Source organism: Colwellia sp. M166 (assembly GCF_024585285.1).
Lineage (GTDB): Bacteria > Pseudomonadota > Gammaproteobacteria > Enterobacterales > Alteromonadaceae > Cognaticolwellia.
In genome coordinates this window covers 2,191,512-2,306,854 of record NZ_CP040755.1, presented here as the reverse complement: position 1 = coordinate 2,306,854, position 115,343 = coordinate 2,191,512, and the positions used below count along the sequence as shown (strand labels likewise).

The following is a 115,343-nucleotide window of genomic DNA, read 5'->3' as shown; positions in this document are numbered from 1 at the left end:
GCTGAACAAGCTCACGTGAAGAAAAGTTTATATTTGAAAGCCTGTAGCCATGATCTTATGCAACCTTTAGAAGCGGCACGTTTGTTTACCTCGGCTTTAGCTAGCCAAGGTAACTTGACTGCTACACAACAACGACAAGTTGATAATATTGATCATTCCTTAAAAGTGGCCAATGATTTGGTTGCGGATTTAGCTGAAATAGCCCGTATTGAAAGTGGTAATATCAAGCCGAATATTACTACTTTTTCAGTTAAATCGTTATTTAATGATCTGGCAAAAGAGTTTTCTGCGAGTGCGGTAGAGCTTAAAGTTGAATTTTGTGTGCATAGTAACTCTTTGTGGTTGCGCTCTGATCGGAGCTTATTGCGTCGGATATTACAAAATTTAATCGGTAATGCCTTTCGCTATGCCAGCCCTGGTAAAGTGTTATTGGGGGCAAGAGTAAAAGGCGCGCTTGTTGATATTCAAGTACTAGATAACGGCCCGGGTATTCCACTTGATAAACAAACCATGGTCTTCGAACAATTTACTCAGTTAGATAATCAGCAGAGTGCATCCGCAGGAGGCTTAGGTCTAGGGTTAAATATCACCCAAAGCTTAGCTAATTTATTGGCACACCCTTTGGCGCTAAGATCGGAAGTGGGCATGGGCTGTAAATTTTCTGTTGGCGTTGAGCGAGCTCAAGCACAACAAGAAGTACTGGTGACTAAACCCGCAGTCAATGTCGGTTTAAGTGATGTCACGGTAATGTGTATTGATAATGACCCTGATGTGCTCAGCGGTATGGTTGAGTTACTGTCTGCATGGGGCTGTAATGTTTTAGCGGCGGATTCATATGACCAAGCCATAGCACTGTATGATGACCATAAAAGCGATATCGAAATATTGCTGGTTGATTATCAACTTGATTATGACTTCAATGGTATCGCGCTTATTGCTCAGTTGAGAAAACTGAGTAGAAATTATGTTCCTGCTATTTTAATTACCGCCACCACAGATAGCGATTTAGAAGAAAAAACTTTAGCAGCAGATATCGGCTTTATGCGCAAATTGGTTAAGCCTGCCGCGCTTAGAGCAATGATGAGTGCTATGTTAACGAAAAAGCTACAAGAAAAATATTTGCAATAATGCTTTAATAAGCCATTAGCTAATTGTTTTGTAGTTGCACATCAGCAATATCAAGTTGTGCAATAGCAATCACCGCTTGTGTACGATTGCGTACATCAAGTTTACGAAATATTGCTGTCGCATGTGCTTTAATGGTAGCTTCGGAAACATTTAAGTCATAGGCAATTTGTTTATTGAGCATGCCTTGGGCAAACATCATTAAAATTCGATATTGTTGCTGAGTAAGGCTTGCAACACGCTCGGCAATATCGTTATTATCTTGTGTTGGTGCTAACTCGTTATAAGCTGAAGGGGTCCAAATATTACCTAATAATACGTGTTGAATAGCATTATAAATATCTTCAACAGGGGTAGATTTTGGAATAAATCCTGAAGCGCCGTAACCCATAGCTTTATGTATGATTTCATGATCTTCGTGAGCAGAGACGATAACCACGGGAATTTGTGGAAAGTGGTTACGAACATGAATCAAGGTGTTAAAACCATGTGCGCCGGGAATATGTAAATCTAATAAAACTAAATCACTGTCATTATTTTCACTCAGCTGTTGTTCTAGTTCGGCAATGGTTTGTGCTTCTAACCACTGCGTTTGCGTTAGTTTTAATTTTAATGTGGCCAATAACGCTTGCCTAAATAATGGGTGATCGTCAGCTATTATAATTTTTTCTGGCTGAATCATGTTACTGTTTCCTGTAAAAAACCCAAGTTAAGCTTAGGTGGTTGAGTTTAATTTATTAATTAAACTTTAGGCTAGATATGCACTACTTGCAGTCTTAATCATAGTTTATTGCAGCCAAAAGAAGAAGTAGCGCGTTATAAAAATAACGCGCGACAAGCGTAACTATGCCTTTTCTGGGATATTGGCTAATACAGCGATTAATAGCTGCCAATATTGTTCAACCGTGGCTATTTGCACTTTTTCATCAGGTGAATGTGGAAATTTTATGGTTGGACCAAATGATACCATGTCCCAGTGAGGATAGGCTGTTTTGAATAAACCACATTCAAGACCTGCATGAATAACCATAATTTCAGGCACTTTATTAAAAAGTTCCTGATAAGTATCACGCACTGTTTGCATTAATGCTGAGCCTGTATCTGGTTTCCAGCCAGGATAAGCGCCTGAAAATTTAATTGCAGCTCCAGCTAACTCAAATGTCGATTTCACCATAGTTTGTGCATCTAAGCGCCCATCATCATGTAAGCTACGAATTAACGTCATGGCAACAAACTTGTTACCTTTACTGCGTATAACACCTAAGTTTAATGAGGTTTCAACAATACCTTCAATATCATCGCTCATACGTAACACGCCGTTAGGGCAGGCGTTTAGGGCACGTAAAATGCTATTCTGAGTGTCGAGTGTCCAGCATTCATCAAAAGTTTCTGGCGAAATTAATAACATTTCAATACCCGTTTCGATTGAGCCTAAAGACTGGCGTATGGTGGTTAAGTATTCTGCCAGCTTAGCTTTAAAGGCACTAACTTGAGCTTTACTAATAACAAAACTAGCATCAGCTTCACGCGGAATAGCATTACGTAAACTTCCACCATTTAATTCGGTTAAACGTAGCTCAAACTCGTTACTTGCAGCCAGTAAAAACCTCACTAATAGCTTATTGGCATTGGCTCGACCGGTATGAATATCAACGCCAGAATGGCCACCTTTTAAACCGGAAATAGATAAGTTAAAAGACTCAACATCAGCCGGTACATCCTCATTGGCAATAGCGAACATTGCTTCACCATCAAGACCACCAGCACAGCCCATGTAAATTTCACCTTCTTGCTCTGAGTCGGTGTTGATCAGTAAGTCACCTTCCAACCAACCGGCCTCAAGGCCAAAAGCACCAGTCATGCCGGCTTCTTCATCAATAGTCACCAATACTTCTAATGGGCCATGAGGCACGTCATCGCTTGCCAAAATAGCCAATGCTGATGATAAACCAATGCCATTATCAGCGCCTAAGGTAGTCCCTTCAGCAGTAACCCAATCACCATCAGCTTCAGTGATAATATAAGCTTTAATCGGGTCCACGAGAAAATCATGCTTAGTAGCAGAATTTTTTTGCGGCACCATATCCATATGTGCTTGCAAAATAACGCCCTTTCTACTTTCCATTCCAGCAGTCGCTGGTTTTTTAATAATTAAATTACCAACGGCATCTTCTTTAACGCTCAAACCTAATTCACTAGCCCAAGTTTGGATCCAAAGTGATATTTTTTGTTCGTGCTTTGATGGGTGGGGAATGCTACAAATTTGCTCGAAAATTTGCCACAGTTTATTAGGTTGTAGTTGTGCTAACTTACTCACGATGTTTCCTTAAAGGTTTCATTTGCCAATAGAAATTGGTATATAGTCGATAATGGTGTTACTTATCAGCCATTAAAAATTGCCATTGTTCATTAAAATCATTACTGGGTTTTTTGGTAAAATCAGAACGAACATACTGATTAATTTTACCTTCCGCGAAAGCCATTAAAATATTGGCTAAAGCTGGCTCTGAGATAGTAAAACCTTTACCTTCTCTGAGCTTGCGCTCGCGTAACACTTGTTTAAATTGTGATTCTAGCTTCTCAAAAAATTGATTAACCCGTGCTCGTAAACGTTCGTTTTCGCCCATTAAGGCATCACCAGCTAAAATACGGCACATGCCAGGGTTACGTTCAGCAAATATGAGTAAAACATGTAAAATATGGTGGCACCGAATAAGGGCTTCTTTATGATCAGTTAATATCAGATTGACACGAGAAAAAATCGACTCTTCAATAAATTCTATTAAGCCTTCAAACATGCGTGCTTTTGATGGGAAGTGACGGTAAAGTGCCGCTTCGGAAACGCCGACTGCAACAGCAAGTTTTGCCGTTGTGATCCGCTGTCCAGCACTCGTTTGTAGCATATGAGCAAGGCATTCTAAAATTTGTTGTTTACGATTAGGTTTTTGAGTCGCCGACATAAAACTGATTCTCTTGTTTTTGTTATATTTTCAGTGCAAACCTAACAGGGTTGCTACTGAATAATTAGCATGATTGTATAGCGTTATTTAGTTGATATTCAATAAAGAACTTAACGGCTACGTACTTATTTTTTCAGTGTATTTTGCAACGTTTGCTGAATATGCTGAACTAATTTTTTGGCCAGTTCATTTTTGTTCATCAAGGGTAGCGCTTTTTCATCGTTAGCGGTAAACACGGTTAAGGCATTGTCGTCACTATTAAAACCTTGACCTTTAGCTGCGACATTATTCGCAGCAATCATATCGAGCTTTTTGCGGGCTAATTTATCGCGAGCATAAAGTTCAACATCTTGCGTTTCAGCGGCAAAGCCGACCGTAAAAGGTTTGTTTGCCATCGCGGCAACATCAGCCACAATATCTGGGTTTTTGATAAGGTTCAGTTGCATGCTATCGTGCGACTTTTTAATTTTTTCATTAGCAATATTGTCGATACGATAATCAGCCACAGCAGCACAAGCAACAAAAACATCTGCTGCAGAGGCATGCTCTAAAGCTTGGTGATGCATTTCTATCGCACTGGTGACCGCTATTTTATGACAATTCTCTGGTGTGGCTAAATTAACTGGACCTGAAATTATGGTTACTTCGGCGCCAAGATTTTGCGCGGCACTGGCGATAGCAAAGCCCATCTTTCCAGAGCTGTAATTAGAGATATAGCGTACTGGATCGATAGCTTCACGCGTTGGACCTGCGGTAATTAACCATTTTTGGCCCGTTAAAGGCTTTGGCTTAGATGGAATATTGTTTATGCTTTCAATTGCTTGGCAAGTTAATGTAACTAGCTCGTGCACTTCTAACATGCGTCCTAAACCGATATCACCACAAGCTTGTTCGCCAGCGCCAGGGCCAAAAATAGTATAATGCCATGAGGTTAATGTGTTGATGTTTTTTTGCGTTGCACGGTTATGCCACATTTGTTGATTCATTGCTGGAGCAATAGCAACTGGCGCAGCTGTCGCCAAGCAAAGTGTGGTTAATAAGTCGTTAGCCATGCCGGCAGCAATTTTAGCGATAAGATCGGCAGTGGCGGGAGCAATTAAAATAAAATCAGCCCACTTGGCCAGTTCAATATGACCCATAGCTAATTCAGCTTGTGTATCTAACAAACTATCGGATACCGCATTGGCAGAAACCGCTTGCAAGGTTAATGGTGTAATAAAGGCTTTGGCACCTTCAGTCATTACCACGCGAACATCGGCACCCTGATCTTTTAATCGGCGCACTAGCTCTGGCGTTTTATAAGCAGCGATACCACCACTAATACCCAATAGAATTTTTTTACCCTGAAGAATCTGCATAAACTGCTAATCTTAATAACGACAATGGGCGATAAGATAGCATTATTCGCAGTTTTTTTGAAATCACTTTGCAAGGATGCACTTATGTTAAAAGACTGGCCTGCCGATGAAAAACCGCGTGAGAAGTTATTACAGCATGGTGCGCAAAGTTTAAGTGATGCTGAATTGTTGGCAATATTTCTACGTACGGGGGTTAAGGGCTGCCATGTTGTAGATCTATCTAGAAAACTGTTAAAAAGTTTTGGTAGCATATCTAAAATATATCAAGCTGATTTAGCTAGCTTTTGTCAGCATCATGGCTTAGGTGTGGCAAAATATGTGCAGTTGCAAGCCTGCTTGGAAATGTCGAAACGTTATTTGGCTGAACAAATGGATATGGGGCAAGCGTTAACATCTTCTGCCATGACCCAAAATTTTTTAACTGCGGAATTACGTCATGAAACTAGAGAAGTTTTCGCGGTTTTGTTTTTAAACACTCAACACCAAGTGATTAAGTTTGAACGTTTATTTCACGGTACAATTAATGCGGCGGCTGTTTATCCACGTATTGTGGTGGAGTTCGCGATAAAATATCAAGCCGGTGCAGTTATTCTCGCGCACAATCATCCCTCAGGCATTGCTGAACCAAGTATTGCCGATAATCAAATCACTACGCGCTTAGAGCAAGCGCTGGCGTTAATTGATGTCAAAGTACTTGATCATATCATTGTTGCGGGCTGTTACTGTTATTCGTATGCCGAACATGGTCGTATTAGTCTTTAATATTAGGATATTGATGACACTAGATGAATCTAACTCTTTTTCTAAGCCCTAAATAGTAATAAAAGCTTTTGGCTGTTTAGGTGCTAATTTTTATTTGAGGTTTTAGAGATCAATTCGTTGAGTAAATGACTAAAGCGTTATTTGTAATATAAAGATTGTGTGTTAATTATCTTAGATATTACGAGTATTTTACTTGATAAAGCTTGTCAGTAGGGTAAAAAATAAAAGTCAATGAAATGTCCGGCTGCGAAAATAGCCTGTTTATGCTGGATTATTGTTCTACTCGGATAATAATACAGCATAAAATAGCGTGATTTAGTTAGTTTTTTAAATTTAACTTATTGAAATTAATCTAAATTAAAAACTCCTGTCTTAATTTTTGATTAATGCTGGTATTCGTTTTTCACTTTCACTATAATATGCCACCTTTTTCAGGATCCCGAGGCGACGGTCTTGGGGAAATACAGCACGACCTGAAATTAATTTTGGAGTACTCAATATGTCTAAAGTCTGCCAAGTAACAGGCAAAAAGCCAATGGTTGGTAACAACCGTTCGCACGCAAGAAACGCGACTCGTCGTCGTTTTTTACCTAACCTTCAAACTCACCGTTTTTGGGTTGAGAGTGAAAATAGTTTCGTTAAATTACGTTTAACTCCGAAAGGAATGCGTATTATCGATAAAAAAGGTATTGATGCAGTTTTAACTGATATCCGTGCCCGTGGCGAAAAAGTTTAAGGAATTGCACAATGCGCGATAAAATTCGTTTAGTTTCTAGTGCTGGCACTGGCCATTTTTACACTACTGACAAAAACAAAAAAACTATGCCTGAAAAGATGGAGATCAAAAAATTCGATCCTCGTATCCGTCAGCATGTTATGTATAAAGAAGCTAAAATCAAGTAATTGATAGCCTCTTATTTAAAAGCCCAGTTTTATACTGGGTTTTTTATTGCCTAAAGAAAATAACGTAGTCCTTCCTTACCTTTATACGGTAATACCACAGGTAAATTTATATTTGCTTACTTTTCTCTTTTTGGTGAAAGTTGCCATGACATTTTTATCTGATATACACTGAGAGCAAAGAATAAAGCGCTTTTACCCAGTTTTTAAGGGGTTATTAAAGCCAATATACGTTTATTTCGGAGTTATTATCAGTACTTGTCAATCTATTCCAAGCATTATAGCCGGACCTATTGTTAGGCACGTTAGCCAACATCAATTGACCTTTTGGTTAGTGACTAGGCAAGCTTATCAGCTGCAGTTTCAATTATATGCTGAAGATGAACGGACGTTATTAGCTGATATGGCGTTAGATTGTCGACAAAACCAGCAAGTACGTATTGGTGAACAAGCTTTTATAAACTTAATATCAATAAACTTTCAAGACGCTTTACCACTTAATACTTTACTCTCTTATAATTTTATTTTTGGGACTGGTGAGCAGCAGCAATTGTTGACTGAGCTAATGCCTGAATTGCTGTATGCTGGGCAGAAATATCCTAATTTTATGATTAAATTTGACCTTCAGCAGATACTACATGGCTCTTGTCGAAAGCCGCATTTCGATAGCGCAGATGGTTTGGTTCAAGTGGATAACGTGATTGCAAATTCAATTAATGAAGGGCAATTACGGCCTGCGATGTTAATGATGTCAGGTGACCAAATTTATGCTGACGATGTTGCTGGGCCTATGTTGGTGGCTATTCATCAGGTTATTGAGCTATTAGGCCTATATGATGAAACTTGGCAAGGTACGGTTGTTAGCTCAAGTGATGAGCTGTTTGCTAGCCCTTTTTGTTACTATCAACGAGATCAACTACTGCCGAAAAATGATGCCAATAAAGCGGTTTATGAAAAAATATTCTCTGCCAGTAAAAAGCCGATATTTACTTCGGTTAATGCTAAAAATCATTTAGTCACCTTAGCAGAAGTCTTTGCAATGTATTTATTAACGTGGTCACCAATGATGTGGCGCTTGGTGGACTTAACCTCACATCGCGTGGCAGAGCCCTTTGCCGAAAAATATCGGATTGAAAGTAAAACTATTGAACAATTTTCGGCGGGCTTATCAGCTGTTGGGCGAGCATTAGCGCATATCCCAAGTTATATGATTTTTGATGACCATGACATTACCGATGACTGGAATTTAACCCGAGGTTGGGAAGAAGCCGCTTACCAGCACCCGTTTTCTAAGCAGATTATTGGCAATGCCTTAATAGGTTATTGGTTATGTCAAGGTTGGGGTAATGCCCCCGATAAATTTATTGAATTGAATCAAGAAGCTAACAATTACTTCACTGATAATGGCTATTTGCAACAAGAGCAATTGATTGATGCCCTGTTGGCTTGGGATCAGTGGCACTATAGCTTAGCCACTAGCCCTAAAGTTATTGTCCTAGATACGCGAACTCAACGTTGGCGCTCTGAAAGTAATGCTAACAAGCCCTCAGGTTTAATGGATTGGGAAGCATTGTCTGAGTTACAGCAAGAGTTGATTAATGAGCCAGAGGTAATATTAGTTTCACCAGCGCCTATTTATGGTGTCAAAATGATTGAAGCCATTCAACGAATTTTCACCTTTATCGGCTTGCCTTTAGTGGTTGATGCTGAGAACTGGATGGCACATTCTGGTACCGCTAATGTCATGCTAAATATTTTTCGCCATCATAAAACGCCACCAGATTTTATTATTTTATCTGGTGACGTACATTATTCCTTTTTTTACGAAGTTACCCATAGGTTTAGACGCAATAGCTCGCGAATTTTTCAGATCACTGCCAGTGGTATCAAAAACCAATTTCCTAGTGGCTTACTGAAATGGTTAGAGCGCTTGAATCGTTATTTATATGGTAGTCGTTCACCATTGAATTGGTTTACTAAACGCCGTCGTATGAAAATACAAGTGCGTAAGCCAGATCTGGAACAACGAAATGCCTTAATCAACCAAAGTGGTATTGGCTTGATCACTCTAACGCATGATGAACAAGTGGTAAAAGCGGAACTGCTAACGGCAAATAATAAACGAGTATTGTTTCATCCCCTGAACACAAGAGAGTAGTAATGCGACTTATCTCTTAAAGCTCGAAATGATATTTCAAGGGGATTTTCGCCATTAAACAAGGAGAAAGCACGGTAGGCATTTTCTCCGGTTTGATGGCTATCGATGCTTTGGAAATTATGTTTTTTGCTGTTTTATCCAATCCATTGTTAACTCTTCAAGTAAAGCCATTGGCAGGCTACCATTTTTCAGCATTTGATCATGAAACGTTCTAATATCGAACTTACTACCTAAGGCTTGTTCAGCTTTAGCACGCAGTTGACGAATTTTTATTTCGCCAATTTTGTATGACAATGCTTGTGCTGGCCAAGTGATATAGCGATCAATTTGAGCAATAACGTCAGCCATACTAAGTGCAGTATTCTCGGCTAAATAATTAATCGCCTGTTGTCGAGTCCAACCTTTGGCGTGAATACCAGTATCAACCACTAACCGACAGGCGCGCCAAGCTTCATAAGTTAAGCGACCAAAATCACTGTAGGGATCTTGGTAGAAGCCCATTTCTTTCCCCAAACGCTCTGAATACAAGCCCCAACCTTCACCATAAGCTGAATGGTAGAGGGTTTTACGAAACTCAGCCATTTCAAGTTCTTGAGCGATGGCACTTTGTAGATGGTGACCGGGTTCGGCTTCATGAAAAGTCAGTGCTTCTAAGCTATATAGCGGCTGGCTGCTTAAGTTTTCGGTTTCTAAAAAGTAAGTACCGGGTGTTGTGCCACTGCCATCAGAGGCAACGTAATAAGCGCCACCGTTCGGGCTTGATTTAATATCAAATGTTGAACGTGGCAATACTGAAAACCACTTGGGCAACTGTGCCGCCATTTTACGGGTGATATAGCTGGCTTTTTCTAACATATCCATTGCACTATCGGTATAAAACTGCTTGTCGGTACGCAAAAATTGAATAAAGTCTTTAAACTCGCCTTTAAAGCCAACTGCGTTGATAATTTGCTGCATTTCTTGGCGAATACGGCTCACTTCGTCTAAGCCAATTTGGTGAATTTCGTCTGCTGATAATTGGGTTGTAGTGTAATATTCGATTAAGTATTGATAATAGTCATCGCCACCTTTAACGCTACTGATACCAGCGGTTGTACGACAGTTAGCCATATATTCTTGGGTGAAAAAGTCATAAAAAGCTTGGTATTGGGGTAATACGCTATCAGTAATTAAGGCTTTTACTTGCTGACGATATTTTGTTTGTTGCGCCGCTGAAATGGCTTTTGGCATCGTTAACATTGGCGCGTAAAAAACGCTGTCTTCAACATGTTCAACTAGGTATTTGCTGATCGATTTTTCATAACCTTTAAAGCTTTCACAATAGTGGGTGTGACCTAAAGCTATTGCTTGCTTGAGATCGACAATATGTTCTTGATTGTAACGTGGATAATCAGCAAGACTGAGTAAATAATCGCTATAATCTTCTTCGGTTAGAAAAGACATATTTGCTGGCGCGCCAGCAAAATAACGATGAAAGCCAGCATAGTAAGTTAACGGATATAAATGATCTTGAAATTGGTAGCTTTTTGCTTCGGCTTGACGCTCATATTTAAATAGGCGATAGGTTACTTGTTCAGCAGGCGATAGTTCATTGACATCAATAGTGGCAATACGTGATAACAATTCACTATTGTATTTTGCTCTACGCTCTCGGCCCTTTTGTGACATTTCGGGCAACTTACCATTCATGCGAAAAGCGTCGGGGTCTTTACGAAAGAATATTTGTTCTTTATTGGCTGTTTGCCAATGCTCATTAAGGAGTTGATTTAATTGTTTACTGGCGGGTTCGGCAGTTGCACTAACTGTTGTTAATAAGCTGCAGAGCATTAATGCGCTGATAGTGAATTGTTTCAGTTTCATAGATAGCCTTACGCTGAGTGCTTTTTATTATTGCGATTAGTGTAAAGCTAAGTACAAATAAGCTCAATTTTTTCGTATGATAATCACTTATTTAAAAGCTTGGCGCTGTCTTATGATTAAACTATCAAAATCTGGTTGGAATAATGTCATTATTTTTGTGGTAATGGGCTTTATTTTACTTATTAATGTGGTGAATAAAAAAGTCTATTCACCAGAAACTGATAAAAATGCTAATCAAGCGCTGACTATTCTTGGGCAAAATCAAGTGATATTGACGCTGTCGATAGAAAATGTCGTGCTAGTTGAGCGCATTGCTCGTACATGGCGAGCGCGTCCTGGTAATATTTCTGGCCAAGCATTAGAGCAAATGATGATGTCATGGCAGCAAAGTAGTGGAGAGCTGATGATACAAGCGCCAGAAATTGACCGACAATTTGCCTTGAATGTGACCTTAGATATTGCCGGACAATCACAACCTTTGCAGTTAAATGTCTATGCTACTGAACAGCAACTACTGGTTTTTAATCAAAACACACAACAATGGCTGGCGTTACCTATCGAGATATATGGCCAGCTATTTCCACAAGAAATTTTTGCTAATTAACCGGTGTAATAGCTATTACACCCCAATGAGAGCTTAAAATTATGAGAAAATGTGCAATTTTATCCATGGACAGCTTAGCTGACTTTGAAGCGTATGATGCGTTAATTGATCAGCCTATGTTAGCGTTAGGATGGCAAACAGAACTGGTGTCGTGGCGTAACAGCGCGGTGAATTGGTCAGATTATGACGTGGTGGTTATTCGCAGTCCGTGGGACTATCAAGACGATATGGCGAGCTTTGTTAAGGTGCTTGAGAGCATTGAACAGTCAAGCGCTCGTTTAGAAAATAGCTTAGCGGTTGTGCAGTGGAATATTAATAAAATTTACTTAACGCAGCTAGAGGCTGATGGCGTCACTATTGTACCGACATTATGGCCAGAGACTTTTAATGCTGACAACCTTGCCGGTTATTTTTCACATTTTTCTACTGAGCAAATGGTATTAAAACCACGAGTCAGTGCTAATGCCGACAATACCTTTTGGTTAACTCAGGACAATTATCAAAATAAAGTGGCTGAACTAAATACGGCCTTTGCTCATCGTGAATTGATGGTGCAACCCTTTATGGCGGATATTTGCCAAGAAGGTGAATTCTCTTTGTTCTACTTTAATGGTGTATTTAGTCATGCAATATTAAAAACACCGGCTAAAGGTGATTTTCGCGTCCAAGAAGAACACGGTGGCGGTTTACTATCAGTAACACCTGAGCTGGCACTGAAAGCGGCAGCAAATAAAACCATGCAAGCGATTAGTAAACTTCATGGCGAGTTACTGTATGCTCGTATTGATTTTGTTCGCCATCAAGATAGCTTCGCGCTGATGGAAGCTGAATTAATTGAGCCATCACTATATTTCAATATGGATGCAGCTTCACCACAACGCTTTGCTAATGCGTTAGTAGCGCGTATGGCAAGTGCAGAAAACCAGCCCAAATAGGACTTATTTTAAGATGCCAGAGTTACCCGAAGTAGAAGTTTGTCGTTTAGGCATAACACCGCATATTGCTGGGCAGAAAGTTGCAGACGTAGTGGTGCGTAATGCCAAATTACGTTGGCCGATCCCTGATGAAGTACACAGTGTGGTAGGAAAAACGTTAGAAAAAATAGAGCGTCGTTCAAAATATCTATTATTGAGGTTTTCTAACGGCACCTTATTACTGCATTTAGGCATGTCAGGCTCGGTGCGTATTTTAGAGCAAGATACTCCCGACATTAAACATGATCATTTTGAAATGCTGTTCGAAAACGGCAAAATGTTGCGACTTAATGATCCTCGCCGTTTCGGCGCGGTACTTTGGTTTCCCCAACATCAAGATTTGCAGGGCTTACTAACCAAATTAGGCCCAGAGCCGCTGACCGATGATTTTGCTTACGGACATTTGTTTGCTAAAGCTGGCAATCGGAAAGTGCCCATTAAGACTTTTTTAATGGATAACCATGTTGTGGTGGGGGTCGGTAATATTTATGCTAATGAAGCCTTATTTATTGCCAGTATTCACCCTGCAACGTTAGTGAATAGCATTAGTGAAGAGAAGTATAATCAGCTGACCGATATTATTAAGCAGGTTTTAGCCGCCGCTATTGCACAAGGCGGCACAACGTTAAAAGATTTTACCCAAGCTGATGGTAAGCCGGGTTATTTCGCGCAAAAATTATTTGTTTACGGCCGAGCAGGTGAAAAATGTGATGGTTGTCAAAGTGTTTTAGAAGAAATCCGTCAATCTAATCGCAGTTCAGTGTTTTGCCCACAATGTCAGCTCATGCCGAAAGCCACACCTCAGCAAAAATCGCGCTCGAAAAAGACCACGGTTAAGAAAAAAGTGCTTAAAAAGTAAATGATAGATCGCGACAGTGGTCGCGTTATTTTTATCAGTATAGAGAATTCAGCGTTTGCACTGCTTAATTTAAGTCGCTTATTTTGTAGAGATAAATAGGCGATTTATAAAAGTCATCTAAAACAATTTTTTTATCGGCTTTGACTGAAGGTAAAGCAAAATTATTGCTGATCAAAAAGGCGATATTCGGCTGTTGTTGTTTGAGTTTATCCGCTATTTTTATCATGGCTTCAGGGTATAAATAGCAAACAATAACCGATGCTGCAGGTAGATTTTCGTGATAAAAGTTTTTTCTGTGTAGACGCAAATTTTTTAAGCCCAAGGCTTTTTTCAGTATTATCGAAATCAGCCAAGGTAATAACGATAATTCATAACCTATAACTTGTCTTTCTGGTGTACGTTTTGCTAATGGAATGACAAAGTTACCCCAGCCACTACCTAAGTCGATGATAGCGCCAGTACCGGTTTCATCAATTAATCTCAGCATAACTTGATAAGCTTTTTTTGAGCTTGGCATCGGCGATATACCTAGCCTTATCGTACTGTAAATGAGCGATAGCGCGATGAATGCCGTGCTAATAACCAATAAAATATCAAATATGTTCAGACATAACTCCAAAAGTAAGTATGCTAGCAATTATCACGCGTAGATTAACGTTAAGGCTTGAGTAAACTCGCTGTTACGAAATAATTGAGTCTAAGAGGAATGCTCCCATTTCCCGACAATATTAAGATCTTCGGCTTAATAAGGCGAGAATAATTGTCGATTAACGCTAGGTTTAGAAAGCTAAAGCTATTTACTCTATGGTATTCACTGTATACTGAGTTTTTTAAGTCTGATGGTTAGATTGAGGTGAATATTACGGTAAGTGTTCGTGATATCGTCAACTAACCCTATTATGAGCCAAACAATCGCATGAAACCCTACGCAAATATTGCCGAACTAATTGCCAGCTTAGAATCTGAAATACGATCATTGACTGAAGAGATTACTACTTTAAAAGAGCAACCACAAAGCTTTAATGAACAAGTTATTTTTAAGTACATTGATACCTGCAGTACAGGTAAAACAAAAGATTTTGTGCGAGCATTAGGGGTTAAATCAGAGCGTGGTTCATTTTTTTCATCAGGTGATGTTAGTAAGTTAATCAAAGATGGTGCCGATGATATTTCACCACAGTTACTTGCTATAGCACGCAAAGTGGCGAGTATGAAAAACAAACATGGTAAGCATCATTAATATTTAAAGTGATATTTATTTTAAGCTAACGCGACAAAATTCAAATTCTAATATTGTAATGGTGATAGCACATTAGAATTATATTTTTCACCGAAGATAAGAGAATAATATGAGTAAAGGTATAGTTAAATGGTTTAATGCCGATAAAGGTTTCGGGTTCATTTCTCCAGAAGACGGCAGCAAAGATTTGTTTGTTCATCATTCTGAAATTCAATCAGGTGGCGAATACGCAACATTGGCTGATGGCCAAGCGGTTGAATTTGAAGTCGGTCAAGGCCAGAAAGGTCCATGTGCAAATAAAGTTGTAGCTGTTTAAGCAATTAGCACAGATTTTATATAAACGAGTGTACTTTGTGCACTCGTTTTTTTATCAGCCTGAAATGATAAAGCTTGCTTTTATCAACGATCCTGACAATGAAAAATTGTTCTGAAATCAATCACCTTTCGATTTTTTTTGCATACTATTTTCAAGTGCTTGCTTAACAATAGGGTGAACAAATTGCCCCACATCGCCGTTATGTAAGGCAACTTCTTTTACTAAGGTGGAAGAAATAAACGAATTCTTTTCCGCAGGGGTTAAAAATACTGACTCTAAATCCGGCGCTAAACGACGATTCATGTTCGCTAATTGAAACTCATAGTCAAAATCAGAAACCGCACGTAAACCACGAATAAGTACTTGTGCTTTGTGCTCGCGAGCAAAATCTATCAGTAAGCCACTAAAGCCAACTATCGTAACATTCGGTAAATGTTGCGTGACTTCTTCTAATAAAGTAACTCGTTGTGCTAAGTCAAAATGTGGCTTTTTACTTGGACTAGCAGCGATACCTACAACGACCTCACTAAATAAGCGACTAGCACGCTCGATTAAATCGGCATGACCATTAGTGACAGGATCAAAGGTACCTGGATAAATTGCTTTTACTGACATAATTTTAGCGCTTTCAATAGTGTAAAAATCTTATTGTAAATGCCAAGCAGTCTAATTTCAAAGCTATCTTACTTCATTGCTTGCTGTTGCAGTGTTGCCAGCATGGCGGTCATTTGGTCATTGATCATGTTTAGTGCTTTGTATGGTCGGATCATGACTTTAAATTCGGTAATTTTTCCGTCTTCATTCCACGTGATCATATCAATGCCATTGATATCGATACCGTCGATGTTCAAGGAAAACTCTAATACGGCAGCATTATCAGCGGTAAACTCCCGATCGTAGTTGAAACTGCCATTTAAAAAAGTATGAAAAGCTGCGGTTAAATACATGCTGACCATCTGCTTGCCTTGTATTGGCGTATGAATAACCGGTGAAAACAAGGTTACGTTGTCTGCAAGCAACGTTGACACTTGCTCGACTTGTTTGTTTTGTATCATGGTGTGCCAATTGTTAAGCATTTTTATCGTCCTTTTGATTGATTTTTATTCACTGTTAGCTAAGATGCCGTCAAATCTGACAGCTGTCAATATTAATGTTACTTAAAGTATTTACTCGAAATACTTTAATGTTAGTTAATTTTGATAGTATGATGGGAAAATCTATGTCGACTAATACAAGAAGTAGTATCAATGAAAACTAGGGATAAAATAATTCAAGCCAGCATTGCATTATTTAATGAACAGGGAGAACGTAATGTTACCACTAACCACATTGCTGCCGATCTTGGTATCAGCCCAGGTAACCTCTATTACCACTTTCGCAATAAAGAAGACATTATCCTGTCAATATACGAGGAGTATGCGCGTAACTTATTGATCGATACTATGCCGGAAGTTAGTCCTGACGTGAAACCACTCGATGCGATTATTTTATATATGGATGCGGTGTTTCAGACCTTAATGAAGTTTCGTTTTTTCTACAGTAATTTACCGGTACTGTTGGCGAAAAATCCTTTGCTGCACGATAAGTATGTTGAAGTACAGGACTTTATTGCACAACGCGTGAGTGAGTTATTACTATCGCTACGTGACGCTAATATGATGGAGTTTTTAGATGAAGACTTACCTGATATTGTGAGTATTTTACGCTTAGTGAATACCTTTTGGCTAAGCTTCTATCAAACGCAAAATAATGAAAATGAAATTAACGACGCCGTATTCTATCAAGGCGTACTGAAAATTTTAGTGATTATCCAACCATATATCAGTGACTCTGCAAAAGAAGAGTTTTTAGAGGCACGAGCAATGTATCGTCAACGCTGTCAAGATAGCTTAGTAGCTGTATAAATAACTTTACAATCAAAAAGTTAAGTTTATTTGCAAGAAATTAAACTTTATGACTGGTAACCGTTTAATAGCGCTTGCCAGTTTTTTTCAGTCCAGTAAAAATTAGTCATTCTCTGTTGTTCTTTTCGAAATGATCTCAGTAACCTGGCCATATTATCTTCCGGCCATTTACTTTGCTTTGCTCTGTGCTCACCTTGATCAAAGTCGATCAACCAAACCTTATTATTACCATCAATCAAAATGTTATGAGCATTCAAATCATGATGATAAATTCCCTGTTGGTGAAATGATTTAATTACTTTGCCTATTTGCTGCCAAAGTAGGTCAGTAATTGTTGTTGTGCTAAGCACAGCGACTAAATCCTGAGCATTTTCGATACGTGATGACAATAAGTCAGCACGATAAAATAAACCTTGCCTAATAACACGAAAAGCGACAGGTTTTGGTGCTGGTAAGCCTAATGCACGCATTGACGTTAACAAGGTAAATTCTCGAGCCGCGCGGGTATTTTTGTATCCGGTAAATAAATATTGATCATTAACCACTTTGCCAATTAAGCCACCGCGGTAATAATGGCGTAAGACCCAATTGCGTTCAATGTTTTCGGCGTTTTCTGTGGCGATAAACCACGTGGTGCCGCGCCCTTGCGCACTGCCAACAATGGCATTTTTCTCTTGCCAATAATCACTGTTAAGCATTTCAGGTAAAAAGCTGGTTATTTCATCGCTGTCATATTGACAATAAATATTGCCTTGTTGAAAAGTTTTTTCGTGACAGGGTTTTACAATTGCGGGCTGGTTCAAGATAATAGGCCTATATTATATTTCTGCTCCTATTGTGGTGAATCCTTTATGCTGGGTCAATTATCTGCTCCGAAAAATTTATGTTTATTGCGATTATCAGCCATTGGTGACGTATGTCATGCTGTAGCTATGGTGCAAAATATCCAACGACAATGGCCAAATACCAAGATCACTTGGGTGATAGGTAAAATAGAAGCCAGTTTGTTGCTTGGTATGGAAGGCGTTGAATTTGTTATTTTTGATAAGAAAGCCGGTTTAAAAGCTTATCGTGATCTTCGAGAAAAGCTTAAAGGCCAACAATTTGATATTTTATTGCATATGCAAGTCGCATTGCGTGCCAGTCTTGCAAGTTTATGTATTCCGGCAAAAATAAAAATTGGTTTTGATAGTCAACGTGCGAAAGAAGCACAAGGGTTATTTACCAATAAAAAAATTGCTGCACAAGCTCAACCTCATGTCTTGGATGGCTTTATGGGTTTTGCCGAAGCGCTCGGCTTAGCCGTAACCGAGCCATTATGGCATATGCCATTGACCGATAGTGAACAGCTATGGGCGAGTGAAAAACTTAGTGCAGAAAATGCTGCCGGTAAACCGATTGCGGTTATTTGTCCGGCAGCCAGCAAAGCTGAACGCAATTGGCATGCTGAAGGTTATTCGCAAGCGGCTGAACATTTAAATGCCCGTGGCTTTAAGGTCGTAATTTGTGGTGGACCAACCACCATGGAAAAATTACTTGCTGAAGCGATAATTAGCCGGAGCGACTTTAGTCAGGGCGCTAATGAAATACAAAATTTGGTTGGGCAAACGAGCTTGAAGCAACTGTTGGCAGTATTAAAGCTTGCTCACCTTGTGGTGGCACCTGATACTGGTCCTGCTCATATGGCGGTGACGGTAGAAACACCGGTTGTTGGCTTATATGCTCACAGTAACCCTAAGCGTACTGGTCCGTATTTATATCCTCAGTATGTGGTTAGTGCTTATGAATCAGCGATACAGCGACAGTATAAAAAAACCGCTGAACAAGTGCCTTGGGGAACTCGCGCTAAAGGTAAAGACTTGATGATGCAGATCAGTATTGCTGACGTGAAAAGAACTATCGACCGCGTTATTCATGATAACTATAGCGAGTTATTATAAGCCAGCAAAAGGAATAGGCGTGAAAAAATATGTTACCGGATTTTTATTTTCTCAAGATACTAACCAGATTGTCCTGATTAAAAAAATAAATCCGCAATGGCAGCGCGGTTTATTTAATGGCATTGGCGGAAAAGTTGAAGCGAATGAAACTTCGATTGATGCGATGGTAAGAGAATGCGCTGAAGAAACTGGAGTAATAACGCAACCAGTCGATTGGCAATACTTTGCTAACGTATTTCGTCCCAATGGCTATGATGTTGATCTCTATTTTGCGCGCACTGATTTAGCGTTAAGTGCTAAAACCATGGAAGCAGAAGAAATACATATTATGAAAGTATCGGCAATACCGAAAAATATCATTCCGAATTTACAATGGCTAATCCCGCTGGCATTAGATAACCAAGCTGACTTTTCTACGCCTGTTTTTATCAAAGAAATAGCACAAGAGCGCTTAAAAGCCTAAGCCGCTTTATCTCAATAATTTTGGCTTTTACTATAAATGTCATCCTTTTTTACTCCTTAATAAAGCAGCTTAATGTGATTAAAAGTAACAAACTACACAAAATAATTGGTCTGATTTTAGTCTTACCTATGTTGGGATGGACAATCACCGGTATGATATTTTTTATCAAACCCGGCTATCAGGCTGCCTATGAGTCACTGGCAATTAAAACCTATCCATTGAACGATTCGTTTATGATCAGTCCAAAAAGTGACTGGCAAAAAGTCAGCTTAGTGAACACCATTTTAGGTAAGCATTTATTAGTAAAAACAACAGATAAAACCATGCACTTAGCGCCAGAATCGCTAGTGGATCAAGCGCCACCATCCGAGCAAGCATTTAAAATATTATTGCGGGATGCTTTTAATGGCAGTGACAGGTACGGTGATATAGTCAGCGTTAATGGCTTGTCGGCAAAAACAAGCACAGGTGTTGAGATAAAACTTGATTGGAAGAACCTTAGCTTAAGCCAAAAAGGTCAAGATACTGAGTTGATTAATTTGCTGTACAAAATTCACTATTTACAATGGACAGGCCATAAGGTACTTGATCAGTGTCTAGGTATTTTAGGTCTGATACTATTGATCACGCTAACGGTTTTAGGTGTTAGGTTATATGTTAAAAAACGCGTTTAAACATGGTAAATGTTAAGTTTATACGCGTAATAATGTTTGTAGAGCCGTTAATGAATGGGCGGTTGCGCCTTGGTTTGCTAGTACAACTTTATAGCCATTTTCACCCACGCGTTGTGCGCTGTTTTCATGGGTAAATAAAGCCAGCACTTCATCTGCTAAAGTTTGCGGCATATTTTCATTCTCAGCAATTTGCACTATAGCTTGCTCAGACTTTAGCTGTAGTAAAATTTCACTAAAATTGCTCATATTTGGGCCAACGATCACTGGTTTTTTAAATAAAGCCGGTTCTAATGGGTTGTGGCCGCCAATATCGCTAAAGCTTCCCCCCATAGTCACAACGTCGGCTAGAGCGCATGTTGCTAGTAACTCACCTAAAGTATCGATGATCCAAACATCTGTTTGTAGGGTTACAAGATGTTGCTCACTACGCTTAAGTAGGGGGTATCCAGCTATTTGTGCTAGCTTAGCAACTTGTTCAAAGCGTTCAGGGTGGCGAGGTACTATGATCAGTAATGCATCAGGTTGTTGCTGTTTTATTTGCTCAAATGCCTGTAATGCTAATGCTTCGTCGCCGGGGTGGGTGCTAGCAATTAGCCATACTTTACGTTGCTGGGTTATTAAAGCTGCTAGTTCTTGTTGTTTAGCCGCAACGTCATTATTAACGCTGATATCAAACTTCAGATTACCTGATAATTCACACTGTTCAGGGTTTGCGCCCATGGTGAGATAATTGTCTTGATTAACTTGGCTCTGCGTTAATATTTTGTCAAAACGTTGAATCGTTGGCATGATCAACCAAGCAAGTTTTTGGTAGCTACGCATCGATTTTTCTGATAATCGTCCGTTGATCAAGAGTAATTTTATTTGCTGCTTTTGACATTGAGCGATAACATTTGGCCATAACTCAGTTTCCATAAAAATCATCGCTTTAGGCTTTAAACGCTTTAAAAATAATTGCGTAGAAAAAATATTATCCAGTGGCAAATAGCAATGCTGCACCTTATCAGCAAATAATTTTTTTACCTGTGCTGACCCGGTTGGCGTAAATGTTGTTACCGTGATCGGTAAATTAGCATAATTATTAAGTAGTTTAGTGATAAAAGGCTTTAAGGCGATCACTTCACCGACGCTGGCGGCATGAATAATAATACCGCCGGTTTGCAGTGCGGTTGAAATAAATCCAAGTCGCTCCAAAAAGCGTTGGCGATAAGCTTGATGATTAATCGAGCGCAGCAATAACACCACCAACAGTAAGGGTGTTAACAGTAAGAATAATAAGCGGTATAACACTAAAGCAAGAATAAAGCGCACTTAACAAGCTCAAAAATCAGCAATCAATGTTGCAGAGTATACCTAATAAGTTGCGTAAAAAATCAAGCAAGATATAAAATAGTTAGGGGCTGTTGATCGTTCGAGATTGTTTTTGCAGCGAATTGTTGGGATTTATACAAGGCAGAGCCTTTGTCATGTGGCCATTGAACAAACGGTAGCGATAACGGAAACGGATGAATTTAAGCCCTCGGTGCGGCTTATTCTTGGCTCACCAAATGCTAGAGGTGCGATGTTTTGCATGATTGTCAGCATTCAGCCACCAATTATCAACCACTCTAGGCTCCAAGAGTACTAGCTAGCGCTCAAATATAGTATCAAGGATGATCGAGGAGTTAGTTCTAGCAACCCCTTCAAGTGAGCACACCATATTCAGTACTTCACTGAGTTTTTCCAGGGTAGCGGCTTGTATAGTGACTAATAAATCATACTCACCACTGATAGAGTAAATATGGCTAATTTGATGAACTTTTCTCAAGGCTAAGCAGATGGTTTTTCTAAGGTTAGGGTTTACTTTTAATGACACATTCGAAGAAATTAATCCACTCGTATACTCACTACCTAAAACCACACTATAGCCTTCGATAACATTATTGTTTTCGAGCTTATTGAGTCGGTTCTGTATTGCGGTTCTAGAAACACCGGTGGCCCTTGCCATATCAGAGACACTCGCGCGGGCATTGAGGCGTAATATAGATAATAACTCTTCATCTTTTTCGGTTAACAACAAGTGATAGTCCTGAGGGGCATTAGGCAAAAAAACACCTAATATATTACACTTTGACACATCTACATGTCAATTTGACTATTAAAAATGACAAATTAATAAGTAATGTCACTTTTCTTGTTAAGTCGTCTAGGCTGATAATACGATGATTGCAAGACTCTTACTTTTTAAGGAATTACCGTGACCGATTCTGCTAGCACTAATAACTTTTATGACCATTTAACTGCGCAAATAAATCAAGTTAAAGAAGAGGGTTTATATAAAGCTGAACGTATAATCACTACCGCCCAACAACCACAAATAGCAGTTAACACCGGTGAAGATGTGGTGAATTTTTGTGCCAATAACTATTTAGGTTTAGCCAATCACCCAAGCTTAATCGCTGCGGCTAAAGAAGGTTTAGATGAGCACGGTTTTGGTATGGCGTCAGTACGTTTTATTTGTGGTACACAAGACATTCATAAAACCTTAGAGCAAAAGTTAAGTACTTTTTTAGGTATGGAAGATACCATTTTATATTCCTCTTGTTTTGACGCTAATGCGGGTTTATTTGAAACCTTACTCGGCCCTGAAGATGCCATTATTTCTGACTCTTTAAACCATGCATCAATTATTGATGGTGTGCGCTTATGTAAAGCCAAGCGTTTTCGTTATGCCAATAATGATGCCGCAGAACTTGAAGCGCGCTTAATTGAAGCGGATGAAGCTGGTGCACGTTTTAAGCTAATTGCTACTGACGGCGTATTCTCAATGGACGGTGTTATTGCCAACTTAAAAGCGGTTTGTGATCTAGCCGATAAATACAATGCTATGGTGATGGTTGATGATTCACATGCCGTTGGTTTTGTTGGCGAACAAGGTCGTGGTAGCCATGAATATTGTGATGTTATGGGGCGTGTGGATATTATTACCGGTACCTTAGGTAAAGCGATGGGTGGCGCCTCAGGTGGTTATACTGCCGCTAAAAAAGAAGTAGTTGAATGGCTACGTCAACGTTCACGTCCTTACTTATTTTCTAATTCTTTAGCGCCTGCGATTGTAAATGCCTCAATCAAAGTGATTGATTTATTAGCTGAAGGTGACGAACTGCGTAAAACCTTAAAAGACAACGCGGCATATTTTAGAACACAAATGGAAGCCGCTGGTTTTACTTGTGCTGGTGCTGACCATGCCATTGTGCCAGTGATGTTAGGTGATGCGAAAGTGGCCAGTGCTATGGCGGAACGTTTATTAGCTGAAGGTATTTATGTTATTGGTTTCTCATTTCCCGTCGTACCAAAAGGCCAAGCCCGTATTCGTACACAAATTTCTGCCGCGCACACTAAAGCTGAATTGGATAAAGCCATTGAAGCCTTTATTCGTATCGGTAAAGAAATGAAAGTAATTGAGGGTTAACGATGAAAGCTTTAGCAAAATTAAAAGCCGAACCGGGCATTTGGATGACCGACTCACCTAAGCCTGAGTTAGGACATAATGATCTGTTAATCAAAATTAAAAAAACCGCTATTTGTGGTACTGATATTCATATATATAACTGGGATGAATGGTCACAGAAAACTATTCCGGTACCTATGGTTGTGGGTCATGAGTATGCGGGCGAAGTGGTTGGTATTGGTCAAGAGGTTCGTGGTTTTACCTTAGGTGACCGCGTTTCTGGTGAAGGGCATATTACCTGTGGTCATTGTCGTAACTGTCGTGGTGGTCGTACACATTTATGTCGTAACACCGTTGGTGTTGGCGTTAATCGTGAAGGTTCATTTGCTGAGTATTTGGTGATCCCAGCTTTCAATGCGTTTAAATTACCCGATGAAGTTTCAGATGATTTGGCGGCTATTTTTGACCCGTTCGGCAATGCTGTTCATACCGCTTTATCGTTTGATTTAGTCGGTGAAGACGTTTTGATCACCGGTGCGGGTCCTATTGGTATTATGGCGGCAGCCGTGGCAAAGCATGTTGGTGCTCGCCATGTGGTGATTACTGACGTTAATGAATACCGTCTAGACCTTGCTCGTCAAATGGGCGCAACGCGCGCGGTCGACGTTAGTAAAGAAAAATTAACCGAGGTGATGGCTGATTTAGGCATGACTGAAGGTTTTGATGTCGGTATGGAAATGTCAGGCGTGCCATCGGCATTTACCGATATGTTGGCCAATATGAACAATGGCGGAAAAATTGCCATGCTCGGTATTCCTGGTCAAGATATGGCAATTGATTGGAGTCAAATTATTTTTAAAGGTTTAACCATTAAAGGTATTTATGGCCGTGAAATGTTTGAAACTTGGTACAAAATGGCGAGTTTGATCCAATCTGGCCTAGATTTAACGCCAATTATCACTCATCACTTTAATGTTGATGATTTTCAGCAAGGTTTTGATATCATGCGTTCAGGACAATCAGGTAAAGTTATCTTAAATTGGGAATAATGAATAATGGCAAGTAGTGAAGAAAGTTTTAAACATATGCAAATCAGCGAACTGCATAAGGTATTAGCTGATGAATCACATGTAGTTGTTGATATTCGTGATCCTGCTTCGTTTCAATCAGGGCATATTCCAAATGCTATTCATTTAAGTAATGAAAGTTTAGCTGATTTTTTACGCGATGCTGATTTTGATGCTCCTGTAGTGGTTTGTTGTTACCACGGTATTTCAAGCCAACAGGCGGCGCAATTTTTGATCAGTCAAGATTTCACTGAAGTATACTCGCTTGATGGTGGCTTTACTGATTGGCAGTTACAGCATCCGGATGTTGTAACCTGTTAATGCCAAACACTGACTTACGGCCACTAGTAAAAGTAACGCAACATAGTATTGCGTTACTTTTTTGTGATTACCTGAAAACCTTACAGGTTCAAACGCTAGTTGAAAAAGCAGCTGATGGCTTTGTTATTTATTGTCAGCAAGACAAATACGACTTCGCACAGCAAGAATTTGCACAATTTATTAATCAACCTGAGCAAGCTAAGTACCAACAAGCGGCTTGGCAAAATGGTGATGTAACTGAGGTTAGTTCAAGTTTTCCCACGTTAATGAGTAGCTTTAAAAGTCAATTTTTTTCACATGCAGGAGTCGTGACTTTAGTTGTTTTTGCTGCGTGTTGGCTAGTGTTCCTTGCCAGTAACTTCGGTTGGGGTAATGTTGTCTTTCAGCATTTACAATTCTATCCACAACTCAGTGTTGATGTGGTACTAGCAGCACCTCACCGTTTATTAGGGCCCGCTTTTTTCCATTTTTCATGGTTACATATTGTCTTTAATACCATGTGGTGGTGGCAGTTGGGTGGGTCGATAGAACAGGTAAGCGGAAAGTTTAGCTTATTGAATTTGTTAGTGGTTTCTGCGGTTGTATCTAATGTTGGCCAGTTTATGGTTGACGGCCCTAATTTTGGTGGTTTATCGGGTGTAGTATACGCACTGGTTGGCTATGTTTGGTGGATAGGCTGGCTAATGCCTGAAAAAGGCCTGTCATTGTCAAAACCTATTATCGGCTTTATGTTGTTTTGGTTGTTACTCGGCTATACCAGTTTAATGCCGATTAATGTTGCTAATACGGCTCATCTACTCGGTTTAGTTAGTGGTTGTGTATTGGCTTTTTTGCAGGTTTTAAAGACAAAAAAACACACTCTTTAGTCATACTGAGTGTGTTCTAAACTCGCTAATGTAGTGCTAAGTTGTATAATTAAAGCGCTTAATTATCTAACCATTGGGTAAATAAAAGCTTTTTAATTAGAGGTTTGCCGGTTTCTTTTTCCAATAATTGTTTAACTTTTTCTTCGCATAATCGTTGTATTTCATGACGGCCATTGATCGATTTTACTTTTGACTCAGGTTGCTGGCCAATAATATTAATAATGGCATCACGCAATAGTGGCGCATGATGCTCAACAACATCATAATTTGAAGCGTCTTCAATCATGAGCTCTACAGATAGGCGCACGTAACCCATTTTTTTCTTCACTGCTACGTAATTGGTCACAATAGAAGGTTCAAAGCCAAAGTAAGCATAATCAGCCGCTTTAGCCAAAGGTGAACTCAGCAGTACCAACATTAAAATAATGGATGTTTTCATACATTAGAACTCAAATTAGGACGTTAGTTAAAGATGTTGATGATAGTAAATGATAACGCGAATTTTGATCAAGCGCTGAATTATTTAGTAATTTTTAAAGTACGGATGTTTTTATGAAAAATTCAGCTTTATTTATAATCTGCTAATCGTCGGTTATTGCACGCAGTAAGCTGTATTTTTGTCATGCTAAACGCTATCATAGCTCGTTTTTCGTTAAATAGTTTTCAGGTATGACAACAGAACATTTATTATTTCCCGTGCAAATGCTCACAAATTGGCACTCGCCAGACACCTATACTCTTCCCAACAACCTAGGTGATTGGTTACTTGATCCCAGTTCATTAACGGCACGTTTAAAAGCGCTTTGCCAAGACTTTCGTGTGGAAGTGCTCGGACAAAAAATTATCGCTTGTGATGCCGCCGAGGCCAATGATGATATCGTCGCCGGTGAGCAAGTTTTGATACGAGAAGTATTATTGTATTGTGATGATATTCCACAAGTGTTTGCGCGTAGCTTATTACCGCTCAGTTCTTTAACCGGTGCGCAGCAGCAATTAGCTCACTTAGGGACACAGTCTTTAGGGCAGGTGTTGTTTAATCACCCTGACTTGTTGCGTAAAAAAATTGAAGTAACAGCATTTAATGCACAATCCAGCGTTGCTAATTTGGTTAATTACTTAGCAATAGCAGAAAATCAACAACCGCTATGGGGTCGACGTTCGATATTTGTTTTGGATGCTAAGCCGCTGATGGTGGCAGAAGTCTTTTTGCCCGGTGCGATGGCATATCAAAAATAAAAGGGCATTACCTTGAGTGAGTTAACGAAAAAGCTAACGGCGATTAAACAAATTACCCGCATGAATAAGCCCATTGGTACCTATTTGTTGTTATGGCCAACGTACTGGGCGTTATGGATAGCTTCTGATGGCTGGCCTTCGTTACATCTGCTGTTGGTGTTTAGCTTAGGTGTGTTTTTTATGCGCAGTGCTGGCTGTATTATTAATGATTATGCTGACCGACAAATCGATGGGGCAGTCAAACGTACGCAAAATCGTCCTTTAGTAACCGGGGTATTGTCAAGTAGTGAAGCTTTACAGTTATTTGCTAGCTTTATTCTCTTGGCTTTTGCTTTAGTGTTGACTTTAAGCAATTATACTATTGTGCTGTCTTTTGTTGCGGTGTTATTAGCTGCGAGCTACCCGTTTATGAAACGTATTACCCATTTTCCACAGGTGGTACTAGGTGCGGCGTTTAGCTGGGGTATGATAATGGCCTTTGCCCAAGAGCAAGGTCAAATACCACTAGCAGCATGGTTATTATTTGCTGCTAACGTATTATGGACTATTGCTTACGATACTATGTATGCCATGGTTGATCGTGATGATGACCTAAGAATTGGTGTTAAGTCGACAGCGATTATTTTTGGCGAAAGTGATAAACGTATTATTATGTTTTTGCAGCTAATGACCTTAGCTTTATTGTTCACTGTCGGTGACATATTGGCGTTTGGTTGGCCTTATCAGTTGTCATTAGTGATAGCGGCAGGATTTTTTTGTTATCAACAAATACTAATTTCTGGACGTGACCGTGAGCGTTGTTTTCAAGCCTTTTTGAATAACCACTATGTTGGCTTAGTTGTTTTTGTTGGTGTTACGGTGGAATACTTATAAATTTTTCTGAGCAAAATAACAGCATATCTGCTGCTCATACCAATTCTACTAAGTGGGAACAAACTTAATAGACTTGGTATAATTAACAAGCAGTAAATACTTATCTCAGTAAGGTATTAACGAATAATACTTTGTAATACTTCAATATCGACTAAATTACTGACTGAGCTTTTCAATAGGCCTAAAGTGCTGCTGTCGACTAACTTATCGTTATCATCTAAGACGATATAACCCTGCTCTTTCATCGCTAGAATTAAAGTCGATTGGGCTTTTTTATCAATAAACTCAGGGGCATTGATATTATTGAGTACCGATAGTCGCTGGGCAATGGCAACCACTTTTTCATCTAACTCTGATTTCTTAATCGGCGCCAATTGGCTCAGCAATGAAGTGATAATGGCAAAGCGTTGCATGGTTTCGTTCACGCACTCGGCAATTAAGCGAACTTTCGCACGTGTTTCATCATCTGGGCTAAGTGACCAAAAGCCGGCTTTGCTTTGTTTAGCAATATTTTGTTCAGTTAAGAACTGACAAACAGCTTTGACTTGTTGCTCAACATCTTCAGCCGATTGCCATAAAAACAAGTCAGTTTTAAGTAGCTGCACTAAACGTTGAATTTGGCCAAGTAAGTCATCTTGGCTAATTTTTGCGTTACGCTCTAATAAACGACACACCAATGACGGTAATATAAAGGTGTGGAGGATGTTATTGCGATAGTAGCGTAACTCTAGAATTGCACTGTCGGTTAATGAAATAATGTCACCAAAACTGTCTTGATTAATCGTTACTTTATTGAGCAAAATTACGTGAGCTAATAATTGCGCTCCAGTTTCAGTCGGGATGGTTAATTCGCTATGGTATGGCGCCGCTCTTTGCATGTCCAAGAAGAAATCAAGTTGGCTAATTAATTCTGCTTTGGTTAAGGCTTTGTTTTCAGTTGCATGTAAAATCAGTGACACTAAAGCGACACCATTTAATGCTGCACATTGGTTGATTGAGGTCATGACTTGTTGTGCGAGTATATTAACACTGGGCGTTAGCCACTTTGGCTTTTGAGGATCTATCGGATCTATATCTTGCTTCCAATCAGGTACCTGGTGGCTTAAAAATTGATTAATATTAATTGGCTCGCCAAAGTTTACGTAACCTTTGCCGTAATTTCGTAAGTTGCGTATGGCTTTAATAACGCCAAATATGGACTCACCTTTCTTTTGGCTGCCACTCAATTCTTTATGGTATGTGCCTACTTCCATCACATGTTCATAGCCAAGATAAACCGGCACTAAGGTTAATGGTCGATCAATGCCGCGCAATAAACTTTGAATGGTCATAGCGAGCATGCCTGTTTTCGGCGCAAGTAATCTGCCGGTTCTACTACGGCCACCTTCTGAATAGTATTTTACCGAATAACCACGCTCAAACAGTAAGCTTAAATATTCACGAAAAATAGTGGAATAAAGGCGATTGCCTTTAAAGCTACGACGAATGAAAAATGCCCCCGCTTTTCTAAAAATTGGACCTGCAGGCCAGAAGTTTAAATTAATACCCGCGGCAATCCGGGGGGTTACTAGACCTTGCTGAAAAATAACATAGGTGAGTAATAAATAATCCATATGGCTGCGATGACAAGGCACATAGATTATTTCGTGGCCTTCTTGAGCTAAGTTTCTTAAGCGTTCTGCTTGATGAACTTCGATGCCGTTATAGAGGCGATTCCATAACCAGCCCAGTATGCGCTCGCCAAAACGTACGGTGACATCACGATAATCACCGGCGATCTCATCCATTATCGCTAATGCTTGCTTTTTCACTTGTGCTTCAGGAATATCTTTATTTTTTGCTTCTTCGCTGATCAAGCGCTTAATGGCAGGGTTAACCATTAAATGATCGAACATTTGCTGGCGATGCATCAATCTTGGACCTGTTGCCGCTATGATTTGACGATGGAAGTGAAAACGGGCAATACGCATTAATTTTTTTGCACTGGCTTCGTCGCTACCATGTTTATCAGCCATATGGCGAAATGAAATAGCTTCACTAAAGCGCACCATCGTATGGCGGCCTAAAAATAAGACGATAAAAAATTTGCGTAACCAAGTTGGCGACTCTTGATCCGTTAATAGGGCGCCAACATTAGTATTATTTTTTTCTTTTGTTGGTGTACGGCCCCAAATAACATTGGCAGGGATAAGTTGAGCATCAAGCTGTTCATTTTTTGCATGGGCATTAAGTAACTCGAAGCCTTGTGCTATCGCGGTGGTTTTTTGCGGTTTGCGCCAATGAAATAATGCCGTCGGTTTTTCTAAAAATAGCAGTCGAGATAAGATTTGTCCGTCAACATTCACCTCTGATAACGGATCAGGCAAGTCAGCTTTTTTACAGGCAGTACGTAATGATAAAACATCACTGGCTGACTGGTGACGTAAAACATAAAATACTGGTTGCTCAGCCTTGAGTTTTTTGGCATTAATTATTTCGTCGGCAACAACTTTGCAACGCACTAATAACATTACGGGTAAGCGTAATAATAAATAAAATAATTTACGAATAGCTAACATCTTGTTTTTCTCAACTTTATTTGACCGGTTATTATAACACTTAGCTTAAAACTTGTCTCTTATGCTCATTGAATTAATCACTACGTAAAATGCAGGTTTTGCCGATGAAATTATCATAGCCATTGTAATGGGTTTCTTCTCGTTCAGTGATACTTAATCACTTTGATATCATTATCTCTGAGATTTAGCGCTTATTTTTATCACTAACTTTGCTTGCGCTATTTAATGTGACTAAAGTCTGTGCCAGCATGAAAATACAGCATGCATAGCCAAATTGTTTGACTATATTGTTATGATACTTCAAGCTGAATTTCTGCATCTTCAAGTGTCATGGTTATAGATACACTATGGTTTCTGTTAATCAAAAGGATTTTTATGCAAGCAAGTGAACAACGACCTAAAATTGCCATATTTGTAGATATTCAAAATATTTACTACACCACACGAGATACTTTTCAACAGCAATTTAACTATCGCAATTTTTGGCAACAAATCAGCCAACAAGGTGATATTGTTTTGGCTAACGCTTATGCAATACAACGTAGTGACGACCAACAGCATAAATTTCAAAAAGCCTTAAAACATATAGGTTTTAACGTTAAACTCAAACCTTTTATTCAGCGTCGTGATGGCTCGGCAAAAGGCGATTGGGACGTCGGTATCGCTGTAGATGTTATGGAAACCGCACCTGAGGTTGATATTGTTATTTTATTGTCGGGTGATGGCGATTTTGACTTGTTACTGAGAAAAGTCAGGTCACGCGACGGTGTTAAAACTCATGTCTATGGCGTGACGGCGCTGACTGCTCAGGCATTAATTAATGCGGCTGATGAGTTCTTTCCTATTGAGCAACATTTATTGTTGTAGTGGTGAAATTTTTGCGTAAGTACTGATGGGTGAAAATATAATTTTGCCGGTAGTTTGAGCTAAATTTGTAATTCTTGTTTGAGCTTAGTATTGTACTAAATAAAGTCGATATAAAAATAATTATAAACGAGGGATCACCATGTCAGTAGAAGCTTTATATAAAGTTATTTTATACCCATTTATTAATGAGTCACTTGCCAGTTTAAAAGCCATGACTAACTTAGTTGGCGAGGCTGGTGAAGCCTTTGTCGATAATGTTGATGAATTTCGCTTTAAAGGTTACGCGGTATGCTCTGAAGTTACTGGAGGCTTAGATGGTGTGATTATGATGCATCACTATCCTGAGACGGCAATCGCTATTGGTAACTCTGTTTGTGAAAATATGTTTGAAGAAAAATATCAATTCACTGAAATTAATGAAGAATTAAGTAATGCCTTGGCTGAATGGGGTAATACTATTGTGGGTCGTTCAACCGATCTACATGGCCGTTATAGTTTAGATTATAAATTTTCAAGCCCGTACTTTGTCCATGATGTCAATGATATGGATAAATATTTAGCCGGTGTGAAAGAAGTGATTACCGTTCCGATCACGATTGAAGGGGTTGGGCGTTATTATTTTAATTTGTTAATTCGTCATGTGGAATACCAATCAGTAGGGATTAAACGCGAAGCAAGTTCTGGTATTGCCAACCCACATACTAAACAACTGCCTGTCGACAGTAAAATTTTGCTGGTCGATGATAGCGCTATGATCCGCAAGGCGTTACGACGTTATTTAGCGCAACTGGGTTATAACAATGTTGTTGAAGCCGATGATGGTTCAACGGCGGTAACTATGGTGCAACAAGAGCAACCTGATTTTATGATCATGGATGTTGTTATGGGTGAAATGAATGGTGATCAGGCTTTAGCAAACATTCGAGCTAATGGCAGTAAAGTACCTGTAGTCATGTTGTCATCAGTCACCGATCAAGCACTGGTTAAAAGTTGTCAAAGCCAAGGGATTTCAGGTTTTATTTTTAAACCTATCCAAGCTGATACCGGTGCACAAATTGTTAAAAATTATCTGAAAATAGCGTAATATTAGCACTGATAACTAGTGGCGATATTGAAAGTGAATGCTTTTATTCGCGACTAGTTATAATAGCTTGAAACTATTTATTCGTTTATAAGGTCTTTGTTAGTCACTAAACGCTAATCAGGGGATGATAATTGCGCTCTATCTATCTAAATATCTTAATTCTTTGTTACTTACCTTACTGTGCCATTGCCAAAAGTATCAATATTACCGTTGTTGATAATGTTAATAAAGCCTTGCCTGATATGGTGGTTTATTTGCAGCCAGAAGATAATATATCATTACCTTTTAATGAAAAAATTGTAGAGGTCGGCCAGTTTGAACGTTCCTTTACGCCTTATATCAGTGTGATGCAGCTAGGCAATAAGGTAAATTTTAAAAACAAAGATGATATAACCCATCATATATACTCACCTATTGGTGATAATAAATTTTCCTTTAAAATCAGTGCCGGTAAATCACAGATTAAAAATGACTTTCAGCAAACGGGTGAAGTTGCTATGGGATGTAATATTCACGATTGGATGAGTGGTTATTTACTGATTGTAGATACGCCTTTGTTTGGTAAAACAAATGAAAATGGTAAGCTTGATATACCTATGCCGCCGGCAGGGAAATATCAGCTTATTGTTTGGCATCCGCAACTTGATGCGCCTAATAATCGAGTATATCAGTCAATAGATGTGTCAGAACAAAAACAAGTAACCATAAAGCTTGATAATAAAATACTGAAAATATCAGAACAAAAAAACGAAGAAGACTTTGATTTTTTATCTGACTATTAGGGATCAACCTCTCAATGAAGAGCCTACAAACTAAAATATTTTTATTTTTTGTCTTATTGCTACTACTTGTGCAAGCGATTGCACTGTGGACCATAGTAGAAGGTAACAAAAGTCAAGAAAGACAAGAGATTACTAATCGTTTAAGTACGGCTAAAACTATCTTTAATGCCCAATTTAATAGTCGACGAGATTATTTAACCGCCTTTGCTGAAACAGCAGCCAAAGACTACGGTATCAAGCAAGTTTTTGAAGATGAATTACGCAGCTTATTAGTGGCGATGAATAACCATCGTAAACGTATTGATGCCGACCTTGCGATGGCAATTTCCTCAAAAGGGCTAGTTACTGCTCAGCTTGTGCTCGGTAAAAATCAAGCCGGGGAATCAAAAGTTAAGCAGGGCAGTGAACGTGAACAAGCCTTTCGTTTTCCACAATGGTTAGAAAGCCAAGAGCAATCACATCTTTATGTTTTAGGCGACTCTGTTTATCAAATTAGCTTATCGCCGATGAATGTGGGCGCTAAAACCATTGGTTGGCTGGCATTTGGTTTTGAAATTAACCAAGAATTGGCGCAGCACTTTCTCGATATTACTCAGTTACATACTGATTTCGCGATTAAAATTGGTGAAGAATGGCGTTTGATAGCATCTTCAAACTCTGCAGCACAATTAGACTTTACTAAACAAGTGGTTAATGGTGAAACCCCGAATGATTACATTGCTATTGGTCACCTTGTTGATGAAGCTGGGCAATTGCAATTAGCCCTTGCCATGTATGGCTTGCGTGCTGATATTGTGGCAGTACTTCAAGAGCAATGGTGGCAGTTTTTAATTTTAACATTTATTACCTTGTTACTCTCTTTATCGGCTGCTTATATTATTGCCGCCTCAATTACTAAACCCGTTAAGCAATTAGTTAAGCAAGCGAAAATTGTTGCTAGTGGTGATTATCATCAAACAGTAGAGGTTAACGATAGTAGTGAGTTAGGGCAGTTAGCGAACGAGTTTAATGCCATGCAATCTGCTGTGCTTTCGCGAGAAAAAGCCATAACGCATCGAGCAAATCACGACCCACTGACTGACTTAGCTAATCGCAGCGTTTTAAAAGTAGCGCTGCAAAACTTAGCAGATCGCGAACAAGCTTTTACCATTTTTCATCTGAACTTGAGCCGATTAAAAGATGTTAATGAAACACTGGGCCATGATGTAGGTGATTGGTTAATTAAAGCGGCAGCGCTGCGCTTAAGTACGCTCGATGAATTTCAGTTACTTTGCCATATTGGTGCTGATGAGTTTATTTTACTTGCAGAAATTAATGAACATAGTTCCACTGAACTTTTGGTCAGCCGCATTCATCAAGTCTTAGAAGATAATTGCGAATATCAAGGTATCAACCTGCAACTACAAGTGCGGATAGGTATTGCTTCAGTGCCTGAGCATTGCCACGATACTAAGTCTGTTTTACAGATGGCTGATACGGCCTTGCATCATAGCCATAAGGTGAGCCAATTAGTGCAGGTTTATCATCAAGGACTTGATGTAAATAGCGTTGAACGCCTGAACCTGATTAATGATTTAAAAGATGCCATTATTGATGACCAATTGGAGCTACATTTTCAGCCGAAGTTAGATTTAGCATCAGGTATTGTTACCCATGTTGAGGCATTAGTACGTTGGCGCCATCCAACCTTAGGTATGGTACCACCGGATAACTTTATTCATATTGCGGAGCAAACAGGGCAAATTAATGCGTTAACGCATTGGGTGTTTATTAATTCGTTGAAGCAATACAACGCCTGGTGTGAGGTAGGTTTAAATATTAGTGTGGCGGTCAATATTTCTGCAGAAAATCTTAAAGCGCCTGACTTTTATGATTTTATTTGCCAGTCAGTTGAAAAGTATCAGGTGCCGGCAGAGAAAGTTACCCTTGAAGTTACCGAAAGCGCGGTTGTTGATGACCCTGAAGCGGCCATTGCTATTTTGCAGAAATTTAAAGACCGTGGTATGCGAATTTCAATTGATGATTATGGCACTGGCTATTCATCGTTAGCACAGTTAAAACAATTACCGGTTCATGAGCTTAAAATAGATAAGTCTTTTGTTCAGCGGTTGTGTGATGATGAAGATGACCGTATTATCGTACGTTCTACTATTGAACTCGCACATAATATGGGCTTGAGTGTTGTAGCTGAAGGTATTGAAGACGAGTTTGCACTCAATTGGTTAGCGAGAAACAAGTGTGAACTTGGTCAAGGTTATTTTATTAGTCGACCTAAACCAGCTAAAGAGCTCACTGCTTGGTTATTGGAAAAAAAAGTCTATGCCTTTGAATAGGATCATGTTTTGTTAAAAATATTTACACTAACCTTATTAATACTGGTGATCAGTCGTGTACATTCAGCAGAGTATCAATTGCATGGTGTGTTAGACATACGTGCAACATCTGCTGATACACTCAAGAGCTATGTTAATGGTGGTTATGGTAAGTTTAATAGCCATGATGGGACGAATGTTTCATTGGCGCAAGCGGGTGGTGAAGTTGTTGTTACATGGGATTTAGGCTTGAGTGCGCATGTTGTTGCCAACGCCTATAGTGATGAAAATGACAGTGTTGTCGGTTTAACAGAAACATTTTTAAAATACCGGACACTGCCGAATGAAGCTGGTTATCGTTGGCAAACTAAAATCGGTATTTTTTACCCTGAAATATCCCTAGAAAACAATGCGTATGCTTGGGCAAGTCGAAACACCTTAAATTCTTCCGCGATTAACACTTGGCTTGGCGAAGAGATTCGTGTGCTTGGTGGGGAAGTTGCATTAACCCGTTTAGGTAAGTTTAATAACAATGCTTTTGACATTACTTTAGCGGCCACTGCTTTTGTTAATAACGACCCTGCGGGTGCTCTGCTATCTTGGCACGGTTGGACCGTAGGCAATCGCCAAACATTATGGACAGAGTCAAAAGCAATTCCTGACTTTCGTGCCCGTATGCCAGGTTATGATCTTAATGGCCAAGCGGCCAATTCAGATCCCTTTTTAGAGTTAGATGATAAATGGGGTTTTCATTTTCGAACTAAAGTGAAATTTCATCAAAAAGGCCAGATTTCTGCTGGTTATTATGACAATAATGCGACGCCTTATATCGTTGAAAATGGTCAATATGGCTGGCGTACACGTTTCTATCATTTTGGTTTGAGCTGGCGTTTACCGGCAGCATTTGAACTGAGCGGCCAATTTCTCAGTGGCGATACCTTGATGCAAAGCCCTTTACGTAGAGATGTGGTTAATAACGACTATAAAAGTGCCTTTATTGCGCTCTCAAAGCGGATTAAAAAGCACCGTATGACGATACGTTTAGAAGAATTTTCTGTCACTGATAATGATCTAACTGTCGGTGATAATAATAATGAATACGGTAAATCAGCAACGCTAAATTATACTTATAGATATAGTAAGCCGGTATTTTTATCGCTAGAGTATAACTGGCTTAATAGTTACCGCCCGGCCCGTATGTATACTGAACAGGCGATTGATTTAACTGAACGACAATGGCAACTTGCTACAAGATATTTTTTCTAGTTACTGGCAATTAATACCAATTTTACAAGTTTCTTTCCACTCAGTGCAGTTTAAAAGGTTTAGCGACGCAGGTTTACCGTTTCAGACTGGACCTAAGTGTAGGCATGGCATTGATTAAAGATAATGGTTATTCTCGACAACTGCTCCTGCGTTGTTCTAATGACTGACATTCCTGTGAAAACCTTATCGAAATTAATAACGGGGCCTGTAAGGCTTTTAAAATCACCCTTGGTAAGCGCTGAGTGGGAACAAACTTCATGGACTTGGTATAATAGCCATACATTTAGTGGCTGTGCTCAATTCAGTATTTGCTAAAATTTTTAATACTAGAACTGCGTTTTTGTATTTTTCGAGTCGATGCTAACCTGTTAGCATCATTGAGTTTTATAACTGGGTAGGCTAGCTACTCGTCGATGCATTTATTTAGTGTACTAAGCTTTCCGAACTTCTATTAAAAAAAACTTGTCGAGTATCAAATTTTTCTCCAATGATTACCCTTAAGTGACTTGATAAAGAGTCATACTTTTCATGGTGAGGTAAGACTTAGGTGGCCTATGTTTAGATAGAATAAATATTGGATAAGTTTTAATTTGTTGTTTTTATTTGATTTAATTGTATTGTTGATGCTGTGGATGTTTATAAAAATATCACGTAGCGTCAGTAATCTTAAAAGGTTAGAAAAATAAATCGAGGGGAAAGATTCCTCTAGAGCGATATATTTCTATTTATCATTTCTTGATAACGTTAGTTTATTATCTGCAGTTAAGATTTTTTCGCCATTTAGCGATGATTAATTAAGCAAACCTTGATCTTTCTTATTAATCTAGTTAGTATACGCATCTTTAGTGCACTAACTAAATTTAAACTGATTAACCAAAGAGGGCAAAGTTATCAATATTACAGATAAAACTTCGACACAGCGTTGTATTTTAAAAGACCTATGTTTGAGCTGTTATCGTTAGCTACTATATCCCCGCAATTTTAAGCACACACCTGAATTTTTAAAATTAAATAAAAAACATTAACTTAGTCGTAAAATATCAATAATACATTATAAAATTATGTCTAATGTTGAGTGGTTTACTATTAATCGTTTACTGAACTTGTCACACGATTATGGCGTTATGCACTGTAATAGACCGTGTGTTGTTAAAGTGAAGCTAAGCGATGTTTGGCTCGGGCCTCTTTATTTTATTTAGTTTGTAGTGGAATTATCTCATGCAAATAATCAACAGCTGGTGTTGTTGCTAATACGCTAATCATTATTGTGGTTAGTGAAAAATGAATAATCTAATTAGCAGTATAAAATCTAAGGACTTACCGTGAATATAAAACAATGGCAGAGAATAGTAATTAAAGTTGGCAGTGCTCTAATTGCACCTGAAAAAGCTGGCTGTAGCAGTAAATATTTACTCAGCATTGCAAATTTTATCATCCAATGTCGCTTATCAGGCATACAAGTGGTTTTAGTCTCTTCAGGCTCGATAGCCGCTGGCGCACACTTATTTGATCGCAGTAAAAGTAATAGCGAAGCGGCTAATATCGTTATTAAAAAAGCCATGGCTGCTGCCGGCCAAGCTGAAATGATGGCCACATGGGATGAGTTATTTGATTTCCCTGCTGCGCAGCTTTTACTGACACATGCCGATTTACGTAACCGTGTTCGTTATGAAAGTATCAGAGATACCATAGAAACCTTATTAGAGAATGATATCCTGCCTATTATCAACGAAAACGATGCAGTGACAACAGACAAGCTTAAAGTTGGTGATAATGATAATTTATCGGCTATGGTTGCATCAGCCGCACATGCAGATGCCTTAATTATTTGCTCTGATATTGACGGTTTGTATGAAGAAAATCCTCATATCAACAAAGATGCAAAATTAGTCGCAGATGTTTATAAGATCGATGCCGAAATTTATGGCATGGCCGGTGGCGCGACCAGTGATGTTGGTACTGGCGGCATGAAAACTAAAATTCAAGCCGCTGAAAAAGCAGTATCACATGGTATTGATACTTACATAGTGAATGGCTTTAAAGCTGAAAGCTTCGAAACGTTACTCGCTAATGGTAATCCTGGAACGCACTTTTATTCGCATAAAAACCCTATGCTTGACGGCGTTCATTGGATGCGTCATACCACACGTGCCCAGGGTGAGTTGATTGTTGGCAACCAATATGACATCACGGATAACGGCTCCAGTGACTTATTACTGGCCGAAGATTTACTGAGCGTAAATGGTGATTTTTCATCAGGTGATATTGTTATGTTGCGAAAGGACAATGGCGATCAATTAGCGAAAGTTAAAACTAATTACAGCAGCTGCCTACTTAACTTTGTTGCAGATAGCGACAATCAAGATTTTTCCGAACAATTAGATAAAACGCAAGAACCGATAATTTCAAAACAATATATTGCGTTAATGGAGTCATAATGAATTTAATTACTACTATTTCACACAATGCAGCCCAAGCGGCTAAAGTCATGGCAATTCAAACGGCTGAGACTAAATCGAAACTACTCAATGATATGGCAATTGCGCTGAGAGTCGGTAAAGCTGAAATCTTCAAAGCGAATGCTATTGATATTGAATTTGCAGTAAAAAATGGTTTGAGTGAATCGATGGTTGACCGATTACAATTAAATGATCAACGTATTGAAGATATGGCCGTAGGCTTAGAAACCGTAGCGAAGTTACCCGATGTTGTTGGTACTATTAAAGACCAAGATGTTATGCCTAATGGCCTTAAAATCAGTAAAATGCGTATCCCGTTAGGTGTTATTTGTATGATTTTTGAAGCGCGCCCGAACGTGACAGCTGATGCTGCTGGTTTATGTATTAAGTCAGGCAATGCGGTGATTTTAAGAGGCGGCAAAGAAGCTTTGAATAGCAGCTTAGCGATTGCGAAAGTACTCCAAGATGTTTTAACCGCGTACCAGCTGCCAAAAGAAATTATTACCGTTATCGCTGATCCTGACCGAGCATTAATGACGCAATTATTAACGCAGAAAAAATACATTAACTTGGTTATTCCAAGAGGTGGTGAAGGGCTAATAAACTTTGTCAGTGAAAACAGCCAAATACCTGTGATCCAACATTATAAAGGTGTTTGTCATCTTTATGCTGATAAAGCAGCCGACCTGAATAAAACCTTAAAAGTACTATCAAACGGTAAAACCCAACGCACAGGCGTATGTAATGCCTTAGAAGCTTTATTGGTGCACAAAGATATTGCCGCTGATTTTTTACCTATGGTAGCTGAACATTTTAAAGAAAAAGGTGTACGGGTTAATGGTTGTGCTATGAGCGTTCCTTACTTTGAAAATAGTAAGCAAATAGCGTTAAACGAGTTTGGTGAAGAATATTTAAGCTTAGAAATTGCTGTTCGTGTAGTTGATGACTTTGCACAAGCGGTTGAACATATTGATCAATTTGGTAGTAATCATACTGAAGTGATATGCACTGAAGACTTAAAGGCGGCGACAAAATTTCAACAACTTGTTGATGCCTCAGTGGTTATGGTTAATGCCTCTTCGCGCTTTTCTGATGGTTCTCAGTTAGGATTAGGTGCCGAAATAGGCATAGCTACAACGAAATTACATGCCTATGGTCCTATGGGTATTGAGTCATTAACCACAGAAAAATATTTGGTTAATGGTGATGGGCAAGTTAGGGCATAACCGTGGCTATTACTAATACTAAAATAGCCTTTATCGGTGGCGGCAATATGGCACAAGCAATTTTAACAGGTTTGTTGATGGCAAAATTTCAGCCAAAAAATATCCTAGTATGTGCGCCAACGGCAACGACTCGTGAGACTTTAACAAGCAAGTTTGGCTTGAATGTTAGCGAAAATAACAGCGCAGCAGTAGTGTTTGCTGAGATTATTTTTATTGCCGTAAAGCCAAATATTGTCAGCACAGTTGCTACTGAGTTGAACGTGGCTATGACGCATGCAGCTAAACAACCGCTTATTATTAACCTTGCTGCGGGCGTCACCACAGAACAATTACAAACACACTTTGAAAGTAATCAGCGGGTTATTGCCGCAATGCCAAATTTACCCAGTGCAGTGTGCAAGGGACTAACCGGCTTAGTGGCTGCTAAAAACTGTGATCAACTAAGCATTACCTTAGCCGACGATGTGCTTACTTGTATCGGTAAAACGTTGTGGTTAGATGATGAAAGTAAAATGCCAGCAGTGGTGGCTATCGCAGGCAGCGCGCCAGCCTATTTCTTTTTATTTTTAGAAGCGATGATTGAGTCTGGTCAGAAATTAGGCCTAACTTATCAACAAGCCGAGGCTGCAGCAATGCAATCAGGCATCGGCGCGTTGACCATGGCATCGACCTCTGCATTATCAGTGGTCGAACTCAAAGAGCAAGTTACCTCACCAAACGGCACCACGCATCAAGCGCTAGCATCATTTGCGGATAATAACCTCAAAGCTGTGGTTGATGATGCGATGCAAGCCGCGGCAAAGAAAGCAGCAAACTATTAATGCGCCATGCTTTATAGCAAAGCTTGAATCTTGAAATAGGTAAGATAAACGACTTATTTTACCTACTTTTATAATTGACAAAAGCTAAAGAGAAAGCCAATAACAACATCCATTAATAACGACTTTATGCCACGTTTTTACCGGATACCATTTGCCATGCTTTACTGAGCAATTGCTTTAAAAATTTAATTAAGCGATAAATTAACCATATTGCAAGTAAGACTAACAGCGTGAAAATACTCCAAAAAGCTATATTAAAACCTAAAGAATATTCTTTTTTAGGTTTATCAGTTTTGACTGACTCGTCAGCTTTTTTAGTGCCGGTAACACTGATCACTTCAACTTTTTGTGGTTGTAATGCGACATTAAAATTGTTTTGGTTATGATCAAGGATAATATTAAATTTAGCTGTTTTATAATCTTTATGGCTCACTTCAACAAGATACTTTCCTGGCGAAAGTGGCATAGAAAATTTATATTTAGGCACAATGTTTAAAATTCTAATTCTCGCTGATTGCGGTCTTGTGTTAATTTCTAGCGGGAAAACTTTTAAACCTTTTTGCCAAAAATTTAGTGCCGTTTTATTGATAACTCCGCTATTTATGATGACTTTCCGTTCAATCGCTTGTTGTTTAGTATCTTTAGGTTGAGCTTTTAACCAGTAAGTACCTGACGCTAATATTGCCTGATCGAATATTTTTAAACCAGGCTCATAACGTGTTCGCGCAATGGTGATATTTTCAGCATTGTTATAATTATCTAGCGCTAATATTCCTCGCCGCTTACTTGTCGAAATAAGCTTAAACTCGTTGGTTTCGATTTTTTCTTTGACTTGCTTTAACCCCGGCAGTTTTGCTAATTCACCGGCAAACTCTTCAAGAATACCTTTTTTAATGGTGCCTTTAATTGTCTTCTTAATATCAGCGTGTGCGATATTGGCTAAGTTAGCAATGAACAGGAAACTACAAAACAATAAGATTTTATTCTTCACTTGAATCTCCAATTAAACTTGTTAACCAACCGATTAGTTCAGGTGCTGAATCACCGAGTAAGTCTATGATCATCAAAACAGTGTCGGTGTCGCCATTATTTTTTATGTAATCCCTAATAATAGTGTCAACGGCGGCTTTATTTTGTTGATAGAGCTCTATACCACTACTTTTCATTAGCTCTTCTAGCGCTTCACCTCTGAGTGCATCTTCAAGTTTTTCCGTTAATTCATTAGATGCTTGATTTTGAGTTTTTACTTTTTCTGCTGTTTTTTTATCCCTTAAATTAATGGTATGCTGGTTAATACTATCCGCTTCGACTCCCATTAACTGCGCGAAAAACACACTAACATTAGAAAGTGCAACCACTTCAAAAATTTGTTTTTCAACCTCAGACTTCGCTGGCATATCTTGTTTGCTTGGCCTGCTTAGATTACATATCTCCGAGTCGGGTAATGTGCTGCAATGGCCTGTAGAAATTTCCTTACCATTAATGAGTAGCCGCCAGTTAAATACCATACCAAAGACTAGCCATAACATATTCCCGCCAGGATATTCTGTGCCGCCCATAGTAATAAGCTTATTTTGGGTTTCTCCCGCCCAAAGAGAGGTCTGGCGTGAGCCTTTTTTTGTACCTAATTGGCACAGGTAAGAAACTTCTAAGCAAACATTTGGTTGGTTGAATATTGAACTTGAGCTGGGGGTGAACTCAACGAGATCATCGCCGGTAAAGCGCTTTTTTCCTTGATTAAGCACGCTAGCTAACTGCTTTTCTAATAAGTTATTGGCGGTACTGGGCTCAGGGTAAGAAAAGCGTAAATGCTCGGGAGCATTAATCACCATAGTGTCAAATTTAACTGGCGTTTCCTTATTTAACGCATTTGAGAGGTAATGTTGATAATACTTTTCCATAAATAATTTAGGCTCTCGAGCGCCGAAATTTAGCGCGGCGACTGTGATGTCACTAACTTCAGCAAGCGGTTTAAAGTTGTCGTGATGTGCGGCTTTTACCGTGATGCTATTGTAACCTGACTTAACAACCTCATTTAGCATATCAAGAAATGCTGAATTTAATCCTTGGGCATTATAGCCTTGACGATACATCTCAAGCTTTAAGCGTGCTCGTTGGTCAATCGACTGTATTGCGATTTCAACTTTTTTTTCCATACTAAGGCAATGTAAGCGCCTTAATTTTTTGCTATTAGCCCAGTTAATAAAATCTCGATAGCCAACTTTACTGTCTGCAACGAGTGCTTCTTGCCATCGTCTATCTGTTGAAATATGGCGAGATAGGTAGGACAGTAAAAAAAAGAAGGTTAAAACCGTACCTAAAAATTGGCTGACACCTAAATAGTAAGGTTCGTAAGGATAGCTTTGTGTTAGTGATTGCGCCGACTTTTCTGTCAAAGGGTAAGTAGTTTCATAGTCTAAAGAAAGCAGTACCGGTGTCGCAAGGCTCTCAATAGGGAGTAATCTATTTTCTTGCCAAGCAAAAATAGTTTGTATATTACCTTTATAGGTAAATACTTTGTCAGTATATATTTGATATTTTACTGAGCCGAAGGCGATAGTTATTAGCCAAACGATGGCGCCAATTAAGGCATAACGAGATAAACGTTTTAATTTAATACGCCAAATAGAGTTTGGCTTTGATTTGGTAAGCTGACGAATGAACATCCAAAGAACAAAACAAGCAAGAATAACAATTTTTATCATTAATACGTCCATGCCAAAATATATGATGAGCAAGCCTGTACCTATTAGGAAATAGCTTTGCCAAGCAAAATATAAATATTATTTATAATTAATTCGACCAATCTATCACTAAAACTCCAATAAAACCAAATTATTACGAGCGTTTTTTAGTCGTTATACTTTGTGCAGGGTAGAGAAAATAAGACTTATGCGCTGTAATCATAGCCTTTCAAATCAATTGATAGTTTCGTTGAATTAAAAAAATAGCCTTTTTGTTTGATGGGGCAGAATGACTGATGTTAAAAGGTGATAACTGAAAGTTCCAGCTTACACGCGTATGAATAAGGCCTACTTAAATAAGGTGAATGAGTTTTGGCTGATAGTTTGGTATTAATTGGCAGCTGAATGTGGATATAAGTAAAGTGAGTTAGTTTCAAATACGGAGTAAAAGTAGGTCGAATTAGTTTTACATACCAACAGCAATGCACAGACGTTGTTTTAAAAATATGCGTTACAAGTTATTAAGAAACTTTGATTTTAAAGGATTAGTGTGAGAAAAGATGGGGTGGCTAAAGGGACTTGAACCCTCGACAACCGGAATCACAATCACGTTGTCGGTAAAGGCTTTACTTGGATTAACGTGTATCAAGCTAGATATTACTTGTGTTACTCATGTCATAGCTTGGATTTAAGTGTAATTTATTAGCTTTACAAACTCACAGAATAGTACCAGAGAAATCTTTTATTTTTTATTGCCAAAATCTAAACTTCTCTGTTCATTAAATTTATACCCTAGCGCTTTATAGCCTTTTGCTCGTTTCTTCCACATACGCAGTAATGTTGGGAAATCATCAATAAAATCGTAAACTTGAATAATAGTTTTACTACTCCACTCTCGCTGAATTCGTCCAGCGTATTGCGCTAAAATGCCTTTCCAAGCTATCGGTAGTGTTATGAATAAAGTATCTAAATGTGGTAAATCAAAACCTTCACCAACGTATTTTCCTGTAGCTAAGACAACAACCGCTTCATCATTGCTTGGTTTACTGGATAAGAAAGTTATTCGTTCTTGCCTTTCTTTTGTTGAAATACCGCCATGCAGTTCAACAACCTTTATTCCCTTGTCAGCCATCAATTTAGCAAGTAATTCAATATGCTCTTTTCTTTCGGTAAGCACCATAACAGATCTGTCATTGTTTACGGACTGCTTGACACTGTTAACAATCATTTCATTTCTTACTTGATCACAAACTAAGTGTTTATAAACTTGAGATATGTGTGGTTTAGTCTCAGGAATTAACCATTCTGAAGGAAAACTAGTATTAGTCTTAACCACCTTCACATGTTGTTCAAAACTACTGGTAGAGCTTGCGGCCTTATAAACAACAGAGCCTATTTGGAAGTGCATTAATTTTTCCAAGCCATCTTGGCGTTTAGGTGTTGCTGTAAACCCGTGAATATATTTAGCATTTACTGACTTTATCAAACACTCGTAGTTTGATGCAGGCAAGTGGTGGCATTCATCTATTAATATTTGCCCATATTTTTCAATGGCAGGTTTAATGTCTATTCCATTACGGCTAACTAAACTTTGATAAGTAGCAACATCAACTTCATAGGTTAATTTATCTTTCCCTCCCAACAATAAGCCTACTTTCACATTAGTTAAGAATACCTTTATCCGTTCAAGCCATTGTTCCGCCAATTGTCGGTTATGGACCAATATTAAAGTATTTACCTTTCTCTTTGCGACAAGAGCTAATCCTGTAACGGTTTTACCGAAGCCCGTTGACGCAACAAAAACACCATTTGTTTGTGCAAATAGAGCATCAACAGCTTTTTTCTGTTGGCTTTTAAGTTTACCAGTGAACTTGATTTTTTTTAGTTGGCTACCTTCAAATCGTTTATCGGTGTATTCAATCTCTATTGTTTGGTCTGATATGATGCGAGTAACTTCGGCTAAACAACCTCTAGGTAAGATTAAATAACCATTTTCTATATGTGCGGAACAAATATATCGACTTGTACCAATTGTTGATAAGCGTAAGGCTTGCCGTTTGTAGAACTCTGGATTAGAAAATACTGCACAATGCTTTAATTTAGAGGTCAGTTTTCCGGGTAAATTAGCGATTGGAACATATAACTGATCAGCTAGCGTTAATGTGACCATCGAAGGGCAATCATTGATCTTAATGTTCTCATTACCGTTAAGTTTCTTCCATGGATCATTGTTTTCAATATCAGCAGGAGTTCGTTCAATATAAGAATTTAGCTGTTTAAGCGTTGATTGAAGCTGCGGTTTAGTCACTTTTCGAGTAGCTGCCAATATTGACCACTGATCATTATAAGGCACGCCTTCATTGTTAATGAAAACACTATTGTTATATTTTCTTGGCTCTAGCTGTAGTGGTAAAGCAATCAGGTTACCAAAGCCACCCTCAGGCATAATATCTTGATTAGGAAATAATCTATCGAAGCAATCAAATGATAGTAACGGATAGAGTTCCATTGTTTTACGAAGTAAACCATTACCTAATCGCCGAGCATCACTAGCAGCTACAGCTTCCGAGAAAAAGATCCATATATGGCCACCGTTGCCACTTCTTGAACGTTCTAATAGATAGGGGATATTTAATGATTCGCAAGTCGTTGCAAATGCAGATGTAGCCTTAAACCAGTCCTCTTTATCAAAATCTGCCGCAAGTAAATACGTTGAATTATCACTTAACAGAGGGTAGATGCCGATGGTTTTAAACCCTTTTAAATGTCCGTAGACAGCTTGATGGTCAGGTATTTTAAAGTGCTGATTTTTACATTCAGTACAACTAATTTTTGGTTTATTGCAAATTTTTGGCTTCCATTCATCCCAACAATCAGGTGAATAGCCACTTCTTCCATTTTTCGATTCCCATCTAAATGGGTAAACATCGTTACGACCTTTAAAATATGAAAGAAAAAGATCAATTTTAGATTCAGGAGAGGCGTGTAGGTTGAAGTTTTTAGCCAGTTCAGCTTCATGCTGTGTTATTAATTCTTGGCGCTCATTAAGTAAGGCAAGACGTTCTTCATTTAATAATTGAAGACGATCATCTATTTTGGCAAGTTTATTAATATGGCTTTCAGTCATGCTTATAACCTTACCAAAATACGATTAGAAATGTTTTGAGAGATCCATACGTTGATGAAGAATACGAGCAACATCAATACCGTTATCACTGACTTGATAAAACACAATATGTTTTTCTACAGGAAAGCTTCTAGCACCATTATAAATATCATTTCTTTCTCTACCGAAGTCAGGGTATTGAGCTAGTTTCAATAATGCCGCATCTATGGTTTGAGCATAAAATTTTGCCTGTGTACTTCCCCAAGATTCAATGGTTGTTGAAATTATTTTGAATAAATCCTCTTCGGCTAAAGGAGATAACCTATAGTTCGACATTGGTATTCTTACTTGTAGACTTACTATCTACTGCAAGGGAGGCTTGTTCAAAGATATCCATTACGCTGTGCTTTGATGATTCGCCAGCAGTTAATTGTTCAAAACCTTTCGCTACTTCTTCTCGTAAGATCTCAAGTTGCTTGTTTTTAGCAACGTCTTTCTCAAACAACAGCCTTAATCCATCACGGATCACTTCACTTGCTGAGGTATATAAACCATCAGACACTTTTTCAGTAATTCTTCGTTCGAACTCTTTGCCTAAAGTAATATTCATAATTAACACTCCATCATTTAATGTTTATATTATGCGCATAATACACGCATAATTCAAATTTAAGATTGTTGTTTATTTAAAATAACATGTCCAAACGCCCTTTTATAGGCAGAGGCTAGCTAAAGCAAATAGTCCATTAAAACTCAGAGGTCATTACACCAATAAATTCAAAGCTTAATAAATTACTTACCTCAAACAAACTTAACAGACAGACGAATTAAATATTCGGCTATCAGTATGAGCTACAGAAATCTAAGGGAAATAATTGTTTGAAGTAACTTAACTTGAACTCGGCACATTGTTTAGATGCTCTTTGCCGGACGCTTACGATGTTTTATCTAAGATTTAGTGTATAAAAAAGTAAAATGAGATAAAGGAATAAGTAGCTAAATACCGCATGCCTATTGAACTGATGGATGGTCTAAGGATTTTTCGAGGGTGTATAAAAGATGGGGTGGCTAAAGGGACTTGAACCCTCGACAACCGGAATCACAATCCGGGGCTCTACCAACTGAGCTATAGCCACCACTGAACTTACTTAAAACGCCTTGTAGTAAGGCGCGGAGAGTATATTGCATTTGTTAGCTTATTGACAAGGAAAATATCTTCTTTGAGACGGCTTTTCTTTACTTTTTTGTTGCTCAGAAGCAATTATCAACAATACTAGCAAATATTTCAGCACTAAATAAAAGGCTCAGTCCTAAATATATTTGCTAGCCACTGCTTAGTATATTTTTAAATTATATTTTAAATGTTTTTACTTGATCAGATAAATCAGCCGCAAGTTTTGCCAACTCATCACTTGCCGCTGAAATTTCTTGGGCACTATCACCAGTTTCAACGGAGATATCGCTAATTTCCACGGCTTGTTGGCTAATATCTCGTGCGACTTCACTTTGTTGTTGTGTAGCAGTCGCAATTTGAATATTCATATCGGAAATGAGAGACACTGATGCTTCAACTTCAGATAATGAGCGCGTTACTTCATGAGTTCTATCAACAATTTGCTTAGCTTGTTCACTACCGACATTCATTGATGTCGTTGCTCGGCTGACTTTGCTTTCCAATGATTGGATCATGGTTTCTATTTCAATGGTAGATTTTTGCGTGTTTTGTGCAAGTGTTCGTACTTCATCCGCAACAACAGCAAAGCCTCTACCTTGTTCACCAGCACGAGCAGCTTCGATAGCAGCATTGAGTGCTAATAAGTTGGTTTGATCGGCAATCCCCTTAATAACCACGAGAATATTGACAATGTTGGCAGTGCCTTCTTGTACTTCATCGATTAAGGTTTTTGAATCGAGTATGCCAACTGACAGCGCTTTGATTTGCTCGATAGTTTCATTAATGGTTAATGAGCTAGTGTTAACCAGCAGCTTAGAGTTGTCAGCAGCATCAGATGCCTCCGATGTTCTACTGGTGACTTCATCTATAGAGGCGCTCATTTCGTTAATAGCGGTTGCAACCTGATCGGTTGCTTGACGTTGGCGTCTGACATTCTGGTCAGTTTGCGCTGTGATGCTAGAGAGTTCTTGTGAAGCTGCTGCTTGTTGCTCTGCAGAAGCTGAAATATGTTCGATCATAGCTTTTAAACGAATAGTCATGTCACGCATAGCTTGTTGTAATAAACCCAGTTCATCACTTTGATTTACTTCAATGGTGTGGGTTAAGTCACCCGATGACACGTATTGTGCAGCTTGAACTGATAATACGATTGATGTGCTAATATTTTTGGCAATGAATAAGCCAATAAAGGTAATAATGATGGATGCAATGATTATGATCATTGTCGATATTTTTATCAGTGCGTTAGCGGTAGCGAAAGCTTCAGATTCATCAATTTCAGCTATTAAAGCCCATTGAAACGTACCTAAATTGAAAGTAGTAAATGACGACAATACAGAATTACCATTATAGTCATTAATTATCTCATTAGCAGATTCGCCTTTAAATGCACGCTCTACAGCTTTAGTATCGACACCATTTTCAGCAATAGTACCAGAGAATGAAGCGATAATGGAGTGGCCTTTAGGATCAAGAAATGAATCTGAACGCATGCGTTTATCTTCTCCAACTAAATAGGCTTCACCTGTGACACCCATGCCATCGCGCTGCTGCATAATCTCATTAACTTTATTGCTTGGGAATTGCAGGGCGATATAGCCAATATGGGAACCATTGATATCATATTTTTTGGCCATTATAAAAGCTGCAGGTTCATTATTTGATGGCGGATAAGGTTTGAAATCACTAATAGTCAGTATGCCAATATCGCTACGTTGGGCTTTTATAAAAGCGTCATTTATGCTGCTGTTGGCAAGTGTTGAATTGCCGATATTCATGCCTAAATCAGACTCTTTAGCCGCGCTAAAAACAATGTTACCCTTTAAATCAATCAGGAATAAATCGTACCAAGCGTTAATTTTATTGATACTTTTTAGATGTGGTCCATATTGTTGTTCTAGCTGTTGCCACTCTTTTCCATTGATACCTGTGCTTAGTGTTGCTGCAGAAAATTTCTCTAATGCTATTGCAGTATAAGGATCACTATCGAGTATCAGTAAACTGGCTTTTAGAGCTGAAATATAGTTTGTCAATTGTGTTTTTTTGACGCTTTTTATCGACTCTAATTGATCGAAAGCATGCTGTTGCATGGACGTTTTTGCCATATTGATGCTAAAAAATGCAAATATGATTAGAGGAAGTAGCGAAAGAGCAAGAAAGGAAAAAATTAGTTTATGATTAATCTTTTTAAACTTATACATCAAAAGGTCACCTAAATTATGAACTGTACAGCACTATTTTTAACTAATATATTGCCGTGGTATTATTTATATTAACGAATCACATATTATTTTTAATAAATATGCGGTATTTATAAATATATATACATAAGTAAAAGGGTGTTTACTAACTTTATAATAAATAGACAAAATATTATCGAGATTGACGCTTTGCTTAACGCTAGTCGTACAGCTAATTTATCTGAGAGTTTCCATTCGAAGTTTTATCGTTTACTTGCTAATATTAGTTAAAGCCCTATAGAAGGTAGTTATATGTCGTTAGAAAGCATTTCTGCACAAATCCTTAACACTGCGCAAAGCAATGAGAAAAAAATGCCGCCGGTTGAATTATGGGATCCACCTTTTTGTGGTGATATTGATTTAGTTATAAAGTCAGATGGTAGCTGGTTTTATAACGGCACGATATTTAAGCGTTTATCTTTAGTTAAGCTCTTTGCTTCAGTTTTAAAAAAAGAAGCAGAAAAATACTTTTTAGTAACGCCAGTTGAAAAAATTGGTATTGTTGTCGAAGATGCGCCATTTTTGATTACTCAGTGGCAATGGCTGGATGAAGAAAAAACCTTAATGCAAGTTAGCAGTAATTTAGATGACAGCTTTATTTTAAGCGCGGAACACCCGTTAGAACTCAGGGAAGATGGTGGTTTATATGTTACCGTTAGGCGCAACTTACCCGCCAAAGTGCATCGTAATGTATACTATCAGTGGGTTGATCTGGCCAAAGAAGAAAGCAATAAAAACGGCACTGAATTATGTTTTTACAGTGCCGAACATCGATTTAGCTTAGGAGCTTTAGAGCATTAAATAACGCGAGAAAAGCGTTGTTTATTTAAATGTTGCTTCATATAAGCATCAAAACTCATACAAATATTACGTATTAATAATCTGGCTTTTTGATTCACTTTGATTTCATCAGCGCTATTGGTTATTAGGCCGTCATTAATGAAGGTGGTTAGCGATGGCAAATCTTCGGCAAAATACTGGTCAAAATCAATGGCAAATTTTTCATTGATTTTATTTTTATCAAGATAAAGATTACACATTAATTCACGAATAACTTCACCGCGAATAATATCATCGGTGGATAAACTGACGCCTTTTACATGGGCATGAGCTTGAGTATCAATGGCTTTGTAATAGTCTTGTAGTTCTTTGGTATTCTGACTGAAACTGTTACCAATAGCACTAATAGATGATACACCTAAACCTAAAAGGTCGCAGCCGCCTTTAGTGGTGTAACCTTGGAAGTTACGGTGTAAATTTCCCGCTTTTTGGGCTATTGATAATTCATCTTCAGGTTTAGCGAAGTGATCCATACCGATAAAATCATAGCCAAAATCGCAAAGCTTTTCGATAGCGAGTTTCATTAAGGCAAACTTTTCATCAACACTTGGTAACCATTCGTCTCTTAACTTACGCTGGGCAGCAAAGCGAGACGGAATGTGGGCGTAACTAAATAGTGAAATTCGGTCGACATCCATTTCATGGGCTTTATTTAAGGTACGAGTAAAGGTGTCGATATTTTGGTGTGGCAGGCCGTAGATTAAATCAATATTAATTGATTTAAAGCCAACTTTTTTTGCATGGGCAATAAAGTTTTCAATGAACTCAGTAGACTGTACTCGATTGATGGTTTCTTGAACTTTCTGATCAATGTCTTGCACACCAATGCTTAAACGATTGAAGCCTAAGCTATAAAGGTGCTCTGCTAGATTCATTTCAATTTCACGAGGATCGATTTCGATACTCATTTCTACTTGCTCTGCAAAAGTAAATTTTTCTTTTAGTAGTTCAACTAGTTTGGTTATTTGTTCGTGTCGTAAAAAGCTTGGAGTACCACCACCCCAATGTAATTGTTTAACGGTGTAATCTTTAAATAATGGTGCGCGAGAGGCTATTTCTTCTGCAAGAAATTCAAGGTAAGTATCTGCTTTATCACGATGACGGGTGATAACTTTATTGCAACCGCAGTAGTAACAAAGGCTATGACAAAAAGGAATATGCACATACAAAGACAATTCACGGTTAGGTGAGGCTTCAATCGCTTGTACTAGATGTTCGTGTTTGAATTGATCATGAAACTCTAATGCCGTTGGATATGAAGTATATCGTGGACCACTAGTGTTATATTTCTTTAATAGCGCGCTATCGAAAAATTGAGTTGCTTGCATGAGTCTTCCCGTTTACCAATTTGACGCTATTATAGATAAACTAGCCGCCTAAACATTGATCAAGCGCAATGCTGACGGCTTTATTGTGACTTATGTCAATTTTATTTTGTTTTATTCTTGTATAACAACTGCTTGAGATACTTAAAGCGATTTTATAATATTTAACTATATTATGCTGCTAGCGTAATAACATAAAAATAAGCAGATTTTTATGCAAATACTATTATTGACTCAACATGCTGTTACGTTCATTAGCGTATTGGTGCAGTAATGCAATATCACGGCGAATATCTTCCGCCAGCTCTGCTTCAAGCTTCATGCGTTCAAGATCAAGCTTCATGCGGGTTCGCTTATCTAGCTTTTTACGTTCAGCTAGAATAGGCATATGCTTAATCCCTTCATAAAATTTAAATACCGCAGGAAATTGCAGATTTAAATCTTGGCTTAATTTTAATGAATCAAGCAAGACACTCAAACGCCAACAGCCTTCAGCAAAATCACATTGTGCTTCTTTCATTGCACGCACAATAATAATGACGCTAGCGATGATTTTCTTATCATGCTGCTGTAGCGCTTGTTGTTGTGCGGCTTTTTTTTGCTCTTGTTCCAGCGTTTGCTGTTTTAATTGACTTAATAACTTAGTTGCCACTGCTGCCAGCACGCCAATAATCACCATGGCTAATAGCGCGAGATATATCCAAGGATTTGAAAACATTAAAGCTACCTATTCAAACTTTGATAAGTCACTGTTATCAAATTTGTCCCATAAATCATCTTCAGAGTCTGAGTGTTTAACCGGTGCTATTATCTCATCTTCATCATCAAGGCCTAATGCTTGACTGATTTTTTCATGCTGTGCCATTAATTCATTGTAATAATTAACATCTTCAGCCGTTAATGCTATGTCATCGTCTTGCTTTTCAAGTATTTCAAGCAACCTGACATCTTGTTCAATACGGCTTAACTGATCTTCTAAAGACTCACTCGCTTCCACAGCGCGAATGGCTGCGATAGGTGAGTTATCTTGCATGACTTTTGCTGGTTTAGGCGCTTTGGTTTTGCTCGGAGCAGCAACAAGCTTGCCTAGAGCAATAGGCGTTTTATTGCCAATACGCGGATCTTTGTTTGCTGATGAGTTTTGTCCGTTGATGATTTTAGGGCTGGCTTCTTTTTGGCGATTACCGGCCTCTTTGCCATTTTTTTTCTTTGTTTTTCGAGGGGTAGGGGTCACTAATTTTTTTTTGTCATCTTTAAGGATGCCACTTGAGCCTGTGCCCGGCTTGCGGGATTTTTTAGTACGAGACATAGTTATAACTTTTGCTAATGAACAATTATCACTATTTTACGACATTCCACGCTAAACCGCGATAGAAAGAAAAAAAGCGACGTTAATAACGTCGCTTTTGGATGAAATGTGGCATAAGCCAAACATATAATTCCGATTTTAAGGGGCTATCCTAGCCTTTTGGTACAGTCCTTGTGAATTTGACAGTTTCCAATATTATTATAGTCACTTCCGTGCTTAAATTTATTTTTTTCGGTCGTCCTGACACTTTCTTGGTTTATCCTTAACGCCCTCTATGGGCAAATTACTTCAGCACTCTTCCTGAGTATTAGTAAACTATCCGTATTTTTAATTATTTGCTGCGTATATAACGCTTATTGCTTTCCGTGCAAAAATTGTCCGTTTTGTATGCTGCTACTAAAGTAGCTGACCCATACTTTACGTGACTTTGCCAAAGCAGCAAGCTATTTTTTTCGATTGTTTCTTGTACTAAAGTCGAATAATTAACAAGTGCTTGTTTTTAAATGTAATATTTTTGTTAATAAATGTAATTTAATTGTTCCTCTTAAATGATAATGGTCGATGTTTGACAATAAAAGTGGCAAATAGACGGTGTTTTTATCTGTGTTTTTATACGAAAGCCTTCGTTATACCAAGTCTGTTAAGTTTGCTCCCGAAGGGTGATTTTAAAAGGCTTACAGGCCGCGATATTGATTTCAATAAGGGAATAGTTATTTCGTTGTCAAAATCAATAATGCAACATAGTGCTAGCCTGGCAAAGCTAGTGCTGTCATGATAAATATTTCTACAAAATGGTTAATAACAGCGAAGCAGCAGATAGCCCTGATTGACTATCTGCTATATTGTTGATTTTAGTCTTCTTGTTGATGTAACCAAGCGGCATGAGTGGGCGCCTTTTTGGTTTTCGACCATTCTTCCACCATTAATGGCGCAACGCGCTTAAGCTCAGCATATTGTTCATCAGTGCCGGTATTTGCTGCTAATTCGAGACGATGACCGTTAGGATCAAAGAAATAGATAGATTTAAATACCCCATGATTAACTGGCCCTAAAACATCTAAGCCATGGGCTTGTAAGTCATTTTTTGCTGATACCAAGGCATCAATATCTTCAACTTCTAAAGCAATATGCTGAACCCACTGTGGGGTGTTTTCATCACGGCCCATATCAGGAGAGTTAGGTATTTCAAAAAAGGCTAAAACATTGCCCATGCCAGCATCTAAAAATATATGCATGTAAGGATCTGGCGCTTTAGTTGACGGTACTTCATTCTCTGCAATAGCGACAGTAAGCTCCATATTTAAATGTTTTTGATACCAATCAACCGTTTCTTTTGCATCTTTACATCGGTAAGCCACATGGTGGAAGCGTTTTAAATTAATCATAGTGTTATTACTTAAGTTATAAGTTAAGCGGATCTCGAATGAGCTATTTTTTACCATAGCTGGATAAGAGACCCTAATTTTCTGATGAGTTTAAGCGCTAAATGTTGTCAGCAATTACGTACGCTTTACTTTACAAACTCAAATTATTTCGGCGCTATAACCTCTTGCCATTGTGTTACTAACTTATCATCTATGACCTTAAAAGCGATACCCGCTAAAGGTGAGTCAGTCACTTGCAGTGTCGAGGTTAACAATTGATCGTCACGAAAGAAGTGACAAGTCAGCTCACTGTTTACTGATAGATGATCTAATATGGCTTGTATTGAATGTTCAGATATTTTGAGGTTATCGACAGCAATAAGTATGTCGTTTACCGCTAATCCGGCATCTGCAGCTGGTGAGTTTTCCAATACTTGAGTGATGGTTAAACCAAATGTGTGGGCTTTATATTGCGCGCCTAGATAGGCGTGATAATGTGCGGCAGAAGTGGTCTCCAAACTGTTGAGCTTTTTAAATTTTTGCTTTTGTAATTCAACACCATAATTGGCTAAATCATGGCTTAAATCTATTCGTTGGTTACTGTCGAGATGATGCTTAAATGTTGTTGAAATATCTTCACCACACAACAGATTAGCAATATTAATAAAATCTTCTTCCGTGGTACCTGTGTTAGTACGACCAAAGTGAATCCATAATTCTCGCATCAGTGTGTCTAAGCTGTATTTATTATTAGATTTACTGCGAATAGTTAAATCTAACCAGAGGGCAATTAATGCCCCTTTGGCGTAGTAGCTAACAATGTTATTAACCGCATCGGGGCCTTGTTGATAAAACTTGGTCCAAGCGTCAAAACTTGAAGCGGTAATGCTCTGCTTTAGTTCACCGGCGCCACGGTATACCCGGGTTGCCGTCTTCGCCAATATAGTTAAGTAGGCGTCAAAATCAATTAAGCCAGTGCGATAAAGTGAAAAATCATCATAGTAAGAGGTGAACCCCTCAAATGCCCACAACTGCTTGGTGTAGCTTTCTTGTTGTAAATTATATGGCACAAATTCTTTAGGCTTGATCCGACAAACATTCCAAGCATGAAAATACTCATGCGAACATAAACTTAAAAAGGTTTTATAATTATCGCTCAAATCAGCATGAGTTTGCTGAGGGTTAGGAAGATCAAAGCGACTAGCCTGTAAAATAGTCGAGTTTTTATGCTCTAAGCCCCCGAAGCCCTGCGCCTGTAAATGGGTGATAAACCAATATTCTTTAAAAGGTGCTTCACCAAATAAATTAATATGGTGCTGGCATAATTTGCTGACATCTGCTGCCAAGCGTTGGGCATCACCATAATGTTTACTGGTAAACACTAAATGATGCACCACTCCTTCGACGGTAAATTCGGTGCAATCAAAGACGCCAATTGCCACGGGACAATCGATTAAATGTTGATAATTATCTGCGATATATCGACCAAATTGAAACTTTTCTGTTTCCTTTGCTCGTGTTAAACCCGTTGCAACTCGCCACTGGCTGTGCGCTGTGTTTGCTGAAGGTTGAATGATGAGTTCGCAGCTTAATTCGCTCAGCTCTGTGACTTGTAAAAATGTTGAACTCCCATTGAAAAATCCACGTTGGCTATCAAGATAGGCAGTGCGAACGGATAAGTCGAAAGCAAAAATTTGATAACGTACTTGTACTTGTTCATCACAGGCTTGTAATGACCAAGTTTGCTTATCTGTTTTAGTTAATGCTATGGCTTGTTCTTGGCTACCTAATGCGTGGATTTGAGTTATATTTTTGGCAAAGTCACGGATCATATAACTGCCAGGTAACCAAGCCGGTAAAGACAAAGTATAGCTTTGGCCAGGCGTACTTTTAAATGACAGTAAAACCTCAAATAAATGGCTATTTGGATTGCTGGGGGAAATTTGATATTGGATCATGTTGGAAGACAAATATTGGCAAAAGATTTGTCTTCCAATGTAGCAGAGTTGATGTGATAAAACAGCTGTAAAATAACGCCTTGTGAGTGCTTAACTTAAAATAACGGTTTTATCTTTATTTAAGCAAATACGCTGTTCTGCATGCATTTTTACCGCATGACATAAGGCGGTTGCTTCTAAATCATGACCAAGATGAACCATTTTTTCAATAGTAAATGTATGGTTGATGGGTTTGACTTCTTGCACAATAATTGGCCCTTCATCAAGGTCAGCAGTAACATAATGTGCGGTGGCTCCAATAATTTTCACCCCGCGTTTGTGCGCTTGATGATAAGGCTTTGCGCCTTTAAAACTGGGCAAAAAGGAATGATGAATATTGATCGCTTGGCCACGTAAACTATGACACAGCTGGTCTGACAATATCTGCATATATCGGGCAAGCACCAATAAATCCCCTTGATATTGCTGATAAATAGCTAGTAATGCTTGCTCTTGTTGGGCTTTATTGTCTTTATTAACCGGTAAATAATGAAATGGAATATTATGCCATTGCGCTAAAGCTTCGCAGTCTTGGTGGTTGGAGGTAATTGCAACAATATTGACGGGTAGGGCACCCGCTTTGAATTTTGTCAGTAATGAGACTAAGCAATGATCATCTTTTGAAACCGCAATAACCACGTTGGGATAGCTTTCTTTCGCCCTGATTTTATAGTGCATATTTAACGGTTTAGCTAGTAAATCAATAGCCTGGCTTAGCTCTTCAAAGCCAACTTTAAGCTCTCGATCGTCAAAAGCAACACGAGAAAAAAAGGTTTCAGTATAGGGGTCACTGTATTGGCTGGTTTCGGTAATAAAAGCACCCTGTTGAAATAAACTTTGTGACACTTTTGCTAGCACGCCTGAGGTATCAGGACACTGCCAAGTAAGGATGTAGTGATTAATATTTTTCATCTGCTAGTAATAGTTGTGATTATATTTCATCAGCATGGCATTTTATTGCCCTATTGTTCAATACTTTTGCGTTATATGCTAATGCCTTTCAAAGCAGTTAAGCTTCATCGGCTAACTGAGTTTTGTGCTTAATATAGAGCGCTTCAACTTTTTCTCTTGCCCATGGGGTTTTTCTCAAAAACTTTAAGCTTGAATTGATACTCGGATCATCAGTAAAACAGCGGATTTTTATTTCTTTACCAAGATATGGAAAGCCAAAGTGCTGAACTAATTGAGTGACGATAATTTTTAAGGTTAATCCGTGTAATGGGTTGTAGGGTTGATGATCCATATTTTTGGCCTAAGCGGTTTTAAGTCTGATTCTATCATGGAGTTGATAAGATAATTAACAAAAAAGCGACAGATGAGTGTCGCTTCTTATCATTAATTGGAAGGTAAATTATGCCTGAGGGAAAATTAACTAAAGTGCTCAGCTAATGCTTCACTACCACCGATAAGTTTTCCATCGATAAATACTTGTGGCACGGTATCGGCATTAGTTAAGGCTTTAAACATCGTCAAGTTAACGTCTTTGCCCACTTCTAACTCTTCAAATGTTAGACCTTTTTCGGTTAATAACGCTTTCGCTTTTTTACAGTATGGGCAAGTTGGCTTGCTAAAAACCATGATAGCTGAAGTTTGACAAGCGGAAGGATTAATATGATTTAACATAGTATCAGCATCTGATACTTCAAATGGGTCGCCTGCTACATCAGGTTCAATAAACATTTTTTCAATGATGCCATTTTTCACTAACATGGCATAACGCCAGCTGCGCTTACCAAAACCAATGTCCGCTTTATCAACTAACATACCCATAGCGTCGGTAAATTCACCGTTGCCATCAGGAATAAAGCTAATATTATCCGCATCTTGAGCTTGTGCCCATGCATTCATTACAAAAGTATCGTTAACCGACATACAGATAATTTCATCAACGCCATTTTTAAATAGTGTTGGTGCTAATTCGTTGTAGCGTGGTAAATGTGAAGATGAGCATGTTGGGGTAAACGCACCCGGTAGTGAAAAAACCACGACAGTTTTGTTGTTAAAAATTTCATCACTACTGCGTGTTGTCCATTCGTCATTTGCTCTTAATGTGAAGGTAACATTAGGGACTTTTTGTTGCTCTTTATTTTCTAACATAATGGCTCCGTTTTATAATCATAAATAGTGTTGTTTTAGTGCTATGCAATGATTATCCATATTTTTATTATAAATATAAATCGATTAATTTAGAATATATCAATCTATAAAATAGATTGTCATTGCTCGATACCGATAAGACAAAATGTGCAGCGTCATCCTAGCTTAGAATAATAAAGCGATAATGCCTAGTGCTTTAGCACTGATGACCTTTATTACACCTGATCTTAGCGGTAATCATTAAACTTATGTCAGCTATTGATAGAAGCGATTATATTTTACTCAAATAAATAAAGTAGTTCATGTTCTTATTGTTGCGTGGTAAATTACCAACAACAAAGTTGTATATACAATTTAAAGAGGTTATATGTCTACTAGCTACACCTTAATTAAAGGCTCTGTGCCTTTACTGATTAGCATGCCGCACAATGGCGAAGAAATACCTGATGATATTGCTACCGTTATGACAGCTAAAGGCCGTGAAGTGTCAGATACCGATTGGTATATGGCTCGTTTGTATGCCTTTGCGCAAGCGCTAGGTGCTTTTATCTTAATCCCTAAATATAGTCGTTATGTCATTGACTTAAACCGTGATCCAGATGGTGTTGATTTATATCCAGGTGCAAACAATACCGAACTTTGCCCGACCACTGCATTTGATCTTTCGCCATTATATCAAGAGGGTAAAGCGCCTAACGCAGAACAAATAGGTCAGCGTGTTGCCAATTATTGGCAGCCTTATCATCAGGCACTAGCGTCAACTATGCAGGCAATAAAGACTGAGTTTGGTCAAGCGGTATTGCTTGAAGCACATTCTATTCGTTCACAAGTACCACGCTTTTTTCAGGGCCAATTACCTGATTTCAATTTTGGTAACGCGGATGGTAAGAGTTGCTCTGCTGAGCTTATTTCCACTTTGACCGCTTTAGATTACGCCCCTTATACCATGGTTTGTAATGGTCGCTTTAAAGGCGGTTATATTACCCGTGCTTTTGGCCAACCTGATAATGGTTTTCATGCCGTACAATTAGAGTTATCACAGCGAACCTACATGAATGAGCAAGCAATGACATACAACGAAAGCTTAGCGCTACAGGTACAAGCAAAACTTGCTGCCTTGGTAAAAAACCTAATAACTTTTGCTAAAACTAGCCACAATTAACGGAGCGTTGTTATGAAACTTTTTGCGAAAAAAATATTGTTAGCAAATGGTTGGGCTAATGAGCAAACCTTGACCATAGAACAGGGTATTATTACTGACATTGTTGATGGCGAAACCGTAGGTGCTGAACGTGCAAAAGGTGTCGTTATTCCTGGTATGGTTAATTGTCATTCCCATGCTTTTCAACGCGCTTTTGCCGGATTTAGCGAACAAGGCAGTGAAGGTCAAGATAGCTTTTGGACTTGGCGCAATATTATGTATAAGTTTTTGGGACAGTTAAGTTCTCAAGATGCAGAAGTCATTGCGAGCCAACTTTATATCGAAATGTTGAAAATGGGTTATACCCGTGTGGCTGAATTTCATTATCTTCATCATGATATTAATGGTGAAAATTACGCCAACTTATCAGCAATGGCGCAGGCAATTTTTGCTGCCGCTAAACAATCCGGTATCGGTCTAACGTTATTGCCCGTGTTGTATCGATTTAGTGGTTTTGATACTCAGGCGCCTAATGCCGGCCAGCAACGTTTTATTAATTCCGTTGCGCAATTCAATGATCTTGTCAGTGAGTGTTTTGAGCTTGCCAAATTACAAGCTAATTGTAATGTCGGTATCGCACCGCATTCATTACGTGCGGTTGATAAAAGTTCATTGTTAGCAGCAGTTAAGCATGTCAGAGCGCTTGATGGACAAGCCCCTATTCATATTCACATTGCTGAGCAGCAAAAAGAAGTGGAAGACTGTCTAGCTCATTATGGTCAACGGCCGGTGCAGTGGTTATTAGATAATGCTGAGCTAGATAAGCATTGGTGCTTAATTCACGCGACACATATTAATGAACAAGAGCGTCAGGGCATTATTGCTAACCAAGCAATTGCGGGTATTTGTCCAACGACGGAAGCTAATTTAGGCGATGGTATTTTCCCTACCGAGGAGTTTTTAGCTGAAAAGGGCACTTTTGCTATTGGCTCTGATAGTCATATTTCAGTTAATCCGATTGAAGAGCTACGTTGGCTTGAGTATGCCCAACGCTTAAGTAAGCAGCAACGTGCATTGTTAACAGGTAAGGATGAAAAATCTGTTGGTGCTAACTTATGGCAACAAGCTGCGACAGGTGGTGCGCAAAGTACCAATAGCAACACCGGTGCTTTAGCCATAGGTAAGCAAGCTGATTTATTGGTGTTAGATGATAGTCAATTGCGTTTATATGCTCATGATGACAGACATTTACTTGATAGTATGATTTTTGCTAATCGTGAAAATCCGGTATTAGATGTCATGGTTAATGGTCATTGGACTATTCGCGACAAAAAGCATGCTTTAGAGCAAGTCAGCGCTGATGAGTTTGCCAATGTATTGGCTAAAATATCGGTTTAATAGTTCGACGATTAGTGCGTCAGCTAATCGTCTATTAAGTAACCCTAATTACAATAAATTACTGTATTGGCTGATGGTCTGACAGACTTTAATTAAATTGTCTCGATGTAATTTCGGTGTTTGCTTGTTATTGAGGCAGTATGTTTGGTAAAAACTTTTCACTTTGTCACGGTTACGAGTAATTTCCGCCAGGTAGGCTTGTTCTTGAGCATTAAACTGAGCAAAATCGCGTGACAAATCTTGATAAATTTTATCTGATTTCAAGCGTATTTTTGTATCGGTAGCATCGGAAAAATAACTCAACACCATAGCTTTTTGTTCTAACAACCAACTATTTAGCTTTTCATTAGGATAAAAATGAAAATATAACGCAGCTGCCACGATTAAGATCAATAATTTTTTCATACCCTGCCTTATAATTAAGATGTACGGATAAATAATGAACGACATCATGTTATTATTTAATCGACCGTAGATATCATTATGCTTTAATTGGACAAAATTTTAATGACAATAGTCCTAGAGTAATCAATTTTCTATTAACAAAGCAATATTTTGCTATTTTTTGATAGGTAATCAGTGCCAATTCGTTATAATTGACCCGCATTATCGAACTAAAGGATCCGCTTTGAAATCACAAGATAATAACATTAAAGTCAGTAATCAAATTCCGATTAAAAATGTTGAAATTCATCAACCAGCAAAAAACGATGCATATAAACCCCGCGATCAAATTTATGTACGTAAAGTAAAAGGCGTATTTCAAAAACTTCGTCAAAAGATGAACTTTTTCTTTCTTGCTTTGTTTGCTGTTTTACCTTGGTTGCAATATGACGGTCATCAAGCGATTTTATTTGATATTGGTGAACAACGCTTTACCTTATGGAGTGTGACACTTTGGCCACAAGATCTAACCTTGCTGGCATGGATTTTTATTCTTGGTGCTTTTCTACTGTTTTTTATTACCACTTTCTTAGGCCGTGTTTGGTGTGGCTATCTTTGTCCACAAACCGTTTGGACTTTCATTTTTATCTGGTTTGAAGAAAAAATAGAAGGCACCGCTAACCAACGTAAGAAGCTCGATAGCCAAGCGATGAACATTAATAAATTTTGGCGTAAAGCGCTGAAACACTTTTGTTGGGGCTTTTTCTCGATTTTAACGGCGTTAACCTTTGCCGGTTACTTTGCGCCAATGCGGGAAGTTTTTGTTGATTTCTTTACCTTTAATGCTTCATTTGCTTTAGCGGCCACGGTGTGGTTTTTTGCTTTTTGTACCTATGGTAATGCAGGTTGGATGCGAGAAATTATGTGTCTACATATGTGTCCGTATGCACGCTTTCAATCAGCAATGTTTGATAAAGACACCTTAACCGTTTCTTACGATGCTAAACGTGGTGAAAATCGTGGCCCTCGCGCAAGAAAGCAAGATCCTAAAGAAATTGGTTTAGGTGACTGTATAGATTGCAATTTATGTGTTCAGGTCTGCCCAACAGGTATTGATATTCGTAATGGTTTACAATATGAATGTATTAACTGTGGTGCCTGTGTCGATGCTTGTGACGGTGTTATGGAGCGAATGAAGTATGATAAAGGCTTAATTCGTTACACCACAGAGCATGAATTAGCGGGTAAAAAAGTTAATTTTGTTCGTGGCAAGCTGATTGGCTATGCCATAGTTTTGCTGGTAATGACGAGCTTGTTGATCTTGGAAATGGCCAATAGAGCACCGGTTTCTATGGATATTATTCGTGATAGGAATGAATTAGCCAAAGAAAACTTTAATGGCGATATTGAGAATGTTTATACGCTTAAAATTCTCAATAAATCACAAAAAGATAATCATTATCGTCTATCAGTAAAAGGTATTAACAACACCAAATGGCACGGTGAACAAGAGATACTTGTTAAAGCAGCAAAAGTGTATACTCTGCCCATCAGCATTTCGGTTGATCCATATGAATTAGAAGGTTATATGACAGATATAAGTTTTGTTATTGAATTAGTGTCAGATACGGATGAGGTTATGCTTGAACACGAAAGTCGCTTCTTTAATAAGCGCTAATGGCGGTATTTGATTTTACTTCGCTGTCACCAGACTTGATCCTTGATGGCTTAGAAAGTACCGGCTTAACGGTTGATAGCGGCTTACTGGCGTTAAACAGTTATGAAAATCGTGTTTATCAGTTTCATGATATTGATAAAACTAAATATGTTACTAAGTTTTATCGGCCTCAGCGTTGGACGGAGGCGCAAATTAGGGAAGAGCACGATTTTGCTTTTGAACTAGACGCTAATGAGTTGCCTCTAGTTGCGCCGTTAAAAATTAATGGTGAATCTTTATTTTCATATCAGGGATATTATTTTGCAATATTTCCTTGTCGTGGCGGTCGTATCTTTGAGGTTGATAATTTAGAGCAACTGGAATGGATGGGACGATTTCTAGGACGTATTCATGCTATCGCGGCTAAGAAGGCGTTTGTTGAGCGACCGACATTTAATAGTGAAGAAATGCTACAACAAGCTCAGCAAACTATTGAGGATTCGGCGTTCGTTCCCGCAAGTTTGACATTGCCTTTTTTTACTATTTTAGAACAAGTGATTGCGGTTGCGAGTAAGCAGTATCAACCTCAGTCGCAAATTCGTTTACATGGCGATTGTCATGCCGGGAATATTTTATGGACTGAGGCTGGACCGCACTTTGTTGATCTTGATGATTGTCGAATGGGGCCAGCAGTGCAAGACATTTGGATGATGTTAAGTGGTGACCGTCAGCAGCAATTATTGCAGCTTGATACGATATTGACTGGCTACGATGAGTTTCACAGCTTTGAGGTCAATCAATTGCCTTTAATTGAATCATTGCGTACTATGCGAGTAGTTAACTATATGGCATGGCTATGTAAACGTTGGAAAGATCCTGCTTTTCCTCATAATTTCCCTTGGTTTAATACTGAGAAGTATTGGGAACAGCAAATTCTTATGCTGAAAGAGCAGATGTCAGCATTACAACAACCTCCGTTGAGTTTATTGCCTTATTAAGCATGCATGACGCTATTGATTTTTATTTATTAATGATTAGGAATTGTAATTTTATGAAAAAGTTAGTGAGTTTATTCGCTTTAATGTTATTACCAGTATTCGCCTTTGCGGCAAATTATACTGAAGGCGAGCATTACACTAAAGTGAGTGACGAAATCACCACTAAGTCAGAAGTTCGTGAGTTTTTCTCATTTTATTGTCCACATTGTTTTCAATTTGAACCCTTTATGGCAAAACTAAAAACTTCAATCCCTGCCGACACAGCGTTTGAAATGAATCATGTTGACTTCTTACGTGCGGCATCACCTAAAATACAGCAAATGTTGAGCAAAGCAGTTGTTGTCGCTTACCAAATGGGTGTGGAGAAAAAAGTGATTGCTGCACTGTTTAACTATGTTCACGTGCAAAAAGCGGTATTCACTTCAGAAAAAGATATCCGTAATATTTTTGTCCTTAACGGTGCTGATGGTGAAAAATTCGATAAATTAATGAAAAGCTTTGGTGTGGCTAGTAAAGCTAAAAACATGAAAAAGCAGCAAGACTACTTTGCTAAAAAAGGTGCATTAACCGGTGTACCGACAGTGATTGTTAATGGCAAATATCGTGTTGATCCTAAAGGTTTGGATAGAAGTGATTTTGAACAAGATTACATTAACCTTGTTAATCATCTATTAACCTTAAAATAATTTTATTAGTTGTTTTAACCAAAGAGGCTTAGGCCTCTTTTTTATTAACTAAATTATGAAGATTAATGCCAGTTGAGCTTAACCTGCGTTTTACGGTAGAGGTAACTGCTGAGTATAATAGCGATAACCAGTAACCCTCCGCTAAGCATCAATTGTTGTTGGCCATTAACTTGTAGCCCTGCGCCCATCAGTGAAAATATGGTCATTTGTGGTATAAAACCAAGTGCTGAACCTAATAGGTAAGGTGTCATCGGCGAGCGTGCAGTGCCCGCCAGTATGTTAGTGAGAAAGTTTGAACCGGCAGGCAGTAATCGAATGATTAAAGCTTTTAAAAAGGTGTCATGACTAAAAAAATGACTCACTTTGGCTAAAGGCTGCGGATAATGTCGCTGAACCATGTTAGCAAAGCATTTACGAGCAGTAATGAGCGTTAATACACAAGCGAAAATAGCAGATGTTGTTGCTATCAGCATGCCAAAGCCAGCACCAAATAAGAAGCCGGCACTGATCGCAGCTACTTGTCTTGGTAAGCCAATAGCCATTGCTGGTGTTAGTAGTAAGAGAAAAGTGAGTGCGCCAAATAGCGTATTGGGGAGCAATGTTGCTAAATAATGCTGAATATTAGCACTATAGTTACCGAGTAAGACAGTAGCTAATGTGACAGCTAATAGTAGCGATAGTACCGTTGCCAACGCCGTTAATTTCAATGCTGAATTTTGTTTCAATACTTACTCTTTATGCTCATGATTAAATCAGTGGCACCAGCTTTGTTTCTTGCTTTTACCGGAATACACTTTTGCAAAGCCCGCAGCTAATAATCCTTCTGCAAGGCTCTCACCATCAATAAAGACATCGGCAGTAATACGGAAGTACTTACCACGGTTTAAGTTTTTTAGTTCAATGATATTAGCATGTTGCAATTTATCTTGCGTAAACTTTTTGGCAAGTAATGCTAAGCGCTTTTCATTTGGGCATTTTGCCCTTAATTCGGGGGTATCAATATTATTAATGCGAATAGGGGCATTTTTACCAATCAGCGCTGGCCATTGGTCGATATCAACACGAAAAGTATCGCCGTCATAAACATTGGTAACACGACTAATGACAATATTACCATAGTCATTAGCTAGCACTTTTGAGGTTATTAAAATGAGGAAACAGCAAAGTAATTTCGACAACATTGGCATAAAACTAGCCCAAAACGAAAAATTTTCAGCATTTTGCGCCGCTTTACTGCTAAATACAAGTCAAGTAATTGCTTTGCTGAGCGTTAATTTTTTCGTTTGGTCAAAGGTTGCTTGTTTCGTTAGCTAAATCTTTCAATATTTTTGTTTTTGCCATGTTGAATTCGCTTTCATCTAAGTAACCTTGTTTTTTCATCATAACAAGCTTGTCTAAAGCCGCGACTAATCGGGTATCAACGTCAATAGTATCGTCATTAATACTGTGTGAACTATCTTGGGCGAAAGTGTCACTAGGAGAATGACTGGTGTCGGATGTTTTTGTGCCCGAAGTGCTCTGATCTGATGTTTTATCACAAACATCAGGCGACACTTTTTTTACAGCTGTTGTTGATGAGTCTGCCTGATTTTTAGGTTTAATTTTGACTTTTATTTTTCGTTTGCTAGTGGTCATAGGGTTAATATATTGCGAAAACAACCATTGCCAGTCAATAACTTTGTTGATCACTGTGCTGTACTTAAGCTTAGTATGGCGCATATTGCCAACCCGAAAATACAGACAAAATAGATAAGATTTTTTTTGCTTATCAGTTAAGCATAATTGAATTCTTCGTTGCTTTTCATCGATCATTTTTAACTGGTTTTCTTTGGCAAAAATTGTCAGTACTTGTGCCTCTAACTCATTGGAGAAGCTTTGTATAGAATTGACATCGATTGTTGATATAACTTTATCATTTAATAATAATTCACTGCGGGTTAGTGCTGATATTTCGATAACTTTCTCAGCATTTTTATCATGGCGTTTATAAAGTTTTAACGACTTTTTTTCAAGATCTATATCAAAATTTGCCCATTGTTCGTGTAGCAGATGTTGCTGTTTATTGGTTCTTTTTCTTAAATAGTAAAAATAACTCATTAAAATGACAAGTGTAAAGATAATAAAAGTGAAAGCACTGCTGTTATTGGTCTTTGTTATTGGAACATCGTCAACCATGACTTTATTGAGGACTATTTCAGGCTGTTTGATGCTATATAGGCGTTGTTTGTTATGTTCGAGCAACAATAATTCGCCATCGTGCCTTTGATGTAAGCTAAATTTGGCCTGTTTAGACATACTATAACGGCCTAAGTTATGCGGACTATGCTCATAACTTTCGTCATTACTAAGTTCTGGAAATAATGGTGAAGCTTGTAATTGCCAGCTATCTGCTGTGGTTTGCAAATGCAGTACTTTACCCCATAAGTTTTTTAATTCTCGACCATGATAAAGGAAAGTTTTACTAGGGCTATTTACTGATGCTAAACGTTGTTTTATTTGCGCTGCTGGCATGCTTTTTCGCCAATCGTCGCCTATTTTGGCTTTCACAAGTAAGTGACTGTTTTGGTGGTTTAATTGGATCAGAAAGTTGTAGTTACCTTTTTTCATCCAATTAAAATGGATAATTTCTTGTCCTGCAATAAAGACAATTTCATTTAAAATATCATCTTGTTTTGAAAACGGGTTATTAACGGGAGTCGTGTAGCTTCTTGCACCGTATGCTTTCGGTCTGATACGGAGAATTGTGCCTGCGTAGAGCGCCTCATTAGCTAAATTCTCACTTTTAGCTAGGGCAATAAAAAGCAAACCAAAATCATTATGCCAAGGTTCAATATAAGGGTTAAAACTTAGTTGTTGTATGTGCTCTTGTTCGTGGTTTATCGCGATGCGCATAACTTCGCGTTGCTTATTTAATTCAGGTCTTTGATTTACTGCATAAGTTAGCTGCCAGCGCATTATCACTGCATCATAAGATGGATTGAGTTCACTGTGCTTGGGGCTTAATTTTGATTTTGTTTTTTTACTCTGCTCAGTATGGGCGGTATAGAAAGTGTGATAGCCATCACGCTCGCGGTAGTTAAAATTTGGATCGAGAGTAATGGCTGTTAAGGTGATGTTCTCAGTGGTATTTAGTGCAGATTTTAGTTCGAAGAAAGGAGATGGAGAGATATCATGCTGATTAATTTGATAAACATTGCCGGTACTGGTAGCGATAAAATAGTGCTCATTATTTCCCGGTATCGGCAACACTGTATGCCAGTTATCGTTTTTTAGTGCCACATGACTTAGGTCAGCTATGGTTGATAGCTCCAGCTCATTGCTGTCTTGTTCTGCTGCGTTAATAACGAGACTAAAAAGGACTACTAATGTGTAAATAAAATACAGCTTAATCATCTTAAGCCCGTTTTTCTTTTCCATATAGTAGTGCTTCCTTAAATTAGTGTTAGTGCTTAGCTAATAGCACCGCTTGATGTGCATCGATAAATTGGTTTTTATTCTTATTATTAAGATAGCTCAATTTTCCGTCAACTATTATTTGATCATTTATTTTGCCATGCTCTGCAAGGTAAAGTGCTTGTTTACCCCAAACATGAATAGGTCGTTGTATGGTTACCACATAACTTTGCTGTGTGATGGCGGAAAATATATGCTGTTTCGATTCAAGCATAACTTCCGTTAGTTCTTTATTATTCTCGGTGGTAATAAGCTTAATTTCTGACACTATATTGCCACTACAATGGATTTGATTAATTGATTGTGCATAACCTTTCGGAAAGGTTTGTGCGTATGTGGCATGTATTATTTCGCGATTATTTTTTCTACTATTAATTAAGTAACCCTGCACTAAGATGATATCGCCTTTACCGGCATGAATAAGTGCGCGTTCAACAATTTCGCCAATAACTTTTACCGTATGATAACTAGTCCATTCTTTAAATTGATTACTGGTTTTGTCAAACCAGCGACTATGTGTTGCTAAAGTAAATTCTGCAAAAGCTACAACGGGGTTAGCTTGATAGCGAATATCAGGCTTACTAACGAGATTACCTAACAGGGTAACAGTACATAAATGGTTTTGCGGTTGTTCAGATAACATAAGGCAACTTGTGATTCGATGAGGTAAATGATGAGTGCGTTAATCAAGCATAAGCGATGATAGTTAATAATGATACGCAGTAATAGGACTATTTTTAAAGCTAATCAATGACTAAAGTAAAAACTGACTGTGTATTTCGGTATCAAATAAATTTTTAATCAAAATCGCAAATTCTTTAATAAACGCTACTTGTTCACTCGTGACAGAGTTATTCATTACGCCAGACAATATTTCTTGTAGATCATAGACAATGGCATCAATTTCTCGAATAATCGTATTGCGCTGATTAAATGTTAGCGTTTCATTTTGATTGCATAAGCTAATAATTTGTTCGCTCATTTCTTGCTCGATTACTGCTAATACCGAGCTGTTATTATTATCGATATTCGAGCTGTTTTCAAATAAGCTTAAGTGAGCAGTTAAATATTCAATGATGTGAATATAACCTTCGGTATCGGTAACCATTGGTTCATCTACTTAATTTTTATCATAGGCTTACTTTACTCATAAAATAAGGTGATGATCAAGTGGCAAAGTTGTTATTGAATGTTGAGAGTGTAAATATTAATGTTTTTGTACGAGAAATTTCAGGGCGAAAGGTTCTTAAGATGGAAATTGGCACCTATTTATAACAAACATAGGTGCCAGTTAAATTACGCCGCAGCGTTAGTGCTTTCAAAAATTTTATCAGCAGAAGCTGCAACAAAACCTGTGTAAAGCTCGCCGTTTTCCATCGGGTAGCGCTTGGCAAACTCGTAGAAACAGCTAGGAATAGCAAGGGTTTTATCAGAGAACTCAACTAATACATGATCAGCCATAGTGGATGATTGCTCTAATTTTACGCCTTCATCACCTTTAATTTCGCCGCCAGTGGTATTTAACTTAAAGCCGCCAGCTTTAACCGCTTCATTAACAGCCTCAATCGAGTCGTAATTTGCTAAATGGTTAATGCTGACGGTGAAATGGTTAGCACGGTAGCCCCATGCCGCAACCCATGCTGCATATTCACTTTCACTCAGTAAGTCTAAGTATTCTTGGTGACTCACTTGCCAATGAGTACCTGAATACAAAAAGCTTTCAAGGTTAATATCTGTTTCGTCGATACCCGCGACCATTTTTTCTATGATTGCTTGTACACGTGGCGAAAATTTTTCTACTAATAGTTCACTAATAAATACTTTCGGTAAGTTTGTATTAGCATGCTCAAAGTGCTTAGCGTAGAGTTTTTTTGCTTCGAAGTGGTATTCACCACACTCTTTGTAACCTAAGTTAAGCAGGTGTGCAGAGATCTTTTCAATATTGACCTTGGCAATGTTGAAGGTACGGTAAGCAACATGATCGTTGATTAAATCGTCACCTGTGCTTAAAAGTTGGTGTACTTTGTCAGCTGAAGGCGTTACTGCTAAATAGTTTTGCCAAATGTTGTTAAATAAATTTTTCACCGCAGTCATGTTAAATTCCTAAATGCATAAATAAAATAGTGTTGATATCTCAAGTCGACTGAGTGGTATCTGAGGCTATTTATTACTACTTCAATAGGATATTAAAGAATATTTAGGACAGCATGCTTGATAACCACTCAGAATAAGTGACTATATTTGATCGATGTTTTTAAAAAAGCTGGGACGGATCCCAGCTTTTTTTAATGGGCAATAAAGTTTCATTAAAATTAATTAATTACTTAATCGTTAAACCAGGGCTTAATGTTGCTGGTAATGCTACTTTTTCAGCTTCTACTGACGCAACAGGGTAGGCACAGTAATCAGCGGCATAAAACGCACTCGCTCTGTGGTTACCACTGGCACCAATACCGCCAAATGGTGCGGCACTGCTGGCACCGGTAATTGGCTTATTCCAGTTGACAATACCGGCGCGAATACGGCGGAAGAAATGATTATACAAGTCTTCGCTGTCACTCAATAAACCAGCTGATAAACCAAATGAAGTATTATTTGCTTCGTTAATTGCAGCATCAAAATCAGTGTAACGGTAGACTTTTAATAATGGACCGAAATGCTCATCATCTGGCATTTCAGAGATGTTTGTTACATCAACAATACCAGGAGAAATAAAGCCAGTGCCTACTTCAAGGTGCTTCATCATTACAATTGACTCTGCGCCAAGGTCTAACAATTGCTGTTGTGCTGCGACTAAACCTAAAGCGGCTTTTTCAGAGATCATTGAACCGATAAATGGTTGTTCTTCATCATCAAAATAACCAATTTTAATCGCTTCAGTGCTAGCAACTAATTTTGCTAAGATAGCGTCGCCTTGTTCACCAGCTTCAATAAATAAACGACGAGCACAAGTACAACGTTGGCCAGTAGTAATAAAAGCCGATTGTAAAATGTCATGCACTACCGCATCGATATCCGTGACATCTTTTACGATTAATGGGTTATTACCGCCCATTTCTAATGCTAAAATCTTACCCGGTTGACCACCAAATTGCTCATGTAAAAAATGACCTGTCGTTGAGCTACCGGTAAAGAATAAACCGTCAATTTGTCGATGACTTGCTAATGCTTTACCTGTTTCAACTTCACCTTGTACCATGTTAATAACGCCAGCTGGAAGGCCAGCTTTTAGCCATAGTTTTAAGGTTTCTTCAGCAACCATAGGTGTTAATTCACTTGGTTTGAATACCACAGTGTTACCTGCAATAAGTGCCGGAACAATATGACCATTTGGCAAGTGACCAGGGAAGTTATAAGGGCCATATACCGCAACAACACCGTGTGGTTTGTGACGAATAAAGGCTTTTGCACCTGGCATAGGGTTTTCAACAGTGCCGGTACGCTCTTCATTAGCACGTACAGAAATAGCGATTTTACCAACCATGGCACCTACTTCAGTGCGGGTTTCCCAGATAGGTTTACCGGTTTCAAGTGCGATAGTTGTCGCGAATGCTTCTTTGTGTTCAGTCAGTAATTCAGCAAACTTAACCGTGATAGCAATACGATCTTCAATTGGCATATTAGACCAAGTGTCGAATGCGGCACGGGCAGCCAGCACAGCTTCGTCAACTTGTGCTGGAGAGGCAGTATTACCCTGCCAAATCACTTCATTTTTAGCCGGATTTTTTGAAAAAATTTCATGACCTAAACCTACTGACCATTGACCATTAATAAGTTGTATATTGTGTGACATTCTAGATTCCTCTGCGCGCGTATCGCTCATGAGTGTAATAATTAACTGCGTTCGATAATTAGCTAAATAACGGCTAAGTGATTAATTGGCAACTAGGCGTACCCAGTCTCCTTCTTTGACTATTAGCGCATCTGCAACGGCTTGTGAAATAACGACTTGATTGGCGGTTTCACGTAATAGCACCGGTGCTTGTGTTGCTCTAAAGTCAGCTACTTTGCTATTACAAATAATATATTTATTATCATTAGTCACATCGCCAATCAGTACTTGGCATTTCTGGCTTTGACGTACTGTTTTTACTGATGCTGTTTGTGTTTCTACTGTTGGGCCACCGTCAAAAATATCAACATAACCACGGCGCGAGAAACCTTCAGCTTCAAGTAACCGCAGTGCAGGTACTGTTTTTGGATGCACTTTATTGATCACTTGTTGTGCTTCTGGGCTCAACAAATTAACGTAAATTGGATATTTGGGCATTAATTCAGCGATAAAAACTTTTTTACCGATACCGGTAAGGTAATCTGCTGTTGGAAAATCAAGTGAGAAAAAATTATCCTCTAACCATTTCCAAAATGGTGATGAACCATCTTCGTCTGAAACACCGCGCATTTCGGCAATAACCGTTTCCGAGAAACGTTCACTATGCTCTGCCATAAATAGAAAGCGAAAACGTGACAAGAAGCGTCCGTTACGGTTTTTACGATGACTTTCGCTAAGAAATAGAGTACAAATTTCAGAAGCACCCGTATAGTCATTACATAAGGATAATGTTTCAACGGTATTATAGATATTAAGCTCACGAGAGCTGTGCACAACTTTACCTAAGTGGTAATGATAAAATGCATCGTCTAGACCAACTGCGGCTTCAATACCACTTGTGCCAACAACGGCGCCGGTTTCGGTATCTTCCATTACAAATAGGTAACCTTCATTACCTGGTTCAGTAACTGAACTTTGGAAAGAAATCTCAGCGTGAGAAATGCGTTTTCTGAGCAATTCTTCGTTGACCGGTAGTGATGTAAAACCGTGTCCTGACTCCACAGCGATGCGATGAAGTGCATCATAATCACTGTTTTGAATAGGGCGTATAATAATCATAGAAAACTCTCAATGAGACGTTCAAATACTTAAGGTGCTAAGTATTTGAACGCTATAATAATGAATGACTTACTTAGCTAGTTTAGCTACGGCTTTTTCAAAACGTGCTAAACCTTCAGCGATATCTTCATTAGGGATTACTAATGAAGGGGCAAAACGTATAATGTTAGCACCGGCAACAAGTGTCATAACACCTTCATCCATTGCTGCATTTAAAAAGTCTTTTGCTCTACCTTGGTAAGCGTCAGTTAATACCGCACCAATCAATAAGCCTTTACCACGAATTTCACTAAAAACATTATGTTTTGCATTGATAGCATTTAAGCCATCAATATAAAGCTGAGCTTTTGCCTTAACACCGTTTAACACTTCTGGGGTATTAACCGTATCAAATGCCGCTTCAGCTACAGCACAAGCTAATGGGTTACCGCCGTAAGTGCTGCCGTGTGTACCAATTTTAAGGTGCTTAGCAATATCTGTTGTGGTGATCATAGCGCCAATAGGGAAGCCGCCACCTAATGCCTTTGCTGTGGTTAAAATGTCAGGTGTAACACCTAAGCCCATGTATGCATATAATTCGCCTAAACGGCCAACACCAGTTTGCACTTCATCAAAAATTAACAAAGCGTTATGTTCATTACAAAGTTCACGAACACCTTTAGCAAACTCGTCGGTAGGTGAAATAATACCGCCTTCACCTTGTAATGGTTCCATCACAACAGCACAAGTTTTGTCTGAAATAAGCGCTTTAAGGCTGTCTAAGTTGTTATATTCTGCGTGATCGATATTACCAGGCTTAGGACCAAAACCATCTGAATAAGCCGTTTGACCACCAACAGTAACGGTGAAAAATGTACGACCGTGGAAACCTTGTTTAAAGGCGATGATTTGTGACTTTTCTGCACCAAAGTTTTCAAGTGCCCAACGACGCGCTAATTTCAATGCTGCTTCGTTTGATTCTGCACCTGAGTTAGCAAAATAAACTTTATCAGCGAATGTGTTGTCAGTTAATTTTTTTGCTAAGCGCAGTGCTGGCTCATTAGTCATAACATTTGATAAATGCCAGATTTTGTTGGCTTGTTCTGTTAACGCACCGACTAATGCTGGGTGACAATGTCCTAAACAATTCACGGCAATGCCACCAGCAAAATCGATAAATTCACGATCTTGTTGATCCCAAACACGTGAACCTTGACCGCGAACAGGGATAACTGCAGATGGCGCATAGTTAGGTACCATAACATCATCAAATAACGCACGATCTACCGGGAAGTGATTAGACATTGTAAATTCCTCTTATAGTTAGGATATTGTAATCAATAGTTGTGTATTAGTTTTATAAGCTAAAACTTAAAGAAACTAAATGAATTAATTAGCGAAGTGCAATCTCAACACCGGACTAACTAAAAAATAGGCAGGGATTATGACAGAAAAAACAGACTCTGTCTTGTCAATATGCGCTGTACCCCTTGTAAAGCAAAGGCTTAGCCGTTTTTATTCATTATTTTTGCATAACTATCTTTCGAGTGTTTTTTCAGGTTAGGGTTGGCTGCTAGCGCTTTATGTATAGTATGAGGGTCAGCAATTGCTGGCAATATTTCATAATTAATCAAAAATAATTTAATTAAAATTTAATTTTATATGGTCAATGTCGCTTTTTTTCAGCAGGGCTATATCCTTTGTGGTTAATTGCCCCGCGCTTAGTAGTATTTTAGCTTCTTCAGTATTAATAAGCTCTTCTTTGGCTAAACTCCTAAAGGCGACATAGGCTTTAGCTTTAGTGACTACTTTCGCAATAGGGCACATGTGGCTAATATTAACGGCATAGGCCAGATCAAACACAGCCTCGGTAATTTGTAAACGATCAAAGCGCATTAGCTCGACCATATCTGCAGCCACTTTACTGCTGCGCTCCACTAGCTGTTCGAGCAGTAACTGAGGTGACGCTTCTAATTCAAGTAAAATGTCATGAAGCTTTTTATCTTTACTGTCGTAAGCCTCACGTAATTCTTCATTATAAAGCTCAGTATAAGTGTTTAAAAAACTGCGAGTAACGGCTAACAAACCTAAATTACTTAGCATGCCTGCAGCAAAGGCGGCAAATTCATCTAAGCCTTGTTTTTTCGCTAATAGCTGTGCTGCTAGAGCGATCGATAAACTATCATTCCAAAGCTTGCGTTTCATTAATGGAAAAGGAGCGGTATTGTTAGGCAGCCAATGCTTAAGCATAAAAGTTGGCATGACTAATTTTAGATTATCTAAACCAACATAGCTTAGTGCTAAGTTAGGCTCGGTGACTTGCACGTCTGAGCGTTTACGGTATTGCGGTTTATTAACTAAGTTAATTAATTCAATACATAGCCAAGGTAATGCTTTGACTAAAGGAGCAATGCGATTGATGCTTGCTGCCTTTACCGATAATATCTCCATAATAGAAGGAGCCGCATCTTCTATTTTTAGCACGTTCATGTAGAGATGTTCTTTATTGTTGAATTCTTTATTCACTTGCTTAACAACTTGAGAAAAAAATTTGCTCATGACTTGAGCTTTAAAATGTTCGTGCCCATGCGCCTGAATAATTTTATTTTTATTGGTTTCTTCTTCTACAGCAAGTAATTCACGTCGGCGGTTAAATTGTTCGCTATTTTGATGCTTAGCAAAACTAACTTTGCCATTTTTTTGCTCAGCAAAGTCTTTACTAATCGCTAAGCTGAGTGCTCGATTATAGATAGGGGAAACAAGTTTATTATCTTCAAATATTTGCATCAGCACTTCATTATTAGTAACGGTGATCAGTTTATAGTTTTTGTCGCTAGCTAAGTTATCGACCTATGGCTCTATTTCATTAGAGGCTGTTATGAGCAAGCTTTAGACAACTAGCCGAACTTGTAATAGCTCAATATTTAACTCGACATGATAATAGCGCTTAAATAAGCTTTATCCTAAATATTATCATCTATTAGATTGGAATACTGATCAATAAAGTTTTGTAATAACTGCTGACCTTGCTCAGTTAAAATTGATTCAGGATGAAACTGTACGCTAGCAAGTGGCAAATACTTGTGTTGTAAAGCCATAATCTCTATCTGATCATTGCTTGATAACCAAGCGGTCACGGTCAATTCATCAGGTAGGGTGTCCGGAGCAACAATTAATGAATGGTAGCGAGTCACCGTTAAGGGCTGTTTTAATGCTTTAAATAGCCCTTGTTTATTATGTGAAATGCTACTGGTTTTTCCATGCATCACTTTTTTGGCTTTAATAATTTTAGCACCGAAATGTTGGGCAATACATTGATGGCCAAGACATACACCTAATACTGGGATCAGGCCTTTAAATTTTTCAATAATTGCTAAGGAAATACCTGCGGCATTAGGATCACTAGGGCCGGGAGATATAACAATATACTGTGGTGCGAGTTCAGTTATCGCATCGATACTGATTTCATCATTTCTGACTACCATGACTTCTTGACCAAGTGCTTGAAAATAATGCACCAAGTTAAAAGTAAAAGAATCATAATTGTCGATCATTAATAACAAAAAAGCACCTACATAGATTTCAGACCTGAAAGCGGGCGCTATTCTAAGCTTTTATCTACAGCCATTCTACCCCTAGCGGTGGGATAGGCAATATTGTTGATTAATAAAGCAGCGGAACTCGATGTTAAATTGGTTTAACAGAAATGAAAAGGGTTTAAATATTACGGCTTAAACCCTTTTTTATCTTGTTTAAATAGTTAGTGAGCGCTAACTTAAGCTGAGCGAGAAAGCTTAGAAATTAGCTGAAAGTTGTAGCCAAAGTTTGTCTGTGTCGCTGGCATGGTCATCAGCACTGTAACTAGAAAATTTAACTAGGATATTGTAGTTTTTGTTGATTGTGTATGCTGCTGCAACGTCGATCTCTGAACCATAATCAATACTATCAACATCAGAAGAAAAATCGTGATATGTGGCAGAAAGTTTGATGTCGCTTACTTTTGTTTTTGCGGTCAAGTAAACATCTTCAATACCTTGACCTGGAGTGCCTAAGAACTTATCGGCAAAACCTTGGAATTTGTGTAATGTTGCTAATGGAGTGGAGAAGCCAACACCGTTATCACTACCTAAAGACTCAATACCAGCTAATAAGGTTACTGTACTAACTTTTGTACCGACCTCAAAATTGTAGTAATCAGCACTAAAATCAGTTGCGTTATCACCTGCGTCACTTTGTGTTGCGTAAGCCGCTTTAACCATTACTGGGCCAAAGTTACCTTGGTAGCTTACACCGTAAGTATCGGTTGAAAAAGACGCGACGGTATCAAAATCAAGTAAGTAAGCATAAGCATTGATTTTGTGATCTTTGTTGATCGTGTAGAGCGTGTTCAATAAATGGAACTGGCCTTCTAAGTCAGCGTTATCACCATCAGGGCCAAAAATGCGGTTTACATTGTATACATAACTGTAATCTGCTGAAAATGACTCAGTCGGACTTGCTTGAAAGCGGTAGCCGTCGAAAGTTTGTTCATTTTGTCTCCAGCCTACACCACCAACAAAACGTAGGTCGTTGTGCAGAATACGTTGACGACCAGCGGTGGCTGAAAAGTTATCTGCGCTATATTTTAAGAAAAATTGGTTTACATCAGTACCTGCGGGATCAGCAACTACTGGATAATTTGTTTCACCGTTGCGGGTATTGTTATAGTCATCGATGAAGTCAGCAATATTATCAACTTCAACACCTACAGATACGCCTTTAAAGCTGCCAGTATTTGCCGTGATACGGCTTTTTAATGTTAGTGCACTTGCGTTGTCTTCAATGCCATCTTGATCAACACCTTCGTAACGAGCGCGGAAGCTAAGTTTTACCGTGCTTTCTGAAAGTGCTTTTTTAACGCCTGATGCCACAGATGTTTCTTCTGCAAATGCTAATGGCGCACTTAAAAGTGAAGCTGAGAGTAAAGCTAGAGAAGTGTACTTTATGTTATTTTTCATAATATCAACCTTAGTGTTTTAAACTTTGAGAGAGTTTATTTTTAATCAACCATAGTAAGAATCAGTCAAAATATCGGCTTGTTTTAAGGCATTTTTTAATCATTTTTATTTGTCAAAACAAACAATATTTTATTTATTTACAATAAGTTACGCAGGACGTGTTTGAGTTTTCATCAGAGTGGGTGCTCAGATGATGGTAAAAGTTCAAATTGCCAAACTGTTTAAAAAATGAGTAACTTTTTAATGCGCTAAAATTAGCATTACTCCGGTCGAATGAGAAACACAAAAAGCAAAAATTAGCTGAATAATGTCGCTAAACTGATCTGGAACAACAAAGCGCTGTTTTTTTAGCGATCCATCGGGTCAATTGTTCCTGTTTACTATGAGAACTAGCTTAGTCAGAGGCTAAATTTGCGATAAAACGCGTGTAACTGTTGTTGCGCTTGTTGGTGATTAATTAGGGTGAAATTGACTTTTTCACCAGGACGCATTTGGCTTAAGCGAAATAAGTCGGTTTGCATGACACTGCCCAGTACCGGATAGCCGCCCATGGTTTGTCGCTCTTTCATTAAGATGATCGGTTGTTCGTTGGCTGGAAGCTGGATCATGCCGTAAGTCACGGGCATCGACAATAGGCAACGGCTGCGTAAGGATTCGGCCAGTATTTTTTGATCAAACAAGCGTACTTGCTCAGGTTTGCTCTGAAGTCGATAGCCCATACGGTTACTATCGGCTGAAATAATATACTCGCGGGCTAAAAAGCGCTGTTGCTGTTCAATGCTCATTTGTAAAAATAGTACACTGGGCATTAACCTTAATGTCAGCCTGTGTCGAGCATAGAAGCGTGTTGGTGAGCTTGTTGGCTTATTGGCTTTTACTGGCACTACTGGTCTTGTTAAGTTGCTTGCTGGTGCTGAAAAGTATAATTTACTACTCGTTATTAATGGCGTACCGGTAAAGCCTAGTGCCATTTCATTCTGGGTTTGAGCAAAGCTGCCTAACCAGGGCTGTTGTTCTACTTGGCAAGTAAAGCCGCCTGCGACCGCCAAATAACTATGTAAGCCATGTTCTGGCATGGCAAAAGTAATCATGTCATTGGTTTTTAATTGATAGCATCGCCAATTTTTTATCGCGATATCATTGATTTTAGCCTTGCAGTTAGCGCCAGTTATGGCGATTACACAAGTGGCATTGGCTCGAAAACTTATTTGTCCTAAGGTAATTTCTATTGCCGCACAGTTACGTTGGCGCTGATCAGACTCGGTAATACTGTGATAATCTGCAATAAGTTGATTAGCAGTCAGAAACGCAAACTCATCAGCCGCGCCACTGGCACTAAAGCCCAAGTGTTGAGCATTTAAACGCCCCAAATCTTGAATACTCGCCTGGCCATTGATATTAATAATTTCGAGATAATGCTGACTCATGCTGATAAGCCTTGTTGCATAGCAATAAATTCAGCTTTTGAAATAGCATAAAATTCTACATTTTGTCCGACATTGATGGTGGCATTAAATTGGCCGTTGCTCGTGTTATACATAGGTAAGGGGGTTTGGCCAATAATATGCCAACCACCAGGGCTTTGATTCGGATAAACCGCTGTTTGTTGCTCGGCAATAGCCACAGCACCTTTGGGAACTTGGGTGCGCGGTGATGACTTTCGAGATAAATGTAACATGTCGGGCAAGCTAGCTAAATAACAAAATCCCGGCGTAAAGCCTAAGGCAAAGCCACGATAAATAGTGCTGCTATGCTGTTTGATCACTTCGTCGTTCGACATGTTGCAACGGTGTGCCACTTCAGCTAAATCCCATTGTTGCTCGATATCGTAGTAAACTGGTATCTTAATACAATCAACGGACAGGTTATTATCGGTTAGCTGTACTGGTTGTTGATGACGTTTAGCAAGTTGTTTAATTTGCTCAGTAATTTCAGTACTTGTGATCATTTGATGACGAAAATAAATCATCAAGCAATGATAGCTGGCGACGGTTTCGATGACGTATGTACCGAGCTGCTGCTCAATCAGTGTTTGCAAGGTAATGATTTCATTATGTTGTGCAATGCTAATTTTGCTTTGCCAACTGAGCAGTAAGGCGTTTTCTGCGACAATATCAAGGCTAAAGTTTGCTTGAAAGTACGTGTTGTTCTTTGGCTTATTGGCCATTCTATTTGGGCTTATTTTCTGCATTGAGGGTCGCTCGCAAAGCTTTAATCATGGCAAAAGCATTTGGTGTGTCGCCGTGTACACATAAAGCATCAATGTGAAGTTGCAAGGGCTGTTGATTAATACTCAGCAGCGGTTTTTGTTGCAGTATATCCTGACAGCGACTCACCACGTCTTGGTTATTACTTAACACCGCACCGTTTTCATTGCGCGGTACCAGTAAACCATTATCTAAATAAGCTCGATCAGCAAAAGCCTCAAAATAGAGCTGAATCTGGTGCTTTTTAGCTATTTGCTGAAATGGCGCACTGTTAGTTAATGCTTGCATCATTAAGGGTAAAGGTTGATGACTCGGTTGAACTAACTGGGCAATAGCAATACAAATGCCATTAAACAAGTTTAGGTCTTTCATCATATCGTTGTAGAGTGCGCCATGCGGCTTAACATAATGCACTTGCGTATTTTCTGCTACGCAAAGTGCTTGTAAAGCCCCTATTTGATATTGCACGTTAGCAATTAACTCATCTTGTGTTAACTGCATAGATTGTCGACCAAAGTTTTCGACATCTGGATAACTGGGATGCGCGCCGATAATGACTTGATGTTGGTGGGCAAGTTTAATGGTGTTTTTAATGGTTACTGGATCTGAACCATGAAAGCCACAGGCAATATTCGCCATATCAATCAAGGGCATTATATCGGCGTCGTTATTATTTTTAAACTCACCTAAATCGCAGTTTAATTTCATGACTTTTGCCTTATTTAACCATTATGTCTATTGCGACGTTTACGCTCGGGATGCCTAATAACCACATCAGTTAATGGTGTACTACAGCAACTTAAAACATAGCCTTGCTGTTGCTCTTCATCGGATAGACCGTCTTGACAAGTTTCTGTGACTTGACCTTGTTCGAGCATAACCTTACAACTACCACACATACCCGCACGGCAAGAATAGGGTAATACTAAGCCGGCATTTTCGCCCTGTTCAAGTAAGGTTTCGGTGTTGTTACCCGTTACTGACTTATTAAAGCGACTAAAGGTTATTAGCGGTTTCTTTTTCTTAACTGGCTGCGATTGTGCTGCTTTTTCTTTATTACTCAGCTCATTATTGTCAGCAGGTGTTGCTGATTGTTTCGCTACAGAAAATACTGGTGCAGCTTGGTATCTTAATACTTCAAGCTTGTCACCGCGTTTAATTTGTCCTTGATTAAGTGCAACTAAGTTTTGGCCAAATAAAATATCGCCATTAGCTAATTGCCGATAGTTTTTTAATGTTTTTAACGGTTCTTGCTGGTGATCTTTTACCGCATTTTCAGGATTAATGGTGGTAAAAATACAACGAGTACAAGGCTTGGTTACTTCAAACTCTACCTCGCCAATACGAATTTTTTGCCAAGTATCTTCAGTAAAGGCGTCACAATCGCTCACTACAATATTGGGCCTAAACTGCGACATTGGAATGCTTCGAGCGTTAGGTGGATATTGGCTGTTTAAATGCTCAAGTGAGGCTTGTGAAATAAGTAATAAAGGGTAGCCGTCGGCAAAACCCACTTGGCTATTTTTATTTTTAACAAATCGTTGTGACTCAGTGCCAAAAAACAGTAATTGGCAGGGCTTTTGAAGGTAGCGACTAAACCATTGGTTGATAGCGTCTTCGCACTGTTGTGCGCTGATAGTGTCATTCCAAACTTGCACATCAACATAATTGAGGCTCAGCAAATTATAATCAATCACCAATGCCGGCATTTTCGGTGCGGTAATGATCAGGCCCGTTGCGGTTAAGTTGGCTTGAAGTAAACATAAGTTTGGCTGGGTACGAGCAGTAAAAAATTCGCCTTCAGGGCTTGCAACAACAAAACGACGATCAAAGGCTAAGCCGAACTCTTCCACCCAACTATTAGATAACTCAAGGCCAGCACTCGATTTTATTGGGTAAATGGTAATATTTTTCAGCGTAGCCTGACTCATGAATTGCCTCAAATGTTAATTGTGTTGTGATCAACTTGCGATAATACCGTTAATTGCTCGATGCGTTTATTCAGTTGATAGTAATAGACTTGGAATAACAGCTCTGATAGTGGGCAAAATGCCTTGATTTTGCAATATGTATTTTTGTGAGATTAAGGTATATTGAGCGCATTCTGATTTAAACCTTAGCTCAAGCTAGCATTTGCAGTGTAAGAGCTATTGAAATAGGCTTTTATGCATCTTCATATATTAGGTATTTGTGGCACATTTATGGGCGGTATTGCCGCCATTGCTAAGCAAATGGGCTTTCGTGTTTCCGGTTGCGACGCGAATGTTTACCCGCCAATGAGCACGCAGTTAGCACAACTTGGCATCGAGTTAAAGCAAGGTTACTTGGTTGAGCATTTAGATGATGAACCTGATTTAATTATTGTTGGTAATGCCATGACACGCGGCAATGTCATGGTTGAGCATGTACTCGATCGGAAAATTCCTTATATCTCTGGCCCACAATGGTTACTAGACAATGTCTTAAAAGACCGTTGGGTACTTGCGGTTTCAGGCACTCATGGTAAAACTACCACAAGTTCAATGCTGACTTGGATTTTACAATATGCCGGCATGGAGCCCGGGTTCCTCATTGGCGGCGTACCACAAAACTTTGATTGCTCTGCACGTTTAGGCAATGCACCGTTTTTTGTTATTGAAGCTGATGAATACGATACGGCATTTTTCGATAAACGCTCTAAATTTGTGCATTATCGTCCCAATACTTTAGTGATCAATAACATGGAATTTGATCATGCCGATATTTTCAATGATCTCAGTGATATTCAACGACAATTTCATCACCTTATTCGTATGGTGCCAAGCAATGGTTTAGTGTTGTCGCCGAAAAGCGAGCAAGCCATCAGCGATACTTTAGCGATGGGCTGTTGGACACCAACGGAATATAGTGTTGGCGATCATGATAAGTTATCAGGCTGGCATGCCGATAAGTGTGTTGCTGACGGTAGCGAGTATATAGTTAGCTTTAAAGGTGAAATTCAAGGACGGGTTAATTGGGCCTTAATCGGTGATTTTAATATTGACAATGGCTTAATGGCGATAGCGGCGGCAAGACATGCCGGCGTACCAACTTCGGTTGCTATCGAAGCCTTAGCAACTTTTGTTAATACCAAACGTAGATTAGAGCTTAAAGGTGAAGTTAATCAAGTGAGGGTGTTTGACGATTTTGCTCACCATCCGACCGCGATTGCGAAAACACTGGCCGGTGTGCGGACTAACGTAGGTGATAAACGTGTTATTGCTATACTAGAGCCGCGGTCAAACACCATGAAATCAGGTGTACATAAAGATACTTTAGCAAAATCATTAGCGGATGCTGATATGGTTTTTGTTTATCAGGGCGAACAGGTTAAGTGGTCTGTTGATGCGTTAATTGCCGATTGTATTCAGCCTTGTTTTATTAGCCAAGACATTGCTCAATTGGTGGCTGACATTGTGGCTAAAACTCAAGCAGGAGATACGCTTGTTGTTATGAGTAACGGTGGTTTTGGCGGTATTCATGATAAACTGTTATCGGCACTTGCAACGCAGTAGCCATTGTTTAAACGACTTGAATGATCAATTGCATCGTGCAAGTCATATGATACAGGTAACAAAAGTAAATGTTGATTAACTCAGGTGAATACGTGCAAAATCAATCAGTAACAATTAATAATAGCGATGAGTTTGATAAAAAAATAACCTTAGCTATTACTGGGGCTTCGGGCTCAGCTTATGCGCTGCGTTTACTCGAGTGCTTAGTTGCTGCTAATTACCAAGTATATTTATTGTGCTCAAGCGCTGCTCGAGTGGTATTTGACACCGAAGTGGGTTTGAAATTGCCGAGTTCGCCGGATGCAGCGAGTCAATTCTTTACTGAAAAATTTAACGCTAAACCTGAACAAATTATCGTTTTTGGTAAGGAGCAATGGTTTTCACCGGTGGCGTCTGGTTCGGCTGCGCCGAAAACCATGGTGGTTTGTCCATGTTCTACTGGAACGCTAGCGGCCATTAGCCAAGGCATGAGTGATAATTTGATCGAGCGTGCTGCCGATGTGGTGATAAAAGAACGCGGACAGTTAATTTTAGTGCCGCGCGAAACACCATTTTCAACTATTCACTTACAGAATATGCTGTCGTTATCACAAATGGGCGTCACCATTATGCCAGCCGCACCGGGCTTTTATCATCAACCCGAATCGATAAATGATCTGATTGATTTCATGGTGGGTCGTTTGCTCGATCATTTAAATATTGCCCAAAGCATTATGCCACGCTGGGGCTATCAAGCATTTCCCAGTGGCAAAAGTAAAACAAGCTAAAGACATGTGAAGTAGAATTAATGCCTTGCAGTAAGCTTCATTTAGTCAGTATTACTGGCGACTTTATTTTTTGCTTTGATGGCTTTAATATCAACACCGTCAAGTAACAACATCACATCAGCGAGTAAGCGCTTAAGCTCGGTGACTTCAGTAGGAATACTTTTTTTAACTTTTTGCACGTAAGCAATGGCTTCGCGGTTTTGAATAACTTTCAATAACGCTTTCAAGGTCTCGTTATCATCAGCATCAATTGCCGGCAATTTTTTTTCACTTGCGGCGTTATAGAGTGAGTAGGTGGCAATCAAACTTGCTTGTGCTGCTTTTAATCTTTCCACAAATATTCATCCTTGTTTTTATTATCATTATCTATCTACCATACTGAAAAATAAAAAATTGTCTAATTTTTCTCATATACGCCATGATAAATGTTTAGTTTACCGGTATAACCATTGGCGGCTGAACGGCAAATACCAGCCATTTGTCGCATCGGACTTAAATTTTTTCTGTTGATGTGTTGTAGTAGGGCTAATAATAATAACTATTTAGGTTAAATCGAATGTCGAAATTTACGTCCCGAATATCCTCGCTAGCACTCAGTATTGCCTTAATGTTAGGCACAAGCCATCATGCCTTTGCTGAAGATGACGCCACTAACACCACAGATAAAACTCAAGCTGAAAAGTGGTCGGTAAATAGCCCTCAAGGCGAATTTACCACGGCAAAAATTGATGTTCGCCAAGGTACTTGGATGAATGTTGATATCAGCCCTGATGGCCAAATTTTAGTGTTTGATTTATTAGGTGATATTTATACTTTGCCGATTGAAGGTGGCGAAGCTACGGCATTAATGACCGACATTGCTTGGCAAATGCAACCTCGTTTTAGCCCAGATGGTAAGCACATTGCTTTTACCTCAGATGAAGACGGCGGTGATAATCTTTGGATCATGAACGCAGATGGTAGTGCTGGCAAAGCGGTGAGTTCAGAAACCTTTCGTTTATTAAACAGCCCGGCATGGTCGCCAGATGGTAATTACCTGGTTGGTCGTAAACACTTTACCGGCTCTCGTTCATTAGGTGCTGGCGAAGTATGGATGTACCACAAAACTGGCGGTAACGGCGTCATGCTAACCAAGCGACCTAATGAGCAAAAAGATTTAGGTGAGCCGGCATTTTCGCACGACGGTAAATATGTTTACTTCTCACAAGATGCAACGCCAGGCAAAACCTTTCATTACAGTAAAGATTCTGAAAAAGGCATTTATAAAATTAAGCGCCTAGCGCTTAAAACCGGCGAAATTAAAGTGGTGGTTTCGGGGAAAGGTGGTGCAATACGTCCGGTACCGTCACCGGATGGTAAATATTTAGCTTATATTAGCCGTGACGATTTCCAATCTAATTTATATTTGTATGACTTAAAAAGCGGTAAAGAAAGCTTAATTTTTGAAAATTTAGATCGTGACATGCAAGAAACATGGGCTATTCACGGTGTTTATCCAAACATGGCTTGGTTGCCAAGCAGTGAAGGTATGGTGTTTTGGTCTGGTGGACAAATTAATAAGCTCGATTTTGAAAGCAAAACAACAACGGTTATTCCTTTTCACGTTAAAACCGAGAAAAAAATTCAAACCGCTTTACGCTTTCAACAAGATATCGACCAAGATAACTTTGACGTGAAAATGCTGCGCGATGTTGAAATATCACCAGACGGGCGAAAAGTGGTTTATGAATCAATGGGCCATATTTATCTTCGCACCATTGCTGACGGTAAAGCGAAAGGTAAAGCCAAGCGCTTAACTAAGCAAAAATCACATTTTGAATTGAACCCTAGCTTTTCTCGTGATGGAAAATACGTTGTTTACAGCACATGGGACGATAATAAGCTGGGCGAAATTCGCATGGTTTCTACCCGTGGTGGTAAGAGCCGCGTATTAACCAACGAACCAGGTAAATATGTTGAGCCTAGTTTTTCACCCGACGGTAAAAGCGTGGTATATCGTAAAGTTTCAGGTGGCTATATTACCGACCCAACGTGGGGTTTAAATCCGGGCATTTATACCGTTAATGTTAAAAAAGGCACACCTAAATTGGTGACCGAATCGGGCGAACTCCCGCACTTTGGCGCTAAAAACGATCGCATTTACCTTTTACGTAATGGTGAAATACCACAATTGATGAAAATTAGTTTAGACAATGCATCAGCAGAGAAAGAACAAGCGCTTTATCAAGGTAAGTTTGCTACCGAATATAAAGTGTCACCAGATGGTAAGTACTTAGCGTTTGCCGAGCGCTTTAAAGTGTTTGTAACACCGTTTGTTGAACGTGGTCAGGTGATAGATATTGGCCCATCAGCGAAGAATTTACCGGTGAAAAAACTATCGGTTCGCGCTGGCGAAAGTATTAACTGGAATGGTAAGTCGAATGAGTTGTACTGGAGCTTAGGGCCTGATTTATACCAAGCAAGTGTGGCGGGTTTATTTGATATAGCTACTGAAGAGCCTACCGCTAAAACGGACCAACAAACGTTAGATAGCTCAGCACAAGCGCCGCTTAAAACCTACTTAGGCTATAAAGAAAAAGCCGATAAGCCTTCAGGTCGAGTTGCTTTTGTTGGTGGTAAAGTTATCACTATGGAAGGTGAGCAAGTTATTGAAAATGGTGTTGTTGTGGTTGAAGGCAATAAAATTATTGCCGTTGGCCAACAAGGTCAAGTGACGATTCCATCTAACGCTAAAGTGATTGATGTTACGGGTAAATCAATTATGCCCGGTTTAATTGACGCTCATGCCCATGGCCCACAAGGTAGCAATGAAATTATTCCACAGCAAAACTGGAAAAATTACGCTGGCTTAGCGCTAGGTGTCACGACTATTCATGATCCATCGAATGACACCACTGAATTTTTTGCGGCTAGTGAATTGCAAAAAGCCGGTGATATTGTTGCGCCACGTTTATTCTCAACGGGTAGTATTTTATATGGCGCTACCGCGGCGGGTTATACCTCACATGTTGATAGCTTAGACGATGCTAAATTTCATATTGAACGTTTGAAAAAAGCCGGTGTATTTAGTGTTAAAAGCTATAACCAACCGCGTCGTAATCAACGCCAACAAATGATCCAAGCTGCACGTGAAGCCGAAATATTAGTGGTGCCAGAAGGTGGTTCACTACTGCAACACAACCTTACTATGCTGGTTGATGGTCATACGACATTAGAGCATTCAATTTCGACGGCGAAAATTTACGATGACATCAAGCAATTATGGTCACAATCTGAAATGGCTTACACGCCAACCATGGGCGTAGCTTACGGTGGTATTTCGGGTGAACATTTTTGGTATGACACCACGGATGTATGGTTACATCCGCGCTTAAGTAAATATGTACCGAGTGAGTTTTTAGATCCACGCTCTATGCGTCGCACTAAAGCACCACATCATCATTACAACCACATTAACGTCGCGAAAGTTGCTAAAGAGCTACAAGACTTAGGCGTTGTGGTGAATGCCGGTGGTCACGGGCAGCGTGAAGGTTTAGCGATGCATTGGGAAATGTGGATGATGGCACAAGGTGGCATGTCACCATTAGAAGCCATTCGCACAGCAACCATGTCTTCGGCACATACCTTAGGTTTAGATAGCCAATTAGGGTCACTTAAAGTGGGTAAACTTGCTGATATTTTAGTGATTGACGGCGATGTTAGTGAAAATATTCGCTTATCTGACAAAGTGGTTTATACCATGGTGAATGGCCGTTTATATAACGCCGAAACCATGAATGAGGTAGGTAACTACGATAACAAGCGTGAAAAATTCTATTTTGAAAAATAGGCCTTATTAAGCTTGATTAGACAAAACCCGGATTGATCCGGGTTTTTTATTTTTACAACGGACACTTTCCTCCCAAGTCATCTAATACCAATTCTACTAAGTGTCTTCCCACTCAGTGAAGTTTAAAAGCTTTAGCGGCACAGGTTCACAGTTCCAGGCTGAACCTCAGTAGCTACATTCATGTAGGTAAGGCATTGATTGACGAGAATGGTTATTGCCTTATTGAAATCAATAACGTGGCCTGTAAGCTCTGGGTGGGAACAAACTTAATAGACTTGCTATAACCTCACGCGAAATAGCCCAGATATAAGCAATCATTTCTCTGGCCTTAGCCTTGTGTATTAAACGGTTGTCCCTGCGGCATAATCTTAACTGTGCTTGCCATACCATATCGACGATTTCTTTACTTAATCCTTCTTATCTTAATTGCATTTCTTTTGAAATATTGGTGTTGTGTTTATACCAATATGCACCTTCGACCAGAAAGCTTATTATGGCTGGCATAGCTTAAGCTTTAAAGCAAAGCCTTAAATCAGCGGAGTGGCGTTATTGCGGGTTAACGATTATATCGCTCTACTCAGGCATCAATGACGAGAAAAATCCTTAAAAACTTACTGGGCGAACAAGTTGATTGCTAATAAACACCAGTAAGCCTGCTTGATTAAGATCAATAAAAGAGTAAAACATCACCCTTTGTGATTAATAGGGTATTCTTGTTTTCAATAACAAGTGTTCTAATATTGACGATTATTACAGTTAATATAAATAGCCGAAACTACATAACAGTAATCTTTCACTACTTTATGGCGTTGGTCTTGTCGGGTAGCTAATCAGAGCTAGACACTTTTATGATAACCAAGCCGATAGGAATTATACGTATTGAACTATTTAGATATAAAAAATTATATCTTTCTCTTTCGAGGCCGATATGAATTATAAAATGCCACATTACTTATCCATTACTGGTTGCGACGTGCGCTCTTTTACCGATAAATTACGAGTAAAGCACCCAATAGTAAAAAATATAGCAGGTGAGTGGGTACTATTAGCGCACCATAATGTGATGGCGGCTGCGCTTGATAATGAGCGTTTTTCTAGTAATGTATCTCGCTATTTGCAAGTACCAAATGGTTTAGATGGTGAAGAGCATAGTCAATACCGCAAAATAATAGAGCGCTTCCTCACTCGTTTAGCGATCACCCCGTTTATTCCGGTATTTGAAGATGTTGCAAATAAGCTTGTAGCAGAGCTGCCGAAAGGGCAAATATTAGATGCGGTAAACGATATTGGTGCCGTATTCGCTGTACGTGCGCAATGTGCATGGTTAGGTTGGCCAACAGAACTAGAGCCACTGTTATTAGCGTGGATGAAAGAAAATCATGCAGCTACGCGCTCTGGCAATCATGAATGGACCGTAAGTATTGCTGAAAAATTTGATGATATTGTCAGTACAATTATTCAATCACGCAGAGCAAATCACAGTAACTCACCTGACGATATTACCGGCCAACTTTGTCGTGAAACTATTAATGGCCGATTATTGACAGAAAAAGAGTTGGTTTCAATATTACGTAATTGGACCGGTGGCGATCTTGGTTCTATAGCTTTATGCGTTGGTGTTATAGTCGCTTACATTGCTGAAAACCCGTCACTGATCACTACAATACAGCAAGTTTCAGATCTCGAAGTAGAAGCCATTATTAATGAAATACTGCGTATTGATAATCCCTTTGTTTCTAACCGACGAGTAACCACATGCCCAGTACATGTCAGTGGCCAAGATATTCCTGCAGGTGCGCGTATAAAACTCAACTGGACTTCAGCTAACCGTGACGAAACGGTGTTTAATAATAATCGCTTTGATCCCATAGCACATGCTGATAATAATTTACTTTACGGCATAGGAAAGCACGTCTGTCCGGGACGATTATTAGCAAGTTGGCAATTGAGGATTGCATTACAAACGTTACTTGCCTCGGTAGAAAAAATTAGTTTAGTGCAAGAACAATTACCTGAGCGAGAAATTGCACCTGTTGGAGGCTATCATCGAGTACCGGTGATATTCACCTAATGGAAACTAATTAAGCAACTAATTAAACCAGCCATAATAACTTGTTTGTATTTTCAGTAATCAACTACACTTCATTGACATTAATTAAGAGTGGTGATTGTCATGCCTAAGCCCCGTTCACAACAAATTAGTTTACTCGATACACCGTATTATCATATTTGTAGCCGCACGGTACGAAAGGCACTTTTATGTGGTGTAGATAAAGAAACGGGTGTGAGTTATGCGCACAGGCGCAGTTGGATAGAAAAACGTATATTTCAATTATCTCAAGCCTTTGCTATCGATATTTGTGCCCATGCTGTTATGCATAACCATTTACACTTGGTATTACATGTAGATAGCGAGCAAGTGAAAAGTTGGACAACAGAAGAAGTATTAAGGCGTTGGCATCGTTTATTTAAAGGCACATTGCTGACTCAGCAATACACAAGTAAACATCCTCTCGATAAGTTTCAACTGGCAATAGTTGAAGAAACCGCGAACATCTATAAACAACGGTTAATCGATATCAGCTGGTTTATGCGCTCGTTAAATGAGCCTATCGCCCGTCAAGCCAACCGAGAAGATAAATGTACAGGACATTTTTGGGAGGGACGCTTTAAATCACAAGCCTTATTGGATGAGGGCGCACTGCTGTCGTGCATGGCTTATGTTGACTTAAACCCCGTCCGTGCGGGTATTGCATCAACACCGGAGCAGTCCGACTTCACCAGTATCCAATTACGTATTAAAGCAGCAATAAAAGGCAGACAACCAGCCGTGTTACTGTCTTTTAGCGGAAATGAACAAAAAAGTAAAACCACAGGTATTCGATTCAACTTACAAGATTACTTCACCCTTGTGGATGAAACCGGCCGCATACTCAGAGATGATAAGCGTGGCGCTATTAATCCTAAGGTAACTAAGATACTGGTAAGACTACAGATCAGTGATAAAGGTTGGTTAAAGTTGACCACTAACTTTGAAGGTATTTTTACCGGCGCGGTAGGTACAGCAGAGCACTTATGTGAATTTAGTGAACATGTAGGCTTGAAGCGTACGCACGGTATGACCAATGCGCAAGCTTATTTAAATAGTGCATAACCGATCTGAAATAACAGTCAAAAACTGAGCTTACGCTGTGTCGTAGGGCTAAGCTTGCTTAACATATGAGCAAAACTCAATATTTTGCTCATTATTTATAGCAGACCGTTTGTTGCGAGCCTTTTATTTGAAAAATGGGCCTTCACGCTTTTACAAAAATAACAATTAACGATTCGACATTGTTTAGGCTTATTATGGCTGGCATATTTAAGGCCGCAGGCATAGTTAAGGCCTACTTTGCGTAGTAAGTTAAACAAGTTATAGGATTGATTGTGAATATTGAAGTATTAGAAAATCCCGACGTGCAGTTGGTGTCATTTTTAGATGAAAAAATTGCCGAATTTAATTGGGCTCGCTGGGAAGTGAGTGAGCGCAAAGCATTAGCCGTGAAATTGAGTGATGAAAATGGTGAGGTTATTGCGGGCGCTGCCGGTCGAACATTTGGTGATTGGCTAATGATTAATACCATATGGGTGGCAGAAAGCTTGCGAGGTCAAAACATTGGCAGCAAGTTATTAGCAAAAATAGAATTAGCCGCACAAGCTAGAGGTTGTAATAAAGCGTTACTCGACACCTTGAATTTTCAAGCCATGCCATTTTACGAAAAACAGGGTTATCAAGTGCAATGGACGCAGCAGGGTTATCCTAAAACCGGTTGTAAATATTACATGGTCAAACAGTTATCGAGTCACTCCTAATAAAGCTTTAGTCGGTAGGATTAACATGTATTCAGGAAAGTGTTTGTGTGGTGAAGTGGCTATTGCCGTTCATGGTGAAATTAGTGAGATTATTCATTGCCATTGTTCGTTATGTCGAAAAAACTCAGGTACGGCTTATGCCACTAATGGCTTTGTTAATAGCGCTGACTTTTAAATCATAACAGGCCAACAATCCTTAAGTCACTTTTCTTTTAAGCCAGGTCGCACACGTCATTTTTGTCAACATTGTGGTAGCCCAATCTTTAGTAGTAATGATGACGGTACCGCAAGAATTAGAGTTAGGTTAGGGATATTCGATAGCGATATTTTAGCACGGCCAATGTCGCATAATTTTATTAACTCTAAAGCTAACTGGGAAGATTTAGATGCTGAACTTCCGCGTTATTCAACCTTTAAGCCTAGCCGTTTGAAATAATGTCTTTACTTGACGATGAATTGTTATAAAGTTATTTGATATGCTCAGTAATACCATCCTAAATTGTGCATTATCAGCAGACAGTTTTATCGTAATAAAAATACACTAAGGTGTCACTTTGCCTGACACCTTAGTCTGCTCTAAGCTGAATTATTAGCCAATAGCATTGGTTTAGTTTCTACCTGCCATTACACCACCGTCATGATCCCAAATTGCCCCAGTGACCCAATCGGCTTGTTCGCTTAATAAAAAGCTAACTGTGTTGGCAATATCACCAGCTTGACCAATTCGGCCAATCGGGTGAAAGGCATCGAAACCTGCTAGTGCACTATCGATATCTTTTGGCTCAATAAATGATTGATATATTGGTGTTTTTACAACAGCAGGTGCTACCGCATTAACCCGAATGTTATATTCTGCGAGTTCCATTGCCATATGTTGAGTGAGTGCATGTAACCCCGCTTTTGCCATGGAATAAGCCGACGATGGTGTTGCTTTTATAGCTTGCTTAGCCCACATAGAGCCGATGTTAACAATGGCGCCTGCACGATGTTTTATCATGTTTTTAGCTACGGCTTGCGAGATAAAAAATGTTGCTCTATTTAGCTCCATATATTGGTCATAAACGGCATTGTCATGCGCCATAAAGCTGGTTGGCTTAAAATATCCGGCGGCGTTAACTAAGTAATTAATGTGTCGAGGAAGGTTTTCAATATATTGATTTAATTCGTCAACTTGTGTTTGACTGTATAAATCAACCGACAAAGTTTCTACCTGTGTTAATGGTGATAGCTCGGCTTTTATTACCTTGAGTTTATCAGTATCACGACCAATGATGATTAGGTCAGTGCCTTTTGCGGCCAGTTGTTGTGCTGTTGCTAAACCCATGCCACTTGAACCACCGATAATTACCGCTAAATTGTTTTTTGAAACACTCATATTTTTCTCCAAATTGTTGTCTACACTTGCTAAAGTGTTGACAGCTTAACGAGTAAATTAGCTTGTTGAAAAGTAGGCACAAATTAGTGGGGTAGGTACTTTTTAGTACATCTTTATGAATAATAATGAAAAAATAATTTCAAGAAAAGCACCACCTTTAAATAGTGCGCGCATGGTTGAAACAATATACGGTTGTAAATGGTCACTGACGGTTTATCAATTACTGTCTGACGGTATTAATCGACCAGGGGAAATGGTGCGTAATGTTGAGGGTTTAACCTCCAAAGTATTAAATGTTTGTTTAAAAAAGAACATTGAATTTGGCATTTTAGAGCGCCAGAGCTTTAATGAATTACCTCCGCGGGTTGAGTATCATGTGACTGACTTTGGTCGAAAATTTCTTACCATAGTTGCGGCTTTAGAAGCGCTGCAACAAGAAGTGGATAATGATAAAGGTTGTACCGTGTCATGTTAATTTTTCATCCCAATTGTCAATGTTGCGATAAAGATCTGCCTGCGGACGCTAAAAATGCCATGATTTGCTCGTTTGAATGCACTTTTTGTCAAGATTGTGCGAGTAAAGTCTATCAAGGTGTTTGTCCAAATTGCTAGGGTGATTTTACACCTCGGCCAAGCAGAAAGGGTGATTTACTAGCGAAATATCCGGCATCAACAGAACGTATTACCCAAGCTTAATGGTAATATTAGTATGTTATAAATAATAAGATTTAAAGAGGTTAGTATGAGCATAGTACGTGTTAATGAGTTTACCGCAGCAGCTGGCAAGTCAGCTGAACTTTTCGATTTTTTACAAACGTTAGTGCCTTATATTGCTGGCGCAAATGGCTGCCTTGCTTGTGAGTTGTTGAAACATCATGAACATTCAGATCAGTTTATGGTTATTGAACGCTGGAACAACATTGAAAATCATCAATTGGCCATTACTAACTACCCGCAAGAAGACATGCAAGCAGCGATGATCTTATTTGGCGCACCACCAAAAGGTAATTATTTTCATCAAGCTTAAAATGGCTGACTAATAAATAATAGCCGCCATAATCGCCCAATTTGACATTAAACCGTGTTAAAAATAGCTATTTTCAATTAGCGCTCTAGCCGAAAATACTTAAGCCGTTAAATTAGTAATGGCCGCAAGTAATTGTTGTTTTATTGCATCATTAGTTAATATGTTATTTTCTATGTCAAAATTATCAAAAAAGCTTGGTATTGATAAAGAAGCTTTTACATCACCCGCAAAATAAGGTGCAGAGCCTGCTGCTGCCGCTAATACGCTAGCAGCACCTCCAGGCCCTGGAGATGTTGCCAGTAATAACATTGGTTTACTTTGAAATACTTTTTGATTAATGCGAGAAGCCCAATCAAAGAGATTTTTGTAAGCGGCGGTATAGCTACCGTTATGTTCAGCAAATGAAATGATAATAGCATCGCTTTCACCGAGCTTATTGAAGAATGCTTTTGCTGCCTCAGGTTGCCCTAGCTCTTTTTCTTTGTCTTGACTAAAAATTGGTAATTCGAAATCGTTTAAATCCAACACTTCAACCTTAATATTACTCTCTGTTGTTGCCGCTAAATTAGCGCTATATGTTGCCAGTTGCTTGTTGATTGATGCACGGCTTGAGCTTGCACCAAATGCGATTACTTTCATGATAATGCCTCATTTTTTTGATCTGATTTGTAAATAAATATAGCTTGGCCTTCGGTTAAAGCCGTCAATGTAAGCCCGTGTTTATCGTGGACAAGAGTACGGGCTTGAATGACTTCGCCATTGATTTTTGCTTCGCCCAGACTCAGGTAAACCATAGCCTCGCCAGTTATATTAATACTTTGTTGTACTACTGTGTTGCTTACTGAAACTGAAATAGCACTATTAAACGTTGCTTGTTGTGTTTTGCTGCCACCGTAAATTTTTATATGCTCACCCTGCTTGGGCTGATAATGCTTATAGCCTGCCGCTTCACCTGGTTGATCAGGTAAAACCCAGAGTTGAATCATGTGGTTTTGTTGAGCATTGGGATTAACTTCATTATGATGAAAGCCTTCGGCACCAGCACGTTGCACTTGTACTGAGCCTGCAGTTAAACGTTGACCATGGCCTAATGAACCTTGATGTATAATATCACCTGCAACCATAACGGATATAACATCAACCTCCTTGTGGCCATGCATATGGGTTTCACCATGAGGTAAAAAGTTAGCATCAGCAAGGTAAACAAAATTTCCCAAACCAGCAAAAGCTATAGTCTTTGAACGACCAAACAATGCTTGGTTGATGACAAAGCGTCGTTCAATTAAACCAGCAAAACCACCTTGTGGTAACTGCTCGAAAGTGAGTGTTTTCATCATGTCGTTTAACCTTAAGCTGTTTGAATTAACTATAGCCAGTGTATGTTTAAATTACGGCATGATAAATGGTGTCTAGAGTAAATAATTATTACGCTTAGTGTAATAATGGAGCGTTAAGGATTAATTTATTAATAATTTTATATTCTATCTTTCATTGCTCTACATAGCGGTGAAATTTGGTTAAAATAGCGGTAATATCTTTATTTTTGCAGTTATGCACTGCACTTGCTTTAGGAAAATTAGTGTCTATTAACGAAAAACGCCTTAATAAATACATCAGTGACTCAGGTTATTGTTCGCGTCGATTTGCGGATAAATTGATTGAGAAAAGCCGAGTGACTATCAACGGCAAAGTACCTGAATTGGGCACTAAAGTAATACCGGGTGACAAGGTTTGTGTTGATGGTATGGAAATTAAAGCCAGTGCCAGCAACCATACTGACCGTATTTACATTGCTTATAACAAGCCCATAGGTATTACCTGCACCACTGAACTACAAGTGAAAGGTAATATTATTGATGCCATTGGCCATACAAAGCGTATCTTTCCCATTGGTCGTTTAGACAAACCATCAGAAGGTTTAATTTTTCTGACGAGCGATGGCGATATTGTTAATAAAATCTTACGTGCTGAAAACGCCCATGATAAAGAATATATTGTCACCGTCGATCAACCGATCAGCGAACGTTTTGTTGAGAGAATGTCAAAGGGTGTACCTATTTTAGGCACGATCACGAAACCGTGTATTGTTACGCCAGAAAGTAAGTTTGTTTTTCGTATTATTTTAACACAGGGTTTAAACCGACAAATTCGCCGTATGTGTGAATATTTAGGTTATGAAGTGACTAAACTTAAGCGCGCTCGCATTATGAATGTTGAATTAGGCCAGTTACGCCCGGGTCAGTGGCGTGACTTAACGGCGAGTGAATTAGCGGAAATAACGACTGCGGTGGCAGGCTCTCGCAAAACGGCCATGGATGATGATTTCATTGAAGTAGAGGTGGAAGTAGCACCTGAGACTGTTGAAAGTGCTAAAAAAATTGATATAGCTGCTGATATTAAACATGCCAGTAAAACGATTGAATCGACTGCCAATAAATATTCAAAACGTAAGCTAACCCGTATTGATGTGAAAAAACCAGCAACAACCTCAACAGGTAAAAAGCGCTTAAGCCTGAAAAAGTCACCTTAGTTAACTTACCGGTATGCCAGTGTTACATACCGGTAAATTGATTATTTATTACTTTAAATTTAATAAGTTTGCTGGCGAATATTGGTCGGTTAATAATCGTGTCTCGTTTGGCCAATCTTGCTTTATTGCTGTCGAAAACATTTGGCGGCTAATTTCGATAATATCGACGTTATAAGGTAATAATTTTTTACTTAAAAACTGAGCGCGTTCAGCAATAATTTGTGGCTGGGGCAAGGGTTGAGTGCTGGCTAAGATGATGCGGTTACTGTTGTTATTCCGTCTGACATTAAAAAAATCACCAAATACTGATTTATAGGTGGCTGACTCATAGTGGTATAAGTCACTGACTGAAAAAGTATTGGCGGCTAACACGCCGTTAGCACTGAGTAATTTTTTGCTTTCTTGTAAAAACTCTTGTGTCATCAAATGTTCGGGTATGTAGTCGCCGTTAAAAGCATCAAGAATTATCCAATCATACTGCTGCTTTTTTATTGTTGCGCGTTTCACAAAAATACGCCCGTCTTGTACTACGGAGGTCACTTGCTCATTTTCGAACAAGCTAAAGTAGCTTCGTGCAACTTTTATCACCGCAGGATCTATCTCAACATTGGTAATGTTGGCGCTAGGAAAAATATCGTGTAGGGCATTTGACATGCTACCACCACCTAAACCGATAATTAAAATACGTTTCGGATCAGGGTTAATCAACAAGCTAGAAAATAGCATTTTTGTATAGTTAAACACTAATTGTTGCGGATTGTTTACTAACATGCAGCTTTGTTGTGTTTTAGTGCTTTTGACGTTAAATTTTAAACAGCGCAAGCCATTATTTTCTTCAACTAATATATTACGGTACAGCGAACGTTCGCTGTGAATAGTTTTAGCATTAGCTTGGGTATTTAATGCGACACTGATAACTATGTTAATCAGCATTGCAATCAAAAGGCTAAGGGGTACTTTATTCATGTGCGACTCCTTGATGGTTGTTATCATTCTCGCTGAGAGTTTTTTGCTGATTTACGCGGTTAAAGAGCATTGCACTGACACCAAGTACCAAGAGTGTGGCACTGAATACCATGATAATGTCGTTTACTTCAAATAGTAACACCAAGTAAAACGAGGTGATAATGGTACCTAAAGCGCTGCCAAGTGTTGAAACAAAGTAAAGAAAGCCAGCCACTTGACCACTTTTATTTTTATCGGTTACTAATAAACGAACAGAGTAGGGTGAAATCATGCCGAGTATCACTGTTGGTATGAAGAACAAAGCCATTGATGCTAATAATGAGCCGTAACGGGTATCTTCAATAGCGAGGAAAATAGCTTCCATTAACCACTCTGAAGAAAACGCGACTGGTAAAATAGCAATACCTGCACAAATAAAGATTAAACCGTAGCGATTTAAAGATGCTGCTTTGGTTGAAAGCTTTCCGCCAGCTAAGTAACCAAACGACAAGCTCAGCATAAATACGGTAATAATACTGCCCCAAATATGCACGCTACTACCAAAAAATGGTGCGAGAATTCGTCCGCCAAGTAGCTCTATTCCCATAATGCAAAAGCCACTTGAAAAGGCCAGTAAATAGATTAAAGGGTTTTGCCACTGCTGTATTTTATTATTTTTATTAGTCATTTAGCTCACAACTTTCGATAAATTAGTTAATTGATCAGATTTTATTCCTTAATCATATTAAACATAACTGCGCTGAGATGCTAGATAAGCTCAGTGCTAGCAAAGTTATATTAGCCCGCGATATTCATTTTTTAGACTCTGCAGATTAATAGCCAGTATATAAATAGCAAAAAGGCTTGTTAAAATTAACAAGCCTTTTGAGTAACAGACTAAAATAACTATTGCGCTAACGTGAACTCAGGATAAGCTTAATGAGCGCTGCGGGCGTTAGCCAATAGTGGTTTTAAGAAGCGTGCGGTATGCGACCCTTGATGTTCAGCCACCTGCTCTGGCGTGCCGGTCACCAATATTTCACCGCCACCTGAGCCACCTTCAGGACCTAAATCAATCACCCAATCAGCAGTTTTGATTACATCTAAGTTATGTTCAATCACGACGATGGTATTACCGTGATCACGTAAACGATGAATCACTTGCAGTAATTGCTTAATATCGTGAAAGTGTAAGCCGGTGGTGGGCTCATCAAGAATATAAAGTGTTTTACCGGTATCTCGTTTTGATAGCTCTTTGGATAACTTAACTCGTTGTGCTTCACCACCCGAGAGAGTCGTCGCAGATTGTCCCAACTTGATATAACTTAAACCTACATCCATTAAGGTTTGTAGTTTACGTTTTACCGCAGGAATAGGCGCGAAAAATTCTAGCGCATCTTCAATGGTCATATCCAAGACTTCGTGAATACTCTTACCTTTATATTTTACTTCTAAGGTTTCACGGTTATAACGTTTACTTTTACAGACATCACAAGGTACATAAACGTCAGGTAAAAAGTGCATTTCAACTTTTATTAAACCATCGCCTTGACAGGCTTCACAACGTCCGCCTTTGACATTAAAACTAAAGCGGCCAGGCTTATAGCCACGTGAACGCGATTCTTGTGTGGCGGCAAAAATGTCACGAATAGCGGTGAAAATTCCGGTATAAGTGGCTGGATTCGAACGTGGTGTTCTTCCAATGGGGCTTTGGTCGATATCGATAACTTTATCGAGTAAATCTAAACCGATAATTTCTTTGTGCGGCGCAGGCTCTTGCGTGGTTGCGCCGTTTAATTCGATATGGGCAAGTTTGTATAAGGTATCGTTGATCAGAGTTGATTTACCTGAGCCAGAAACACCGGTAACACAGGTCATTAAGCCATTTGGGATCACCAGATCGACATTTTTCAGATTATTACCGGTTGCGCCTTTAAGTTCGACAACATTTTTCTTATCAAAAGGTGTGCGAGTTTTTGGAATTTCAATACACTCTCTGCCTGATAGATACTGGCCGGTAAGTGAGTCTTCACAGGCTAGAATGTCATTTACATCACCTTCAGCGATAATATTACCGCCATGTACACCGGCACCAGGGCCAATATCGATAACATAATCAGCGGCGCGAATGGCGTCTTCGTCATGTTCAACCACGATAACGGTGTTACCTAAATCACGGAGATGGATCAGAGTTTCTAGTAAACGTTCGTTATCGCGCTGATGTAAACCGATAGAAGGTTCATCAAGTACGTACATGACACCGACTAAGCCGGCGCCAATTTGACTGGCTAAACGAATACGTTGTGCTTCACCACCTGATAACGTGCCTGCGGCGCGTGAGAGGTTGAGATAATTTAAGCCAACATTAACCAAGAAACCTAAACGGTCACACACTTCTTTCAGGATTTTTTCGGCAATTTGCGCTTTTTGCCCAGTCAGCTCCAAGCCTTGGAAGAATGCTAAGGCATCGGCGATGGCATATTCGGCAATTTCTGGTAATGGTGTATTGGCAATAAAAACATTGCGCGCTTCTAAGCGTAATCGACTACCGTTACAGTCTGGACAATGTTGGCTGTTGAGATATTTTGCTAATTCTTCGCGCACCGCATTAGATTCTGTTTCGCGGTAGCGGCGGTCCATGTTATTTAAAATGCCTTCAAATGGATGTTTGCGGATCACGACATCGCCGCGATCATTCATGTACTTAAATTCGATTTCTTGTTTGCCGCTGCCTTTTAAAATCAGTTGCTGCGTTTTTTCATCCAATTCATTGAATGGTAAATCTAAGGCAAATTGATAATGCTCAGCTAGGGCTTGTAACATTTGAAAATAATAGAAGTTTCTTTTATCCCAGCCACGAATAGCACCGCCAGCTAAACTTAATTCAGGATTAGAAATAACACGACTGGCGTCGAAATATTGTTGATTGCCTAAACCATCACAGGTTTGACAAGCACCGGCTGGATTGTTAAAAGAAAATAGTCTGGGCTCTAACTCTTGCATACTATAGCCACATTGAGGACAAGCAAAATTGGCAGAAAAAACTAACTCTTCTTTAGTGGGTTCATCCATAAATGCCACTTTCACGGTGCCAGATGTTAATGAAAGCGCAGTTTCGAATGACTCAGCAAGGCGTAATTGTATATCTTGACGGACTTTAATCCGGTCAACAACCACTTCTATTGTGTGCTTTTTATGTAACTCTAAGGTCGGAGGATCAGAAAGGTCACAAACCTCACCATCAATTCTTGCTCGAATGTAGCCTTGTGCGGCAAGGTTATCGAGTAACTTAACATGTTCACCTTTACGGTCTTGCAATACGGGTGCAAGCACCATCACTTTAGTGCCTTCTTCGAGCGCTAAAACTCTATCGACCATCTGAGAAATGGTTTGTGCGGCCAGCGGTAAATGATGGTCTGGACAACGAGGTTCACCAACGCGTGCATATAATAAACGTAAATAATCGTATATTTCGGTGATAGTACCAACGGTTGAACGTGGGTTGTGTGATGTTGATTTTTGCTCAATTGAAATCGCCGGAGATAAACCTTCAATGTGATCGACATCGGGTTTTTCCATTAATGATAAAAATTGGCGTGCGTATGCGGAAAGTGATTCAACGTAACGCCTTTGCCCTTCAGCATACAAGGTATCAAAGGCTAATGAAGACTTACCTGAGCCTGAGAGGCCGGTAATAACAACTAACTTGTCGCGAGGAATATCTACATTAATATTTTTTAAGTTATGGGTACGAGCACCCCTGACTTCAATTTTCTTCATAATGATATTGTGACCAGTTGAGCGTCAGGGAATTTCGATAGCAAATTTTTATATGCAAATTGCCTGACTGGATGTAAATTACCTTACGCTATATCAACACTTACCATATTCATTAGCACTAGAATATCCACCAGCAAAGGTAATTTTAAAAGCGAAATGTACTAAGTGTTGTTGCTAACAAGTAAATCAATGTATCGTTGAAATTAACGTGACATTATTTCATTTGCTATGACATCTACACATAAAGTTAGAACCGAGAATTATCGCATAGTTTTTAATCCGAATTCATCTTAAATCTCTGTTTTTGTTCATTAGGAGGCCGTGTTAAGATATGCCGGTTTTTCTAGCCAGATTTTCAGTTTAATTATTTCCAGTTTAAATAAGAGTTAACATTTCATGAGCGCATCCGGTTTAAATAGTATTGAGAAGAAGGCCGCATTTTCGTTAGCCTCAGTGTTTGGCCTGCGTATGTTAGGTCTGTTTATGATTTTACCTGTGTTTGCCATTTATGGTGAACAACTTATTGGTTACAGTCCGATATGGATAGGTTTAGCTATCGGTGCTTATGGTTTAACGCAAGCACTACTACAAATTCCAATGGGAATTTTATCAGATAAATTTGGCCGAAAGCCGGTGATACTGGCAGGCTTAGTGATGTTTTTATTGGGTAGCGTTGTGGCCGCAATGTCGGACACCATTTACGGTGTGGTACTTGGTCGTGCCTTACAAGGCATGGGCGCTATAGCGAGTGCTATATTGGCCTTAGCCGCAGACTTAAGTCGTGAAGAACAACGACCGAAAGTCATGGCGACTATTGGTATGTTTATCGGTGTATCATTTACTGTAGCGATGATTATTGGTCCCATAGTTGCGCAAGCATTTGGTTTAAGTGGTTTGTTCTGGTTTATCGCCATACTCACTATTTTTGCCATGTTGACCATTCAATTCGTTGTGCCTAATTCAATTAATACCGCGCCTAAAGGCGATAATGTTGCGCTGCCTTCTAAGCTTGGTAGCTTAGTGCGTGATGGTCAGTTATCACGCTTAAATGGCGGCGTTTTTATTCTCCATATGGCATTGACTGCCTGCTTTGTTACTTTACCTAAACAATTTGTTGCTAGCGGCTTAGCCCTTGAACAGCATTGGCAACTTTATTTACCGACACTGCTAGGGTCTTTTTTCCTCATGGTGCCATTTATGATCATTGCTATAAAGAAACAAAAAGAAAAACAAATGTTTAGTGTTGCAGTTGCTTTGTTAACGCTAGCCTTGTTGTTGCTGTGGTATCTACCTAGCAGTATGACCACATTGGTGGTATCGGTGATGATGTTTTTTACAGCCTTTAACTATTTAGAAGCCACCATGCCGTCAATATTGTCGCGCATTGCCCCTGCCGGCGTAAAAGGTAGTGTTATGGGGATTTACTCTAGTAGTCAGTTTTTAGGCGCTTTTGCTGGTGGTATTTTAGGCGGTTTTATTGCCGGAAAATTTGGCGAACAAACGATATTTTTAGTAATGGCACTCTTTGGTTTGATTTGGCTGTTATTAACCTTAGGGATGAAACCGCTGAAAAAGTCTAAGGCTTATAGTTTTGCCACCAACATTGTTAGCGATGAAAAAGCCCAAGAAGTGGCACAAAAACTGAGTGAAATGCCGGGTGTAATTGAAGCTATCATTATGCGTGATGAAGCGGTTGCTTACTTAAAAGTTGATGAGAAGGTTGTCGACTTACCAAGCATTAAAATATTATTAAATAATTAGCCTAAATAAAATTGCGATACTGAGAAGATCTAACAATGTTAATAACCGTTTACTTTTAAGTAAACGGTTATTGTATGTCAGTAATGAAGTCAGCAATATTATTTTTGCCGATTGACAAGGTAACATCATCATCGAGTTCTTTGCGCAGAAGTACTTTTCCCATCGGCGCTTGTGGGGTAATCAAAGTTATCTTTATTAATTTTTCCTGATGATTTACCTGACAACGATAGCCACCGGCAGCAGGGGTAATAAAAAACCAGTGTCGCTTAGCAATGTCTTGTTCCATTTGTACCAATGACCCCATCATCACACGCGCTTTATTCAGCAATGGATCAAATTTAAGGCTTTCTAAACTCTTAATCGCAGAGCGGATGTCGTCTACTCGCCTTGATTGCCCCTCGGCTAAATAACTCTGCTCAATTGCTAAGGTATCATACTGCGTTTCAGCCACAGATTGATCGTCAGTAGCCGCCTTATGAGCATTATCTGCCGCAACTAATGCCTGTGCTAACTCTTGTTGTAGCTGGGAAGTAATTTCAGTAATGATAATGCTTTTGTCGATGTTAATGGCGCTTCTCCCAATCCTTTATTCGCAGCATACTAAGATCGTAGAGAAAGTAAATCATCATCTTTTGCGGAGTATTTATTGATGTTATGAAAATGTCAATCTGACAGGTGTCAAAATAAGGCTTGAGTTTTACGCCCAATGAAGATATTTTAGACATAACAGCTTCGAGTAAAAGCTGAACTCGCTTTAAATACGACTTTAACATGATAACTAAAAGTGACTTAATATGAATGATAATGCAGCCTTCCCACATTTATTAGCGCCATTAGATTTAGGCTTTACTACCTTAGCCAACCGCACACTCATGGGCTCAATGCATACTGGCCTTGAAGAAGAAAAAGGTGGTTTTGATAAACTAGCTGCATTTTATCGAGCCCGCGCAAAAGGTGGTGTCGGTTTAATTGTTACCGGCGGTATTAGTCCTAATATTCGTGGCCGTTTAGCGCCATTTGGCTGTGAGTTAAGTAAGTTCTGGCATGTTAGTAAACATCAAAAAATCACGGCGGCGGTTCATGAGTACCCGACTAAAATTTGTTTACAGTTATTGCATGCCGGTAGATATTCGTATCATCCCTTCAGCGTATCTGCCAGTAAAATAAAGTCACCGATTAATCCCTTTACCCCAAAAGCCATGTCAGTTGGACAGATTAAGGGCACCATTAAAGATTTTGCCCATTCGGCAAAACTAGCTAAAAAAGCCGGTTATGATGGTGTAGAAATCATGGGTTCTGAAGGTTACCTGATCAATCAATTTAGCTGTGTAAAAGTTAATAAACGTACCGATGAATGGGGCGGCAGCATTGAAAATAGAATGCGTTTGGCGGTAGAAACTGTTCGTGCGGTGCGAGCAAGTGCAGGTGATGATTTTATTATTATTTTCCGCTTGTCGATGCTAGATCTGGTTGACGGCGGTAACAGTTGGCAAGACGTCGTTACGATGGCGAAAGGTATTGAAGCGGCAGGCGCGACATTAATTAATACCGGTATTGGTTGGCATGAAGCGCGTGTACCAACTATTTCTACTTCCGTACCACGTGCGGCATTTACTTGGATCACCGAGCGAATGAAAAAAGAGGTTAGTGTACCGCTAATTACCACCAACCGTATTAACACACCGGAAGTGGCAGAAGAAATACTGTCAACAGGCCAAGCGGATATGGTGTCAATGGCACGCCCATTCTTAGCTGACGAAAATTTTGTTGTCAAAGCAGCGGCCAATAAAAGCGATGAAATTAATACTTGTATTGGTTGTAACCAAGCATGTTTAGACCATGTATTTAAACAGCAAAGAGCATCATGTTTAGTAAACCCTACTGCATGTTATGAAACTGAACTTACTTTTGAAAAAACCACGACCAATAAGAAAATTGCCGTTGTCGGTGCAGGGCCAGCAGGTTTAGCCTTTAGTGTTTATGCTGCCCAACGTGGTCACAGTGTCGAAATATTTGATCGCGGCGGTGAGATTGGAGGTCAGTTTAACTATGCTAAGCAAATACCTGGCAAAGAAGAGTTCTATGAAACATTACGTTATTTTAACAAGCAAATTGAATTACATAATATCGTCTTACATTTAAACCAAGAGCAAAGTGCAGAGCAGCTTGTAGCAGCAGGTTTTGATGAAATAGTGCTAGCCACAGGTATTGTTCCTAGAGCACTGGATATTAAAGGTATCGAACATGAGAAAGTTAAATCTTATATTCAGGTATTGCGTGATAAAGAGCCGGTAGGTAAGCGTGTTGCTATTATTGGCGCTGGTGGTATTGGTTTTGACGTGGCAGAATTTTTAGTTGAAGAAGAGTCGTTGACGACTAACCCTGATAAGTGGTTAAAAAGCTGGGGAGTTGATAAAAATTATCAAGAAAATGGCGGTTTATCGGCAGCCGTGCCTAATGAAGCACCGGTACGAGAAATTTACTTATTACAACGTAAAACCACTAAAGTGGGAGCGGGTTTAGGTAAAACAACCGGTTGGATCCACAGAGCTACCTTACAAAAAAACGGTGTGCAAATGTTGGCCGGTATTACCTATGAAGAGGTTAACGATGAAGGTTTAGTGATCTCTGTTGATGGTAAGCAACAAACGTTACCAGTTGATCATGTCATCATTTGTGCAGGACAAGAGTCTGAGCGTCGGCTGTATCAGCAACTTGAAGCACAAGGCGTGCATGCGCATCTGATCGGTGGTGCGAATGTTGCCGCTGAACTTGATGCTAAGCGAGCAATTAGACAAGCGGCAGAACTTGCGGCTAAAATTTAAGCAAGTTGTGTCATTAGTCACATAAATGTTGCCATGAGTATTTTATAATAAATACTTATGGCAACTCACTATGGGATTGGGTGAATAAAAACGCTAGTAATTTAAAGTGAAATAATCATTACCTTATCTGGGTCAAATGATATGCTTATGGTAAGCATATTGTAGATAATAAAAAATAAGAGTGACTATGACGCTAATATTCAAGCCCGCGATCGCTATTTCGAATTCACTAAGATTCAAAGCTAAGTTTTCTCTCTTAGCATTCATGTTCTATCTGCCACTTATTGCCAGTTTCATCTGGATTGTAAAGCAACAATTCCATGATTTAAGCCAATATCAACAAGAACTATCCGGTAGTAGTCAAATTGCAGCCATTATTGCTTTAGAGCAGTCGGCAGGGAAAAGTCGTTTAACACTATCTAATAGCGATGATATTACTAACCAGATTGAGCAACTGACATTAGCGACGGTGAATAAACAAGCGCTAAGTGATGGTTGGCAAAACTTGCAAGCAAGTGAGCGAACATTTACTGATTTTGCGATGTTTTATGATAAAACCTTTGCAGAACGAGAAATTTTATCCGCGGTTAGTGGTTTATCTCGAGAGCCCGATCCGCAAGCTTTCTATCTTGCTGAAGCGGCTTTAATAAGAATGCCCGCCTTAGTTGAATACATAGGCAGAATTAAGGACTTAACGCGTAGTATTATTGAAAATGATGGTTTTAATGCCGCAACCTATACCTTACTCGTTGCCTTAGATAATCGTCTGGACGAATTACAGCTACAGTACGCAAAAACTATTGAGCAACTCAAGCGTGTTGCTCCCGATATGTTTAATGACTATTTAGCGCAATATGAGCTAGTAACACAATCACTGGATAGTTTTCAAACTTCACTACGCAACGAAGTTATTAACCCTGACAGCATCCAATGGCTTGTTGCGCAAGCTGAGAGTTTAGGTGCTAAACAATACCAGAACCTGCAAATGTTAATGACCTTATCTCAAGAGCAACTTGTTGAACGTATTACCATTTTACAAAGTAACAGCATGCAGGTACTCTGGTTGTTGTCGATTTTACTGCTGCTTATTATGCTAGCGATAAGTTATTTATTAGTCGGTATTTATCACTCGCTTAGTGAAAATGTTAATAAAATAAATTTAGCCGCAGAACGATTAGGTAATGGTGACTTTTCAATCGATATTACCAGCAATGCTAAGGATGAACTCGGTGATATTGCGCGTCGTTTTAGTCAAATGCAGCACAAAATTCATACCTTACTATTAAATGTTGATAATGATGTCTCGGTATTAAAACTGGCGGCGGTTAATATCAACACCTTAACTGAAGCCATGGAACGAAATATTGCTCAGCAACAACAAGATACCCATGAAGTTGCCAGTTCAATCAACCAAGTTAATGACTCAGTACAAGTGATCTCATCAAGTACTGCTGATGCCAAAATCCTGACCGAGCAGGCTTACGCCAGTGTTAATCAAGGCGAGCAAGTTATTAAGGATACAGCGAGCGCGATCACGGCTATTTCTTCTCAAGTACATACGTCAGCAGAAGTCATTAATGAGCTTGCTGTGCACAGTGCGGAAATTGGTAAGTTTGTAAATGTTATTCGTGAAATTGCTGATCAAACAAATTTATTGGCATTAAATGCGGCAATTGAAGCCGCTCGTGCAGGTGAGCAAGGTCGAGGTTTTGCGGTAGTTGCTGATGAAGTACGAACATTGGCTAGCAGAACACAAGAGTCAACCAGTGAAATTCAGCGAATTATTGAACAATTACAGTTAGGTACCAGTCGTTCAGTTGAAGTGATGAAAAGCGGTGTTGAACAAGCAGAACAAGGCGTTGAGAAAACAGCACAAGTAGCAGATACTTTTCAACAAGTAAGTCAGAGTGTTACTGAGATTGTTACCGCGACGACAGAAATATCAAATGCTGTTGAACAACAACGTAATATGGTGGTTGGTATCACAGGTAATACCCATGATATTGCTGAAAGTACCGACAATTTATTACAGTCAGCTGAAGATACTGCCAATGCTGGTGCTAATATTTCTCAACTCGCAGAAGATCTTGCGGTACAATTAGCACAGTTTACTTTGAAGAAATAATTAACTAGATTGAATGAATAATAATAATACACCTAATTTAGCCATTATCTTTGCGGGCAACCGCTAATATGGTGGTCGTTAATTCAATGGCAGGGATAGCAGCTACTGATATCAATATTGCCGAATCAGCAGCTGATTTCAAGCAAATGCTATTGACCGAAATAGCACAAGCCAAATCACGTATTTATATTTCTGCACTTTATATTCAAGACGATGCCGCTGGCAAAGAAGTGCTTGACGCTTTGTATCAAGCTAAAGCACAAACGCCAACATTAGACATTTGTTTGTTTGTGGACTTTCATCGCGCACAACGCGGTTTAATTGGTGAAAAAGAGCATGGTGGTAATCGTGAACTCTATTTAGCGCTTGAGCAACAACATACCGAATCAATTAATATCTACGGCGTTCCGGTTAAACGTAAGGAGCTACTCGGTGTTTTACACTTAAAAGGTATGGTAATCGATAACGTATTGCTTTATTCCGGCGCAAGTATTAACGACATATACCTACAACAAGCAGGGCGTTACCGTCTTGATCGCTACTATCGCTTACAAAGCCAAGCATTAGCGGATAATTTTTGTGAGTACTTACAGCGCTGCTTTATTGCTTCAAACTTGGCGCCATTGCTCAATCGAGGTGTACTGCCAGACGCCAAAATAGTTAAGCGTAATATCATGCGTTTAACTAAACTACTAAAGTCGTCAAAATATCGTCCGTTTAAAGCCAGTGAACATGCGGATATTCAAGCATCTATGTTTGTGGGTTGTGGTCGTAGAGGCAACCAGTTAAATCGTGTGATCAGAGATTTAATTCGTAATAGCCAAGATTCGTTAGTTATATTTACACCTTATTTTAACTTACCTAAACCTTTATTAAGAGATTTAGATTCGGCCTTGAAACGTGGCGTTAAAGTGACTTTAACGGTCGGCGATAAGAAAGCGAATGACTTTTATAATGCTGATGAAGCAACATTTTCAACTGTTGAAATTGTGCCTTATATTTATGAACGTTTGTTAGCGAGCTTTATATCTCGACGTCAAAAATACTTGGATAATGGCACTTTGTCATTGCGCTTGTGGCAACATGACGACAATAGTTTTCACTTGAAAGGTTTAGTGGTTGATAAGCGTTATCACCTACTAACTGGTAGTAATCTTAACCCGCGAGCTTGGGCATTAGATTTAGAAAATGGCGTATTACTTGATGATGTAAAAGGCCAACTCACTGATAAGTTTGCTGCAGAATTCCAACGCATTACTCAACATACTAAAGTGATAGCTAAAGCAAGCGATATTGAGCGTGTGCAAAACTATCCTGACAAGCCACGCAAACTGCTGAAAAAGTTACGTATGACGCAAATTGATCGTTTATTAAAACGTTTTCTTTAAAACTTATACTGTCGCTAACACCTAAACTAGCAGCGACTAAAGTTACTTTACGTGATTTAATCTCCGTAAAGTAACTTATGTCAACTTCATGTCTGACGGCCAAGGCTTTATCTGGTTTTCCTGATTGTTCAATCAAGTGATAAAACTCAATTACTTCTGAAAAAAAACTGTTACTTAACCGTTATTTAGGTTAATTTATCGAGAGAATTATTTAGGATTGGTTTACGTGTTAAAACGCAACCAAATTATGGAGAAGTAGAATGGCGTATGATTTTGGTTCAAAAGGGTTGGGCATTACTAATCCTTTTAAACAGGAAGGTTTAATCCGGACCTTAGGTGGCTTAGCCATTGCAGCAATTGGTTTATATAGCGTATTTAATGTCACTAAAGTGATTGAACAAGATATAGCCACAGCATGGATCTATGCGATTATCGGGCTATTATTGCTTATTGTAGGTTTCAAACGTGCGGGTAGTGGTTTATTTCAATTATTCAAATTTTTTGTTGGTCGTTCGGTTCCCTCTTCTTTAGCATATAACTCTACGAAAAGTGAAAAACTTAATGCCGATCTAGAGCGTAAAGAAAAAGTGCTTGCTTATAGTCCCGAGGCACTTGAATCTATGCTAATGGGTCGTAAAAACACCACCTTTACTGAGCCTCTAGGCTGGATGGGACGTTTTGTGCATTCAATTTTCCCTAAGTTGATTTTCTTACCTTACCCTATTCGTAATATCTCTCAAGAGCTTATTTCGGTATTAACCACCACCATTATTGCCTTTGTCGCGTTTGGTTTAACCTATTTTGTTTCATCAAGTGGGTTAGCGGGTGAAGCGGGGCATATTATTATGCCTATTTTTTCTATTTTTATTTTAATTTACTTAGTTGCAGCATGGCGAAGTGCTGCTAATGCCGTGAGTTTAGATCGTGTTAAATTATTAAATACTGCTGGTGCTGCCAGTGTCGCAAAAATAATCACCTTCTCTATTTTATTTCCTGTTGTTATTGGCGGTGCTTATCACCTTATTAGCCAAAATGTTAATCTTGATAGCGGTTATTATCAAATCGCTAATAGCATTAGTTTTTTTTCTGCCTGGCCAAGTTTATTAACTTTGATCGGTTTAGGGCTTATCACGGCAGTATTGGTATTCTATTTAGTCGGTATTCGTAGCAAACAAAGCAGTACGGCTACCGAAGTGAGTGAGTATCGCGAAAATTTGCAGGAATCTGTCCATCCCAATGAAATCTTCATCAATATTGAAAATATTGTTTTAGCTAATCGTCGCTATAAAGAAATTCCTAATCGTACCTATATGAACTTTGATCCGGTATTAGAAGAGCAAAGCCAAGGTAAAGGTTCATTTTCTGGTGAGTTATTGATTGAAACACAACCTGAGCTTTCTGCCGTAGAACAACCTAGAAGTTATAAGGTGACACGTATATTGAGCACTGCGCTGGCGCAAGTATTATTAGTTGTCGGGGCATATTTGTTCTTCAGTTTTGCTGATAAAATATCGGTAGGTATTGAATATTTTCAACATTTTATGAGCAATATTGAAGCCGCAGCGAGGGGAGCCAATAATGGTAATATTGCACTATTGCAAAGTTTGGTAACTGAGGCATCAACGCTAATTGTTGCCTTTGTTAGCTCGTTATTTTTATGGCAAATAGTGACAGCTATAGGTCGTATGTTGGAAAATTTTTCTCATATATTTTGGGCAGAATTGCAGTTTAATTCTCTGTTGATGTATATGAAAACCGAAGGAACTTTTTCTGAGTCAAAAATGTCAACCGGCATGTCGATCCATGACTCCACACGTAGTGAAAATGTTATTGTTAAGTCGTCAATTACGCCGTGGGTAGTCAGCTCTCGTATTAGTTCAAGCACCTTTGCCACTAGCGGTGCTCGTAATGTTGAAATGCCGCGTTACGTGATGTCGATGTCGAAAAATGATGATGAGTTAAGTGGTATTGTTGACGAAATTAAAGCATTTTTACGTGCACGTGAAAATATTGCCGGTTTCTCTAATACCGCTGATTTACAGCACGCAGAGAATATTTTAAAAGTAAATAATGCTTCTCGCTACAATCCTAGTCAACTCACTAATGCTGATGAAGAAGCGGCAGGTTTTTTACGAAACCAGCAGGAAAATGATGGGAAAGTTACTGATGATAGTGAAGCAATGCCAGAGAAAATAACTGAATAAACTTAAATCGTTAGCGTTGAACTAAATTAAAAGCATAATGAAATGATTATGCTTTTTTATGTTCAGGACGAACGGTATGTCATGATGCCATGGATGGCAAGGAATGATGTTCAGGACGAACGGTATGCCATGGATGGCAAGTGATGGCCATACTTTACTCAAAGAGTAGTTTTACACTTTAACCAATATAAATTTGCTTGGCCGGATTAAAGCTTACCCAAGACGTTAAAACATACTTATTTGATGAAATAGGAATGTTACCGCGGTGGGTATGAGTAAAGCCACAGGGGGCAATAACCATAGTACCTGCTTTAGGTTTAATACTTTTATTTTGGTAATAAAAATCGGTTTCACCACCGTCTTCAACGTCGTTTAAGTAAATCAAAAACAACAACACGCGATGTAGTGCTTTGTTCTCACCCGGTTGAGGATATATTTCTGAGTGCCAATAACCATAATTACCTTTACCTTGTTCGTAACGTTGAGCGTTAATTGGTGCTAAATTAAACAGGTATTTGATCAAATTAAATGCATTCGGTTTACCGACTTCTTCAAAATTATCGACGGTTAGTACTACTGGTTGTTGAGTTTTTGGGTGTCGAACGGTTAGTGATATACCGCTAATAAGACTAAAAAAGTATTTACTAATATATTCGGTAATATGATCAGCACAGCTATGTAAAATTGTTTGCAGGTCGGGTTGAAACTCCGCATGCTGATTTAAATAAATATCTTGGCTGAGTTTTTTTGTGGTATCAACACCATTGCCCGTTCTGCCGGCAACCTGGTGTTGGCTGTTATCAAAATCTAAAATAAACTTTTCACAAAACTCTTGGCTAAGTGCATTGGGGTATACTTCAATAAAATCGGTCATGGTGTTAGTGTCTATAGATGTTGTAAATTTAGCACTCTGAATTTATAACGTATCGACAATTTTTGCCGAGCAGAGAATAAAATTAACTTCAACAAGCCTTTATCTTATTATTAATCTGTAGTCAGCATACAACAAACTGTGACTAAATTAATTACCTTGTTAATAAATCTCTGTAGAATGTTGCAATAATGTCCGTTTATTAAGAGTTTTTATGTTTACTGAAGTGATAACCCCTCGATTTTGTGACACTGACGCGCTTGGTCATATTAATAATACTATGTTACCTATCTGGTTCGAAGGCGCACGCGAGCCAGTTTTTAAAATTTTTATGCCTGAGCTAAACGTCACACAATGGCGATTAATTCTAGCAAAAATTGATGTTAACTTTCATGCACAAATATTCTATGGCAAAGCGGTTGAACTACGTACTTATATTGACAGAATAGGCAGTTCATCGTTCGACGTATATCAGGAATTATGGCAAAACGATATTAAATGCGCGTCAGGCACAGCAGTGATGGTAAATTTTTGTTATGAAAATCAGCGCTCTCTAAAAATTCCTGCTGATATCCAAAATGAAATGAAAAAGCACCTCTTTGTGGCTGAATAGAAGCTAGCTTTTCTTAGATAAAATATTTTATAAAAATGGGGTAAATCTAGCGTAATTTTTTACGTCTAATGTTAGAATCTCTTCATCGTTATTAAAAATAAATATTCTGAGCAAGTTTTCGCTTGGAATAATGTTAAATGAGTAAAGCGCTGCTTTACTGAAATTATAGGATTTTGTTCATGGCTGGTGTCAATAAAGTAATAATTTTAGGTAACTTAGGAAAAGATCCTGAAGTACGTTTTATGCCTAACGGTGGTGGTGTTGCTAACCTCACTATTGCAACTTCTGAAAGTTGGAAAGACAAGCAAACGGGTGAACAAAAAGAAAAAACAGAATGGCACCGTGTGGTTATGTTCGGCAAGTTGGCTGAAATTGCAGGCGAATACCTGAAAAAAGGCTCAAAAGTTTACATTGAAGGTGCTTTACAAACACGCAAATGGCAGAACCAACAAGGCCAAGATCAATACACCACTGAAATCGTTGTACAAGGTTTTAACGGCACAATGCAAATGTTAGATTCTCGTGGTGGTAGCGGCGCGGGTGCTGGTGGTTTCAATCAACAAACATCTCAGCAAGGTGGTGGCTTTCAGCAGCAGTCAGCCCCACAGCAATCAGGTGGTTTTCAGCAACAAGCGGCACCTCAACAAGCTTACAATAAGCCTGCACAACAAAGTGGCGGCTTTCAACAACAAGCAGCACCACAGCAAGGCGGTGGTTTTCAACAAC

Annotated in this window: 104 protein-coding genes, 1 tRNA gene and 2 pseudogenes (2 of these 107 cut by a window edge); 52 read left to right on the top strand and 55 right to left on the bottom strand. The window is 39.0% G+C overall.

The genetic code is table 11. The annotated features are described in order from the left end of the window. A protein-coding gene (locus FGD67_RS10510) for a PAS domain-containing hybrid sensor histidine kinase/response regulator (protein ID WP_257174951.1) crosses the window boundary here: on the top strand, positions 1-1,128 show its end. 2,316 nt of this gene lie to the left of the window's left edge; only the last 1,128 of its 3,444 coding nucleotides appear in the window; the start codon falls outside the window, past its left edge; the stop codon is at positions 1,126-1,128. A gap of 19 nt (positions 1,129-1,147) precedes the next feature. Here FGD67_RS10510 and FGD67_RS10505 read toward each other — a convergent pair whose 3' ends face one another. The 4 genes from FGD67_RS10505 to coaBC form a co-directional block, all read right to left on the bottom strand. Then, positions 1,148-1,807, bottom strand: a complete 660-nt coding sequence (locus FGD67_RS10505) for a response regulator transcription factor (RefSeq protein ID WP_257174950.1) — start codon at positions 1,805-1,807, stop codon at positions 1,148-1,150. 162 nt (positions 1,808-1,969) lie between these two features. After that, positions 1,970-3,442 carry an aminoacyl-histidine dipeptidase gene (locus FGD67_RS10500; RefSeq protein WP_257174949.1) on the bottom strand — a complete coding sequence of 491 codons (1,473 nt, stop codon included), beginning with the start codon at positions 3,440-3,442 and terminating at the stop codon, positions 1,970-1,972. Between the two features lie 58 nt (positions 3,443-3,500). Next, on the bottom strand, positions 3,501-4,085 hold the full coding sequence (slmA, locus tag FGD67_RS10495; protein WP_257174948.1) for a nucleoid occlusion factor SlmA: 585 nt from the start codon (positions 4,083-4,085) through the stop codon (positions 3,501-3,503). A gap of 125 nt (positions 4,086-4,210) precedes the next feature. Next, positions 4,211-5,443, bottom strand: a complete 1,233-nt coding sequence (coaBC, locus tag FGD67_RS10490; protein WP_257174947.1) for a bifunctional phosphopantothenoylcysteine decarboxylase/phosphopantothenate--cysteine ligase CoaBC — start codon at positions 5,441-5,443, stop codon at positions 4,211-4,213. 84 nt (positions 5,444-5,527) lie between these two features. On the opposite strand from coaBC, the gene radC reads away from it, so the two are divergent. The 4 genes from radC (at position 5,528) to FGD67_RS10470 (ending at position 9,263) form a co-directional block, all read left to right on the top strand. After that, positions 5,528-6,205 carry a DNA repair protein RadC gene (gene radC / locus FGD67_RS10485; RefSeq protein WP_257174946.1) on the top strand — a complete coding sequence of 226 codons (678 nt, stop codon included), beginning with the start codon at positions 5,528-5,530 and terminating at the stop codon, positions 6,203-6,205. A gap of 499 nt (positions 6,206-6,704) precedes the next feature. Continuing rightward, on the top strand, positions 6,705-6,941 hold the full coding sequence (rpmB, locus tag FGD67_RS10480; protein WP_077284236.1) for a 50S ribosomal protein L28: 237 nt from the start codon (positions 6,705-6,707) through the stop codon (positions 6,939-6,941). An 11-nt stretch (positions 6,942-6,952) separates the two neighbouring features. Continuing rightward, positions 6,953-7,108: a 50S ribosomal protein L33 gene (rpmG, locus tag FGD67_RS10475; RefSeq protein WP_070375415.1), complete on the top strand. Its 156-nt coding sequence runs from the start codon at positions 6,953-6,955 to the stop codon at positions 7,106-7,108. Positions 7,109-7,424: 316 nt separating this feature from the next. Beyond that, positions 7,425-9,263 carry an alkaline phosphatase family protein gene (locus tag FGD67_RS10470; protein ID WP_257174945.1) on the top strand — a complete coding sequence of 613 codons (1,839 nt, stop codon included), beginning with the start codon at positions 7,425-7,427 and terminating at the stop codon, positions 9,261-9,263. A gap of 117 nt (positions 9,264-9,380) precedes the next feature. On the opposite strand, the gene FGD67_RS10465 is transcribed toward FGD67_RS10470, so the two are convergent. Then, entirely contained in the window at positions 9,381-11,123 is a 1,743-nt protein-coding gene (locus FGD67_RS10465) for a DUF885 family protein (RefSeq protein ID WP_257174944.1), read from the bottom strand. Positions 11,124-11,235: 112 nt separating this feature from the next. On the opposite strand from FGD67_RS10465, the gene FGD67_RS10460 reads away from it, so the two are divergent. From FGD67_RS10460 to mutM, 3 genes are read left to right on the top strand one after another with little or no spacing between them, the layout of a single operon-like run. Then, positions 11,236-11,727, top strand: a complete 492-nt coding sequence (locus FGD67_RS10460) for a hypothetical protein (RefSeq protein ID WP_257174943.1) — start codon at positions 11,236-11,238, stop codon at positions 11,725-11,727. Positions 11,728-11,768: 41 nt separating this feature from the next. After that, the gene (locus FGD67_RS10455) at positions 11,769-12,662 is read left to right on the top strand and encodes a RimK family alpha-L-glutamate ligase (RefSeq protein WP_257174942.1); all 894 of its coding nucleotides are present in this window, start codon (positions 11,769-11,771) and stop codon (positions 12,660-12,662) included. A 13-nt stretch (positions 12,663-12,675) separates the two neighbouring features. Next, entirely contained in the window at positions 12,676-13,560 is an 885-nt protein-coding gene (mutM, locus tag FGD67_RS10450; protein WP_257174941.1) for a bifunctional DNA-formamidopyrimidine glycosylase/DNA-(apurinic or apyrimidinic site) lyase, read from the top strand. A gap of 64 nt (positions 13,561-13,624) precedes the next feature. On the opposite strand, the gene FGD67_RS10445 is transcribed toward mutM, so the two are convergent. Beyond that, positions 13,625-14,077, bottom strand: coding sequence for a class I SAM-dependent methyltransferase (locus FGD67_RS10445; RefSeq protein ID WP_257174940.1), 453 nt, complete (start codon positions 14,075-14,077; stop codon positions 13,625-13,627). A gap of 399 nt (positions 14,078-14,476) precedes the next feature. Here FGD67_RS10445 and FGD67_RS10440 point away from each other — a divergent pair, with 399 nt between their 5' ends. Continuing rightward, positions 14,477-14,800: a hypothetical protein gene (locus FGD67_RS10440; protein ID WP_257174939.1), complete on the top strand. Its 324-nt coding sequence runs from the start codon at positions 14,477-14,479 to the stop codon at positions 14,798-14,800. Between the two features lie 109 nt (positions 14,801-14,909). Continuing rightward, positions 14,910-15,116: a cold-shock protein gene (locus FGD67_RS10435; RefSeq protein ID WP_126670405.1), complete on the top strand. Its 207-nt coding sequence runs from the start codon at positions 14,910-14,912 to the stop codon at positions 15,114-15,116. Between the two features lie 117 nt (positions 15,117-15,233). Here FGD67_RS10435 and coaD read toward each other — a convergent pair whose 3' ends face one another. After that, complete coding sequence (gene coaD / locus FGD67_RS10430) at positions 15,234-15,731, bottom strand: pantetheine-phosphate adenylyltransferase (protein WP_257174938.1); 498 nt, start codon at positions 15,729-15,731, stop codon at positions 15,234-15,236. Positions 15,732-15,799: 68 nt separating this feature from the next. Further along, complete coding sequence (locus tag FGD67_RS10425) at positions 15,800-16,192, bottom strand: nuclear transport factor 2 family protein (protein WP_257174937.1); 393 nt, start codon at positions 16,190-16,192, stop codon at positions 15,800-15,802. A 171-nt stretch (positions 16,193-16,363) separates the two neighbouring features. Here FGD67_RS10425 and FGD67_RS10420 point away from each other — a divergent pair, with 171 nt between their 5' ends. Then, positions 16,364-17,020: a TetR/AcrR family transcriptional regulator gene (locus FGD67_RS10420; protein ID WP_257174936.1), complete on the top strand. Its 657-nt coding sequence runs from the start codon at positions 16,364-16,366 to the stop codon at positions 17,018-17,020. A 47-nt stretch (positions 17,021-17,067) separates the two neighbouring features. On the opposite strand, the gene FGD67_RS10415 is transcribed toward FGD67_RS10420, so the two are convergent. Then, a complete protein-coding gene (locus FGD67_RS10415; RefSeq protein WP_257174935.1) occupies positions 17,068-17,823 on the bottom strand; it encodes a 3-deoxy-D-manno-octulosonic acid kinase in 756 nt (251 codons plus the stop codon). Between the two features lie 48 nt (positions 17,824-17,871). Between FGD67_RS10415 and FGD67_RS10410 the strand changes: the two genes are divergently transcribed. From FGD67_RS10410 to FGD67_RS10400, 3 genes are all read left to right on the top strand, one after another. Next, positions 17,872-18,960, top strand: a complete 1,089-nt coding sequence (locus FGD67_RS10410) for a glycosyltransferase family 9 protein (RefSeq protein WP_257174934.1) — start codon at positions 17,872-17,874, stop codon at positions 18,958-18,960. Between the two features lie 19 nt (positions 18,961-18,979). Then, complete coding sequence (locus FGD67_RS10405) at positions 18,980-19,423, top strand: NUDIX domain-containing protein (RefSeq protein ID WP_257174933.1); 444 nt, start codon at positions 18,980-18,982, stop codon at positions 19,421-19,423. Between the two features lie 74 nt (positions 19,424-19,497). Next, positions 19,498-20,097 carry a PepSY domain-containing protein gene (locus FGD67_RS10400; protein WP_257174932.1) on the top strand — a complete coding sequence of 200 codons (600 nt, stop codon included), beginning with the start codon at positions 19,498-19,500 and terminating at the stop codon, positions 20,095-20,097. An 18-nt stretch (positions 20,098-20,115) separates the two neighbouring features. Here FGD67_RS10400 and waaA read toward each other — a convergent pair whose 3' ends face one another. Together waaA and FGD67_RS10390 are read right to left on the bottom strand one after the other, a co-directional pair. Further along, the gene (waaA, locus tag FGD67_RS10395) at positions 20,116-21,408 is read right to left on the bottom strand and encodes a lipid IV(A) 3-deoxy-D-manno-octulosonic acid transferase (protein ID WP_257174931.1); all 1,293 of its coding nucleotides are present in this window, start codon (positions 21,406-21,408) and stop codon (positions 20,116-20,118) included. 316 nt (positions 21,409-21,724) lie between these two features. Further along, positions 21,725-22,153, bottom strand: coding sequence for an Lrp/AsnC family transcriptional regulator (locus FGD67_RS10390; RefSeq protein WP_257175100.1), 429 nt, complete (start codon positions 22,151-22,153; stop codon positions 21,725-21,727). A gap of 180 nt (positions 22,154-22,333) precedes the next feature. On the opposite strand from FGD67_RS10390, the gene FGD67_RS10385 reads away from it, so the two are divergent. The 4 genes from FGD67_RS10385 to glpG are packed head-to-tail and all read left to right on the top strand — an operon-like array spanning position 22,334 to position 25,781. Further along, on the top strand, positions 22,334-23,548 hold the full coding sequence (locus tag FGD67_RS10385) for a glycine C-acetyltransferase (protein ID WP_257174930.1): 1,215 nt from the start codon (positions 22,334-22,336) through the stop codon (positions 23,546-23,548). A 2-nt stretch (positions 23,549-23,550) separates the two neighbouring features. Further along, complete coding sequence (tdh, locus tag FGD67_RS10380) at positions 23,551-24,576, top strand: L-threonine 3-dehydrogenase (RefSeq protein WP_257174929.1); 1,026 nt, start codon at positions 23,551-23,553, stop codon at positions 24,574-24,576. 6 nt (positions 24,577-24,582) lie between these two features. Then, positions 24,583-24,915, top strand: a complete 333-nt coding sequence (gene glpE, locus FGD67_RS10375) for a thiosulfate sulfurtransferase GlpE (protein ID WP_257174928.1) — start codon at positions 24,583-24,585, stop codon at positions 24,913-24,915. Continuing rightward, on the top strand, positions 24,915-25,781 hold the full coding sequence (glpG, locus tag FGD67_RS10370) for a rhomboid family intramembrane serine protease GlpG (protein ID WP_257174927.1): 867 nt from the start codon (positions 24,915-24,917) through the stop codon (positions 25,779-25,781). Before glpE ends, glpG begins: the two co-directional genes overlap by 1 nt. Positions 25,782-25,839: 58 nt before the next feature. Here glpG and FGD67_RS10365 read toward each other — a convergent pair whose 3' ends face one another. Continuing rightward, positions 25,840-26,220: a flagellar basal body-associated protein FliL gene (locus FGD67_RS10365; protein ID WP_257174926.1), complete on the bottom strand. Its 381-nt coding sequence runs from the start codon at positions 26,218-26,220 to the stop codon at positions 25,840-25,842. Positions 26,221-26,450: 230 nt separating this feature from the next. Between FGD67_RS10365 and FGD67_RS10360 the strand changes: the two genes are divergently transcribed. Together FGD67_RS10360 and ubiA are read left to right on the top strand one after the other, a co-directional pair. Next, the gene (locus FGD67_RS10360; protein ID WP_257174925.1) at positions 26,451-27,017 is read left to right on the top strand and encodes a chorismate lyase; all 567 of its coding nucleotides are present in this window, start codon (positions 26,451-26,453) and stop codon (positions 27,015-27,017) included. A 12-nt stretch (positions 27,018-27,029) separates the two neighbouring features. Then, entirely contained in the window at positions 27,030-27,890 is an 861-nt protein-coding gene (ubiA, locus tag FGD67_RS10355) for a 4-hydroxybenzoate octaprenyltransferase (protein ID WP_257174924.1), read from the top strand. A gap of 116 nt (positions 27,891-28,006) precedes the next feature. Here the strand turns inward: ubiA and plsB are convergent, their stop codons facing one another. Further along, complete coding sequence (gene plsB, locus FGD67_RS10350) at positions 28,007-30,448, bottom strand: glycerol-3-phosphate 1-O-acyltransferase PlsB (RefSeq protein WP_257174923.1); 2,442 nt, start codon at positions 30,446-30,448, stop codon at positions 28,007-28,009. Positions 30,449-30,823: 375 nt separating this feature from the next. On the opposite strand from plsB, the gene FGD67_RS10345 reads away from it, so the two are divergent. The 8 genes from FGD67_RS10345 (at position 30,824) to proC (ending at position 41,265) form a co-directional block, all read left to right on the top strand. Further along, positions 30,824-31,315, top strand: coding sequence for an NYN domain-containing protein (locus FGD67_RS10345; RefSeq protein WP_257174922.1), 492 nt, complete (start codon positions 30,824-30,826; stop codon positions 31,313-31,315). A 139-nt stretch (positions 31,316-31,454) separates the two neighbouring features. Then, a complete protein-coding gene (locus tag FGD67_RS10340; protein WP_257174921.1) occupies positions 31,455-32,399 on the top strand; it encodes a response regulator in 945 nt (314 codons plus the stop codon). Between the two features lie 131 nt (positions 32,400-32,530). Beyond that, a complete protein-coding gene (locus FGD67_RS10335) occupies positions 32,531-33,181 on the top strand; it encodes a hypothetical protein (protein ID WP_257174920.1) in 651 nt (216 codons plus the stop codon). Positions 33,182-33,195: 14 nt separating this feature from the next. Beyond that, complete coding sequence (locus FGD67_RS10330; protein WP_257174919.1) at positions 33,196-35,514, top strand: EAL domain-containing protein; 2,319 nt, start codon at positions 33,196-33,198, stop codon at positions 35,512-35,514. A 9-nt stretch (positions 35,515-35,523) separates the two neighbouring features. Next, on the top strand, positions 35,524-36,759 hold the full coding sequence (locus tag FGD67_RS10325) for a hypothetical protein (RefSeq protein ID WP_257174918.1): 1,236 nt from the start codon (positions 35,524-35,526) through the stop codon (positions 36,757-36,759). A 1,322-nt stretch (positions 36,760-38,081) separates the two neighbouring features. Next, positions 38,082-39,197 (top strand): glutamate 5-kinase, encoded by a 1,116-nt coding sequence (gene proB / locus FGD67_RS10320; protein ID WP_257174917.1) that lies wholly within the window; start codon positions 38,082-38,084, stop codon positions 39,195-39,197. Then, the gene (locus FGD67_RS10315) at positions 39,197-40,444 is read left to right on the top strand and encodes a glutamate-5-semialdehyde dehydrogenase (protein WP_257174916.1); all 1,248 of its coding nucleotides are present in this window, start codon (positions 39,197-39,199) and stop codon (positions 40,442-40,444) included. The genes proB and FGD67_RS10315 overlap by 1 nt, the downstream gene beginning before the upstream one ends. Before the next feature lie 2 nt (positions 40,445-40,446). After that, a complete protein-coding gene (gene proC / locus FGD67_RS10310; protein ID WP_257174915.1) occupies positions 40,447-41,265 on the top strand; it encodes a pyrroline-5-carboxylate reductase in 819 nt (272 codons plus the stop codon). Positions 41,266-41,389: 124 nt separating this feature from the next. Here proC and FGD67_RS10305 read toward each other — a convergent pair whose 3' ends face one another. The 7 genes from FGD67_RS10305 to FGD67_RS10275 form a co-directional block, all read right to left on the bottom strand. Next, complete coding sequence (locus FGD67_RS10305) at positions 41,390-42,256, bottom strand: hypothetical protein (RefSeq protein WP_257174914.1); 867 nt, start codon at positions 42,254-42,256, stop codon at positions 41,390-41,392. Further along, positions 42,246-43,970 carry a hypothetical protein gene (locus FGD67_RS10300; RefSeq protein WP_257174913.1) on the bottom strand — a complete coding sequence of 575 codons (1,725 nt, stop codon included), beginning with the start codon at positions 43,968-43,970 and terminating at the stop codon, positions 42,246-42,248. Before FGD67_RS10300 ends, FGD67_RS10305 begins: the two co-directional genes overlap by 11 nt. Positions 43,971-44,691: 721 nt before the next feature. Further along, positions 44,692-47,076 carry a DEAD/DEAH box helicase family protein gene (locus tag FGD67_RS10295; protein ID WP_257174912.1) on the bottom strand — a complete coding sequence of 795 codons (2,385 nt, stop codon included), beginning with the start codon at positions 47,074-47,076 and terminating at the stop codon, positions 44,692-44,694. Positions 47,077-47,100: 24 nt separating this feature from the next. After that, positions 47,101-47,391, bottom strand: a complete 291-nt coding sequence (locus tag FGD67_RS10290) for a type II toxin-antitoxin system RelE/ParE family toxin (RefSeq protein WP_257174911.1) — start codon at positions 47,389-47,391, stop codon at positions 47,101-47,103. Beyond that, on the bottom strand, positions 47,378-47,665 hold the full coding sequence (locus tag FGD67_RS10285) for a type II toxin-antitoxin system ParD family antitoxin (RefSeq protein ID WP_257174910.1): 288 nt from the start codon (positions 47,663-47,665) through the stop codon (positions 47,378-47,380). The genes FGD67_RS10290 and FGD67_RS10285 overlap by 14 nt, the downstream gene beginning before the upstream one ends. Positions 47,666-48,115: 450 nt before the next feature. Then, positions 48,116-48,191: transfer RNA gene (locus tag FGD67_RS10280), tRNA-His, on the bottom strand. 214 nt (positions 48,192-48,405) lie between these two features. Next, positions 48,406-50,334, bottom strand: coding sequence for a methyl-accepting chemotaxis protein (locus FGD67_RS10275; protein ID WP_257174909.1), 1,929 nt, complete (start codon positions 50,332-50,334; stop codon positions 48,406-48,408). Between the two features lie 387 nt (positions 50,335-50,721). Between FGD67_RS10275 and FGD67_RS10270 the strand changes: the two genes are divergently transcribed. Further along, positions 50,722-51,270 (top strand): DUF1285 domain-containing protein, encoded by a 549-nt coding sequence (locus tag FGD67_RS10270; protein ID WP_257174908.1) that lies wholly within the window; start codon positions 50,722-50,724, stop codon positions 51,268-51,270. Here FGD67_RS10270 and hemN read toward each other — a convergent pair. The 8 genes from hemN to FGD67_RS10230 all read right to left on the bottom strand — a co-directional run bounded on the left by hemN (position 51,267) and on the right by FGD67_RS10230 (position 59,401). After that, positions 51,267-52,637, bottom strand: a complete 1,371-nt coding sequence (hemN, locus tag FGD67_RS10265; protein WP_257174907.1) for an oxygen-independent coproporphyrinogen III oxidase — start codon at positions 52,635-52,637, stop codon at positions 51,267-51,269. The genes FGD67_RS10270 and hemN overlap by 4 nt on opposite strands. A gap of 223 nt (positions 52,638-52,860) precedes the next feature. Next, positions 52,861-53,352, bottom strand: a complete 492-nt coding sequence (locus FGD67_RS10260) for a DUF2489 domain-containing protein (RefSeq protein WP_257174906.1) — start codon at positions 53,350-53,352, stop codon at positions 52,861-52,863. Positions 53,353-53,361: 9 nt separating this feature from the next. Beyond that, on the bottom strand, positions 53,362-53,943 hold the full coding sequence (gene yihI / locus FGD67_RS10255; protein WP_257174905.1) for a Der GTPase-activating protein YihI: 582 nt from the start codon (positions 53,941-53,943) through the stop codon (positions 53,362-53,364). Positions 53,944-54,794: 851 nt separating this feature from the next. Next, positions 54,795-55,328, bottom strand: a complete 534-nt coding sequence (locus FGD67_RS10250) for a VOC family protein (RefSeq protein WP_257174904.1) — start codon at positions 55,326-55,328, stop codon at positions 54,795-54,797. A gap of 143 nt (positions 55,329-55,471) precedes the next feature. After that, complete coding sequence (locus FGD67_RS10245) at positions 55,472-57,265, bottom strand: M61 family metallopeptidase (protein WP_257174903.1); 1,794 nt, start codon at positions 57,263-57,265, stop codon at positions 55,472-55,474. Positions 57,266-57,355: 90 nt separating this feature from the next. After that, positions 57,356-58,216 carry a formyltetrahydrofolate deformylase gene (gene purU, locus FGD67_RS10240; protein ID WP_257174902.1) on the bottom strand — a complete coding sequence of 287 codons (861 nt, stop codon included), beginning with the start codon at positions 58,214-58,216 and terminating at the stop codon, positions 57,356-57,358. A 97-nt stretch (positions 58,217-58,313) separates the two neighbouring features. Further along, a complete protein-coding gene (locus tag FGD67_RS10235; protein ID WP_257174901.1) occupies positions 58,314-58,547 on the bottom strand; it encodes a VF530 family protein in 234 nt (77 codons plus the stop codon). Positions 58,548-58,672: 125 nt separating this feature from the next. After that, positions 58,673-59,401: a glutathione peroxidase gene (locus tag FGD67_RS10230; protein ID WP_257174900.1), complete on the bottom strand. Its 729-nt coding sequence runs from the start codon at positions 59,399-59,401 to the stop codon at positions 58,673-58,675. A gap of 367 nt (positions 59,402-59,768) precedes the next feature. On the opposite strand from FGD67_RS10230, the gene hutG reads away from it, so the two are divergent. Next, the gene (gene hutG, locus FGD67_RS10225) at positions 59,769-60,563 is read left to right on the top strand and encodes an N-formylglutamate deformylase (protein WP_257174899.1); all 795 of its coding nucleotides are present in this window, start codon (positions 59,769-59,771) and stop codon (positions 60,561-60,563) included. Positions 60,564-60,575: 12 nt separating this feature from the next. Continuing rightward, complete coding sequence (locus tag FGD67_RS10220; RefSeq protein WP_257174898.1) at positions 60,576-61,940, top strand: formimidoylglutamate deiminase; 1,365 nt, start codon at positions 60,576-60,578, stop codon at positions 61,938-61,940. Between the two features lie 48 nt (positions 61,941-61,988). On the opposite strand, the gene FGD67_RS10215 is transcribed toward FGD67_RS10220, so the two are convergent. After that, entirely contained in the window at positions 61,989-62,345 is a 357-nt protein-coding gene (locus FGD67_RS10215; RefSeq protein ID WP_257174897.1) for a hypothetical protein, read from the bottom strand. Positions 62,346-62,568: 223 nt separating this feature from the next. Here FGD67_RS10215 and ccoG point away from each other — a divergent pair, with 223 nt between their 5' ends. The 3 genes from ccoG to FGD67_RS10200 are packed head-to-tail and all read left to right on the top strand — an operon-like array spanning position 62,569 to position 65,665. Continuing rightward, the gene (gene ccoG / locus FGD67_RS10210; protein WP_257174896.1) at positions 62,569-64,002 is read left to right on the top strand and encodes a cytochrome c oxidase accessory protein CcoG; all 1,434 of its coding nucleotides are present in this window, start codon (positions 62,569-62,571) and stop codon (positions 64,000-64,002) included. Beyond that, on the top strand, positions 64,002-64,979 hold the full coding sequence (locus FGD67_RS10205; protein WP_257174895.1) for a serine/threonine protein kinase: 978 nt from the start codon (positions 64,002-64,004) through the stop codon (positions 64,977-64,979). The genes ccoG and FGD67_RS10205 overlap by 1 nt, the downstream gene beginning before the upstream one ends. Positions 64,980-65,032: 53 nt before the next feature. After that, a complete protein-coding gene (locus FGD67_RS10200) occupies positions 65,033-65,665 on the top strand; it encodes a thiol:disulfide interchange protein DsbA/DsbL (RefSeq protein WP_257174894.1) in 633 nt (210 codons plus the stop codon). Positions 65,666-65,727: 62 nt separating this feature from the next. Here FGD67_RS10200 and FGD67_RS10195 read toward each other — a convergent pair whose 3' ends face one another. From FGD67_RS10195 to FGD67_RS10120, 16 genes are all read right to left on the bottom strand, one after another. Further along, positions 65,728-66,390 (bottom strand): TVP38/TMEM64 family protein, encoded by a 663-nt coding sequence (locus FGD67_RS10195; RefSeq protein ID WP_257174893.1) that lies wholly within the window; start codon positions 66,388-66,390, stop codon positions 65,728-65,730. Positions 66,391-66,417: 27 nt separating this feature from the next. Next, the gene (locus FGD67_RS10190) at positions 66,418-66,852 is read right to left on the bottom strand and encodes a thermonuclease family protein (RefSeq protein WP_257174892.1); all 435 of its coding nucleotides are present in this window, start codon (positions 66,850-66,852) and stop codon (positions 66,418-66,420) included. 100 nt (positions 66,853-66,952) lie between these two features. Continuing rightward, the gene (locus FGD67_RS10185; RefSeq protein WP_257174891.1) at positions 66,953-69,082 is read right to left on the bottom strand and encodes a hypothetical protein; all 2,130 of its coding nucleotides are present in this window, start codon (positions 69,080-69,082) and stop codon (positions 66,953-66,955) included. A 25-nt stretch (positions 69,083-69,107) separates the two neighbouring features. Continuing rightward, positions 69,108-69,761, bottom strand: a complete 654-nt coding sequence (locus FGD67_RS10180) for a single-stranded DNA-binding protein (RefSeq protein WP_257174890.1) — start codon at positions 69,759-69,761, stop codon at positions 69,108-69,110. A gap of 111 nt (positions 69,762-69,872) precedes the next feature. Continuing rightward, the gene (locus FGD67_RS10175) at positions 69,873-70,226 is read right to left on the bottom strand and encodes a DUF3802 family protein (RefSeq protein ID WP_257174889.1); all 354 of its coding nucleotides are present in this window, start codon (positions 70,224-70,226) and stop codon (positions 69,873-69,875) included. 188 nt (positions 70,227-70,414) lie between these two features. Then, on the bottom strand, positions 70,415-71,212 hold the full coding sequence (locus FGD67_RS10170) for a DUF1338 domain-containing protein (protein ID WP_257174888.1): 798 nt from the start codon (positions 71,210-71,212) through the stop codon (positions 70,415-70,417). Positions 71,213-71,438: 226 nt separating this feature from the next. Further along, on the bottom strand, positions 71,439-72,911 hold the full coding sequence (gene astD / locus FGD67_RS10165; RefSeq protein ID WP_257174887.1) for a succinylglutamate-semialdehyde dehydrogenase: 1,473 nt from the start codon (positions 72,909-72,911) through the stop codon (positions 71,439-71,441). A gap of 81 nt (positions 72,912-72,992) precedes the next feature. Beyond that, a complete protein-coding gene (gene astA / locus FGD67_RS10160) occupies positions 72,993-74,009 on the bottom strand; it encodes an arginine N-succinyltransferase (protein ID WP_257174886.1) in 1,017 nt (338 codons plus the stop codon). A 69-nt stretch (positions 74,010-74,078) separates the two neighbouring features. Continuing rightward, positions 74,079-75,293: an aspartate aminotransferase family protein gene (locus FGD67_RS10155; protein WP_257174885.1), complete on the bottom strand. Its 1,215-nt coding sequence runs from the start codon at positions 75,291-75,293 to the stop codon at positions 74,079-74,081. 336 nt (positions 75,294-75,629) lie between these two features. Beyond that, a complete protein-coding gene (locus FGD67_RS10150; RefSeq protein ID WP_257174884.1) occupies positions 75,630-76,775 on the bottom strand; it encodes an HDOD domain-containing protein in 1,146 nt (381 codons plus the stop codon). 176 nt (positions 76,776-76,951) lie between these two features. Beyond that, entirely contained in the window at positions 76,952-77,551 is a 600-nt protein-coding gene (locus FGD67_RS10145) for an aminodeoxychorismate/anthranilate synthase component II (protein ID WP_257174883.1), read from the bottom strand. A 231-nt stretch (positions 77,552-77,782) separates the two neighbouring features. Next, positions 77,783-78,985, bottom strand: a complete 1,203-nt coding sequence (locus FGD67_RS10140) for an alginate export family protein (RefSeq protein ID WP_257174882.1) — start codon at positions 78,983-78,985, stop codon at positions 77,783-77,785. A 398-nt stretch (positions 78,986-79,383) separates the two neighbouring features. Continuing rightward, a complete protein-coding gene (locus FGD67_RS10135) occupies positions 79,384-80,412 on the bottom strand; it encodes a biotin-dependent carboxyltransferase family protein (RefSeq protein WP_257174881.1) in 1,029 nt (342 codons plus the stop codon). After that, complete coding sequence (locus FGD67_RS10130) at positions 80,409-81,176, bottom strand: allophanate hydrolase subunit 1 (protein ID WP_257174880.1); 768 nt, start codon at positions 81,174-81,176, stop codon at positions 80,409-80,411. The genes FGD67_RS10135 and FGD67_RS10130 overlap by 4 nt, the downstream gene beginning before the upstream one ends. Beyond that, positions 81,154-81,900, bottom strand: a complete 747-nt coding sequence (locus FGD67_RS10125; RefSeq protein ID WP_257174879.1) for a 5-oxoprolinase subunit PxpA — start codon at positions 81,898-81,900, stop codon at positions 81,154-81,156. The genes FGD67_RS10130 and FGD67_RS10125 overlap by 23 nt, the downstream gene beginning before the upstream one ends. Before the next feature lie 14 nt (positions 81,901-81,914). After that, positions 81,915-83,123, bottom strand: a complete 1,209-nt coding sequence (locus FGD67_RS10120; RefSeq protein ID WP_257174878.1) for a YcbX family protein — start codon at positions 83,121-83,123, stop codon at positions 81,915-81,917. Between the two features lie 234 nt (positions 83,124-83,357). Here FGD67_RS10120 and mpl point away from each other — a divergent pair, with 234 nt between their 5' ends. Next, complete coding sequence (gene mpl / locus FGD67_RS10115; protein ID WP_257174877.1) at positions 83,358-84,725, top strand: UDP-N-acetylmuramate:L-alanyl-gamma-D-glutamyl-meso-diaminopimelate ligase; 1,368 nt, start codon at positions 83,358-83,360, stop codon at positions 84,723-84,725. A 68-nt stretch (positions 84,726-84,793) separates the two neighbouring features. Beyond that, positions 84,794-85,492, top strand: a complete 699-nt coding sequence (locus FGD67_RS10110; RefSeq protein WP_257174876.1) for a flavin prenyltransferase UbiX — start codon at positions 84,794-84,796, stop codon at positions 85,490-85,492. Positions 85,493-85,533: 41 nt separating this feature from the next. Here FGD67_RS10110 and FGD67_RS10105 read toward each other — a convergent pair whose 3' ends face one another. Beyond that, positions 85,534-85,827: a hypothetical protein gene (locus tag FGD67_RS10105; RefSeq protein ID WP_257174875.1), complete on the bottom strand. Its 294-nt coding sequence runs from the start codon at positions 85,825-85,827 to the stop codon at positions 85,534-85,536. A 221-nt stretch (positions 85,828-86,048) separates the two neighbouring features. Here FGD67_RS10105 and FGD67_RS10100 point away from each other — a divergent pair, with 221 nt between their 5' ends. Further along, positions 86,049-89,321 (top strand): amidohydrolase family protein, encoded by a 3,273-nt coding sequence (locus FGD67_RS10100; RefSeq protein ID WP_373567869.1) that lies wholly within the window; start codon positions 86,049-86,051, stop codon positions 89,319-89,321. Between the two features lie 228 nt (positions 89,322-89,549). On the opposite strand, the pseudogene FGD67_RS10095 reads toward FGD67_RS10100, so the two are convergent. Then, a pseudogene (locus FGD67_RS10095) lies at positions 89,550-89,804 on the bottom strand (hypothetical protein); the annotation flags it as partial. 445 nt (positions 89,805-90,249) lie between these two features. On the opposite strand from FGD67_RS10095, the gene FGD67_RS10090 reads away from it, so the two are divergent. The 4 genes and pseudogenes from FGD67_RS10090 (at position 90,250) to FGD67_RS10075 (ending at position 93,609) form a co-directional block, all read left to right on the top strand. Beyond that, on the top strand, positions 90,250-91,392 hold the full coding sequence (locus tag FGD67_RS10090) for a cytochrome P450 (RefSeq protein WP_257174874.1): 1,143 nt from the start codon (positions 90,250-90,252) through the stop codon (positions 91,390-91,392). Positions 91,393-91,494: 102 nt separating this feature from the next. Next, positions 91,495-92,475, top strand: a complete 981-nt coding sequence (locus FGD67_RS10085; protein ID WP_257174873.1) for a transposase — start codon at positions 91,495-91,497, stop codon at positions 92,473-92,475. 272 nt (positions 92,476-92,747) lie between these two features. Then, the gene (locus FGD67_RS10080; RefSeq protein ID WP_257174872.1) at positions 92,748-93,173 is read left to right on the top strand and encodes a GNAT family N-acetyltransferase; all 426 of its coding nucleotides are present in this window, start codon (positions 92,748-92,750) and stop codon (positions 93,171-93,173) included. 25 nt (positions 93,174-93,198) lie between these two features. Beyond that, positions 93,199-93,609, top strand: a pseudogene (locus FGD67_RS10075) (GFA family protein). Positions 93,610-93,780: 171 nt separating this feature from the next. On the opposite strand, the gene FGD67_RS10070 reads toward FGD67_RS10075, so the two are convergent. Next, positions 93,781-94,548 carry an SDR family NAD(P)-dependent oxidoreductase gene (locus FGD67_RS10070; protein WP_257174871.1) on the bottom strand — a complete coding sequence of 256 codons (768 nt, stop codon included), beginning with the start codon at positions 94,546-94,548 and terminating at the stop codon, positions 93,781-93,783. 115 nt (positions 94,549-94,663) lie between these two features. Here FGD67_RS10070 and FGD67_RS10065 point away from each other — a divergent pair, with 115 nt between their 5' ends. From FGD67_RS10065 to FGD67_RS10055, 3 genes are all read left to right on the top strand, one after another. Continuing rightward, entirely contained in the window at positions 94,664-95,023 is a 360-nt protein-coding gene (locus FGD67_RS10065; RefSeq protein ID WP_257174870.1) for a helix-turn-helix domain-containing protein, read from the top strand. Further along, positions 95,017-95,160: a DUF1272 domain-containing protein gene (locus FGD67_RS10060; protein ID WP_257174869.1), complete on the top strand. Its 144-nt coding sequence runs from the start codon at positions 95,017-95,019 to the stop codon at positions 95,158-95,160. Before FGD67_RS10065 ends, FGD67_RS10060 begins: the two co-directional genes overlap by 7 nt. Positions 95,161-95,290: 130 nt before the next feature. Then, a complete protein-coding gene (locus FGD67_RS10055; RefSeq protein WP_257174868.1) occupies positions 95,291-95,575 on the top strand; it encodes a putative quinol monooxygenase in 285 nt (94 codons plus the stop codon). Between the two features lie 99 nt (positions 95,576-95,674). Here FGD67_RS10055 and FGD67_RS10050 read toward each other — a convergent pair whose 3' ends face one another. Further along, positions 95,675-96,214, bottom strand: coding sequence for an NADPH-dependent FMN reductase (locus FGD67_RS10050; protein ID WP_257174867.1), 540 nt, complete (start codon positions 96,212-96,214; stop codon positions 95,675-95,677). Next, entirely contained in the window at positions 96,211-96,912 is a 702-nt protein-coding gene (locus FGD67_RS10045; RefSeq protein WP_257174866.1) for a pirin family protein, read from the bottom strand. The genes FGD67_RS10050 and FGD67_RS10045 overlap by 4 nt, the downstream gene beginning before the upstream one ends. Positions 96,913-97,154: 242 nt before the next feature. Here FGD67_RS10045 and rluF point away from each other — a divergent pair, with 242 nt between their 5' ends. Next, a complete protein-coding gene (gene rluF, locus FGD67_RS10040) occupies positions 97,155-98,105 on the top strand; it encodes a 23S rRNA pseudouridine(2604) synthase RluF (protein ID WP_257174865.1) in 951 nt (316 codons plus the stop codon). A gap of 48 nt (positions 98,106-98,153) precedes the next feature. Here rluF and FGD67_RS10035 read toward each other — a convergent pair whose 3' ends face one another. The 3 genes from FGD67_RS10035 to uvrA all read right to left on the bottom strand — a co-directional run bounded on the left by FGD67_RS10035 (position 98,154) and on the right by uvrA (position 102,830). Next, the gene (locus FGD67_RS10035) at positions 98,154-99,038 is read right to left on the bottom strand and encodes a spermidine synthase (protein ID WP_257175098.1); all 885 of its coding nucleotides are present in this window, start codon (positions 99,036-99,038) and stop codon (positions 98,154-98,156) included. A 25-nt stretch (positions 99,039-99,063) separates the two neighbouring features. After that, a complete protein-coding gene (locus FGD67_RS10030; protein WP_257174864.1) occupies positions 99,064-99,738 on the bottom strand; it encodes a fused MFS/spermidine synthase in 675 nt (224 codons plus the stop codon). Positions 99,739-99,986: 248 nt separating this feature from the next. Next, the gene (gene uvrA / locus FGD67_RS10025; protein WP_257174863.1) at positions 99,987-102,830 is read right to left on the bottom strand and encodes an excinuclease ABC subunit UvrA; all 2,844 of its coding nucleotides are present in this window, start codon (positions 102,828-102,830) and stop codon (positions 99,987-99,989) included. A gap of 396 nt (positions 102,831-103,226) precedes the next feature. On the opposite strand from uvrA, the gene FGD67_RS10020 reads away from it, so the two are divergent. Continuing rightward, on the top strand, positions 103,227-104,591 hold the full coding sequence (locus tag FGD67_RS10020; protein WP_257174862.1) for an MFS transporter: 1,365 nt from the start codon (positions 103,227-103,229) through the stop codon (positions 104,589-104,591). A gap of 67 nt (positions 104,592-104,658) precedes the next feature. Here the strand turns inward: FGD67_RS10020 and FGD67_RS10015 are convergent, their stop codons facing one another. Next, entirely contained in the window at positions 104,659-105,042 is a 384-nt protein-coding gene (locus FGD67_RS10015; protein ID WP_257174861.1) for a hypothetical protein, read from the bottom strand. A gap of 343 nt (positions 105,043-105,385) precedes the next feature. Between FGD67_RS10015 and FGD67_RS10010 the strand changes: the two genes are divergently transcribed. From FGD67_RS10010 to FGD67_RS09995, 4 genes are all read left to right on the top strand, one after another. Then, positions 105,386-107,416 carry an NADPH-dependent 2,4-dienoyl-CoA reductase gene (locus FGD67_RS10010; protein WP_257174860.1) on the top strand — a complete coding sequence of 677 codons (2,031 nt, stop codon included), beginning with the start codon at positions 105,386-105,388 and terminating at the stop codon, positions 107,414-107,416. Between the two features lie 187 nt (positions 107,417-107,603). Next, positions 107,604-109,541: a methyl-accepting chemotaxis protein gene (locus FGD67_RS10005; protein ID WP_257174859.1), complete on the top strand. Its 1,938-nt coding sequence runs from the start codon at positions 107,604-107,606 to the stop codon at positions 109,539-109,541. Between the two features lie 68 nt (positions 109,542-109,609). Beyond that, positions 109,610-110,929: a CDP-diacylglycerol--serine O-phosphatidyltransferase gene (gene pssA, locus FGD67_RS10000; RefSeq protein WP_257174858.1), complete on the top strand. Its 1,320-nt coding sequence runs from the start codon at positions 109,610-109,612 to the stop codon at positions 110,927-110,929. 260 nt (positions 110,930-111,189) lie between these two features. Next, positions 111,190-113,133 carry a hypothetical protein gene (locus FGD67_RS09995; RefSeq protein WP_257174857.1) on the top strand — a complete coding sequence of 648 codons (1,944 nt, stop codon included), beginning with the start codon at positions 111,190-111,192 and terminating at the stop codon, positions 113,131-113,133. Positions 113,134-113,311: 178 nt separating this feature from the next. Here FGD67_RS09995 and FGD67_RS09990 read toward each other — a convergent pair whose 3' ends face one another. After that, on the bottom strand, positions 113,312-114,007 hold the full coding sequence (locus FGD67_RS09990) for a 2OG-Fe(II) oxygenase (protein ID WP_257174856.1): 696 nt from the start codon (positions 114,005-114,007) through the stop codon (positions 113,312-113,314). Positions 114,008-114,218: 211 nt separating this feature from the next. Between FGD67_RS09990 and FGD67_RS09985 the strand changes: the two genes are divergently transcribed. Next, entirely contained in the window at positions 114,219-114,617 is a 399-nt protein-coding gene (locus tag FGD67_RS09985; RefSeq protein WP_257174855.1) for a thioesterase family protein, read from the top strand. Between the two features lie 179 nt (positions 114,618-114,796). Next, positions 114,797-115,343: the 5' portion of a single-stranded DNA-binding protein gene (gene ssb / locus FGD67_RS09980; RefSeq protein WP_306556796.1), read on the top strand. 137 nt of this gene lie beyond the right edge of the window; the window shows 547 of its 684 coding nt (coding positions 1-547); its start codon is at positions 114,797-114,799; its stop codon lies off the right edge, out of view.

Bases quoted from the DNA above. Each gene is read 5' to 3' on its own strand.
- FGD67_RS10505 (WP_257174950.1), bottom strand. From the start codon at position 1,807: ATGATTCAGCCAGAAAAAATTATAATAGCTGACGATCACCCATTATTT.
- slmA (WP_257174948.1), bottom strand. From the start codon at position 4,085: ATGTCGGCGACTCAAAAACCTAATCGTAAACAACAAATTTTAGAATGC.
- coaBC (WP_257174947.1), bottom strand. From the start codon at position 5,443: ATGCAGATTCTTCAGGGTAAAAAAATTCTATTGGGTATTAGTGGTGGT.
- radC (WP_257174946.1), top strand. From the start codon at position 5,528: ATGTTAAAAGACTGGCCTGCCGATGAAAAACCGCGTGAGAAGTTATTA.
- rpmB (WP_077284236.1), top strand. From the start codon at position 6,705: ATGTCTAAAGTCTGCCAAGTAACAGGCAAAAAGCCAATGGTTGGTAAC.
- rpmG (WP_070375415.1), top strand. From the start codon at position 6,953: ATGCGCGATAAAATTCGTTTAGTTTCTAGTGCTGGCACTGGCCATTTT.
- FGD67_RS10465 (WP_257174944.1), bottom strand. From the start codon at position 11,123: ATGAAACTGAAACAATTCACTATCAGCGCATTAATGCTCTGCAGCTTA.
- FGD67_RS10460 (WP_257174943.1), top strand. From the start codon at position 11,236: ATGATTAAACTATCAAAATCTGGTTGGAATAATGTCATTATTTTTGTG.
- FGD67_RS10455 (WP_257174942.1), top strand. From the start codon at position 11,769: ATGAGAAAATGTGCAATTTTATCCATGGACAGCTTAGCTGACTTTGAA.
- mutM (WP_257174941.1), top strand. From the start codon at position 12,676: ATGCCAGAGTTACCCGAAGTAGAAGTTTGTCGTTTAGGCATAACACCG.
- FGD67_RS10445 (WP_257174940.1), bottom strand. From the start codon at position 14,077: ATGCCAAGCTCAAAAAAAGCTTATCAAGTTATGCTGAGATTAATTGAT.
- FGD67_RS10440 (WP_257174939.1), top strand. From the start codon at position 14,477: ATGAAACCCTACGCAAATATTGCCGAACTAATTGCCAGCTTAGAATCT.
- FGD67_RS10435 (WP_126670405.1), top strand. From the start codon at position 14,910: ATGAGTAAAGGTATAGTTAAATGGTTTAATGCCGATAAAGGTTTCGGG.
- coaD (WP_257174938.1), bottom strand. From the start codon at position 15,731: ATGTCAGTAAAAGCAATTTATCCAGGTACCTTTGATCCTGTCACTAAT.
- FGD67_RS10425 (WP_257174937.1), bottom strand. From the start codon at position 16,192: ATGCTTAACAATTGGCACACCATGATACAAAACAAACAAGTCGAGCAA.
- FGD67_RS10420 (WP_257174936.1), top strand. From the start codon at position 16,364: ATGAAAACTAGGGATAAAATAATTCAAGCCAGCATTGCATTATTTAAT.
- FGD67_RS10410 (WP_257174934.1), top strand. From the start codon at position 17,872: ATGCTGGGTCAATTATCTGCTCCGAAAAATTTATGTTTATTGCGATTA.
- tdh (WP_257174929.1), top strand. From the start codon at position 23,551: ATGAAAGCTTTAGCAAAATTAAAAGCCGAACCGGGCATTTGGATGACC.
- glpE (WP_257174928.1), top strand. From the start codon at position 24,583: ATGGCAAGTAGTGAAGAAAGTTTTAAACATATGCAAATCAGCGAACTG.
- glpG (WP_257174927.1), top strand. From the start codon at position 24,915: ATGCCAAACACTGACTTACGGCCACTAGTAAAAGTAACGCAACATAGT.
- FGD67_RS10365 (WP_257174926.1), bottom strand. From the start codon at position 26,220: ATGAAAACATCCATTATTTTAATGTTGGTACTGCTGAGTTCACCTTTG.
- FGD67_RS10360 (WP_257174925.1), top strand. From the start codon at position 26,451: ATGACAACAGAACATTTATTATTTCCCGTGCAAATGCTCACAAATTGG.
- plsB (WP_257174923.1), bottom strand. From the start codon at position 30,448: ATGTTAGCTATTCGTAAATTATTTTATTTATTATTACGCTTACCCGTA.
- FGD67_RS10345 (WP_257174922.1), top strand. From the start codon at position 30,824: ATGCAAGCAAGTGAACAACGACCTAAAATTGCCATATTTGTAGATATT.
- FGD67_RS10340 (WP_257174921.1), top strand. From the start codon at position 31,455: ATGTCAGTAGAAGCTTTATATAAAGTTATTTTATACCCATTTATTAAT.
- FGD67_RS10330 (WP_257174919.1), top strand. From the start codon at position 33,196: ATGAAGAGCCTACAAACTAAAATATTTTTATTTTTTGTCTTATTGCTA.
- FGD67_RS10315 (WP_257174916.1), top strand. From the start codon at position 39,197: ATGAATTTAATTACTACTATTTCACACAATGCAGCCCAAGCGGCTAAA.
- FGD67_RS10300 (WP_257174913.1), bottom strand. From the start codon at position 43,970: ATGATAAAAATTGTTATTCTTGCTTGTTTTGTTCTTTGGATGTTCATT.
- FGD67_RS10295 (WP_257174912.1), bottom strand. From the start codon at position 47,076: ATGACTGAAAGCCATATTAATAAACTTGCCAAAATAGATGATCGTCTT.
- FGD67_RS10290 (WP_257174911.1), bottom strand. From the start codon at position 47,391: ATGTCGAACTATAGGTTATCTCCTTTAGCCGAAGAGGATTTATTCAAA.
- FGD67_RS10285 (WP_257174910.1), bottom strand. From the start codon at position 47,665: ATGAATATTACTTTAGGCAAAGAGTTCGAACGAAGAATTACTGAAAAA.
- FGD67_RS10275 (WP_257174909.1), bottom strand. From the start codon at position 50,334: ATGGCAAAAACGTCCATGCAACAGCATGCTTTCGATCAATTAGAGTCG.
- FGD67_RS10270 (WP_257174908.1), top strand. From the start codon at position 50,722: ATGTCGTTAGAAAGCATTTCTGCACAAATCCTTAACACTGCGCAAAGC.
- hemN (WP_257174907.1), bottom strand. From the start codon at position 52,637: ATGCAAGCAACTCAATTTTTCGATAGCGCGCTATTAAAGAAATATAAC.
- FGD67_RS10260 (WP_257174906.1), bottom strand. From the start codon at position 53,352: ATGTTTTCAAATCCTTGGATATATCTCGCGCTATTAGCCATGGTGATT.
- yihI (WP_257174905.1), bottom strand. From the start codon at position 53,943: ATGTCTCGTACTAAAAAATCCCGCAAGCCGGGCACAGGCTCAAGTGGC.
- FGD67_RS10250 (WP_257174904.1), bottom strand. From the start codon at position 55,328: ATGATTAATTTAAAACGCTTCCACCATGTGGCTTACCGATGTAAAGAT.
- FGD67_RS10245 (WP_257174903.1), bottom strand. From the start codon at position 57,265: ATGATCCAATATCAAATTTCCCCCAGCAATCCAAATAGCCATTTATTT.
- purU (WP_257174902.1), bottom strand. From the start codon at position 58,216: ATGAAAAATATTAATCACTACATCCTTACTTGGCAGTGTCCTGATACC.
- FGD67_RS10235 (WP_257174901.1), bottom strand. From the start codon at position 58,547: ATGGATCATCAACCCTACAACCCATTACACGGATTAACCTTAAAAATT.
- FGD67_RS10230 (WP_257174900.1), bottom strand. From the start codon at position 59,401: ATGTTAGAAAATAAAGAGCAACAAAAAGTCCCTAATGTTACCTTCACA.
- hutG (WP_257174899.1), top strand. From the start codon at position 59,769: ATGTCTACTAGCTACACCTTAATTAAAGGCTCTGTGCCTTTACTGATT.
- FGD67_RS10220 (WP_257174898.1), top strand. From the start codon at position 60,576: ATGAAACTTTTTGCGAAAAAAATATTGTTAGCAAATGGTTGGGCTAAT.
- FGD67_RS10215 (WP_257174897.1), bottom strand. From the start codon at position 62,345: ATGAAAAAATTATTGATCTTAATCGTGGCAGCTGCGTTATATTTTCAT.
- FGD67_RS10205 (WP_257174895.1), top strand. From the start codon at position 64,002: ATGGCGGTATTTGATTTTACTTCGCTGTCACCAGACTTGATCCTTGAT.
- FGD67_RS10200 (WP_257174894.1), top strand. From the start codon at position 65,033: ATGAAAAAGTTAGTGAGTTTATTCGCTTTAATGTTATTACCAGTATTC.
- FGD67_RS10190 (WP_257174892.1), bottom strand. From the start codon at position 66,852: ATGCCAATGTTGTCGAAATTACTTTGCTGTTTCCTCATTTTAATAACC.
- FGD67_RS10185 (WP_257174891.1), bottom strand. From the start codon at position 69,082: ATGGAAAAGAAAAACGGGCTTAAGATGATTAAGCTGTATTTTATTTAC.
- FGD67_RS10180 (WP_257174890.1), bottom strand. From the start codon at position 69,761: ATGTTATCTGAACAACCGCAAAACCATTTATGTACTGTTACCCTGTTA.
- FGD67_RS10175 (WP_257174889.1), bottom strand. From the start codon at position 70,226: ATGGTTACCGATACCGAAGGTTATATTCACATCATTGAATATTTAACT.
- FGD67_RS10170 (WP_257174888.1), bottom strand. From the start codon at position 71,212: ATGACTGCGGTGAAAAATTTATTTAACAACATTTGGCAAAACTATTTA.
- astD (WP_257174887.1), bottom strand. From the start codon at position 72,911: ATGTCACACAATATACAACTTATTAATGGTCAATGGTCAGTAGGTTTA.
- astA (WP_257174886.1), bottom strand. From the start codon at position 74,009: ATGATTATTATACGCCCTATTCAAAACAGTGATTATGATGCACTTCAT.
- FGD67_RS10155 (WP_257174885.1), bottom strand. From the start codon at position 75,293: ATGTCTAATCACTTCCCGGTAGATCGTGCGTTATTTGATGATGTTATG.
- FGD67_RS10150 (WP_257174884.1), bottom strand. From the start codon at position 76,775: ATGCAAATATTTGAAGATAATAAACTTGTTTCCCCTATCTATAATCGA.
- FGD67_RS10140 (WP_257174882.1), bottom strand. From the start codon at position 78,985: ATGAAAAATAACATAAAGTACACTTCTCTAGCTTTACTCTCAGCTTCA.
- FGD67_RS10135 (WP_257174881.1), bottom strand. From the start codon at position 80,412: ATGAGTCAGCATTATCTCGAAATTATTAATATCAATGGCCAGGCGAGT.
- FGD67_RS10130 (WP_257174880.1), bottom strand. From the start codon at position 81,176: ATGCAGAAAATAAGCCCAAATAGAATGGCCAATAAGCCAAAGAACAAC.
- FGD67_RS10125 (WP_257174879.1), bottom strand. From the start codon at position 81,900: ATGAAATTAAACTGCGATTTAGGTGAGTTTAAAAATAATAACGACGCC.
- FGD67_RS10120 (WP_257174878.1), bottom strand. From the start codon at position 83,123: ATGAGTCAGGCTACGCTGAAAAATATTACCATTTACCCAATAAAATCG.
- mpl (WP_257174877.1), top strand. From the start codon at position 83,358: ATGCATCTTCATATATTAGGTATTTGTGGCACATTTATGGGCGGTATT.
- FGD67_RS10110 (WP_257174876.1), top strand. From the start codon at position 84,794: ATGTTGATTAACTCAGGTGAATACGTGCAAAATCAATCAGTAACAATT.
- FGD67_RS10100 (WP_373567869.1), top strand. From the start codon at position 86,049: ATGTCGAAATTTACGTCCCGAATATCCTCGCTAGCACTCAGTATTGCC.
- FGD67_RS10090 (WP_257174874.1), top strand. From the start codon at position 90,250: ATGAATTATAAAATGCCACATTACTTATCCATTACTGGTTGCGACGTG.
- FGD67_RS10085 (WP_257174873.1), top strand. From the start codon at position 91,495: ATGCCTAAGCCCCGTTCACAACAAATTAGTTTACTCGATACACCGTAT.
- FGD67_RS10070 (WP_257174871.1), bottom strand. From the start codon at position 94,548: ATGAGTGTTTCAAAAAACAATTTAGCGGTAATTATCGGTGGTTCAAGT.
- FGD67_RS10065 (WP_257174870.1), top strand. From the start codon at position 94,664: ATGAATAATAATGAAAAAATAATTTCAAGAAAAGCACCACCTTTAAAT.
- FGD67_RS10060 (WP_257174869.1), top strand. From the start codon at position 95,017: ATGTTAATTTTTCATCCCAATTGTCAATGTTGCGATAAAGATCTGCCT.
- FGD67_RS10055 (WP_257174868.1), top strand. From the start codon at position 95,291: ATGAGCATAGTACGTGTTAATGAGTTTACCGCAGCAGCTGGCAAGTCA.
- FGD67_RS10050 (WP_257174867.1), bottom strand. From the start codon at position 96,214: ATGAAAGTAATCGCATTTGGTGCAAGCTCAAGCCGTGCATCAATCAAC.
- FGD67_RS10045 (WP_257174866.1), bottom strand. From the start codon at position 96,912: ATGATGAAAACACTCACTTTCGAGCAGTTACCACAAGGTGGTTTTGCT.
- FGD67_RS10035 (WP_257175098.1), bottom strand. From the start codon at position 99,038: ATGCTGATTAACATAGTTATCAGTGTCGCATTAAATACCCAAGCTAAT.
- FGD67_RS10030 (WP_257174864.1), bottom strand. From the start codon at position 99,738: ATGACTAATAAAAATAATAAAATACAGCAGTGGCAAAACCCTTTAATC.
- uvrA (WP_257174863.1), bottom strand. From the start codon at position 102,830: ATGAAGAAAATTGAAGTCAGGGGTGCTCGTACCCATAACTTAAAAAAT.
- FGD67_RS10020 (WP_257174862.1), top strand. From the start codon at position 103,227: ATGAGCGCATCCGGTTTAAATAGTATTGAGAAGAAGGCCGCATTTTCG.
- FGD67_RS10010 (WP_257174860.1), top strand. From the start codon at position 105,386: ATGAATGATAATGCAGCCTTCCCACATTTATTAGCGCCATTAGATTTA.
- FGD67_RS10005 (WP_257174859.1), top strand. From the start codon at position 107,604: ATGACGCTAATATTCAAGCCCGCGATCGCTATTTCGAATTCACTAAGA.
- pssA (WP_257174858.1), top strand. From the start codon at position 109,610: ATGGTGGTCGTTAATTCAATGGCAGGGATAGCAGCTACTGATATCAAT.
- FGD67_RS09995 (WP_257174857.1), top strand. From the start codon at position 111,190: ATGGCGTATGATTTTGGTTCAAAAGGGTTGGGCATTACTAATCCTTTT.
- FGD67_RS09990 (WP_257174856.1), bottom strand. From the start codon at position 114,007: ATGACCGATTTTATTGAAGTATACCCCAATGCACTTAGCCAAGAGTTT.
- FGD67_RS09985 (WP_257174855.1), top strand. From the start codon at position 114,219: ATGTTTACTGAAGTGATAACCCCTCGATTTTGTGACACTGACGCGCTT.